Annotated in this window: 64 protein-coding genes and 2 pseudogenes; 34 read left to right on the plus strand and 32 right to left on the minus strand. The window is 71.3% G+C overall.

Annotated elements, in window-relative coordinates:
* Together ACWC0C_RS36785 and ACWC0C_RS36790 are read right to left on the minus strand one after the other, a co-directional pair.
* Positions 1–474 (minus strand): ATP-binding protein (locus ACWC0C_RS36785; RefSeq protein ID WP_450868629.1); only part of this gene is annotated, 474 nt, incomplete at its 3' end.
* A gap of 251 nt (positions 475–725) precedes the next feature.
* Positions 726–1049 (minus strand): hypothetical protein, encoded by a 324-nt coding sequence (locus ACWC0C_RS36790; protein ID WP_450868631.1) that lies wholly within the window; start codon positions 1047–1049, stop codon positions 726–728.
* 471 nt (positions 1050–1520) lie between these two features.
* On the opposite strand from ACWC0C_RS36790, the gene ACWC0C_RS36795 reads away from it, so the two are divergent.
* From ACWC0C_RS36795 to ACWC0C_RS36830, 8 genes are all read left to right on the plus strand, one after another.
* Positions 1521–2645 carry a PLP-dependent cysteine synthase family protein gene (locus ACWC0C_RS36795; RefSeq protein ID WP_449199706.1) on the plus strand — a complete coding sequence of 375 codons (1125 nt, stop codon included), beginning with the start codon at positions 1521–1523 and terminating at the stop codon, positions 2643–2645.
* Between the two features lie 235 nt (positions 2646–2880).
* Positions 2881–4086, plus strand: coding sequence for an ATP-binding protein (locus ACWC0C_RS36800; RefSeq protein WP_450868633.1), 1206 nt, complete (start codon positions 2881–2883; stop codon positions 4084–4086).
* Entirely contained in the window at positions 4083–4484 is a 402-nt protein-coding gene (locus tag ACWC0C_RS36805; RefSeq protein WP_449199708.1) for a roadblock/LC7 domain-containing protein, read from the plus strand. The genes ACWC0C_RS36800 and ACWC0C_RS36805 overlap by 4 nt, the downstream gene beginning before the upstream one ends.
* Complete coding sequence (locus ACWC0C_RS36810; RefSeq protein ID WP_449199709.1) at positions 4481–4855, plus strand: DUF742 domain-containing protein; 375 nt, start codon at positions 4481–4483, stop codon at positions 4853–4855. The genes ACWC0C_RS36805 and ACWC0C_RS36810 overlap by 4 nt, the downstream gene beginning before the upstream one ends.
* Positions 4830–5432, plus strand: a complete 603-nt coding sequence (locus ACWC0C_RS36815) for a GTP-binding protein (RefSeq protein WP_449199710.1) — start codon at positions 4830–4832, stop codon at positions 5430–5432. Before ACWC0C_RS36810 ends, ACWC0C_RS36815 begins: the two co-directional genes overlap by 26 nt.
* A gap of 104 nt (positions 5433–5536) precedes the next feature.
* Positions 5537–6841, plus strand: coding sequence for a cytochrome P450 (locus ACWC0C_RS36820; RefSeq protein ID WP_449199734.1), 1305 nt, complete (start codon positions 5537–5539; stop codon positions 6839–6841).
* Between the two features lie 126 nt (positions 6842–6967).
* Positions 6968–8230, plus strand: coding sequence for a cytochrome P450 (locus ACWC0C_RS36825; protein ID WP_450868635.1), 1263 nt, complete (start codon positions 6968–6970; stop codon positions 8228–8230).
* Positions 8227–9018, plus strand: coding sequence for an enoyl-CoA hydratase/isomerase family protein (locus ACWC0C_RS36830; RefSeq protein WP_449199712.1), 792 nt, complete (start codon positions 8227–8229; stop codon positions 9016–9018). The genes ACWC0C_RS36825 and ACWC0C_RS36830 overlap by 4 nt, the downstream gene beginning before the upstream one ends.
* On the opposite strand, the gene ACWC0C_RS36835 is transcribed toward ACWC0C_RS36830, so the two are convergent.
* Both ACWC0C_RS36835 and ACWC0C_RS36840 read right to left on the minus strand, forming a co-directional pair.
* Positions 9019–9492, minus strand: coding sequence for an SRPBCC family protein (locus tag ACWC0C_RS36835; RefSeq protein WP_450868636.1), 474 nt, complete (start codon positions 9490–9492; stop codon positions 9019–9021).
* 80 nt (positions 9493–9572) lie between these two features.
* Positions 9573–10406: a DeoR/GlpR family DNA-binding transcription regulator gene (locus tag ACWC0C_RS36840; RefSeq protein WP_450868638.1), complete on the minus strand. Its 834-nt coding sequence runs from the start codon at positions 10404–10406 to the stop codon at positions 9573–9575.
* 302 nt (positions 10407–10708) lie between these two features.
* On the opposite strand from ACWC0C_RS36840, the gene ACWC0C_RS36845 reads away from it, so the two are divergent.
* Complete coding sequence (locus ACWC0C_RS36845) at positions 10709–13081, plus strand: hypothetical protein (RefSeq protein WP_450868639.1); 2373 nt, start codon at positions 10709–10711, stop codon at positions 13079–13081.
* Here ACWC0C_RS36845 and ACWC0C_RS36850 read toward each other — a convergent pair whose 3' ends face one another.
* The 4 genes from ACWC0C_RS36850 to ACWC0C_RS36865 form a co-directional block, all read right to left on the minus strand.
* Entirely contained in the window at positions 13082–15520 is a 2439-nt protein-coding gene (locus ACWC0C_RS36850; protein ID WP_449199716.1) for a right-handed parallel beta-helix repeat-containing protein, read from the minus strand.
* A 230-nt stretch (positions 15521–15750) separates the two neighbouring features.
* Positions 15751–16356, minus strand: coding sequence for an Rv1733c family protein (locus ACWC0C_RS36855; RefSeq protein ID WP_450868641.1), 606 nt, complete (start codon positions 16354–16356; stop codon positions 15751–15753).
* Positions 16357–16540: 184 nt separating this feature from the next.
* On the minus strand, positions 16541–17365 hold the full coding sequence (locus ACWC0C_RS36860; protein WP_450868643.1) for an MOSC domain-containing protein: 825 nt from the start codon (positions 17363–17365) through the stop codon (positions 16541–16543).
* 43 nt (positions 17366–17408) lie between these two features.
* Complete coding sequence (locus ACWC0C_RS36865; RefSeq protein WP_449199719.1) at positions 17409–17846, minus strand: DUF6643 family protein; 438 nt, start codon at positions 17844–17846, stop codon at positions 17409–17411.
* Positions 17847–18132: 286 nt separating this feature from the next.
* Here ACWC0C_RS36865 and ACWC0C_RS36870 point away from each other — a divergent pair, with 286 nt between their 5' ends.
* Positions 18133–19482: a TerD family protein gene (locus ACWC0C_RS36870; protein WP_450868644.1), complete on the plus strand. Its 1350-nt coding sequence runs from the start codon at positions 18133–18135 to the stop codon at positions 19480–19482.
* Positions 19483–19488: 6 nt separating this feature from the next.
* On the opposite strand, the gene ACWC0C_RS36875 is transcribed toward ACWC0C_RS36870, so the two are convergent.
* A complete protein-coding gene (locus tag ACWC0C_RS36875) occupies positions 19489–20682 on the minus strand; it encodes a glycosyltransferase (RefSeq protein ID WP_450868706.1) in 1194 nt (397 codons plus the stop codon).
* Positions 20683–20721: 39 nt separating this feature from the next.
* Between ACWC0C_RS36875 and ACWC0C_RS36880 the strand changes: the two genes are divergently transcribed.
* The gene (locus tag ACWC0C_RS36880; protein WP_450868646.1) at positions 20722–21507 is read left to right on the plus strand and encodes a glutamate racemase; all 786 of its coding nucleotides are present in this window, start codon (positions 20722–20724) and stop codon (positions 21505–21507) included.
* A gap of 107 nt (positions 21508–21614) precedes the next feature.
* Entirely contained in the window at positions 21615–22160 is a 546-nt protein-coding gene (locus ACWC0C_RS36885; protein ID WP_450868648.1) for a hypothetical protein, read from the plus strand.
* A gap of 38 nt (positions 22161–22198) precedes the next feature.
* On the opposite strand, the gene ACWC0C_RS36890 is transcribed toward ACWC0C_RS36885, so the two are convergent.
* A complete protein-coding gene (locus ACWC0C_RS36890; RefSeq protein ID WP_450868649.1) occupies positions 22199–23170 on the minus strand; it encodes an O-antigen ligase family protein in 972 nt (323 codons plus the stop codon).
* A gap of 403 nt (positions 23171–23573) precedes the next feature.
* On the opposite strand from ACWC0C_RS36890, the gene lnt reads away from it, so the two are divergent.
* The 4 genes from lnt (at position 23574) to ACWC0C_RS36910 (ending at position 28635) form a co-directional block, all read left to right on the plus strand.
* Entirely contained in the window at positions 23574–25184 is a 1611-nt protein-coding gene (gene lnt, locus ACWC0C_RS36895; RefSeq protein WP_450868650.1) for an apolipoprotein N-acyltransferase, read from the plus strand.
* 105 nt (positions 25185–25289) lie between these two features.
* Complete coding sequence (locus tag ACWC0C_RS36900) at positions 25290–25769, plus strand: NUDIX hydrolase (RefSeq protein WP_450868651.1); 480 nt, start codon at positions 25290–25292, stop codon at positions 25767–25769.
* Positions 25770–25823: 54 nt separating this feature from the next.
* Positions 25824–26639: a 3-hydroxybutyrate dehydrogenase gene (locus tag ACWC0C_RS36905; protein WP_449199725.1), complete on the plus strand. Its 816-nt coding sequence runs from the start codon at positions 25824–25826 to the stop codon at positions 26637–26639.
* A gap of 76 nt (positions 26640–26715) precedes the next feature.
* Entirely contained in the window at positions 26716–28635 is a 1920-nt protein-coding gene (locus ACWC0C_RS36910; RefSeq protein ID WP_450868652.1) for a helix-turn-helix domain-containing protein, read from the plus strand.
* 141 nt (positions 28636–28776) lie between these two features.
* On the opposite strand, the gene ACWC0C_RS36915 is transcribed toward ACWC0C_RS36910, so the two are convergent.
* Complete coding sequence (locus ACWC0C_RS36915; protein WP_450868653.1) at positions 28777–30156, minus strand: MFS transporter; 1380 nt, start codon at positions 30154–30156, stop codon at positions 28777–28779.
* Positions 30157–30497: 341 nt separating this feature from the next.
* Between ACWC0C_RS36915 and ACWC0C_RS36920 the strand changes: the two genes are divergently transcribed.
* On the plus strand, positions 30498–30665 hold the full coding sequence (locus tag ACWC0C_RS36920; protein ID WP_450868655.1) for a hypothetical protein: 168 nt from the start codon (positions 30498–30500) through the stop codon (positions 30663–30665).
* Positions 30666–30695: 30 nt separating this feature from the next.
* On the opposite strand, the gene ACWC0C_RS36925 is transcribed toward ACWC0C_RS36920, so the two are convergent.
* Positions 30696–30890: a hypothetical protein gene (locus ACWC0C_RS36925; protein WP_450868656.1), complete on the minus strand. Its 195-nt coding sequence runs from the start codon at positions 30888–30890 to the stop codon at positions 30696–30698.
* Positions 30891–30992: 102 nt separating this feature from the next.
* Between ACWC0C_RS36925 and ACWC0C_RS36930 the strand changes: the two are divergent.
* Positions 30993–31079, plus strand: a pseudogene (locus ACWC0C_RS36930) (WD40 repeat domain-containing protein); the annotation flags it as partial.
* Positions 31080–31143: 64 nt separating this feature from the next.
* Positions 31144–31350 carry a hypothetical protein gene (locus ACWC0C_RS36935; RefSeq protein WP_450868658.1) on the plus strand — a complete coding sequence of 69 codons (207 nt, stop codon included), beginning with the start codon at positions 31144–31146 and terminating at the stop codon, positions 31348–31350.
* 271 nt (positions 31351–31621) lie between these two features.
* On the opposite strand, the gene ACWC0C_RS36940 is transcribed toward ACWC0C_RS36935, so the two are convergent.
* The 6 genes from ACWC0C_RS36940 to ACWC0C_RS36965 are packed head-to-tail and all read right to left on the minus strand — an operon-like array spanning position 31622 to position 41257.
* Positions 31622–35095, minus strand: a complete 3474-nt coding sequence (locus ACWC0C_RS36940; protein ID WP_450868660.1) for a hypothetical protein — start codon at positions 35093–35095, stop codon at positions 31622–31624.
* The gene (locus tag ACWC0C_RS36945; RefSeq protein WP_450868662.1) at positions 35092–36165 is read right to left on the minus strand and encodes a hypothetical protein; all 1074 of its coding nucleotides are present in this window, start codon (positions 36163–36165) and stop codon (positions 35092–35094) included. Before ACWC0C_RS36945 ends, ACWC0C_RS36940 begins: the two co-directional genes overlap by 4 nt.
* A gap of 46 nt (positions 36166–36211) precedes the next feature.
* Entirely contained in the window at positions 36212–37219 is a 1008-nt protein-coding gene (locus ACWC0C_RS36950; RefSeq protein WP_450868664.1) for an NYN domain-containing protein, read from the minus strand.
* 11 nt (positions 37220–37230) lie between these two features.
* Positions 37231–38805: a VWA domain-containing protein gene (locus ACWC0C_RS36955; protein ID WP_450868665.1), complete on the minus strand. Its 1575-nt coding sequence runs from the start codon at positions 38803–38805 to the stop codon at positions 37231–37233.
* Positions 38802–40232, minus strand: coding sequence for a hypothetical protein (locus ACWC0C_RS36960; RefSeq protein ID WP_450868667.1), 1431 nt, complete (start codon positions 40230–40232; stop codon positions 38802–38804). The genes ACWC0C_RS36955 and ACWC0C_RS36960 overlap by 4 nt, the downstream gene beginning before the upstream one ends.
* Positions 40229–41257 carry a hypothetical protein gene (locus ACWC0C_RS36965; protein WP_450868669.1) on the minus strand — a complete coding sequence of 343 codons (1029 nt, stop codon included), beginning with the start codon at positions 41255–41257 and terminating at the stop codon, positions 40229–40231. Before ACWC0C_RS36965 ends, ACWC0C_RS36960 begins: the two co-directional genes overlap by 4 nt.
* A 160-nt stretch (positions 41258–41417) precedes the next feature.
* Here ACWC0C_RS36965 and ACWC0C_RS36970 point away from each other — a divergent pair, with 160 nt between their 5' ends.
* On the plus strand, positions 41418–42548 hold the full coding sequence (locus tag ACWC0C_RS36970; protein ID WP_450868671.1) for an FHA domain-containing protein: 1131 nt from the start codon (positions 41418–41420) through the stop codon (positions 42546–42548).
* A gap of 59 nt (positions 42549–42607) precedes the next feature.
* Here the strand turns inward: ACWC0C_RS36970 and ACWC0C_RS36975 are convergent.
* Positions 42608–44038, minus strand: a pseudogene (locus ACWC0C_RS36975) (P-loop ATPase, Sll1717 family); the annotation flags it as partial.
* A 131-nt stretch (positions 44039–44169) separates the two neighbouring features.
* Between ACWC0C_RS36975 and ACWC0C_RS36980 the strand changes: the two are divergent.
* Entirely contained in the window at positions 44170–45861 is a 1692-nt protein-coding gene (locus ACWC0C_RS36980; RefSeq protein WP_450868672.1) for a hypothetical protein, read from the plus strand.
* A 169-nt stretch (positions 45862–46030) separates the two neighbouring features.
* Here the strand turns inward: ACWC0C_RS36980 and ACWC0C_RS36985 are convergent, their stop codons facing one another.
* Complete coding sequence (locus tag ACWC0C_RS36985) at positions 46031–48274, minus strand: hypothetical protein (protein ID WP_450868674.1); 2244 nt, start codon at positions 48272–48274, stop codon at positions 46031–46033.
* A 659-nt stretch (positions 48275–48933) separates the two neighbouring features.
* On the opposite strand from ACWC0C_RS36985, the gene ACWC0C_RS36990 reads away from it, so the two are divergent.
* Complete coding sequence (locus ACWC0C_RS36990) at positions 48934–49116, plus strand: hypothetical protein (RefSeq protein WP_450868675.1); 183 nt, start codon at positions 48934–48936, stop codon at positions 49114–49116.
* Positions 49117–50811: 1695 nt separating this feature from the next.
* Here ACWC0C_RS36990 and ACWC0C_RS36995 read toward each other — a convergent pair.
* The 7 genes from ACWC0C_RS36995 to ACWC0C_RS37025 all read right to left on the minus strand — a co-directional run bounded on the left by ACWC0C_RS36995 (position 50812) and on the right by ACWC0C_RS37025 (position 58150).
* Positions 50812–51300, minus strand: a complete 489-nt coding sequence (locus ACWC0C_RS36995) for a CAP domain-containing protein (RefSeq protein WP_450868677.1) — start codon at positions 51298–51300, stop codon at positions 50812–50814.
* A 278-nt stretch (positions 51301–51578) separates the two neighbouring features.
* A complete protein-coding gene (locus tag ACWC0C_RS37000) occupies positions 51579–51983 on the minus strand; it encodes a hypothetical protein (RefSeq protein WP_449201749.1) in 405 nt (134 codons plus the stop codon).
* 40 nt (positions 51984–52023) lie between these two features.
* The gene (locus ACWC0C_RS37005; RefSeq protein ID WP_450868679.1) at positions 52024–52452 is read right to left on the minus strand and encodes a septal ring lytic transglycosylase RlpA family protein; all 429 of its coding nucleotides are present in this window, start codon (positions 52450–52452) and stop codon (positions 52024–52026) included.
* Between the two features lie 131 nt (positions 52453–52583).
* Positions 52584–53432, minus strand: coding sequence for a glycoside hydrolase family protein (locus ACWC0C_RS37010; RefSeq protein WP_450868680.1), 849 nt, complete (start codon positions 53430–53432; stop codon positions 52584–52586).
* 69 nt (positions 53433–53501) lie between these two features.
* Complete coding sequence (locus ACWC0C_RS37015) at positions 53502–54326, minus strand: thaumatin family protein (RefSeq protein WP_450868681.1); 825 nt, start codon at positions 54324–54326, stop codon at positions 53502–53504.
* Positions 54327–54515: 189 nt separating this feature from the next.
* A complete protein-coding gene (locus tag ACWC0C_RS37020) occupies positions 54516–55250 on the minus strand; it encodes a chitinase (protein ID WP_450868707.1) in 735 nt (244 codons plus the stop codon).
* A 563-nt stretch (positions 55251–55813) separates the two neighbouring features.
* Positions 55814–58150 carry an ATP-binding protein gene (locus ACWC0C_RS37025; protein ID WP_450868682.1) on the minus strand — a complete coding sequence of 779 codons (2337 nt, stop codon included), beginning with the start codon at positions 58148–58150 and terminating at the stop codon, positions 55814–55816.
* Between the two features lie 572 nt (positions 58151–58722).
* Between ACWC0C_RS37025 and ACWC0C_RS37030 the strand changes: the two genes are divergently transcribed.
* Entirely contained in the window at positions 58723–59319 is a 597-nt protein-coding gene (locus ACWC0C_RS37030; RefSeq protein ID WP_450868683.1) for a TetR/AcrR family transcriptional regulator, read from the plus strand.
* 251 nt (positions 59320–59570) lie between these two features.
* Here the strand turns inward: ACWC0C_RS37030 and ACWC0C_RS37035 are convergent, their stop codons facing one another.
* Positions 59571–60260, minus strand: coding sequence for a GntR family transcriptional regulator (locus tag ACWC0C_RS37035; RefSeq protein WP_450868685.1), 690 nt, complete (start codon positions 60258–60260; stop codon positions 59571–59573).
* 113 nt (positions 60261–60373) lie between these two features.
* Here ACWC0C_RS37035 and ACWC0C_RS37040 point away from each other — a divergent pair, with 113 nt between their 5' ends.
* The 5 genes from ACWC0C_RS37040 (at position 60374) to ACWC0C_RS37060 (ending at position 65308) form a co-directional block, all read left to right on the plus strand.
* Positions 60374–61846, plus strand: coding sequence for an MmgE/PrpD family protein (locus tag ACWC0C_RS37040; protein ID WP_450868687.1), 1473 nt, complete (start codon positions 60374–60376; stop codon positions 61844–61846).
* 22 nt (positions 61847–61868) lie between these two features.
* On the plus strand, positions 61869–62738 hold the full coding sequence (locus ACWC0C_RS37045) for an isocitrate lyase/PEP mutase family protein (protein ID WP_450868688.1): 870 nt from the start codon (positions 61869–61871) through the stop codon (positions 62736–62738).
* Complete coding sequence (locus tag ACWC0C_RS37050; protein WP_450868689.1) at positions 62738–63991, plus strand: 3-isopropylmalate dehydratase large subunit; 1254 nt, start codon at positions 62738–62740, stop codon at positions 63989–63991. Before ACWC0C_RS37045 ends, ACWC0C_RS37050 begins: the two co-directional genes overlap by 1 nt.
* Complete coding sequence (locus ACWC0C_RS37055) at positions 63991–64497, plus strand: LeuD/DmdB family oxidoreductase small subunit (protein ID WP_450868691.1); 507 nt, start codon at positions 63991–63993, stop codon at positions 64495–64497. Before ACWC0C_RS37050 ends, ACWC0C_RS37055 begins: the two co-directional genes overlap by 1 nt.
* A 112-nt stretch (positions 64498–64609) precedes the next feature.
* Positions 64610–65308, plus strand: coding sequence for an MBL fold metallo-hydrolase (locus tag ACWC0C_RS37060; protein WP_450868693.1), 699 nt, complete (start codon positions 64610–64612; stop codon positions 65306–65308).
* Between the two features lie 105 nt (positions 65309–65413).
* Here ACWC0C_RS37060 and ACWC0C_RS37065 read toward each other — a convergent pair whose 3' ends face one another.
* Positions 65414–65785 (minus strand): winged helix-turn-helix transcriptional regulator, encoded by a 372-nt coding sequence (locus ACWC0C_RS37065; protein WP_450868694.1) that lies wholly within the window; start codon positions 65783–65785, stop codon positions 65414–65416.
* A gap of 92 nt (positions 65786–65877) precedes the next feature.
* Here ACWC0C_RS37065 and ACWC0C_RS37070 point away from each other — a divergent pair, with 92 nt between their 5' ends.
* Positions 65878–66717, plus strand: a complete 840-nt coding sequence (locus ACWC0C_RS37070) for an SDR family oxidoreductase (RefSeq protein ID WP_450868695.1) — start codon at positions 65878–65880, stop codon at positions 66715–66717.
* A 295-nt stretch (positions 66718–67012) separates the two neighbouring features.
* Here the strand turns inward: ACWC0C_RS37070 and ACWC0C_RS37075 are convergent, their stop codons facing one another.
* Positions 67013–67813 (minus strand): helix-turn-helix transcriptional regulator, encoded by an 801-nt coding sequence (locus ACWC0C_RS37075; protein ID WP_450868696.1) that lies wholly within the window; start codon positions 67811–67813, stop codon positions 67013–67015.
* 114 nt (positions 67814–67927) lie between these two features.
* Between ACWC0C_RS37075 and ACWC0C_RS37080 the strand changes: the two genes are divergently transcribed.
* Positions 67928–68665: an SDR family oxidoreductase gene (locus ACWC0C_RS37080; protein WP_450868697.1), complete on the plus strand. Its 738-nt coding sequence runs from the start codon at positions 67928–67930 to the stop codon at positions 68663–68665.
* 215 nt (positions 68666–68880) lie between these two features.
* Here ACWC0C_RS37080 and ACWC0C_RS37085 read toward each other — a convergent pair whose 3' ends face one another.
* On the minus strand, positions 68881–69969 hold the full coding sequence (locus tag ACWC0C_RS37085) for an alcohol dehydrogenase catalytic domain-containing protein (RefSeq protein ID WP_450868698.1): 1089 nt from the start codon (positions 69967–69969) through the stop codon (positions 68881–68883).
* 92 nt (positions 69970–70061) lie between these two features.
* Between ACWC0C_RS37085 and ACWC0C_RS37090 the strand changes: the two genes are divergently transcribed.
* Together ACWC0C_RS37090 and ACWC0C_RS37095 are read left to right on the plus strand one after the other, a co-directional pair.
* The gene (locus tag ACWC0C_RS37090) at positions 70062–70955 is read left to right on the plus strand and encodes a LysR family transcriptional regulator (RefSeq protein WP_450868700.1); all 894 of its coding nucleotides are present in this window, start codon (positions 70062–70064) and stop codon (positions 70953–70955) included.
* Positions 70956–71096: 141 nt separating this feature from the next.
* A complete protein-coding gene (locus ACWC0C_RS37095) occupies positions 71097–72551 on the plus strand; it encodes a protein kinase domain-containing protein (protein ID WP_450868702.1) in 1455 nt (484 codons plus the stop codon).
* 70 nt (positions 72552–72621) lie between these two features.
* Here ACWC0C_RS37095 and ACWC0C_RS37100 read toward each other — a convergent pair whose 3' ends face one another.
* Complete coding sequence (locus ACWC0C_RS37100; RefSeq protein WP_450868709.1) at positions 72622–73695, minus strand: alkene reductase; 1074 nt, start codon at positions 73693–73695, stop codon at positions 72622–72624.
* 116 nt (positions 73696–73811) lie between these two features.
* On the opposite strand from ACWC0C_RS37100, the gene ACWC0C_RS37105 reads away from it, so the two are divergent.
* Both ACWC0C_RS37105 and ACWC0C_RS37110 read left to right on the plus strand, forming a co-directional pair.
* The gene (locus ACWC0C_RS37105; RefSeq protein ID WP_449201730.1) at positions 73812–74180 is read left to right on the plus strand and encodes a MerR family transcriptional regulator; all 369 of its coding nucleotides are present in this window, start codon (positions 73812–73814) and stop codon (positions 74178–74180) included.
* A gap of 450 nt (positions 74181–74630) precedes the next feature.
* Positions 74631–91298: type I polyketide synthase (locus tag ACWC0C_RS37110; RefSeq protein ID WP_450868704.1), on the plus strand; the 16668-nt coding region annotated here is incomplete at its 3' end.

A 91298-nucleotide genomic window follows, 5' to 3' on the forward strand; every position in this document is an offset into this window, starting at 1 on the left:
CCACGCCAGACTGTCCGCCGACCGAGTGTCTTCCGTGCCCCCGCCCCCTCCGAGGAGTCGGCCATGCCCGCGTCCGCCCGGCAACGTTGTCACGCCGTTCTCGCCGTCCGGCCGGGCACCCCAGCTCTCGCTCACCGCCGCCACCATCGCCAGCCCCCGCCCGCAGGTGGCCAGCGGACCGCCGTCCGGCAGGTTCGCGACGTCGGCCGGAACCGGAAGCCGCGGGTCGTTGTCGCGCACCGACACCGTGAGCCGGTCCGGCGCCAGCTCCAGCTCGACCGTGCACGACTTGTCGGGCCTGGCGTGCCGGTGCACGTTGCTCAGCAGCTCCGTCACACCGAGCGCGGCCCGGTCTATCAACGGGTCCATATGCCAGTAGCGCAACTGCGCAGATACGATTCTGCGGACCTGGCCGATCCGCGACGGCAGGGCTTGGAGCTCCACCGTGCAGTGCCTGCTTGGGTGACTGATCACGGCTGCGACTCCCCGATGTAGAGGTCCGGAAGGACCGGAAGAACACGGAGAACAACGGATCCAGCAGGGTGCTTGCGTCCAAACGGCCGCCTGCTGTCATGGCCGGCGGGCTGGTTCGCAGCGTTATCGCCGGTAAACCCAGAGTGACGTACGACCAGCGTGACGCAGCGGATGCGCTCCCGCAACTCGCCGCGACGGACCGCTGCTCAGCGTAATACGACCGGCGTCTTCTCGGCCGGCGGCAGCGGAGGTCAGCCGCCGCGCCCCGCGGCCCGGCGCACCGCTTCGATGAACCGCCGTGCGGCGGGCGGACCCGGCTCGCCCGGAGCGGGGTCGCGCTCGCCCAGAGTCAGCAGGTACCGCTTGCCGTTGAGGTCGGCGAGCGCCTTGTCGTCGGGCCCGAACCACGGCCGGGACGCGCGCACCGCCTGCACCGGAGCGCTGTCGATCTCGCTGCCGTAGCTGTTGAGCAACTCCAGCCTGCCGTCGTTGATCCGGACCTGCCCGGCCCGGGTGAGCGAACGCAGCCGCTTGCCGATCCGCACGCCCATGGCCGTGAACTCCGGCTCCGCCATCCTTCGCCGCCCCCTTGCGCCTCTGCTTCCGCGATCCAGTGTGCGCCCCGTCAGGGCCTGTCCGACGATTCCCTCCCCCAGCCTTCGGCCGGGGGACGCCCTCAGCCCCGCGACGCCTGACACGCACCCCCAGAGGGGGTGCCCCCAGCCGCGTTGCCGAATCGCCCGGGCGGGGCCCGCCCTCCGGGCGCACGACGGGAGCCGTCGGACAGGCCCGGGGGACGATCGTCCCGTCGCGTGCAGTCTGCCCCGATGCGGCCGGGAGCACCAGTGCGCGCGGGGCGCGTACCCGAGCCGCCCGGAGCACTCCCGCCAAATGCGCCCCCGGATGCCTCCTGCGGCCGTGCCCCAGGCCTGCTTTGGATGGCTCAAAGATGCGTTTATGCAGGTGGGAAGCGGTGTGAAAGATGCCTATGCTCGAAGTGCCGACCGTGCGAGGCGTCGTCGGCGCCCAGCGTAAGGAGCACCGCCGTGAGCACCACCCACCAGGCCCGGACCGGCGCCACCCTCGACGTCGACCGCAGCGACGCCGCCTACCGCGACTGGCTGAAAGAGGCCGTACGCAAGGTCCAGGCCGACGCCAACCGATCGGCGGACACGCATCTGCTGCGCTTCCCGCTCCCCGAGCACTGGGGCATCGACCTCTACCTGAAGGACGAGTCGACCCACCCCACGGGCAGTCTCAAGCACCGCCTCGCCCGCTCCCTCTTCCTCTACGGCCTCTGCAATGGCTGGATCCGCCCCGGCCGCCCGGTCATCGAGGCCTCCAGCGGCTCCACCGCCGTCTCCGAGGCCTACTTCGCCAAGCTGATCGGCGTGCCCTTCATCGCGGTCATGCCGCGTACGACCAGCGCCGAGAAGTGCCGTCTGATCGAGTTCCACGGCGGCCGATGTCACTTCGTGGACGACTCCCGGAAGATGTACGAGGAGTCCGCACGCCTCGCGGTGGAGACCGGCGGCCACTACATGGACCAGTTCACCTACGCCGAGCGGGCCACCGACTGGCGCGGCAACAACAACATCGCCGAATCGATCTTCCGCCAGCTGGAGTTGGAGCGGTTCCCGGAGCCCGCGTGGATCGTCGCGACGGCGGGCACCGGCGGCACCTCCGCGACCCTCGCACGCTATGTCCACTACATGCAGTACGACACCCGTATATGCGTAGCCGATCCGGACAACTCCTGCTTCTTCGAGGGCTGGACCACCGGCGATCCGGACGTCACCTGCGACTGCGGCTCGCGCATCGAGGGCATCGGCCGGCCGCGCATGGAGCCGAGCTTCGTGCCCGGCGCGATCGACCGGATGATGAAGGTCCCGGACGCGGCCAGCGTCGCCGCCGTACGCGCCCTGGAGCGGGCCATCGGCCGTAAGGCGGGCGGCTCCACGGGCACCGGACTGTGGAGCGCGCTGAAGATCGTCTCGGAGATGGTGGCCGAGGGCCGCCGGGGCAGCGTCGTCACCCTGCTGTGCGACCCGGGCGACCGCTACCTCGACAAGTACTACTCCGACGCCTGGCTCGCGGAGCAGGGCCTGGACATCACGCCGTACACGACGGCGATCGAGACCCTGCTGACCACCGGGGTGTGGCCGCACTGAGCCGGTTCCCGACGTGTCGGCGGCCGGTGCCCGACGGGCAGGTGGCGAGACTGTGTGGGTTTGGTGACGTCTCAATTGAGGTTCTGGGCAAGCCGGTTGTGCCTGTGTGACTGATAAGATCATCCCACTTTTCGGTGGGCTGACGGCGTGTCATAAGCGCGTATACGGGGGGACAGTCTCGAAGGCACCATCGCGCTCGCACGTTCCAGGCGCGATGCGACTTGAAGAGAGTCTCATGACGTCATTGACCCAGGATCCACTGCTGTGGATCTTGCTGGTGGTGCTCATCGCTGCGGTCGTCGCAGTGATGCGGGCCCGGAGAACCAACATGGCGCTCCGGCGAACGAGGAAGGACCTGGAGACAGGACTGGGGGAGGCTCGGGGCGAAGTCGGTCGGCTCCACGCGCACATCGCGGCGCTGACCACCCACCATCACGGTGAGCTCGCGGACGTACGGGCGGACGCGGAGGCGGCGACCAAGGCGGTGCTGAAGTCCGCGATGGGCACGCTCCAGTCGCTCGCCGAGGAGCAGCAGGTGCTCCTGGACAGCCTGCTGAGGAAGTACGGCGACACCACGGAGGTCCTGGCCGACCTGATGACGGTCGACCACACCGGCAGCCAGTTCGGCCGCCGCGCCAAGGGCATCTCCGTGCTGTGCGGCGGATGGCTGGGCAGGCGTGACGGCGCCGCCACGGTCTACGACGTCGCCCGCAGCGCCCAGGGCAGGATCAAGGACTTCGACCGGGTGAGCGTCCACTCGCAGGTCAATGTGTCCCTCGTCGGCAAGGCGGTCGAGCCGGTGGCGGTCGTACTGGCCGAGCTGCTGGACAACGCGACGAACTACAGCGCGCCCGGAACCCCGGTCGAGGTCAACATCCAGACCGTGCCGGCCGGTGTCTGCTTCATCGTGGACGACGCCGGACTGGGCATGGACCAGGAGACCAAGGACCGCGCGGCGGCCCTGCTGACCGTGGACGGTCCCGTCGACATCACCGGTCTCGGTGATCCGCCGCGGTTCGGCTTCGCCGTGTGCGGCATGCTCGCCGCCCGCTACGGCTTCGCCGTCTCCGTCGGCTCCGTGTCCCCCTACGGCGGAGTACGTGCAGTGATTCGTGTGCCCGAGGCTCTCCTCGCAGCCAACACCCCTTCCCCCGCGGCCGACGCCCAGGACACCGCGGGCCCCGAGGCGGCCCCCCAGCGACTGGCGCCCGTCCCGGTCGTGGGCCCTTCGCACGTGGTGGGAACGACCTCGGGAGGTCTGCCCAAACGCCGGCGGCGCAGCGGATCCGTCACGGTGGTCCCGGCCCTCGACACCACCGCCGGCCAGGAGGGGGCGCCCCAGCCGGCCAGCGAGGTGACGGCGTCGCGGATCGGGGCGTTTGCGCGTGGAACTCAGCTCGGGCGCACCACGAAGACCACGGAAGGATCTGACGACCAGTGAAGATCGACCTGTCCTGGGTGCTGAACGACGTACTCGAGGTACGCGGAGCCCGGCACGCGATCCTCGTCTCGGGTGACGGCCTGCTGCTGCAGCGCTCGGACGACATCGCACGGGACGATGCCGAGACGAACGCCGCCGCCATGAGCTCGATGCAGTCGCTGAGCCGCGCCGTCGCGGGGTTCGTGGGGGCGGGACACGGCATCTGGAAGCAGACGCTGCTGGAGTACGACGGCGGCTGGATCTTCCTGATCGCCGCCGGCCAGGGTTCCTATCTCGCCGTCTCGGCCGCGCTGGACGTGGACATGGAGGCCATGTCGTTCCGCATGCAGAAGACGGTGTCCGGCCTGAGCAAGGCGATGAGCGTGGCGCCGCGTTCGGACAACGGCGTGAACGCATGACCACGCCCGGCGAGGAAGCCTCCGTCACCAGCGAGTTCGTCCGCTCCTACGTCATCACCGGCGGCCGCAGCCTGCCGGCCTCCGACGATCTGGCGCTGCACACCCTGGTCACCCTGGCTCCCGAGCGGACCCCTCCGCTGGGCGCCGGACCCGAGGTGATGGCGATCTGGCGGCTGTGCGCGGGCGGCTACCTGTCGGTCGCCGAAGTGGCCGGGCACGTGGGACTGCCGGTGGGGGTGGCCCGGCTGCTGCTGACCGATTTATTCGAGCAGGGACACCTCCTGCGCCGCGCCGAGCCGCCCCGGGCTCAGAACGTTGACAGAGCGACCCTCGAGAAGGTTCTGAATGGACTCCAATCCCTCATCGGCTGAGACGGCCCCTGGATCCATCTACGTCTCCAGCGCGGTGACCAACGCTGCCAAGATCCTGGTCGTCGGGCATTTCGCCGTGGGCAAGACGACCTTCATCGGCTCGCTGTCGGAGATCACCCCGCTGCGCACCGAGGAGAAGATGACGCAGGCGTCCCTCCACGTGGACGACCTCAGAGGCGTCGCGGGCAAGACCACCACCACCGTGGCCCTGGACTTCGGCCGTCTGACGCTCAGCGACGACCTCGTGCTGTATCTGTTCGGCACTCCCGGACAGCAGCGTTTCATGCAGCTGTGGGAGGACATGGCCCGCGGCGCGCTCGGGGCCCTGCTCCTGGTCGACCCCGCCCGCCTGGAGGAGACCTTCCCCGTCATCGACCTCGTCGAGCGGTACGGCCTCGAGTACGCCATCGCGGTCAACGGCTTCCAGCCTGGCTCGGTGTACGAGGAGGCAGAGGTGCGCGAGGCCCTCGACCTGCTCCCGGACACGCCCGTCGTCTACTGCGACGCCCGCGACCGGCAGTCCTCCGCCCACGCGCTGATCGAGCTCGTGCGTCACCTGCTCACCCGAGCCGCCTGACCGCCCATCCGCCCGGACCATCCCCGGACCACCGGCCCGGAGCCAGCAGAAGGAACCCCATGGACCGCCAGTCAGCCCCCACCCCCGCCGGGGCCGGATGCCCCATGTACGACGCCGCGTTCGCCGCCGACCCCCACCAGGTCTACGACCGGTTGCGCGCCCAGGGCCCGGCCGGACCGGTCGAACTCGCCCCCGGCATCGACGCCACCCTGGTCGTCGGGCACGAGACGGCCCTTCGCGTGCTGCAGAACTCCACGCTCTTCGCCCGCGACGCCCGCCGCTGGAAGGCCCTGGGCGAAGGGCAGATCCCGCTGGACCACCCGGTGCTGCCGATGATGGCGTACCGGCCCAACTGCCTGTTCACCGACGGCGCCGTGCACCTCAGGCTGCGCAAGGCCGTCACGGACAGCCTCGCCCGGCTCAACATCACCCGAATCCGCCGCGACGTCGAGCCCATCGCCGACTACCTCATCGACCAGTTCAGCGAGCGAGGCCGCGCCGACCTCCTCAACGACTACGCCAAACTCCTGCCGCTGCTGCTGTTCAACAAGCTCTTCGGCTGCCCGGCGGACATCGGTGACACCCTCACCAGCTCCATGTCGGCGATCTTCGACGGCAAGGACGCCCTGCGCGCCAACGAGGAGCTCACCGGCTGTCTCATGGAGCTGATCGCGCTCAAGCGCCGCCGGCCCGGCGACGACGTCACCTCCTGGCTGATCCAGCACCCCGCCGGGCTGACCGACGAGGAGCTCAAGGACCAGCTGGTCATGCTGATGGGCGCCGGCGTGGAACCCGAGCGCAACCTGATCGGCAACGCCCTGCTCCTGCTGCTCTCACCCGACACGAGCGGACGCGACTCCGGCCTGCTGATCGAGGAGGCGATCGATCACGTGCTGTGGAACCAGACACCGATCGCCAATTACGCCACCCACTACCCTGTCCAGGACGTGGACCTCGGGGGAGTGGTGGCCGAGGCGGGCACGCCGGTCGTCATCAGCTTCGCCGCGGCCAACACCGATCCCGCACTGACCGAGGCCCGCCGCATGCACAGCAAGGGCGCCCACCTGGCCTGGGGGGCCGGTCCGCACGCGTGCCCGGCCAAGGACCCGGCGCAGGTCATCGCCGTCACCGCGATCGAGAAGCTCCTCAACGCCCTGCCCGACCTGATGCTGGCCGTGCACGAGAAGGAGCTGGAATGGCGGCCGGGCCCCTTCCACCGGGCGCTGGTCGCGCTGCCCGTGGCCTTCAGCCCGGCGCCGGCCACCCATGTCGCCTCCGCGCTGCAGGGCCGTGGCGTCACCGCCGCGGTGGAGCAGCCGCTCCCCACGGCACCGGTCGCCGCCGCCCGCCAGGAGCCGGCCAGGAAGAAGGGTTTCTGGAGCACCTTCCTGGACATCTTCCGGGTCTGATGTGTCGCATGTGGCGGTTTGGTGGGGGGCATGTGACGGGAGCAACACTGTCGGGTGCATGACGAAGGAGAGGGGAAGGGTAGGTTCCGGCGGTAACGGTAGCGCCCAGCCATAAAGGAGCTTCGCGTGACCGCCGTTGGCGTCATACGCGGTACGACCACCGACCGCCGAGCCGTCATCCCCCTCCTTCGTCGTCTCCGTTCCGACGAGGGACAGGCCGATCCCCTCCCCGTCTGGGACGAACTGCGCGCACTGGGCGAGGTGGTGCCCGCTCCCTGGGGCGGCTACTTCGTGACCGGATTCGATCTCTGCAGCCAGATCCTGCGCGGCAGGGACTGGCTCGTACCGGACTTCGCCTGGCAGGAACGCCGGTCCGGCATGACACGCTGGCAGGACCCGGCGACCCGGGAGATGACGCGGACGCTCTCGCGCCTCAACCCGCCCGAGCACACCTTCCGGCGCCGTGCTCTGGGCGGTCTCTTCGACCGCGACGCCCTCGAGACGATGCGGCCCCGGATCGCCGGCCACGTCACCCGGCTCCTGGACGCCCTCGACTTACAGCTGCGCACCCACGGCGAGGCCGACTTCGTCTCCACGGTCGGCGACCAGCTGCCCATCCACACCATCGGCCACTGGCTCGCCATCCCGGCCGAGCACTACCCGCACATCCTGGACTTCACCCACCGCCAGGTCCACGCCCAGGAACTGGTTCCCACCAAGCGCGAACTGGCCGTCTCGGCCCAGGCCACCCTGGAGATGAGGGCCTTCTTCACCGGCCTCGTCGCGGACCGGCGCACCCACCCCGGCAACGATGTCCTCTCGGGCTGGATCCGCTACTGGGACGCCCAGTACCCCGACGACCGCGCGGCGGCGGACCAGATGCTGTACGACCTGACGATGTTCATCACCATCGCCTCCCTCGAGACCACCGCGACCCTGCTGACCAACGCCGTGTGGTTTCTGACCCGGGACCCGGCCCGCGCCGACTGGCTGCGCCGGCACCCCGAACACGTCGACGACGCGATCGACGAGGCGCTGCGCTACGACCCCCCGATCCACCTCAACTCGCGCTTCGCCGCCGCCGACACCGTCCTCGCCGGCGTGCCCATCCCCAAGGACACCACCGTCCACGTCCTCTACGGCGCCGCCAACCACGACCCGCGCCGCAACCCGGACCCCCATGTCTTCGACATCCGCCGCAAGGGCGGCCACCTCACCTTCGGTGGCGGCGCCCACTACTGCCTCGGCACGGCCCTGGCCCGGCTGGAGGCCCGCCTGCTGCTCACCCAGCTGCTGGAACGATTCCCCGCCCTGCGGCCGACCGCAGGCCCGACATATGCGAACCGGATGGTCTTCCGGCGCATCACCTCCCTGAAAGTGACGACATGACCGCCCGCCCCCTCCAGACCCTCCCGACCGGCGTCGTACGGCGGACCCTGCGGACCCACCGGGAGGGCCCCGTCCTCACCATCGAGCTGAACAGCCCCGAGGAGGGCAACGCGGTCACCGACGCCCTGCTGGACGACCTCCTCGCGATCCTCCAGGACCAGGACCCGGCGGTCCGGGTGATCGTGCTCGCCGGGAGCGGCGACGACTTCTGCCTCGGCGGGGACCGCGGCGAGTCCGCCCGGCATCTCGCCCACGACCCCACGGGCAGCGGTATCCGTATGTCGGGGACCAAGGCACGGCGCGTCTGCGACGCCCTGACCACGAACCCGGCCGTCACCATCGCCCGCGTCCACGGCAAGGCCATCGGCGCGGGCTTCGCCCTGGCCCTCGCCTGCGATCTGCGGGTCGGATCCGAGGACGCGACCTTCCGGCTCCCCGAACTCGCCCTCGGGCTGCCCACCGCGTGGGGCGGCCTCCTGCCTCGCCTGATCAGCGAGGTCGGCGCAGCCCGCGTGCGCGAAATCGTCCTCACCGGCCGGGCCATCACCGCGGCGGAGGCCCAGTCCCTGTCCATCCTGCAGCGGGTCGTCCCGGCCCACGAGCTGGACGCGGCCGTCGCCGAGTGGGCCAAGCCCATCGTCCGCCGCCCGGCGGCGGCGCTGCGCGTCACCAAGACCCTGCTCAACTCGCTGTCCTCGGCCTCCCGCCTGGCCGACGTCTCCGCACTGGACGCGGAACTGATGGCAGCGGTCGTGACCGAGGCACACCATTCCCGCCGTACCGGCTGATCAGGCCCTCGCCAGGTGCCGGTCCAGGGACGTCACCGCGTCCCGGAAGGCGCGCCCCAGGCCCGCCCGGGCCAGCCTGAACACCAGGCGGAACGGCGCCGTCCCGTCGGCGGCGAAGGTCCACTGCACACGCGTGCCCGTGCCACGGGGAGTGAGGCGCCACTCCTCGACCAGGGCACGGGCGCCCGGCGCGTTGGTGGCGTCGACGCGGTAGGCGTACACCTCGGGCTCCTTCGCCACGAGCACCGTCTCCACGAGCCGTGTCCCGCCGCGGAGCCGGATCTCACGCCCGGCGCCGCCGTCGGTGGCCCGGGCGAGCGCCACCGCCGGGAACCACTGCGCCCAGCCGGGCAGGTCCTCGGCGAGCGCGTGGAAGACCTGCCCGGGGGAGGCGGAGACCTCCCGCGCGAAGACCAGACGTACGGGCGCGGCCCCGACGAAGCCGATATCCACCGGACGCAGACGACGAGCCATGGACATAACCCCCTTATGCCACTCCCGCAGGGCGGTCGACCGGGCAGAGCCGGCCGGGGGTCACCATAGCTGACGGTCCCTCAGATGTCTGTGCCGTCCTCCGCCGTCGGCTCGCCCGCCACGACCACCCGCAGGTGCTCGGAGATCTCCTCGCGCGCCTCGGTGGGCAGGCCCGCATCGGTCACCAGCGTGTCCACCTGCTCCAGCGTGGCGAAGGAACTCAGGCCCACCGTGCCCCACTTGGTGTGGTCGGCGACCACCACGACCCGGCGCGCCGAATGCACCAGCCGCCGGTTCGTCTCCGCCTCCGCGAGGTTCGGCGTGGACAGACCGGCCTCGACCGATATGCCGTGCACACCGAGGAACAGCAGATCGAAGTGGAGGGCGGCGATCGCCTGGTCGGCCACTGGCCCCACCAGCGAGTCCGAGGGGGTGCGCACCCCGCCGGTCAGCACCACCGTGGCCGCGCCCTGCCGCTGACCCGAGGTGCGCTGCGCCGCGTGGAAGACGTCGGCGACCCGCACCGAGTTCGTCACGACGGTCAGGTCGGGCACCTCCAGCAGGTGCTGCGCGAGCGCGTACGTCGTCGTACCGCCGGACAGGGCGATCGCCGTGCCCGGGGTGACCAGCTTCGCGGCGGCCCGCGCGATGTCCTCCTTGGCCGTCAGCTCCAGACCCGACTTCGCCTCGAAGCCCGGCTCATGCGTGCTGGCCTCGACCACGGGCACCGCGCCGCCGTGCACCTTCTCCAGCACGCCCTGGCGGGCGAGGGCGTCCAGGTCACGGCGCACGGTCATGTCCGACACGCCGAGCCTGCGGGTCAGTTCGTTCACCCGCACGCCACCCCGGCGCCGGACCTCGTCCAGGATCAGGGCGCGGCGCTGCTCCGCGAGGAGGTTCTGATTCTCACTCACGTACGCTCCGGTCCTTTCGCCGCCATCCGTCCGACACGCCCGCCGCACCGCCTCCGACCAGGATGTTCCACCGGTCCGGAAATGCGCGGGCGTTCCATCCTTTCACGGGTGGGTACGGGTTGCGCCACCACCTGTCACGACGCGCACATGCCACGCGCGCCACATCGGTCCCGGCCGCTGTCACCGCTGTCACCCGGATCGGGGAGATTCCGGCACGAGCGGTGCACGCGGCCCCCCGCACCGGAGATCCTGAAGCCCGCATCGGCACAGGCCTTCGGGGGCGTCACGGGGGTGCGAGAACAGTGGACCAAGGGCGTACACGGCCGCAGAGCGGCCCGTCGGACGGTCCCGCCGCACCCGCGGCCGAGCGGGCGATCGCGTTCGCCGGATCCGCCCGCCCCGAGGCCGAGCTGGAGTTGCTGGTGCACGGGGTGGGCGGGACCACGCCCGAGAAGATGCTGGGTGACCCGCGTACCGTCCGGATCACCGGCGACGACACCGCCGCCGTCTTCCGGCGCGCCGCGGACGCGCGGGCCGGGGAGGGGACCCGGGACGAGCCGGTCCAGGAGGCGTACGTCTGGTGCAACCTCACCTCCGGGGACAGCAGCCGCGCCCTGTGGCTGTTGCTGCTGCCGTTCATGGTGGTCAACCTCGCCCACTGGATGCGCCCCGCCGCGGCCGGCCGGCACCGCACCGTCCGCCTGTACGGGCTCCTCGTCCGGCTGGCCGCCCTCACCCTGACCGTGCTGCTGGTGGCCGCCGCCTGCGAGGTGGCCCTGGACCTGGTGGCCTGGCAGTGCGCCGGCCTCCAGCCCTGCGCCGACCGTCACCCGTGGCTGACCTTCCTCGTACCCCAGGCGTCCCCGGCCCCCGGCGCACACGGCGCCTGGTGGAGCCTGCCCGGCCGCCGGCTGGCCCTCGCCGCACTGGTGCCGATCGCGCTGACGGTCCTGCTCTGGTACCTCTCGCGCCGCACCTGGAGCGCGTACGAGTCCCACCGGCCCATGTCCCACGAACCCGAACCGGACACCGACGGCAGCGCACTGGCCCTGCCCGGCTTCTGGTACGGCCGCCGCCTCGTGGCCCGGCTGCGCGCCGCGCACACCGCCGCGGCCCTGCTGACCGTCGCCGCGGCCGTCGCGACCCCGGCCGCCTGCTTCGACCACCGGCCCGGCGGCCCCGCCGCACTGGACACCCTGAGCAGGCTGCTCACCGCGGCCCTGCTGAGCTGCGCGGCGGCGGTGCTGGGCGTCGTCTGCCGCCGGGGCCGCAGCGAGAACCACCTCGACGAGCGCCTCGACCGGCACCTCGTACGACTCCTGCCGCTCGGCGCGCTCGCCCTGCTGCTGCTCACCATGGTCTACGCCGGCTGGGCCCGCCCCGGCTGGCGTTCCACCGGGCGGCTGCCGGGCGACCCGGCCTTCGGCGGCCTCATGCTGGCCCAGGGACTGCTGGTCGTCGCCCTCGCCCTGGTGGCCGGGTACCTGTACCGCCGCGGCCCCGATCCGCGCGCCGGCATGCGCGGCCTCGGCGGACCTGCCGTCGTGCTGCTCGCCTGCGCGCTGGGCGGTGTGATGTCCGGCGGGGTCGCGCAGCGCGTCGCCGACTGGCTGGACGGCACCCGCGCCCTGCTGCCCGGGCCGCCGGTCCTGCTGACCTGGCAGGCGTCCACGATCCCGCCCGTCCTCGCGGTCCTGCTGCTCCTCGCCGCGCGGCTCGGCCTCGGCACCGCCCGCCTGGCCTGCGCCGAACGCGGCCTCATCCGCGACGAGCACCCCGGCGAACCCGAGGACCCGGGCCGTACCCGCGCCATCGCCCATGCCCGCGCGACGGCCACGCTCACCGACCGGGCACCCCTCGTCGTCGCGGTGCTCGCCGCCACCACCCTGGTGCTCGGCGGCGCGGCGCTGGCCGGTGCGCTGGCCACCGGGAAGACACCCGAGGGGGCCGCCCGCCCCGCCCACGACGTCGTACAGGCCGTCGCCGAGACCGCGCAGACGCTGGGCTCCTGGCTGGTCGGCCTGGGCTTCGTGCTCTTCGTGACCTGGGGCAGGCGCGCCTACAAGGACGCCTCGGCGCGGCGCACGATCGGCATCCTCTGGGACGTCGGCACCTTCTGGCCGCGCGCCGCGCACCCCTTCGCACCGCCGTGCTATGCCGAGCGGGCGGTGCCGGACCTGACCTGGCGCATGGCCACCTGGACCCACCGCACCGGGGGCCGCCTGGTCCTCTCCGGCCACTCCCAGGGCAGCGTGCTCGCCGCGGCCGCCGCCTGGCAGCTGCCCCCGTCCGTCCGCGGCCGGATCGCGCTGCTGACCTACGGCTCCCCGCTGGAGCGCCTGTACGGCCGCTGGTTCCCGGCCCACTTCGGACCGCCCGCGCTCGCCGCCCTGCACCGCGATGTCGCCTGCTGGGGCAACCTCTACCGCCGCACCGACCCCATCGGCGGCCCCGTCCGCGTCCCCGACGACACCACCCCCGAGGTCGACCACACCCCCCTGCGGGACCCGCTCGCCTACGGCCGCACGCCCGCGCACCCCCTGCCGGCACCCATCCTCGGCCACTCCGACTACCAGGCGGACCCGGCCTTCGCCCACGAACGAGCCCGCCTGCTCGGCCGCTTGCGCCCGCCCCTGCCCGGCCCACGCCCCGAAGCGGACCGTCCGCGTGGATGATCAGGGCAGCTGCGGCAGGTCCTGCGCGAACAGCAGGGTCAGGTCGTCGGTGCTGGGGTCCTGGAGCTGTGCGACACGGCTCGCGTGCCGTTCCACCATCGCCTCGAAGGTCTGCCGGGCGGTGCGGCCGTTGCCGAACGCCGGGCCCTTCGGGATGGCCGTGAAGTACTTCAGCAGCGCCTCGCAGGCGCCCGGCGCCAGCCGGTACTCGTGCTCGTCGGCCTGCTGTTCCACGATCCGCAGCAGTTCGTCGGGGCCGTAGTCGCCGAAGGTGATCGTGCGTGAGAAGCGGGACGCGACACCGGGATTGACCGACAGGAAGCGCTCCATCTCCGCCGTGTAGCCGGCGACGATCACCACCACCGCGTCCCGGTGGTCCTCCATCAGCTTCACCAGCGTGTCGATGGCCTCCTTGCCGAAGTCACGCCCGGCGTCCTGCGGGGACAGCGCATACGCCTCGTCGATGAACAGCACACCGCCGCGGGCCTTCTCGAACGCCTCCTGGGTGCGGATCGCCGTGGAACCGATGTGCTCGCCGACCAGATCGACCCGGGACACCTCCACCAGGTGTCCCTTCTCCAGCACGCCGAGCGAGGCGAGGATCTCGCCGTAGAGCCGGGCGACCGTCGTCTTTCCGGTGCCGGGGGAGCCGGTGAAGACCAGATGCCGCTTGACCGAGGCCGCCTTCAGACCCGCCTGCTGCCGGCGCCGGCCGACCTCGATCATGTCGGTCAGCGCCCGCACCTCCCGCTTGACGCTCTCCAGGCCCACCAGCGCGTCCAGCTCCCCGAGCACGTCCTTCGACGTCCGCACCGGGTCCTTCGGCTCGGCGGCGGCGATCAACGGCTCCTGCTCGGCGCTGCGCTGCCCGGGGATCGAGCCGAGCAGACCGGGGGAGTGCGTCATCGTCTGTACGGCGGTCTCGCGGACCGCGGGCGGCCGCATACCGCCGCTCTCGTCGCTGGTGCAGTCCTCCACGACCGGGCCCGTCCCGGACGCGGCGTCCGGGCCCGGCTCGGCGAACTCGTAACCACCGCGCGCACAGCGCTCCGTACGGCACTTGCGCAGCGTCGCACGGCAGCCGTCGATCACATGGAAGCCGTAGCCGCCGCTGCCGCTGACCCGGCAGTTCAGGAAGCTGCCGCGCCCGCCCGCGGAGACGTAGAAGCCGGCCTCGGCGGGGGAGTCGACCGTGCACCGCTCGATGGTCGGGTCGGCGCCCTTGGTGACGATGACGCCGGTCTGGGTGCCGTCCAGGGTGCAGTTGTTCAGCGTGCCGCCGCTGCCGTGGTCGCGGAACCACGCTCCGGTCGCCGCCTCCCGGATCCGGCAGTCGTCGAGCTGCGCGGTCGCCCCGTCGCTCACCGACACCGCCGTGTTGCGCACCTGCGACAGATCGCTGTCCACGACGTCCGCGCGCGAACCGCGGTCCAGCACGAACAGGGCGTCCGGCACGTCGTGCACCCGGCAGGAGTCGAGAACGGCCGTCGCGCCGTCGCTGACCCACACCGCCGGATAGTCGCCCGTGCTGTCGAAGATCTCGCACTGGTTGGCGTCCACCCGGGTCCCCGGATCCCACACCGACAGGCCGTTGCGCCCGAACTGACGGACCGTGGTCCGGGTCAGCGTGAGCACCGAGCGGGAGCGCAGGTCGACGGCGTTCTCGGGGATGTCGTGGATGCGGCAGTCGGCGAGCGTGAGCACGGCGTCCGTGTCCATCGTGACGCCGTCGGCGGTGGTGCGGTGCACATCGCAGTCGGTCAGATGCGCCGTCGCCCGCTGGGTCACCTGCACACCGGAGCCGCGGACCTCGTAGATCTCACAACCCACCGCCTCCAGCGCGGAGTTCTCGCCCGTCGCGGTCAGCCCGGTGCCGGAGGCGTGGTGCACACGGCAGCGCTCCAGACGCGGATGGGCACCGCCACGGACGGCCACGCCCGCCTGCCCGGCCGCGACGACCTCGCACTCCTCGAACACCCCGCTCCCGCCGTCGAGCACGGCGATGCCGATGCCGGCCGGGTTGTCGACGGTGCAGCGGCGCACGGTGGGACGGGCACCGCCGCGCACCTCGATGCCCGCGGCGGACCGGGTGACGATCCGTACGTCCAACAGCTCGGGTGTGCCCTCCTCGACCAGCAGTGCGGGTGCCGCCGCGTCCTGGCCCTCCACATGCAGGTCCTGCACCACGGCCGAGGCGCGCAGGGTGAGCGGCACACCGTCCACCGGCGCGATCCGCACCGAACCCGGGGAGCCCTCGGGGCCACGGAGCGTCACCGCCCGCTGGATGACGAGGTTTTCCCGGTAGGTGCCCGGGGCGATGGTGAGGACGTCGCCGTCGGTGGCGGCCTCCAGGGCGGCGGCGAGCGAGGCGTACTCGCCCGTGCGGCGCCGCCACCGCGACGTACCGGTGTGCGTCACCTGGACCGTGCCCTGTGCCATGGCGTTGCTGTGCCCCCACCTCGTCGTACTGTGGCTCGCTCCCGCAGGGGCCCGGTCGCCGGTGCCGGGACCGCGACCGTGCTCAGCCCCTGGGCTGGTGTGCGTTCGCGCTCCCGAAAACCTGTGTGTGCCCCTGCGGTTCGCTCACCCGCGGGTTGTCGCCGAAGGCGCTTCGGCCGGTCCACCGTAGCGTGTGCGTGCACGGTGGGTTGACCAGAGCCGGAAGGCGCTCAGCTGCCGGTGCCCGCCTTGCCCCAGTCCGGGCCCGCCCGGTCCCAGGCCTGTTCCCAGCGTGCGTACCGGCTGCGGACCATGCGCCACACGGTCAGCCACCGGGCGCCTTCGATCAGGCCGGTGGCCAGCAGGGCCGCGCCGATACCGGCGAGCACCGCGTGTGTCGTGGCGGTCGGAGAGTCCAGTGGGCGGGCCGTTATTCGGCCGTGCGGATCCGTCCAGAGCCTGAAGTGTTCCCCTGCGTGCGGGGACTTGAGGTCCGTCAGGGCCGGGCCGTGCTGGCGTGTGCCGTCCGGCGCGGTCCAGTGTGCGAGGACACGGCTGTGGGTGTGGCGCGCCGGCGTGGTGTCGGGGTCGGTCTCCGGCGGGACCTGACCCAGGTCGCGCAGCACCGTGGCCGTCACGAGGTGGCGTGTGCGGTGCTGTTCGCGCACGGACCGCTGCAGGGAGTGCTGGGCGGCGGCGCCGACCAGCCAGCCGGCCGCGGGCGCGGCCACGGCCATCAGCACCAGCGCCACGAGGGCCACCCACGCCTCGGCCAGATCGGTCGCGCGGCACAGCGGGTTGCGCCGCCAGCGCCACAGGCCACTGATAGCGCCCATCTCCCCACCCCCTTCCGCTCCGTCATAACCCCAGGGCCAGGCGCGCATCCGTGGCTCGGAGCAAGAGAGAGCGACATCACTTCCACCGCGGACGGTCCCGAACGCGGTTTCTCACGAATCCCTCATGCCCTCCCAACGACGGGGACCGGCTCCCGGTTCCTCCTCGGCGAGCCGTCGCCGGGGGCTAGTCCAGCACCCGGACGGGGTCCCCGATCCTGATCGTGCCGGGCGAGAGGGGCACCAGGTTCTGGCCGAAGATCAGTCTCGAGCCGACCTTGCGATGGCGCGCCAGGGTGCGCAGGGGCTCCCGGCCGCGTGCCGCGGTGTCCTGGTCGACGGTGGTGACGACACAGCGTCCGCTCGCCTTCGCGACGCGGAAGAGCACCTCGCCGACGGAGATCCGGGACCAGTGGTCCTCCGCCCAGGCCTCGGTGCCGGTGACGACGACGTTGGGCCGGAAGCGGTTCATCGGCAGCGGGCCCTCGTCGGCATGCGCGCCCTCTGCTATCAGGGAGTTCAGGGCGTCGAGGGAGGCCGTCGTGGTGATCAGCAGGGGATAGCCGTCGGCGAAGCTCACCGTCTCGCCGGGCAGCGCGTACTCGGGATCGACCGGGCGGCGGGTGGCCGGATCGTCCAGGTGGACCAGGCGGACCTCCGCCCGCAGATAGGCGCTGCACCAGGCGTGCGCGGCCGCCGCGGCCGGGACCGCCTCGACCTTGGTGCCGAAGACGTTCACCGGCACGGTGCCGACCGGGTCGGGCACGGACACCGTCAGCGGTGCGAGGCCGGGTGCGGACAGCCGGATGCCGCCGCCGGCCTCGGGCTCGGCGGCGGCCAGCGCGAGGCGCGGCTGCTCACGCTGTGTGACGACCTTTCCCCCGTCGTCGATCAGTGTCCAGCGTCGGTCTCCGGCCAGGCCCCAGGGCTCCACCACAGCTTCCTGGGGCGCGTGACCCCGGAACGCCTTGACCGGATGGATGCGGATCGACTGCACTTCGGCGCTTCCCATGCCGCCATCCTGCCAGCAGGCGGCGACAGCGGTGGGGCGCCGGTCAGTAGCCGCGGTACTGCTGGTTGTTGTACGGGTCCTGGTAGGGAGCCGGCGCGGGCCGGGGCGCGGCCGGGCGCATGGCTTCGTATCCCGTGCCCGTCCCCATCGGGCGTTGCTGCTGCGGGGCCTGCGGCCCGGGGTAACCCCGCGGGGCGCTCGCCTGCTGCGGGATGTACGCCGTGGGCGCCTGCTGCAGCGGCGCGGGCTGCTGCATCTGCGGGTAGCCGTAGGCGGGGACCTGAGGGGAGGGAGCCGCCGGGAGGGCGGGCAGTGCCGACGGCAGGGCGGGCAGGCTGCTGCCCGTGTCGTAGGCGGCGGGGACCCGGATCGGGGCGATCTGCGGGGTACCCCGCTCGGCCACGAGCGAGTCGTAGATCGGGGTGTCCGGGAAGGAGGCGGAGTAGTAGCCGCCACCATAAGTGGAGCGGGGGGAGGTCATGGCACATAAGTTAAGCCCACGATGTGCTCGTTGGGGAGACCGATAAGAGGGTTGTTTTCTGTGCCCGCAGTGACGGGGGATCCCCAATCCGAGCGAACTCGGCAAAAAAGGACGCCGGCCGGCGTTTTAATCGTGTAAAGGGCGAGTTCCTGCGGGGTTACCGGCAGTTGACCGGCGATCTTGCCGTGCCGGTCGTGGGAGTTCGCCGTACCCCGGAATAGGTTGTGCGGGTAGGGATGACCTGGACGACCGAGGGTGCCCGGAGCCGATACGGATGGGGGCGGACATGACAATGCCGAAGGGGTCGAACACGCCGGTGCCGACGACGGCCCTGCGCGTCGAGCTGGGCTGGCGCTCGGGCCCCGGCGTGCCCGACGCGGACGCCTCCGCGCTGCTGCTCGCCACCGGAAAGGTCCGTTCCGACGGTGACTTCGTCTTCTACAACCAGCCCGCCCACCCCTCCGGCGCGGTGCGCCACGAGGGCAAGAAGTCGGCCGGCGCAGACGTCACCGACACCCTTTCCGTCGACCTCGCGCGCGTGGAGGGCGTGATCGAGCGGATCGTCCTCGCCGCCTCCGCCGACGGCGGGACCTTCGGGCAGGTTCCCGGCCTCTACATCGAGGTGACCGACGCCGTGAGCGGCCAGGCGGTCGCCCGCTTCGACAGCCCCGGCGCGACCGTGGAGACGGCTTTTGTGCTCGGCGAGTTCTACCGCCGCCAGGGCGGCTGGAAGTTCCGCGCCGTCGGCCAGGGCTACAGCAGCGGACTGGAGGGTCTGGCAACGGACTTCGGCATCACTGTGGACGAGCCCCAGCATGCTGCGCCTCAGCGCCGCCCGCCCGTCCCGCCGCCCCCCGCGGCGGCCCCCGTCACACCGCCCCCGCCCCCGCGCCCCGCCACGGCCTCCGCCACACCGCCCCCGCCTCCCGCCACGGCCCCCGCCACACCGCCCGTGACCATGCCGGCCCCGCCCGTGACCCCTCCGGCGCCTCGGCCCGTCCGCCTGTCCAAGGTCACCCTCACGAAGGCGGCGCCTTCCGTCTCGCTCGCCAAGCAGGGCGGCACCTCCGGAGCGATGCGGGTGAACCTCAACTGGCAGATGCGGAAAGAGCCTTCCGGCCGGGGCGGCCGGGGCGCCCGGTGGGGACTCGGACAGGGGGACCTGGACCTCGACCTGTGCGCCCTGTACGAGCTCGCCGACGGCCGCAAGGGGGTCGTCCAGGCCCTCGGCAACGCCTTCGGCTCGCTGCACCGGCCGCCGTACATCCACCTCGACGGCGACGACCGCACCGGTGCCGTGGCGAGCGGTGAGAACCTCACCGTCAACCTCGACCACAAGCAGGACTTCCGGCGCATCCTCGTCTTCGTGACCATCTACGAAGGCGCCAGATCCTTCGCCGACCTGCACGCCACCGTCACCCTCCAGCCGCAGCACGGCGCCCCGATCGACTTCTCGCTCGACGAGTGCACCGTCCCCTCCACCGTGTGCGCGCTCGCCCTGATCACCAACACGGGCGGCGACCTCCTCGTGCAGCGCGAGGCGCGGTATCTGGTGCCGGAGCGCGGGGTGAGCCCGCAGCGGACCATAGACCGCGCCTACGGCTGGGGCATGAACTGGACGCCCGGCCGCAAGTGACCGGGCTCAGCCCTCGTCGGGCACGGCGCCGGGACGCGCGTACGTGCGGCCCTTCCAGGCGGCCCCGCGTCCCCGGTAGTGCTGCACGGCCGAGTCGACGGTCATCAGGAGGTACAGGAGCGCGGTGAACGGCAGCAGCGGGGCGAGCCACAGCGGCTGCCGGTAGTAGCGGAGCATCGGCACGTAGGTCCCCGCCATCACCGCCCACGCCAGAGCCCCGACGACCGCCGTCGCCGTATCGCCGCCCGCGGCTCCCGCGACCACCGCGGCGGGCGGCGCCAGGTACACCAGCGCGAGTCCGGCGACCGTACCGAGGAGCAGCAGCGGGTTGTGCCGCAACTGGGCGTAGGCGCTGCGCGAGACCATCCGCCACAGGTCGTGCAGCCGCGGATACGGCCGCACGCTGTCCACCCGGTCGGCCAGCCCCAACCAGACGTGCCCGCCGGCGTCCTTCACCGCGCGCGCGAGCGCCACGTCGTCGATGACGGCGTGCCGGATGGCGTCCGGGGTGCGCGCCCTCTCCGCCATCCCCGCGCGCAGCAGGACACAGCCGCCCGCCGCCGCGGCCGTGCGCGAGCCCTTCCGGCCGATCCGGCGGAAGGGATACAGCTGCGCGAAGAAGTACACGAACGCCGGGACCACAAGCCGCTCCCACACGCTCTCCACCCGCAGCCGCGCCATCTGCGACACGACGTCGAAGCCCCCGGCACGGGCCGCCGCCACCAGGGCGCACAGGCTGTCCGGCGCGTGTGCGATGTCCGCGTCCGTCAGCAGCAGAAACTCGGGGTCACGCGCGCGTGCCAGGCCGATACCGTGCCGCACCGCCCACAGCTTGCCCGTCCAGCCCGCCGGCGGCTCGCCCGGCGAGCCCACGGTCAGCGGCAGCCCGCCGTACCGCCGGGACAGCTCGCGGGCCAGCTCCCCGGTGCCGTCGGTGCTGCCGTCGTCCACCAGGAAGACCTCGGCCCGGCCCGGATAGTCCTGCGCCAGCAGCGACGGCAGGCTCGCGGACAGCACGGCGGCCTCGTCACGAGCCGGTACGACCACACAGACGGAGGGCCATGCGTCCGGTTCCCGCAGTGGAGGCAACCGGACGTCCGTGCGCCAGAAGAACCCCTGGCACAGCAGCAGCCAGCACCAGGCGGCCAGCGATCCGACGGTGATCCACAGCAGGGCGCTCACGCCCGCAGTCTGCCCCACCGGACCGGCCCGCAAGGCCCGATCGTCTATCGTGGCCGGGTGAAGATCGCGCTCATGGACTCCGGAATCGGCCTGCTCCCCGCCGCCGCGGCGGTACGGCGGCTGCGGCCCGACGCGGATCTCGTGCTCTCGTGGGACCCGGACGGGATGCCCTGGGGGCCCCGCACCCCGGACGACATCACCGAGCGCGCCCTCGCCGTGGCCGAGGCCGCCGCCGCCCATGAGCCCGACGTCCTGATCGTCGCCTGCAACACCGCCTCCGTGCACTCCCTGCCGCAGCTGCGGGCCCGTTTCGAGCCGGACCTGCCGATCATCGGTACGGTCCCGGCGATCAAGCCGGCCGCGGCGGGCGGCGGCCATGTCGCGATCTGGGCGACCCCCGCCACCACCGGAAGCGCCTACCAGCGGAATCTGATCGAGCGGTTCGGCGCTGGTGCGGCCGTCACGGAGGTGCCCTGCCCGGGCCTCGCGGACGCGGTGCACCACGCGGACGAGAATGCGATCGGCGCCGCGATCGCCGCGGCCGCCGCCCGCACCCCCGAGGACGTGACCACCATCGTCCAGGGCTGCACCAACTACGAGCTGGTCGGCGAGCGCATCCGGGCGGCCACTCAGCGGCCCGGCCGTCCGCCGCTCATGCTGCACGGCTCCGCCGGGGCGGTGGCCGCACAGGCCCTGCGCAGGATCGGAGCGGAGCCGGACCCGGCCGCCGTCGCCGACACCACCCTCACGGTGCTGCTCAGCGGGCGCGAGGCCGCGCTCCCGGATACGGCACTGTCGTACACGGAAGGCCGTTTCCTCCAGGCGGTCAGCCCCGTCCGCTGAACGGCCCGGCGACGACGGACCGTGCACAGGGCCCCGGTGGTCCACCCGGCTCAGTCACCCTCCGCAACGCCCTACCCGCGCAGCGAAACCTGAGTAACCTCATAAATATGAGGGACCACCCCCACCCCGACGACGGCCCCCATCCCGAGATCTGGACCGGGCGCGCCACGAACCGCATCCAGTGGCTGCTGGCGCTGGTCGGCGCGGCCTGCATGGCGCTCGGTATCGAGCTGGCCGTGGACTCGGCGTGGACGTCCGGCATCGCCCCGCTGGTGATGTCCGTCGTGGGCTGCATCGCCGCCGGTCTGCTGGTCCTCTTCGGCACGCTCGCCTTCGTGCACGTCGACCTCAAACTCGACAAGGAGTGCCTCGAGGTGCGCTGCGGCCACATAGGGCTGCCGCGCCGCCGCATCCCGCTCTCCCATGTGGCCGGTGCCGACTTCACCGCCCTGGTCACGCCCCGGCACTGGGGCGGCTGGGGCTACCGCTGGCGGCCCGAGAAGGGCACCGCCGTCGTCGTACGCCGGGGCGAGGGCATCGTGCTGCGCCTGTGGGACGGCCACACCTTCACGATCACCGTGGACAACGCGGAGTCGGCGGTACGGGTCATCAGGGACCGGCTGCGGACGATCACACCGGGTTCGTCCCGCTGAGACCGCGCGCCGCCGGTCGGCGTAGGACATGACACCGCTCAGAGCCGGGGATCCGCGGCCTCGCGCGCCCACGGCCGTGCCGTCGCCCACCCGGCCAGTAGCCCCGCGCCCACGGTCACCGTGGTGAAGCTGAGCGCGTTGCTCACCGCGGCGAACCCGGCCAGCGCCGTCAGGGCGGCGCCGGCGGTCAGGGCGACCGGGGTGGAGCGGGGGCTGCGCCAGAGCGCGTGCAGCACCCAGCAGAACGCGGCGACGAACAGGCACACCCCGACCGGGCCCTGCTCGGCCGCCAGCTGGAGCAGAGCCGAGTGCGGCCTGCCGCCGGCCGACAGCGTCTGCGGCGCCGTGCCACCCAGCTCCCCGAACCGCCCCGGGCCGACCCCGAGACCCCGGTTCCGGCCCGCCAGCCGCAGGGCGTCCTGCCACAACGCCACCCGCTGCACGCTCAGCCGGCCGTCGAGCACCCGGGCGAGGCCGCCCGGCAGCACGTTTGCGGCGAGCGCCCACATGGTCCCGGCCACCAGGGCCGCCGCCACGCCCAGACCCAGCAGGCACCCGCCCCGGCGGGACACCGCGCCCGCGGCGAGCGAACACAGCAATACGGCCGCACTCGCCACGCAACCGGCCGGCGACCCCAGCACGGCGCCGGTCAGTACGATCCCGGCGGCCAGCACCCGCAGCAGCAGCCGCAGCCCTGGTACGGGCGTCGCCCAGGCGGCACAGCACGCGGCACCCGTGGTCAGCGTCAGCAGAGCGGCCGTGCCACCGGCATGGCCGAGCGGGGCGGCGTACCGGGGACCGGCGGAGAGCCCGGGCAGGACGGCGGCCAGCGCGACTCCGGCCGCCGCACCGGCGCATGGCGCGGCCACCGGCAGCAGTGCCCCGGAGACCCGGCCCACGGCATGACCGGCGGCCACGGCGAGCACCGCGAGGAGCACGCCCTCGGGCCGTCCGTCACGGGCCGCCGCGGTGATCAGCGACCAGCCGGCGCAGGCGCCCAGCAGGATCATTCCCGCCCCGTCAGAAACGTTTCGCCTGACGTCGGCCGCGTCCATACCGGTCGCGGGCCTCGTCTCCGTCGACCCCACCGCCGCCCCTCGTCCCCGGTCCCCGACCCCTGCCCCAGGCCACGGCCGGGCATGACACCGGATCCGGCCGCACTGCCGAGGCTGGGCTCACCGTAGCGGCTGATGACCGGTTTGGACACGAGATGCGGCGGAAAGTCGCGGTGGAGACGGGTGCCGGGGTGCCGGGGGGCTTTGTGTGTGCGGTTGGTGCGGGGGGTGCGGAACGGCGCTTTCCGCCCGGCCGGCGGGGGAGGGCGGCGACCAGCGACAACCGCGTCCGGCCGAGCCGGTCCCGCCGTCGTACCGCGCTGTCGGGGGCCCAGGAAGCGGCCGTACACTCACCCGGGTGACCGTCACCGCAACTTCCGTGGACCAGCCGGACCAGCTCCAGCCGTCCCCCGCGACCGGCGCGTTCCGCGGCCGGCTGCTCCGCCTGGTCCCGGCCGTGGCCTCCGCGCTCTGCGGAGTGCTGCTGTACGTCAGTTTTCCGCCGCGCACCCTGTGGTGGCTGGCGCTGCCCGCCTTCGCCGGCTTCGGCTGGGTGCTGCGCGGCCGTGGCTGGAAGGCGGCCCTAGGCCTCGGCTATCTCTTCGGGCTCGGCTTCCTGCTGCCCCTGCTGGTGTGGACCGGCGTGGAGGTCGGCCCCGGTCCCTGGCTGGCGCTCGTCGCCATCGAGGCGGTCTTCGTCGCCTTGGCCGGCGTCGGTGTCGCCGCCGTGTCCAAGCTGCCGGCCTGGCCGGTGTGGGCCGCCGCGCTCTGGATCGCGGGCGAAGCGGTACGCGCGCGTGTGCCCTTCCGGGGCTTCCCCTGGGGCAAGATCGCGTTCGGGCAGGCGGACGGCGTCTTCCTGCCGCTCGCCGCGGTGGGCGGCACACCCGTGCTCGGCTTCGCGGTCGTGCTGTGCGGATTCGGCCTGTACGAGGCGGGCCGGCTGATCGCCGAGCGGCGCCGCACGCATGCCGTACGGCGCGGAGCCGCGGCCGCCGCGCTGCTGAGCGTGGCCGTCCCGGTCGCGGGCGCGGTGGCCGCCCGGCCGCTCGTGAGCGACAAGGCCGAGGACGGCACCCGGACCGTCGCGGTCATCCAGGGCAACGTGCCGCGCTCCGGGCTGGAGTTCAGCGCCCAGCGGCGGGCCGTGCTCGACTACCACGTGCGTGAGACGCTCAGGCTCGCCGCCGACGTCAAGGCGGGGAAGACCCCGAAGCCGGACTACGTGCTGTGGCCGGAGAACTCCTCCGACATCGACCCCTTCGGCAACCCGGACGCGGCCGCCGTGATCAACGGGGCCGCCAAGGCGGTCGGCGTGCCCATCTCGGTCGGCGGGGTCGTCGAGAGGGACGGCAAGCTGCTCAACGAACAGATCCTGTGGGATCCGGCCAAGGGGCCGACGCAGACCTACGACAAGCGGCAGATACAGCCGTTCGGCGAGTACCTCCCGCTGCGCGGCTTCGTCGGCGCGATCAACAAGAACTGGACCGGCATGGTCCGGCAGGACTTCAGCCGCGGCAGCACGCCGGGCGTGTTCGACATCGACGGCGCCAAGGTGGGCCTCGACACCTGTTACGAGGCCGCCTTCGACTGGGCCGTGCGGGACACGGTCACCCACGGCGCGGAGATGATCTCCGTGCCGAGCAACAACGCGACCTTCGACCGCAGCGAGATGACCTACCAGCAGCTCGCCATGTCACGGATCCGCGCCGTCGAGCACAGCCGCACCGTCACCGTGCCCGTGACCAGCGGCGTCAGTGCGGTCATCATGCCGGACGGGAAGATCACCCAGAAGACCGGCATGTTCGTGCCCGCCTACCTCGTCCAGAAGGTTCCGCTGCGCACCTCCAAGACCCCCGCGACCGAACTGGGCATCCTCCCGGAGATCGCTCTGGTGCTGGTCGCCGCGGGCGGTGTCGGCTGGGCGATCGGGTCCGGGCTGCGCGGCCGGCGCACCGGTGGCGCGTAGCCGTACGACGGGCACACGCCCCCTGAAACGGCACCAACGGCCCCTGAACTGCCAGGAGAGCGCGGGCCCGGCAGAGCACGGGCCCGGCCGGTTAGGGTCGGGCTCATGGCTACTCCTGACTTCATCCGCACGCTCCGGGCCTCCGCCGGCCGGCAGCTGCTCTGGCTCCCCGGGATCACGGCGATCGTCTTCGACGACGAGGGCAGAGTGCTGCTGGGCCGGCGGACCGACACCCGCAAGTGGTCGGTGATCGGGGGTATCCCGGAGCCCGGCGAGCAGCCCGCGGCCTGTGCCGTGCGGGAGGTGTTCGAGGAGACGGCGGTGCACTGCGTGGCCGAGCGGGTCGTCCTCGTCCAGGCCCTGGACCCGGTCACCTACCCCAATGGTGATCAGTGCCAGTACATGGACATCACCATCCGCTGCCGGGCCGTGGGCGGCGAGGCCCGGGTCAACGACGACGAGTCCCTGGAAGTGGGCTGGTTCGCGGTGGACGCGCTGCCCGATCTCAACGAGTTCGGCCGGGTCCGGATCAAGCAGGCCATGTCTGACGGCCCCACATGGTTTGACCCTACGACTGTCGGCTGAAGTATGGGTGGTCACCACATGTGGTGATGGGTGGGCTCCGCTTAGGGTCGGCACATGACCTCGTCCAGCCTCCCGACCGGCCTACGCCCGCAGCCCCTCGCCCTCGACCTCGGCGGCCGCACCGCCCTCGTCACCGGTGCCGCCGGCGGCATCGGCCGCGCCTGTGCGCTGCGGCTCGCGGCCGCCGGTGCGCGGGTGCGGGCCGTCGACCGGGACGCGGCCGGCCTGGCCGAGCTGGCCCAGCACGCGGAACAAGCCGGTGACCTCCCGGGAACGGTCGTACCGCACGTCGTGGACCTCACCGACCTCGACGCCGCCGAACGGGCCGCCGCGGGCGCCGACGTGCTGGTCAACAACGCGGGTCTGCAACTCGTGCGCCCCATCGAGGAGTTCCCGCCCGAGATCTTCCACACCGTGCTCACCGTGATGCTGGAAGCGCCGTTCCGGCTCATCCGCGGTGCCCTGCCGCACATGTACGAGCAGGGCTGGGGCCGGATCGTCAATGTGTCCTCCGTCCATGGGCTGCGCGCCTCCGCCTTCAAGTCCGCGTATGTGGCTGCCAAACACGGTCTCGAGGGCCTGTCGAAGACGGCCGCTCTGGAAGGGGCCGCCCATGGGGTGACCTCGAACTGTGTGAACCCGGCCTATGTGCGCACCCCCCTGGTCGAGAAGCAGATCGCCGACCAGGCGCAGGCCCACGGCATCCCCGAGGAGCGGGTGCTGTCCGAGGTCCTGCTGAAGGACAGCGCGCTGCGGCGGCTCATCGAACCGGAGGAGGTCGCCGAGGCCGTGGCCTATCTGTGCAGCCCGCAGGCGTCCTTCGTCACGGGCACCTCGCTGGTGCTCGACGGTGGCTGGACGGCCCACTGAAGCGCCCGGCACCGCCCGGCCCGGGAGTTTTCCACAGGCCTGACCGGCCGGGCGGCCGATGCGGAATCCTGTGACCATGTCTCGCGATCACGTTCAGCCGGCACCCAGCGGCAGCATCGAGGCCCCGTACCTCGAGCTGCTGGCCCGCGATGCCTCCACGGAGGCGTACGAGCAGCCGGCGCTGCTCGCCCGGGCCGAGGGCAGACCGGCCGAGCGGATCGCCGCGCTGGAACAGGCCAAGCTGCTCGCCCTGCGCGTCCGCGCCGAGCTGGAGGGGCGCCGCCGGCGCGAGGCGGAGCTGTCCGCGCTCTTCGAGACCGCCCACGACCTCGCGGGCCTGCGTGATCTGGACGCCGTCCTGCAGGCCATCGTGCAGCGCGCCCGCTCCCTGCTCGGCACGGACGTCGCCTACCTCACCCTGAACGACCCGACGCGCGGCGACACCTACATGCGGGTCACGGAGGGCTCGGTCTCCGCCCGCTTCCAGCAGCTGCGCCTCGGCATGGGCGAAGGGCTCGGAGGCCTCGTCGCCCAGACGACCCGGCCGTACGTCACGGACGACTACTTCAAGGACGCCCGCTTCCAGCACACCCTCACCATCGACGCCGGCGTCCGCGACGAGGGCCTGGTCGCCATCCTCGGCGTGCCCCTCATGCTCGGCCCGCACGTCATCGGCGTCCTCTTCGCCGCCGACCGCAGGGCACGTGTCTTCGAACGCGCCCAGATCGCCCTGCTCGGCTCCTTCGCCGCGCTCGCCGCCGCCGCGATCGACACCGCCAACCTGCTCACCGAGACCCGCGCCGCCCTGGCCGGCCTGGAGCGCGCCAACGAGATCATCCGGGACCGCAGCGGCGTCATCGAGCGCGCCTCCGACGTCCACGACCGGCTCGCCGAACTCGTCCTGCGCGGCGGCGGGGTGCACGACGTCGCCGCCGCCGTCTCCGAAGTCCTCGATGGCACGGTCGAGTTCGCCGAGGCCGACGCCGCACCGGCCAAGGCGCTGGAGGCGTCCCGCGCCGAGGGACACGCCGTACGGCACGGCAGCGACTGGATCGCCGCGGTCGCCGCCGGCGGCGAACTGCTCGGCGCGCTGGTCCTGCGCGGCCATCCCGGCCTCGACCCGGTGGACCAGCGCACCCTGGAGCGCGCGGCGATGGTCACCTCGCTGCTCCTGCTCGCCCGCCGCTCGGCGGCCGAGGCCGAACAGCGGGTGCGGGGCGAGCTGCTGGACGACCTGCTGGACGCGCGCGACCGGGACCCACGCCTGCTGCGCGAGCGCGCCGCCCGGCTGCAGGCCGACCTGGACGCCACCCATGTCGTCCTCGCCGCACGCCTCGACGGCCCGGCGGCCGACGCCGACGAGGAGGCCGCGGCCCGCCGTCGCCTGTGGTCCGCCGCCTCCCACCTCGCCGCGACCCGGCACGGCCTGGCCGCCGCACGCGACGGCGGCACCGTCCTGCTGCTGCCGCTGGGCGCCGGTGACTGCGCCACCGACCTGGCCCGCCGCATCGCCCGCCAGCTGGGCACGGCCGTCCACCAGCCCGTCACGGTCGGCGCCTCGGCCCCGGTCACAGGCCTGACCACCCACCCCGAGACCGTCGCCGCGGCCTACGCCGAGGGCCGCCGCTGCCTGGAGGCGCTGCATCTGCTGGGCCGGGCCGGTGAGGGCGCGGCGGCCGAGGACTTCGGCTTCCTCGGCCTGCTCCTCGCGGGCGAACGGGACATCGCCGGCTTCGTCGACCGCACCATCGGCCCGGTCGTGTCCTACGACGAGCGCCGCGGTACGGAACTGCTGCGCACCCTGGACGCGTACTTCGCGTGCGGGATGAGCCCGGCCCGCACCAAGGACGCGCTGCACGTCCACGTGAACACGGTCGCCCAACGGCTGGAGCGAGTGGGCCGGCTGCTCGGCGAGAACTGGCAGACCCCGGAACGCGCCCTGGAGATCCAACTGGCCCTGCGACTACACCGGTTGGCGGCCCCGGACAGACGCTGACCCCCGCACGGATGTGCCGTACGGGGGCCCGGCAGTGGATGTGCGCGAGGAAAGCCACGCCGGCCGGGCGGAGCCGCAGGGGCCGGGCGGACCGACGTCCGGTCTGGCGGACCGGCGTCGGATCGGGCGGACCCGGGCCGATCAGGCCGTCCGTGCCTTCGCGGCGGGGCTCGCGCCCGCGGACTCGCCGCCCTCGGCCTCGTCGCGGGCGAGATCCCGGTGCCGCGTCTCCCGTGCGATGCCCACGGCGACCAGGGTCAACACCGCGGCGGCGATCACGTAGAGGGCGATAGGGGTGGAGCTGCCGTACCCGTCGAGCAGCGCGGTGGCGATGAGCGGGGCCGGCGCGCCCGCCGCCACGGAGGCGAACTGGGCGCCGATGGAGGCGCCCGAGTACCGCATCCGGGTGGCGAACATCTCGGCGAAGAAGGCGGCCTGGGGTGCGTACATCGCGCCGTGCAGCACGAGCCCGACGGTCACGGCGAGGACCAGGTATCCGAAGGACCCGGTGTCCACGAGCGAGAAGAACGGGAACATCCACAGGCCGACACCGGCCGCGCCGAGCAGGTACACCGGCCGCCGCCCGACCCGGTCGGACAGGGCGCCCCAGGCCGGGATGACGGCGAAGTGCACGGCGGAGCCGATGAGCACCGCGTTGAGCGCGGTCTGCTTGGAGACACCGGCCGAGGTGGTGGCGTAGACGAGGATGAAGGCGGTGATGACGTAGTAGCTGATGTTCTCCGCCATGCGGGCGCCCATCGCCACCAGCACGTCCCGCCAGTGGTGCCGCAGCACGGAGACGAGCGGCAGCTTCTCCGTGTCACCGGCCGCCCGCCGGGACTCGGCCCGCTCCAACGCCTCCTTGAAGACGGGCGATTCGTCGACGGAGAGACGAATCCACAAGCCGATGAGCACGAGCACCCCGGAGAGCAGGAACGGAACCCGCCAGCCCCAGGCCCCGAAGGCGTCGTCGGAGAGCGTGGCGGTCAGCAGTGAGAGCACGCCGGTCGCGAGCAACTGCCCCGCCGGCGCGCCGGTCTGCGGCCAGGAGGCCCAAAAGCCACGCCGCCGCGCGTCCCCGTGCTCCGACACCAGCAGGACGGCACCGCCCCACTCACCGCCGAGCGCGAATCCCTGGACGAGCCGCAGGAGGGTGAGCAGCACGGGCGCGGCCGACCCGACCGTGGCGTGTGTGGGCAACAGCCCGATGGCAAAAGTCGCCCCGCCCATCATCACCAGGCTCAGCACGAGCAGCTTCTTCCGCCCCAGCCGGTCCCCGTAGTGCCCGAACACGAGCGCCCCCAGCGGACGCGCCGCGAACCCGACGGCATACGTCAGGAACGACAACAGCGTCCCGACGAGCGGATCGGAGTCCGGAAAGAACAACTTGTTGAACACCAGCGCGGCGGCAGACCCGTAGAGGAAGAAGTCGTACCACTCGATGGTGGTGCCGATGAGGCTGGCGGCGACGATGCGGGGGAGGCTGGACGGGGCTGGTGGAGCGGTCGAGGGGGAGGACATCGGCACCACTTCCTGGCGTTTTGAACGGGGACGTTTGCGTGTCGCCACACCGTAGGAACGGGCAGGTCAGAGGCGTATGTGGTGGGACACCATAGTTCTGGGCGTGGGAGTGCGTGCGCCCACCATGTGGGCGCGGCCGGGGCAACGGAGGAAGACCGTCGGGTGGCTCGCACCGCAGCGCGAGCGCCGCAGCGCTGGGTCAAGTCGTCACGGGTTCCAGCCTCAGCCGCCGGATCGGCCAGGGGTGCCTCGGCCGGGACGAACCAGACCCGGACGTTCACCTCGGTGCGGACGGGCAGGAGGGGGGAGTCGTTCTCGGGGTGCTCGGTGAGGTGCAGAGCATGGCGCGGCCCAAGTGCCGGGCGGCGTACGCGTCGAAGGCAGCCGCGTCCGAGAGCTGGCAGACCGTCGCGACCACCTCGCGGGTCCCCGACTCCGGCCTGAAGCCCGGACCTCGCAGCAGCAGGACGTCGTCGTTGTCGATCATGGTGGCGTTGGCCGCGTCCTGACGAGGGTGTACTGGCGGAATTCGATGATGCTCATGCGTCGGCCGACCCCGTGCGGCTGAGGTCCGTGATCCAGTTGAGCTCCCAGGTACGGCCGCCGTCGCCGGAGAACTCCTCCGGGTGCACTTCACCTGGTACCGCCTCGGCCCGGACGCTGCCCGCTGAGATCGGCGCCCCGAACGGCGTCAGCGAGGCGAAGGCCTCGGAAACCACACTGAGCCCGATCACGCGCCGGACTGCCCAAGGTCCAAACAGCCTGCCTGGCGGTGACGTGCTGCCTGCGGTAGGAACAGCAGGTGTCCCGCACAGGGTTCCGAAAGCCGTGCCGTCTTCACTGGACATACCGGCGGCGTGACCTCTGTGTCGTTCAGCCCTGACGGAACCATGCTGGCCACCGGCAGCCGCGACCGCACGGTCCGCCTGTGGGATGCCCTGCCGGGGGGCCGATGCCACGGGGAAGACCGACAACACCGCGACGTCCATGGTCTTCACCGCAGACGGCCGCGCGCTGGAAACCGGCGACGCCGCCGGGAGAGTCAGCACTTGGGACATGCACCTCCAACAGACACGCAGCACCCACACCGTCGCCTCCGCCGGCATAGCCAGTTCAGTGAGCCTGCCTCAAGACAGTCATGTGATAGCGGCCTTGACCAGCGACGACGGCGGCAGCGTGCTGTTGCTTTTGTGACGGCGGACCTCAATCATGACGGGCGCGTCCTTGCCACCGGCGACACCGGTGCGCCCGTACGACTGTGGGACGTATCCCCCCTCACCGTACGCTGAGGGGGCGTCAGCCCGAACGGAGTGATTGCCAGGATTTGCCGCGCCCTGCACCGGGGGCTCAGTGAGCAGGAACGAGCCGAGCATCTCCCGGGCCGACCGCAGTATCGAGTGTGCACGGACTCGCAGGGTCGGCCACAAGCCCTACCCGCGAAGTTGCCTGTCCCCGGTGCCGGGCGTCAGGCAGTGGGCGTCCTGCTCCACAGTCTGAGCAGGACCCGTTCCGGCTGCTCGCCGCCGGACAGCATGCGGGCTGCGCGCGGCCAGGTCTCCTGGGGCAGGGCGTACTCCGTGACCAGGCGGTAGATGGTGGGTCCTGGGCCCGGCAGCATCAGCAGTTCGCCCAGCAGGCGGGCCTCGGCCGGCGCGGCCTCGGTAGCGAGGACGAGGTCCAGCGCGTCGGAGCCGAACCGTTCAACGAGCGCCAGCCCGTCTTCCCCCGCCGTCAGCAGCCACGGCGTGAGGACTCCGGCGTGTGCCCCGTGCTTCTCGCGCTGCTCCACGAGCAGGCGCAGTACGCGCGGGCCTGAGCCGCCCGCGAGGAGCGGCAGCCAGCGCGGGCCCCACACCGTCACCGCCTCGGCGGTGCCGGGCAGGCGCTGCTCGACGACGGCCGCGGTGACCGCGACCCGCGGGCCGAACCGCGTACCGACATTGAGCACGGCCTCCAGGGAGCGGGTCGCCAGCTCACTGGTCAGCGGGGCCAGTTCGGCGAGCATGCGGCGCTGCTCGGGGCTGAGGCGGTGTCGCTCAGCGAACTGCTGTGCCACCACGCCCAGTCCGTCGCGTAGCAGCGTGCGCAGCGCCTGCGCGGGGTCGGCGGCGTAGAGGATCAGTGGCAGCTCGCGGCGCGCCCGGGGGTCGAGGGTGGCCTTGGGTTCGGCAGCGTACAGTCGCAGCAGGGCGGCGCGCTGTTCGGGGCTGCTCAAGGTGGCCAGCAGGGGCAGCAGGACCGGGTCGGCGGCCAGCGCGTCGGTCGTCCCCGGGGCCGCTCCCGGGCCCATCACGGCGGCGGCGACCCGCTGTTCCAGCCGGGGGCCGTGCACGGCCCAGGTCCGGATCTTTCCGGGGCGGGAGATGACGTTGCCGAGGACCCAGTCCAGCTCCTCGCCGCGCGCCAGCTGCCAGCGCGACCAGGCGACCGCGGCCGCGGTGTCCAGCGGCTCGGTGTGCTCGGCGCGTTCGTAGTCGCGTTCCTGGAAGGCGGTCAGGACCTCGTCCGTCGTGCGGCCGATCCCGTCGGCGTACCCCTTGATCCGGCTCATGGACCGCTGGTCCAGGCCGAGTTCGAGGGCGTGCCGCAGACCCTCGGTGCCGTACTCCGCGAGGGCCGCCCGGGTGTCGGGGAAGCCCGCGACGATCTCGGCGATGTCCAGGTCGCCCTGTTCGGCCAGCCAGCGGGCGGCGAGGGCCGGGTGGGCGCAGACGACCGGCCAGTCGGCGGGTGCCGTGCCGAGCAGTGCGCGCACCGCGTCGTGCCCGAGGACGTTCGCGTCGGCGGCGATCTGCGACAGCACCCGGGCGTCCACCGCTCCGGTGGCGTCCTGCTCCACGACCTGTACCCAGCCGAGGCCGAGCACGCCCAGGTGCTCGGGCTGGCGCAGCCCGTCCAGCAACCGCCGCCACATCTGCGGGGTGTAGCGGGACAGCAGGTCCAGGTCGTCGCCCTGGAGGTGGGGCCGCAGCAGGTCGAGCAGCTCGGGGTCCTCCAGCCGGCCGGCGAGGAACTGGAGGCTCGGGGCGGGGATCTGGGAAAGCAGCGAGACCAGCGGGTCGTCCATCTGGGTGACGGCGGCGGCGAGCCGCTCCGGCTCCACCTCCGGTACGGCCGTGCACAGCCGCCCGTAGAGGCCGACGCGGCGGATGCCCGGCCGCTCCCGCAGCGCGTCGTCCATCGACAGCCCGTCCGCGCCTACCGGCCTCCGTGCGTCGAAGACGTCGGCGAGCCGGCCGGCCACGGGCAGCAGACGGCGCGCGGCCTCTCCGTACAGGTCCTCCTCGGCGGGGCCGAGCAGCGCCGACATCAGGCAGTCGCGGAACACCGAACGGGGAACGCCCGACAGGGCCGTCACCAGGCGGCGCATACCGGCCTCGTCCAGCTGGCGGTTGCGTTTGCGCATGCCGGGCGTGTTCTGCCGGGACCGTACCGCCACCAGCAGTTCGGTGTTGGTGCCGAAGCAGTCGGCCATCCGGTCCAGCAGCATGCCGCGCTCGCGCGGCCGCATCCGGTCGGCGCCGCCGAGCTTGAGGGTCCAGCCCGCGGCGAAGGTGCGCCGGCGGATCGCCTGGCCGGTGCTGCGCCGGCGGGCTGCCGGAACGTTGGGGTCCTGGAGGAGTTCCTCCGAGTACTGCTCCAGGGCCGGGTCCGTGAGATACGGCAGCTGGTCCGCCGGCCGGCCCGCGATCTTCGGCGGGGTCAGGGAGAGGTCCTCGGGGTCGATCTGGTCGACGTTCCCAGCGCGTTCCCGCTGCAGGCGGCGCAGGGCGGTGCCGCCGATCCGGCCGGCGATCACCACGCGGGCGTGCGGTGCCGCCTTCGCTGCCAGGCAGACCCGGTCCACCAGTTCGTCCGGCCGCACCAGCACCCAGCCCGCCCCGGACAGCAGGGTCGCGACGCGCGTGTTGAGCCGTCGGCCCTCGAAGGCGGCCAGCGCGATCACCTTCGGGCCGTGGTCGTGCAGCAGGCCCAGGCGTAGCGCCTCGGGGTTGATCTCCCGGCGGGAGCCGCCGCTGTACTGCGCGACGTCGTCGTAGACCAACAGAGCCTCCGCCTCGGTGATGTCGGCGCGGGCGCGGGCCTGTTCCTCCGCGCGGGCCTCCTGAGCCAGGGTGTCGGCGAGCTGTCCGGGCCGCAGCGTGGGGACGCGGCGGAAGCCGGCCGCCCGCAGATAGGCGCCGAGGTCGGCCGGGCCGTCCACCGAACCCCAGGCGCCGGGGGGCAGCCCGCAGGCCATCCAGCCCGCCAGCCGGATCAGGGCGCGGACCTGGACCTCCCGCCAGCGGACGAACGCCTCGTTCCCGGTGGCCGCGGTGGGCAGGTCGCTGCCGAGCAGCAGTGCGGTCGGCAGGGACATGCCCTGGATGCCGGGCATGCGGCCCTCGGAGGGGATGTAGCCGTGCCGGCCGATGCCGGCCAGCATCATCGAGCCGGAGTTCACCACGAGGTGGTCGGGCGACAGCTCGATCGGGACGAACCCGGCGCGCGCCATGTCGTCCAGGGCGCGGCCGAGCGGCACCAGGGTGCGCAGCGCCCCGGACGGTGTCCACCGGTGTCCGGCAGTCAGCATGGCGTCGAGGTCGTCGCGTTCGCGCAGGGCGCGCAGTGGCACGGACGAGGCGCCCGGGGCCCAGGCCGTGATCAGCGCGGGCGGCAGACCGGGGTGGTCGACGAGGTCGAGGAGCGCGGGCGTGACGGGGTTGCCGGCGGCGAGCAGCGCGGCGGCCTGGCCGCGCTGTCTGCGGTTGGGGAAGACGCGCAGGGCGCCGTAGACGTCAGCCTCCTCGTCCTTGACCATGCGGGTGGCTCGGATCGCGGCGGCACCCGCCGAGCGCAGGTGTCCGGGGCGCAGCTGCACGGTGTGCGGCTCCCAGAAGCGTCCGGAGCGGCCGGGGATCCGGGGCAGGAGCCGGCCGAGGGTGGCGTCGGAGGTCATCGGGGACTGCCTCCCAGCGTGCGGAGCGCGGACTGCAGGACGGTGGCGCTGCGGGCGCGGGCGAGGTCGATGCGGACCCGGTCGACGGTGGCCAGCCGGAACTTCCGCGCCGACAGGCAGGTGGCGAGGGCGTTGGTGAGCACCGGCCCGTAGTTGAGCGAGGTGAGGTACTTCCGGCCGGGGGCGCTCGCCTCGAAGTCCTCCGCGTACAGCTGGCGGTACTGCTGCGGATCGAGGCGTTTCAGCGCGGCGGCGTGCGCGAGGGTGGCGCCGAGCATGTAGATGTCGAACCGCACATTGGCCTCGCCCCGCTCGGCAGACTCGTCGGAGCCTTCGGGGCCGGGCGGCGCGTACGCCGGGGTGGTGGTGGAGATGTAGTCGCCGACCTGCACGGCGGCGTCGTAGTCGATCAGCACATAGCGGGCCGGCGGGCCGAGGACGAGGATGTTCTCCGGCTTGACGTCGGCGTGGATCCAGCCCTTGGACGAGGTCTTCCCGTTGTGCCGCTCGGCGTGCAGGGCGGCGAGGGTGTTGCACAGCTGCTCGGCGAGGTCGAGGAGTTCGTCCTCGGTGAACCGGCGCTGCTCCTTGGCCCTGGCCTCGATCTCGTCTTCCAGGGTGCGCGAGGCCCCGCCCCGCTGGCCGATGAACTGCTGGACCAGGAAACTCTCGGGCGGGACCGGATCCGGGTGCCGGCCGGCGGCGATCAGGGACGGGGAGGGCTGGGATTCCACGCTGATGACAACCGGGCACTGCTGGGTGAGCTGGGTGGCCTGGCGGACGGCGCGCAGCCCCTGCCGGCGTTGGTTCTGCTGGACGGACAGCGCGTTCTGGACCAGGCGGGGGTCGTCCAGGGCCGTCTCCGACCACCACATGCCCTTGATCACGACCTCGCCGCCGGACCAGCGGTCCTCGGCGAGCACAATGTATCCCTGGCCGGCCTTGGCGAGCAGCCGGCGCGTGATGAACCTGCCGTCCGCCCCGAAGTCGGCGGGTATCCAGGCTCGCCGCGGCGAGCCCTTCTCGTCGGCGGTGTCGGCATGCTCCCAGTGCGGTACGAACTCGTTCACACGTCCTCATTCACAGGTCGGCCACCACCCAGCTGTCGCCCGGAACTCACAGCTCGCCCCCACAACGGATGCGCAGCCGGACCGTGCCCGGTCCGAGGTGCAGTTCATCGCCGTCCTCGAGCGCGTACGGCAGCGCGGTGGCCAGTCGGCCGGACTGGGGGCGGCCCACGAAGTCCAGTTCCGGGTTGAGGAACGAGACGTTCAGGTGCTGCTCTGGCACGTGCTCGACCAGTGGCTTCCCGTCGTCGTCGAGGAAGATCCGCAGATGCGTGCGTGATATCTCGTCGGCCTCGTCGCGGCCGAGCCCCTCCGTGACGTCGGTGACACCGGGGCGGCTGTGCGAGGCCCGGCCCAGGGTCAGACCGTCGGCCGGTACGGTGATCGTGCGCCGGACCGTGTAGCCGTGCTGGACTGTCACCTGGACGGGGCCGCCGTCAGGGCCGTCGGGCAGCGGCGGTTCGGCGATGAGCTCGACAGCCTCGTAGCCACAGGAGAGGCAGTACCAGCGGGCGCCGTCCTTGTTGACCTGCCGGGGCAGCAGCACCTCCCCGCCGCGCAGGCAGCCGCCCGGCGCGGAAGTACAGCGGAACCGTACCTCGGCGTCCTTGCGCAGCAGGCCCGCCTTGGTGAGCTTCCGCTGCCGGTCGCGCTCTATCTCCTCGTCGCTGGCCACGCCGAGCTGGCGCGGGCTGAACATGATCTGCCCGCGCATCCTGCGCACGCTCCACACGCGCGACCCGTTGCCCTGGAGCCAGGAGTGCTCGCGGCGTGCGTAGCGGAAGTTGTCGCTGGAGACGATGGCCGCGTCGAACTGCTCGGCCAGCGCGAGGATCCGGTCGTCGGCGTCGCCCTGGTGGACCTCCAGCCAGTGGGCGCGCTCGGCCTGTTCGACGAGGTGCTGGTCGTCGAGCACCGGCCGGACACTGGCGTCGAGGACGGCTACGGCGTCGGTACCGGGGTGGTCGCGCAGCCAGGCCTCCCGTACGTCGACGACCCGCGAGAACGGCCAGGGCCGTTTCCTGGTCGCGGCGACGTTGGAGGCGTCAATGATCACGCCGGGAACGCTCACGCCGGACCCCGTCCGTGCGCCGGGGGCTGGGTGGGAGCGTCGGCGCCGCCGCCGTACGAACTGCCGGAACCGCTGCCGTACAAGGCGCCGCCGTACGGATCGCCGTACGCCCCGTCCCGGTAGGCTCCCTCCCGGTACGAACCGCCGTCGTACGAACTCCCGCCGAACGAACCGGAGTCGTCATCGTCCTCGTCGTCCAGGCTGCGCTGCCGGCGGCGGGCCCGGATCTCGTCCGGCATCTCCACCGGGATGTCCTGGAACCAGTCGCGCTTGTTCCTGGTGGAGCTGCGGCTGGACGTCGCGCGGGACTCGTTGAGCACGTCCTTCGCCTGCAGGCCCTCCCGCAGCCCGCCGCTCGCCTGCTGGAAGGCGGCCGCGAGATCGGGGTCCGGGATGTCGCGGGCGCGCGCCACGCCCTCCTCGAAGATCCGCTCCCGTTCGCCGTTGGAGCCGGCCGCGGCGGCACGGTCGTTGATCTCCCGCTCCAGGTCGACGGCGGCGATCTCGCGGGCGTAGTCGGGCCGGATGTTCTGCGCCAGTGGGTTGTTCACCGTGCGCAGTTCGAACTTCTCCGGGTTCAACTGCCGTGCGTCAGCCCCGGATCCGATGCGTCCGGTCGCCTTGAGGACGGGGACCGGACCGGCGCTGATCCGTTCGGGCGCCCGGAGTTTCAGCGCGTAGCGCGGCTGGCCGTCATGTCCCTCGGCGATGGCGCCCAGGTTGAGGCGGACTTCGCTGGGGCGCCGGCCGCCCCCGTCGGCCAGGACGCCGTCGAGCCGACGGCGGGCGGGGTCGATCTGGTAGACGCCGAGCACCTGGAAGTGCGGGTTGATCTCAAGGGACAGTTCGCCGCTGCCGGCCACCACGTCTCTGCCGTACGCCGCGAGGCGCGCCGTGATCTGTTTCATCGCGTCGGCGGCGGTGGTCCGCGAGGCCACGTGCTCGGTCATCCCCGTGGGCGCGAGCTGCACCAGCAGGTCGTAGTCGGCGCCCGCGCCGATACCGATGACGTCGGTGTGCAGTTCCCGGCCGGCGGCGTCCTGGGCGAGGGCGGCCAGCCGCCTCGGGTCCGTCTCGCCGAAGTTGGGCAGCCCGTCGCTGAGCAGCACGACCCGGCGGGAGCCCGCCCGGTGCCCGCCCAGCTGGGCGTACGCGCGCTGAAGGGCGCCCTCGATGTTGGTCCAGCCGCGCTCGTTCTCGGGGTTGCCGTCCCAGGCGCCCTTGCGCCGCAGCTCCCCTGCGGTACCGGAGAAGCGCAGCCCGGAGTCCTGCGCGAAGGTGATGACGTCGACCCGGGCGCCCTGGGGCAGCGCGGCCGCCAGTTCGCGCACGCCGGATTGCGCCACGTCCTTGCGGCTGATGTCGTTCGGGTCGGCCGCGTCGGCGAACTCGTCGGTCGTCGAGTCGGCCCTGATGCCCATCGACCAGCTGTCGTCCACGGCGAGGACGTAGGCGACGCCGTCGGCCACCCGGTCGGTGCGGCGCAGCACCGGCGGGGCGATCGACACCACGAACTCTTCGCCTATGTGGGCCTCGAGACGGTCAGCCGCGATCTTGATGTCCTCGCTCATACGTCCTTCGCCTCTCCGATCGCACACACCAGTGCCGTGGCGTTGTCCCAGCCGCCCAGAGCCTCCGCCCGCTGGACGAGGGCTGCGGCGAGCGCAGGGGCGGCCGGGCGCCCCGACGCGTCGAGTTTCGCGGCCAGTTCGGCCAGCACTGCTCCGAACCAGCGCTCCCGCTCGGGCTGAGTCGCCCCGTCCGAGGCGAGCAGCAGCAGGTCGCCCGGGGCCAGCCCGACGGTGCTGTGCGTCCAGCGGCCGGGGCCCCCGCCCAGGAAGTTGACCAGTGAGGACCCCTCGCCCTCGGCGTCCGGGTTGACCCGCAGCAACTCGGCGTAGCCCGTGTGAGCTGGCGTCAGTTTCCAGGCTGCATACGGCGGTTCTGGGCCCTGAACCGGCCTGTGCGGCTCGTCGCCGCGCTGCGATGTGCGCAGCGGCCGTACGAGCCAGGCCTCCGCGTCGCCGACGGACACCACGGACGCCGTGCCATCCGGGCGCACGGTCGCCAGGACGGCCGCGGCGCTGCCCTCGGTGGCTCGGCCGACGGCCGCGTCGAGTTCGGCGACCAGCTCACCCGGGGGCAGGTCTTCGTCCATCAGCCAACGCCGCGTGGCCTGTTCCAGCGCGGCGCGGGAAGCCTTGCCGCCGGATCCGTCGCCGTCGCCGGTCACGCCGTCGAAGACGGCACAGCGCACGGTGCCGGACGGGCCGCGCAGGGCACCGGCCGCGTCCTCGTTGTCGGTGGCCGGATCGCCCTTGGCCTTGCGGGAGCCCACCGCGGTCTCCCGGTAGCAGGTGGCCGAGACGCGGCCCGCCGCGCGGCGTTCCAAGGCGTCGTGCAGCGGCGCCATGCCGGCGGCCAGCCCGTGCCGCAGGTCGTGGCCGAGCAGTCGGCGGCAGATGGCGTCCAGGCCGGACGGGAAGGTGCCCGCGAACACGTCGAGCATGTTCAGTGCGTCTCGCAGATCGAGGCAGGGCCTCTCGGCGACGGCGTCCACCAGCGCCTGTACGAGGGCGCGCCGGTCTCGTGGCTGCGGTGCTCCGTCGCGCCGGTCGCGGGGCTCGATGCCGCCGTCGAGGTCGTAGCGCGGCAGCGCGGCCACCTGCCAGCCCTCGTACGAGTCGTGCCGTACGGACTCGGTGACCAAGGTACCGGGCCCGACCCGGGTCAGCGCGGCGTCCACCGTCGCCCACAGCGCGGGCAGTTCGTCGAGGAGTTCGGCCCGGTCGAGGCTGCCGTGCTCGACGATGCCGTCCCGTAGGGTCGGTGCCAGCTCCTGGTTCCAGCGCACGACGATCTCGGGGACGGCGACGGTCGTGAACTCCGGTGCGTCCTCCTCGCCCTCCGCCTCCTGTGCCTCTGTTGCCCCGTTCTGCGGCGCGGCCGTGTCCTCGTCGGCCGGGGTTTCGCTCAGCGGCGACTCCATCGCGCTCACGCCCCCTTGAGTACGAAGGTCAGGACGACCGCGATCACGGCGAGCACACCGACGAGCACGAGACGCTGTACGCCCGTGCGGTTCGCCCGGTTCAGCTCCTCGGCCAGCCGGGCCCGGTCGCCCTCCGCCTGCTGGGCCCGGAACTGCCAGTGCTGGACGGTCTGGGCGGCCTGGTCACGGGCCGCGGCGATCTGCCGCTGGGCCTCCGTCTGAGCGGCGGCGACCTGCTGGGCCGCTTCCTGCTGTGCGCGCCGCTCCTCGTTCTGGGCCTGCTCCTCGCGCATCCGGGCGTGCCGTTCGGCGAGCTCCGCCCGTTCGGCCAGCTCCCGCTTCGCCACGTTGAGCTGGATCTCGGCCCGGTGCGCCGCCGCGGCGGCCTCGGCACGCACCCGCTCGCGTTCTTCCGCCACAGCCCGGTTCAGCACGGCGTCCAGATCGGGCCCCTGGCCGACCGGGAAGGGCGTCGCCCGGCGGGGCTCGGCGGCGGACTGCGGCTCGGTGTCGGAGTAGAGCTCGGCGACGGAGGTGGCGGCACCCACGGGCGGTTCGGCCAGCGAAAGCGGTACCGGGCGTACGGTCAGCCTGGCCGGGTCGACGACCGTGACCGGGCGCCAGCCGCTGAACCCGTCGGGTTCGCCGTCGTACACGGCGGTGACGCCACACCCGGACCCGAGGACGGCGACGAGGCCGTCGACGTGGGCCCACAGGGTCTCGCCGGCGGTCAGCAGGGACGCGACGACCTCGGGCGAGGGGGTCGGGACGCCCGCCGGAGGGGAGGGCGGGGGCAGCGACGGTATGCCTTCGGCAGCAGCCGGGGCGAAGACACCCCAGTCGGCATCCGCGTCCGCGGCGGGTGCGGGACCGGGCGGGGACGAGGGGGAGGGGGACGGGCTGGTCCTGGGTTCGGGTTCGAAGATCCCCCACCCGTCGTCCGTGTCCGACCGGGGCGGGTGCGACGGCGGGTGCCCCCCGGACGACGGCGTCTCGCCTACGAACGAACCCCACTCGGCCACAAACGCCCCCACGTTTCCAGTCCGGCTCGCCGACAAGAGCACCCACCTGTCCGACGGGTGATCCGTGCGTGACGAGGAACAGCAATGCTCCTACCCTGTAAGGTAATTAACATCACATCAGGCCGCCGTGGGGGCATTTTGGGGGAAGCGGGGGGTTCTTGTGGACAGGCACTTGACGGCGGATTTCGCGGAGGCGTGCTTCCTCGTCGACCTGTCGCCCGTGGTGCGCCGGAGGGACATCGGCGAGCCCGGTCTGCGCTCGCTGCGCCGGCTGGCGCTCGTCGTCGACGCGGCCGTGGAACTGGCCCGTGACCCGGACGCCAAGCTGTTCCTGGTGGCCGACCGCAGCCTGCGCGCGGGGGCCCGCGAAGAGTTCAACGATCCGGCGGACGTGCGCGTGCTGCGGGACTGGGTGCGGCGGGGCCTGGTCGAGGAACTCGAGGATGCCGACGGACGCGTCCTGGAGCTGTGCGAGATGACCGGCATCCCCGTCATCACGTACGACTACTACCGGGACGCCCGCGTGGAGTTCCCCTTCCTCCAGGGCAACACGGATGACTTCCTGCAACCGACTCCCGCTCCGGACGGCACGGTCCGGCTCATGCCCCTGGACATGGGCGTGGCGAGCGACGCACAGATCTCCCGCAAGTCGGAGGAAACGGTCCTGAAGAAGCAGGGCTTGCTCGGCCCGCAGCGCAAACCCCGCTCGGAGGTGGTGCGGCGTAACTGGCGCTGCCCCGACGACCGTTGCACGCTCTACGACACCCGCAAGGGATCGTCCGTCATGCTGCCCCGCATGCGCGGCGGCGTACCGACCTGCGACTTGCACAGCCTCGAACTGGTCGACGACGGGCCACGCACCGCTACCGCGCAGGTAAAGCTGATGCTCGATGGCGCCTGCGTGGCGCGCTTCACGCTGGAGGACGGCTCGACGGTACGGATCGGCCGCCGGCCGGGACCGAACGGCATCGCCCTGCACGGCCTGGTGCCCGCCGAGCGCGCGGCCCGCATCAGCCGCGTGCACGTGGAGCTCCGGGTCACGGGAGGTGTCGTACGCGTCGAGGACGTGAGCAGTTACGGCACCCGCTGGCGGCCCACCGCCGGGAAGACGGGCCCCGGGCCCTGGCGTGACCTTGGCACGGGGGCGCGGCGGGAGTTCCGCGGCGGTGACGAACTGGAACTGACCGAGGGGGTCGTGCTCGCGCGCAGCGGCCGCCGTTTCCCCACGGAACTGGCGCAGGAGTGGCAGCGGCGCACTCCGCCGTCAGGCGGGGGTTCGGGGGCTGTGACGCGGATGTACTGAGGGGCGTGGTCAGCCCGCCGAGTTCGAGCCCTGGCCGCTGCCGATCGCACGTGGAACTCATCCTCCCCCGCCCCCGGCGGTGCCTGGCTGTCTCCCGAGTAGACGACGTCGCCGCCCCGCCACACTCCGAGGAAACCCGCCTCGTACAGCACGTCGATCATCCCCTGCGGGGTCAGGCTGCCGGTGTAGGCGGGATAGTCCTGGTGCAGCGCCTCCCTGCGCACCTCGAACCGGGTCTCGATCATCTCGCGCGTGACGAAGTATCCATTGTTCTCGAACATCGCGAACAGTGCCCGCAAGAAGGGATGGTTGACCAGGCACTCCTTGGCGAGTTCCTGGAGCTTCCAGCGGGAGAAGTGCTCGGTGGCCGCGAGCACGTCCTCCTCCGTGATGACGGGCCCGCCGCGCTCGTCGGCCACGCTCCGGCATGCGTTGAGGAATTGGATCGCGTCCCTGGGGCGCGGCAGGGCGCGCCCGAAGAGATGCTCCGCGGTCGGCTCGCCCCGCACGCTCGGTGGGAACAGCTGCCCCCACAACTGGTCGGCGGTGAGCTCCGCGCCGAGCGAGGCGCGGGCCCGGGCCAAGGCGACCTCCCTGAGGCCGTCGTGAGTCCAGGTGATGCGGATCTCGTCGCTGTGGAACTTGTCGCCGTCGCTGAAGTTGAGGGTGTCGTAGATGTCGGCGCGGATGAGCAGGGCCGTCCGCACAGCCCGGCCGTACCGGTCCGTGACGTGCTTGGCAGCGAGTAGCAGCCCGGTGACCAAGGCGTGGCTGTTCGGCGTCGACGGTCCACGCCGGTTCGAGCTGGTCGACGAGGTAGAGCAGCGGGGGATGGGCGTCCGCGCAGCCCAGTGCGGTGAAGGCGCCGGCCACCGCGTCCTCCAGCACCTCCAACTGACGGCTGGCCCGGGCCCTTCGGACGTGCCGCTGACGCCCAGAGCCGCCTCGGCGCCGAACGCCTTCAGGGAGAGGTTGGCCGACTGGAGCCCGCGTGCGCCGCGCCGGAGCCGGTCGTAGAGGCGGGCATCGTCCGACTCGCCGTTCGCGCGCAGGAAGGCGCGCAGGGCGCGAACGGCCGACGGCGCGCGACGGCCGTGCGCAGCGCGCGCGTGCAGGGTGAGATGGCGAGCCGCGTGGACGGCGAGGACGTACCGCCAGATGAGGGACTTGGCGGTGTCGGCGGTGATGCCCTGGAGTTCGAAGCGCCGGATCTCGTCGCCCGCGGCGTCGTCGGGGTGATCAAGACGCAGGCGCCCGGGTGGCCGTCCGGAGGCCAGTCGCCGGCAGATAGCGCTCTTGCCCGAGCCCTTGCGGCAGGTGATCAGGGGCTTCCGCCCCGAGAGGACCTCTCGGTAGGCGTAGTTGGGCCGGAAGACGGTGCCGCTCAGCAGCCCGTCGGTGAGATCGGTCTCCGCGTCGTCCCGCCCGAAGAACAGTTGCCTGACGGACCCGACTTCCTGCACCACACGTCCCCCTGGCGAAGTGAGCACCCGCCGTTTCGAGGCTGTCGCAAACCGCCGATCAAGTCATGACCGGGCCACTACGCTGCCCGGTACACGCTTTGCCTCATGAGCGCGGTCGGTTCCCGGCGCCTCGGCGGTCGAATGGTGAGGGACGGTACATGGACTATTACGATCTCGGCACGTACAGCCGCCCCGTGACGACTTCCTCGCCCGAGGCGCAACTCTGGTTCGACCGCGGGCTCGTCTGGACGTACGCCTTCAACCACGAGGAAGCCGTCTCCTGTTTCGAATCCGCCGCGGCGGCCGACCCCGGCTGCGCCATGGCGTACTGGGGCATCGCGTACGCACTCGGCCCCAACTACAACAAGCCGTGGGAGTTCTTCGACGGGCAGGACCTCGCACGCACCGTCGCACGCACCCACGCCGCCGTGGAACTCGCCCACGAGAAGGCGGAAGCCGGCGCCACGCCCGTCGAGCGCGCCCTGATCGGCGCGTTGCGTGCCCGCTGTCCGCAGCCGGAGGCCGTCGACGACTGTTCCGTGTGGAACGCGCCGTACGCCGACGGCATGCGCACCGTCTACGAACTCGCCCCGGACGACCCCGACATCACCGCCCTGTACGCCGATGCGCTGATGAACCTCACCCCCTGGCGGCTGTGGAACCTGCGTACCGGTGAGCCGGCCGAAGGCGCCCGCACGCTCGAGGCCAAGGCCGTCCTGGACCGGTCGCTCGCGACGGATGTCGGCGCGGGGCACCTTGGCATCCTGCACATGTACATCCACCTGATGGAGATGTCTCCGACGCCGGAGGCCGCTCTGCCCGTCGCCGACCGGCTACGCGGCCTGGTGCCCGACGCCGGCCACCTGCAGCACATGCCTTCACACATCGAGGTGCTCTGCGGCGACTACCGGCGCGTGGTGTCGGACAACGACGACGCGATCGCCGCCGATGAGAAGTTCCACGCGCGGGCCGGGGCCATGAACTTCTACACGCTGTATCGGTCGCACAACCACCACTTCAAGATCTACGGCGCGATGTTCCTCGGGCGGTTCCGGACCGCTCTGGAGGCCGCTGCCCAGCTGGAGGCGTCCATCCCCGAGCAGCTGCTGCGTGTGCAGAGCCCGCCCATGGCCGACTGGCTGGAGGGCTTTCTCGCCATGCGGGCCCATGTACTGATCCGCTTCGGCCGCTGGAGCGACATCCTACGGATGCCCCTGCCCGCAGACCCGGAGCTCTACAGCGTCAGCACGGCGATGCTGCACTACGCCCGAGGCGTCGCGTTCTCGGCCACCGGCCGCATCGCCGAGGCCGAGGTCGAACGCCGGCTGTTCGGCGAGGCGGTCGCCCGGGTCCCGGAGACGCGCATGCTGTTCAACAACACCTGTGCCGACATCCTGGCGGTCGCGTCGGCGATGCTCGACGGTGAACTCGCATACCGCAAGGGCGACCACGACGCCGCGTTCGCCGCGCTCGAGCGGTCGATCGAACTGGACGACAACCTTCCCTACGACGAGCCATGGGGATGGATGCAGCCCACCCGGCACGCATACGGCGCCCTGCTCCTGGAACAGGGGCGCGTCGCCGAGGCCGAGGCGGTCTACCGGGCAGACCTGGGACTCGACGACACCCTTCCACGCGCTGTGCAGCACCCCGGCAACGTCTGGGCCCTGCACGGGCTGCACGAGTGCCTGGTCCGGCTGGGCAAGGCGGGAGAGGCACAGATCGTGGCTCAGCAGTTGAAGATCGCCGCAGCGATGGCGGACGTGCCGGTCGAAGCGTCCTGCTTCTGCCGCCTCGACGCGCTCTCGGACACCGCCGGCGGAGACGGTTACTGCACTACGGAACATTGAGTCAGGAGACGGCCACTGGTGTCCCCATGGGCGCGGCGGGTGCGCTCGAACCCGGCGGGCCGTCCGCTGACGGCCGGACCCCAGACCAACGACCGCCTGACCACTTAAGGCGGAAATGTCGGGCGCCGCGCAACGAGTGCACAATGCTCGCTGGGTCGGATGAATTGCGTCAGACTGGTTCCGTCATCTCCTCCATGAGCTCCGGCAGTCTGCGCAACCTGGATAGCGTCTGGTTCAGAAGGCGCACGGTCCTATCAGCCCGCTGTCGGCCGATGGGTTGGGCGACAGACGCCGCGCGGCTCTGGTCCGCGAGGTGGCCGAGGAGTTCGCCGATTTCGGCGGAGGCCGCGTGCAGGCCACGGATCCGTTCCTCGACCCGGGTCACCAGCGTCTCAAGGGTGAGGGGTTCCTCGGGGGAGGGCACGGAGCTGTCGGATTCGCCGGCCTCATCGGTGGCGGGTGCTTCGGGCTCGGCTGAGTCTGCAGGGGCGGGCTGCGTCGCGGGGGGTTGTACTGGAGCTGACGTCATGGGTGGGTGCGTTGGTGTCATGGGTGACAGCGCGGGCAGTGCCGGCGCAGGGAGGGGGGTGGGCGCCGTCACCGTCGTGAGCAATGGTGGTGCAGAATTGGCGGTCTTGCGGGGCCGGGTACCGGTGTCCTTGGGGAATTCGCTGTCGAACCAGAGCGGTGTCATCTCCCGCCCCACCATCTCTTTGCCGGAGCCGCTGACGCGCCAGGGCCGCCGGTCTCCGTCGTCCATGGCCGCGGCCAGCGACCTTAGTACGCCGACTGCCATCATCCGGCTCTTCTCGTAGCGCAGGGCTTGCAGGCAGTTCATGACGGTTCTGCGAGATCGGCGAATCCGTTCCCCTGCGTCGCCGATCGCCTCCTGGCCGTCGAGTGAGCCTCGGTCGGCCTCGATGATGCCGAAGAAGGCCAACCAGTGCGCCGCCCGATAGGACACCAATTCGTCGAAGGCGTCGTCATCGGTGTCCGCGGTGGCGAGCAGATCTGGCAGCCTGCGCCCGGAGAGGACGATTCCCTCCCGGGCCCGGATCGAGAAGACCTGGCCCACGCGTGGGTTCCATGGCACCGGGTAGCTCTCGGAGGTCAGCGCGGACCACGTGCGCGCCCGTTGGTTGATTTCCCCCGAATTGAGCTGGGATGGTGGGTTCTCGCTGAGCGCGCGCCGCAGTAGATGACGCTTGCGCGGATCCACCGGAAACAGTTCCTGCAACAACCTCATGGAGCGCAGGTCTCGCAGCTCGGAGACCGTCATGTCCGCCGACGCGTCCGAGAGTTCACGGATCGGCCTGAGCCCGGAAAGGACCTCTGCCGATTTCTCGTCCATAACCCGTTGCGCCACGTACATTCCGAGGACGCTCCGCCCTAGCGCGCGTGAGCGGTCGAGGGCGTCGAACTCCAGCGGCGGGTGGACGTGGTCGCGCCGGTTGTTCATCTGCACGATGCGGTAGAGCCGCTGAGGAGTGGGGGTGCCGATCACCAGATGCGCGTCCACCACGGCGATGGCTGCGGCACGTCGAGCCCGTGAGCCGCTCGTCGGATCCAGTTGACCGTCGCCCGTCTCCGCGAACTCCCTGTTCAGGACAGCGGAGAATTCAGGGAGCCAGTCACGGGGGTCACAGATGACCTCGTCCCCCTCCCTCTCCAGTTTCTCCGCCGGAACGCCGGTCAGCACTTCACTGGACGTCAAACGGAAAATCGATTGCCGCTTCTGTGTGCGATTGTTGCCTCGAACTGCCATCCACCCCCAGTAGGCGTCCGGATAAAGAGGGTTGCCGTCAGAGTCCCTCTCCGGGTTCTCCTCGATCCGCACCTGCTGAGGAACGTACATCCCGGGATCCTGCTGCCCGTTGAGGACGAGGTCTTCCTCAAGGTCGTAAGGGCGGACGCGGTCTCGCCTCTTCAATTCGTCCGCCGCGTCCTCAGCGTTCATGATCAACGTGCGTCGGTTGGCCACGACGCTTTCCAGCGCGGCGAAACACTTCATGCGTCCGTCGTCGTCGACGCCCATCCATGGCCGGACCGAAGTCAAGGTCCTCTCGGTCTCCCGGCCGACCGTCGGATCCGCGACGGAGCGCCAGATCGAGCTGATCCGTTCGTTGTGTCCCCATTGCACACCGCCGACGCCGTGCATCCGAACGACGGCCACGACCATGTCTCCGGCGTCTGTACGGATGCGCCGGACCGCGCTCGCCTTGAGCGTGCGCACACCGTCGGCGTCGGGCTCGCTCAGCATGTCATCGGGATCAACGATGAAGGGGGCGATGTTCTCCAGTGCACCACGCGGCAGATTCACCCCCTCGGTCGCCAGCACGGCCTTGATCCATACCTCTTGTTCCTCCCGAGAAACCGGAATTGGAAACGGTCCATCCACATTTTCCTCGCTCATGCTCTACCTCACATCACTCGGAGTCCCGAAAACGTTCCATGAGCCACTGGGTGCACCTGGCCGCCCACCGGTAAGCCGGGTTTCCCGTCGCGAGCGCGACCAGCGTGAAGAAGATCTGCGAAACGACGGTCGGATTCCGGGAATGAAGGCATGGCTGAGGCCCTTTGGGAGGCGCGGCCGTACGTCGACCTGTCGGCCAACAGTCGTCCCGCAACGGCGTGTTAGGAACAGGAAGCATGCTGGCATCAGGAAGGAGAAGGACGGCATGCTTACCCGATAAATGACCGCTTCGAATGAAGAGACGTACTTCTGTTCCTATTAGGGGGCGGCGAGCTCACCCTTCAACGGAGCGGTTAGCAAAAACAAGTTGACGGACGGCATCCCTGTGCGAAAATATCGAACTAACGTGCTGGATTTCGAACGAATTGCGGGATTGACGCGGGTGAAGGGCGGCTCGTGCCGCTGCCGGGCACGGTTGCGGCCAAGGTCCGCGAGCACATCCGGAGGCATGGAACCTCGGGCGAAATGAACATCCTGATGTACGCGCTGGTGCATCGGCTCTGGAACGCGGCCAGGATGGCCGCAGGTGTCTCTCGGAAGATCGCGCCGCTTGGCTGCGGCACTTCTTCGCTTCGGTCGGCCTTGCTAAGGGCGTACCCGTGACGGACATGGCGGTATGGCTCGGGCACAGTGATCCGCGCATGACCTACCAGACTTATGCGCACGTCCTGCCCGACGCTCCTGAGCGCTTGAGGTCGGTCATGGACGACGCCCTCAGCCTCAAGACCCAGCTCGTCCTGCCGCTGCAGTTCGATCGAGTGAACTCTGGCCGCGAAAGGTAGAACGGCAGCTCGTTGGACACGTTCAAGGGGAGACTGACTGCATCGGTGACCGCTGCTTTACGAATACGGTCTGTGACCGCTGGCCGAGCCTGGCCGGAGCGCGTTGCAGGTGCGCCCCGGGTCGTCTGGTGGGTCCCTACCAGCACGGGGAGATCCCGGTGCTGGTTCGGTGCTGACTCGAACGCCCGAGATCAGCCAAACCCGCAGGTCCTAGCGTCGATCGAATGAGTTGTCGTACCACTCGATGGTGGTGCCGATGAGGCTGGCGGCCACGACTTTCCACATGGTGCGCAGAGTCAAGGTGTGGCTTGCGGATGCGGTCATATCGGTCACTTCCCGTGTGAGCAGATGTCATTTGAGTGCTGCTCACGGTAGAAATGATGGCCGTGTCTCCCGATGGGGTGTGAGCCCATACTCCGGTGCCGCCATGTGGTGGCGGAAACCATGGGGTCTCCATGGCGGACCGCGCCTGGCATCATCTGGTGTCAACTCTCGACAGCCGTACCGTGCTGGTTTGTCGACGGTGCAAGGCGGTCCCGTGGCAGTGAGTGGTGTCGATGAAGATTCCGTGAGGCGGGCGCAGGGCGGCTGGCGGTCGTTCCGCTCCAGGTGCCGGATGCCGGTCCTGGCGTCCCCCGAGCCGGACGTGGGCGCTGGCTCGTCGGCCGTGAAGGAAGGCGGAGAACCGGGGAGAACGGACGCGGGCTGCTGCCTGTGCCGCGGCCTCTGTCGATGCAAGGGCGTCCTGGGGTCGGCCCCAGGCGCGGTGCAGGCTGGCCAGGTGTGCGATGGAAGCGGCGGCGAATTGGGGTGCGCTGGCAGTGGTGGCGGCGCGGATGGGGGCCAGCATGTGCCGCTCGGCACGACGGCTGTTGCCGACGGCGTCCATCAGGATTCCGCATGTGACGGCAGTGCGTGCCGCAAGCACCAGGAGCCGGGATCGGGTTTGCCGGTTGTAGCCTGCGGTGCGCAGGAGGCCGGTGATCAGCTGGAGTTCGCCGTGTGCTGCCGGATACAGGACCTTCGGGCCAACGGCTCCCCGCAGCTTCTCAAAGTTGTCGACGCGTGCATAGCTGCCGTGGTGCAGGCGTCGACGGGGTGTCCTGGCTGGGGTGGTATGGGGGCCGAGTCGACCGTGGCGCCGTGCCAGTCCTCGTTGAGGATGGTGATACCCCTGCCGATTACGGCAAGGGAGGGTCGGGGGCTGCCGTCCGCTCCCGGCTGGTCTGCCTCGCTCAGGGCGGTAGCCGTTTCGTCGGCGGTCCAGGGGCGCATGAGTAACGGGGCGTCGCCGCCTGCGTGATACAGATGTGCGCGATGGCGAACTGCGCGCCGAGGTCCGGAACGACTCGACCCGACTCCCACAGACTGATCTTTTCGGGTCGCGCGGCCGGCGTTCCAAGGTTCAAGTCAGCATGCGCCTTGGCCACGAGCCTGGCGTAGGCAGCTTGCTTGTGGTCGATCGACGCCCGGACAACCGTCAACGGATGTCGCTTCATGGATGTGCCTCACCAGGTCCTTGACCCATCACGGGAATGCCCGGAACGGGACAGCCTATGGCGCCCCTCACTCCCCGGCCATGGCTCCATGTCAAGGCCGGCGGGCGCGCTGGGCGGGGCGAATTGCCCGGTGTGCGCAGCGGGGACCGGCAAACGACCCGCGGCCCCCCGAGGGGAGGGAGGCCGCGGAGCCGGCTCAGAACTTCGCGCCGAAGTCCTGGGTCCAGTAGGTGCCCTGGGTGCTGCCGGGCTTCGTCACGTACCCGACGCCTATGTGCCTGAGCGAGCAGTTGAGGATGTTCGCCCGGTGGTCGGGGGAGTTCATCCAGGACTTGACCATGTCGGCCGCGGCGGTCTGCCCGGCGGCGACGTTCTCGGCCAGCGCACTCCAGCCGGTGTAGCCGGCCGCCTGGACCCTGTCCACGAGGCTGCTGCCGTCGGAACCGGTGTGCCCGACGAAGTTGTGGTCCGCCATGTCGGCCGTGTGGTTCTGGGCGGCTTTGGTGAGTGCGCTGTTGCTCGTGAGAGGTGGACAACCCGCCTTGACACGTTCGGTGTTGGTGAGCTTGATGACTTCCGACCGCATCGTGGCAGGGTTCGAGGACGCCGACGCGGGGGCGGTAAGCAGTGCGGTGGACGCCACCGCGCCGATCGCGATCGCTGTCAGGTTGCGGGGGACTGACATGATTCTCTCCCAAGAAGGGCAAGGCACCGCGGCCCGGCGGGTCGTTGTCGGGGGAGCCGGACCCTTGCCCGGGCGGCCAGGGTGTTCCGGCGGTACGAACTCCCAGGGCGGAACGGTGCGTGGGCGGTACTCGGCGCGGCCGCCGTCTTCCACGGCCGCGCCGAGTGGTTTTCCGTGCGAGCCGGTCGAAACCTGCGGTTCGCCGGGTGTTGCGGGTGGTGCGTCACATGTTGGGCGGCCAGGGTTCGAGGACCGTCGGCCAGGTAACCCGTCGGTCGTCAAAGGGGCTTGATGACAACCTTCTTGAGGAACGCGTAACCCGGGAACCTGAAGACCTGGCCCTCACGGTTGAGGTCCTTGTCCTTCTGCTCGCCCATCGCGGTGACGTAGGTGACGGTCACCTGCATGAGCTTGCCGTCGGCGGGCTTGAGGTTGATCGCTTCGAACGGGGTCAGGTTCTGGACGTCTGTCGTGGTGCCCTGGCCGGTGAAGCAGAGTCCCTCGTCACCGGTCTGGAGCCGGACGAAGAGGTGGCTCCCGGGAGTGGTGTGGTGCGCGTCGCAGCGGTGGATGACGGGGGCGGCGGGAGCGGCCGCCCCGGCGGGGGTGGCGAGAGAGACAAGGCCGAAGCCGGCCGCGAGGGTGGCCAGTCCGACTACCGTCTTCTGCCTGATGGTGATCACGAAGCTCTCCTTCTGGTGGCAGTGGATCGAGAGCCCGGGATCAGTTCAGGACCTTCTGCTGGACCACGATGTGGCCGGCGTCGGGGTTGAGGCTGCCGCCGAGCCGGCCGAAGGCACCGTCGGTCAGGTCGAGGCACTTCGGTTCCTGCGGCGTCTGCTGGAAGGTGCCGCGGTCGTTGATGCGCACGACCAGGGACTTGCCGTTCGCGACGTTGGTCACCTTCACACGGGTCCCGAACGGCAGTTGCGGATTGCGTGTCAGTGAGGTCGCCGCGGTGTTCTTGTTGTTGTCGAAGACCTCGCCGCTGGCCGTGAGGGCTCCGGGGGGTATAGGGCCGTAGTGCGTCGCCCAGCAGGTCTCGGCCTGCGGGGCCCTGGGCGCGGCCGAACTCGTCGGGGAGAGCCCCAGTACGGCGGTCAGCGCGACGGCCCCTGCGGCCAGTGGGACGTAGAGCTTTCGCTTGCTCATGCTCGTTCCTCGTTTCGTGTGGCTTCGTTTCACGGCGTGGTGGATCGGTGAAGGGAGCGTTGTGCTCCTTGTCCGTGGCGGCATGCGTGCGCCCGGCCCGGCTGTTGCCGGATAGAGGGCGGGGCTGTTTCTCAGCCGGCCGAGCGATAGGCGGCGCCCACCTCGTTGGCCGTCGCACCGTTGTAGAGTCCGGTGCCGTCACCGCGGCTGGTGGAGAGGGTGAACCAGGCATACCGTTCGACGAACGGCAGCCCCTGCAGCATGGCGGTCGACTGCTTCACGAACGCGGCCTGCTGTGCCTGTGTCGGATACCTCGGGGTGCCGGTGGAGAAGTCGATCAGTGCGTACTCGGTGAGCCAGATCGGCTTCTTGTAGCGGTTGTAGGTGGCCTGGAGGTAGTTCCGCAGCTGGGCTGTCGCATGCGTGGCGTCGAAGTCCCCGCCGTACCAGTGCAGGGGAATGAAGTCGACCTTGTAGTGACGGCCGGCAGCGCCCTTCATGAAGCGGTCGAGCCAGCCGTCTGCGACGTCGGCGCCGGTGGCGACGGCGGGCGCTCCGAGCCGCATGCCGGTCGACTGAAGCCGGGGCCACAGATCGAGCGCCTGCGGCACAGTCATGTCGGCCTGCCCCGGCATATCGGGTTCGTTGAACCCGAGCAGGGTCTTACCCTGCTGTTCGGCCTGGCCGAGTTCCGCATCGGTCACCGAGCCTTTGCCCCAGATCATGGGCACGAATTCGACCCCGGACGGCGGTGTGATCTGCTGCTTGCCCGAGGACCAGGTGTAGAACCAACCGGCTTTCGAGTCGGCCAGCGCGTTGGTGACGCCGGTGAAGTTCCAGGCGCTGACGCCCTTCTTCTTCACCGTGGCGGAGGACGCGTTCACCGCGCCGGTGGGCGTGCCCGCATGATTGCCGAACGCGAGCAGGGTCAGAGCCGCCAGAAACACGGCGAGACCACGTAAGTTGGGTGTTTTTCGCATGGCTACTTCCTTTTCATCCGGCCGCTCGTCAAGCCGCGTTCACGGCCAGGGGGGCCGCCTGGTCTGCGGTCACGAGGCGCGGTGGAAGGTCACGAGGAAGCCGCTGCACTTGCTGCACTGCTGCATCACCTTGTTGCCCGGCTCCTGGTCCTGCCGGGACCACCCATAGGCTTTCGGGCAATGGGAGGCGATCATGTCGCTGTAGGCCGTCTTGGCGTCCCGGTTGGGGTTGGTGCACAGCATCGGCTTGCCGTCCGCCCAGCGCGTCAGGTTGTCCGCGGGACAGTTCGGCAGCAGGTTGTTCGCGCAGCCCACCGTGTCGCACCCGCCACCGCCGGGGCTCACGTTCCGGGGGGCGATCGTGATCGGCACCGAGAACGCGTTCACGTAGCTCACGTCGTACCAGGGAGCGACAGCGTCCTTGGAGTCAAAGTTGAACTCGGCCAGGCTGACGGGCTGTTCTCCGGTGCCCTTGGCGCAATGGTCGGCGAACTTGCCGCAGTCCCCGACCGCACAGTGGAAGTTGCCGCCTGGTGTCCCGGTACATCCCATGCGCGCGAAGAACTTTCCGCGCCAGTGGCCGGGCGCCGTCGTCTCGGGAATGGTCACCGTCGCCGACTGGCCGGGCTCCAGGATCGGCAGCTTGTCGAAGTTCCTCGACTCGTCGGCGTTGACGGCGCTACCGATCCAGATCTTCCTGCCGGTGCTGTTGACGAACGTGACCGTGTGGTCGACCGCCGCCGCGGCAGCCGGTGCGACGGAGCGTGGAGCACCCGCACCCGCACCCGTACTCGGTGCGGCCGCCAACAGCGCTGCTGCGATCGCGGCGACCAGGCCGGTCAGGAGGGTTGTCAGGGAAAGTCGCAGGGGGATTTTCAGAGGTGTTCTGCGCATGATTCCTCGCCGGATGACATCAACGAGCGGGTTCTGAAGGGGGCGAGAAGGCGACCGCGGCAAGGCGGAGGGGGAGGCCGGTTGTGTGCCGGCCTCCTGGGGCCAAGGGCGTCGCCTGCCGGCCAGGCACCACAGTGGGTGCGGCAGCGTGCGATGCGGCGTGGTGGTGGCGGGCCGCCACCGGCGCGATCAGCAGGTCAGCTTGTCTCCGGGGGCGACATTCAGGGTCTGCGTGAACTGCCGGTAGAGGTTGACACGGTCCTGCATCTCGGCGGGGTTCCGGCCGTTGCACTCCAGCGCGCCGTTGATGCTGCGGATCGTCTCACCGAATCCGGCACCGCTGACCATCGCCTTGTGTGGCGTCATGGAGCCGGGACCCGACTGAGTGGTCCAGTACCACAGCGCGGTCTTCCACGAGATCGTGGCGTCGGTCTCCACGAGGTTCGGGTTGTGCAGCAGGTCGATGCCCAACGCGTCACCCGCCGCCTTGTAGTTGAAGTTCCAGCTCAGCTGCATCGGTCCGCGGCCGTAGTAGGCCGCCTGGCCGGCCGGGCAGCCGTACGGCTGGCTCGCGTCGCAGTAGTGCGGGTAGTTGGCGGGGTTCTGCTCCTTCGTGTATCGCAGGCCGCCGGTCTCGTGGCTGACGTTGGCCAGGAAGGCGGCCGCCTCCTGCTTCTTGACCGTGTCGCTTCCCGTGTGGGCGAAAGCCGGGAAGGAGTTCCTCGCGTTCCGCAGCCCGGCATAGGTGTAGAACGGGTTCTTGTTCGGGAACATGTGCTGGAACTGGGCTTGGCTTACGACGAAGTCGGCCGAGACCGCCGCGGGCTTCGCGGTCACGGCTGTGGCAGAAGCGGCGGGAAGGACAACCGTCGATGCGGCGGCCACCACTGCTGCGGCGGCCACAGCCATGCGTGCAGTGGACATGACAATGCGCACGGAGAACTCCTCGAAGGGTGCCTGGATGGGGAGGACGATCCGCTTCCGGCGCGAGCACCGCTGCACGCCCGCATTCGCACGGACATGGGCGGCGTCGAAACAGCAGGCGGGCCTCTTCCTTTCGGTCACCGCCACGGGATCGAACTGCGCATACAAGAATCCTCAGCCCGGAGAGCCGCCGCATCGGCAATGCCCACCGTTACGCCGACGTGACGCGGACACCGGTCCCATCTCCGCCGCCCCGTCGCGCTGGACATGGGGCATGCGGCCTCCGAGCGCGCCCCGCCGCCGGTGGCACAGGACGGCGGCTCGAAGCCGTAGAGGAAGACATGACGCGTCGGCGGATCCGACAGGCGGATCGGGCGGCCTCGCAGCCTTGGCGTCGGCCACAGCGACAACAGCACGACGTACGAGCGCACAAAAAGGCGCCGCCAGGGGTCACTCTCCCCTGGCGGCGCCGGCCGCCGTGCCTTCCTCACCCCGGCGGCTCGGATGCCGCTCCGGCTCGTCAACGGCGCATCAGCGGACGTGGTCCACGGTGATGAACACCGTTACACCACGGACCCGGCCCCGGCCCCTCCTCCGGTGCGTGTGGGCATGGCCTGCGCCCGCCGTGCGGACCATGCGGCGACATGGGTACGGGAACGCAGTCCGAGTGTGGTGCGGACGTTGCGGACGTGGGTCTCGACGGTGCGAACCGACAGATACAACCGGGCCGCTATCTGTCGATTGGTGAGTCCGGCAGCCACCAGGTCGATCACCTCCCGTTCGCGCGGGCTGAGCGGGTCGTCCCCATCGGGTGCGGTTGCCGGCTGTTCGTCCCGTGCGTAGTGCACGATCTGTCGTGGACCCAGCCGGCGCCCTGCCGCAAGCGCACCCTCGGCCCGTGCCTTGGGTAGCGCCCTCAGCGCTGTGGCCGCCGCCTCCTCCACCCGCGCCCGGAACCAGGGAGGCAGTACGAGGGCCGCGGACACGTCGTACCTTTCGACGGCCGCGAACAGCCGCAGCGCCCGCTCGAAACGACCGCCCCGCGCCGCGCTGACAGCCAGGCCCCAGAGCGCGGGACCGGCTGCGCCCAGGTGAGCCGCGTCGCTCACGTGGTCCGTGTCTCCCAGCGCCTCGGCGAAGTACGCCTCCGCCGCAGCGCAGTCGTCCCGTTCCAGGGCAAGGACACCGGCCGTGTGCAGGATCACCCGTACCAGGACCGGATTGGCCTCGCCCCGCAGGATCGGGAGGGCTTGGTCGACCAGCCGCACCGCCTGGACCGTGTCGCCGGCGCCGAGCAGCTGCCAGGCGAGGAGGATCAGGCAGAACGCGGTCATGACGCGATCGCCGACCCGGTGGCTGATCTCCAAACACTCCTCGAGATCGGCCCTCGAGCTCTGGTCGCCGTGTTGCGTCCGGGCCAGGCTCAGCACCAGCAGCATGCGGCAGATCAGATGATCGCGGCGCTGCGGGCGCCGGCGCTCGAGCGTCACTGCCCGCAGCGCGAGCTGTACCGCTTCGCCGGCGTTCCCCTCCCACGCGATGAGCAGCGCCTGCATGCACAGAGCGATGCTGCGGTCGCCCGCCCCCGGATCCGTTCGGTCCAACGCCCCGGCCAGCATCGTCCGGGACTCCGCCGCGTACCCCCGGTTGATGTCCACGAGGGCCAGCGCCCCGGCGAGGAGGAGCTGGCGCGGGTCGCTTCCCACGCTCAACCACTGCAGCAGAGACGTGAGATTGTCGCGTTCCTCGTCCAGCCGTCGGCAGGTCCTGGCAGGCGTGAGTGCTGCCTCCCGGAACGGGCGCGCGAGTTCCGCAAGCCAGTCCACGAGACGGTCGTAGGCCCGTATCTCCTCGCCTTCGGCACGGAGCCGTTCGTGCCCGTAACACCGGATCGACTCCAACATCCCGAACCGGGCGGAACCTGCCCGGTCGGCACCGGCGACGATGAGGGACTTGGCTTCAAGGCCGGCCAGCAGCTGCGGCACGGCCGACGGGGGTATGTCATGGTCCGCGGCGACGGCCGCGGCGGCATCCGTCCCGAACCCGCCCGGCAACAGCGACAGTGACCGGAACAGCGACCGCTCCTGAGGCGTCAGCAGGTCATAGCTCCATTCGATGGCCGAGCGAAGACTCTGGTGACGTCGATCCGCCGTACGCCATCCGCAGGTCAGGAGGGAAAGGCGGTCGTCCAGCCGATGGTGGATCTCGCTCGGCGGAAAGGCCCGCACGAGACCGGCCGCCAGCTCCAGCGCCAGCGGCAGCCCGTCCAGCCTGGCGCATAACGCGGCGACGTGTACGGCGTTGTCCTCGGTGAGCTGGAATCCGCAGGAGACGGCCTGAGCCCGGTGGACGAAGAGCCGGACGGCGTCCGAGCGCAGCAAGCCGTCGAGTGATCCGCCGCCATCGGGATCCGGCAGGGAGAGACCGCCCACCGAGTACACCGTCTCGCCCGGCAACCGTAATCGTTCGCGACTGGTGGCCACGACGCGCAGGCCCGGATAGCGAGGGAGTAACGCGCTGAGGGCCAGCCCGCAGTCGTCGAGCACATGCTCACAATTGTCGAGCACCAGAAGCCGATCGGGGTCGGTGCCCGTCCCGCTCCGTGCCCCCACCATGGGGGCACGCGCTTCCCTGGTTCCCACGAGCGCTTCGGTGATCCGCTGCCGCGCTTGCTCCCCCGTGGTCGCCGACGCCAGTTCGACAAGGCTGACTTCACAGCGTCCGCCGCGCTGTTCAAGGGCAGTCAACTCCACCGCCAGGCGTGTCTTGCCCACACCCCCGGGCCCTGTCAGGGTCAGCAGTCGTGTGGCGCGCACCAGACGCTTCAGCTCCACCAGCTCATCGATGCGGCCGATGAAACTACTCAAACGGGATATTCCGGTCGCAGTCGAAGTACCCATTCCATCGTCCTTGAGCCGCTGACGGTAGGCACGCTGACGGCAGGCGTTCGAGCAGTATCGCGGACGCCTCTTACTGGCCCTGATGTCATCTGCGGAGCCTCGGCGAATCGCTCCGCCGCACATATCGCAAGAGAACGTGGGTGATTCAAGCCGAATCCCATGAGAATCTACGTCGCGCTGCACCTGATACTCCTTTCGAATGACGGCGGGAGTTCCTACTTCTCCGTGGCGGCGTCTCGGCAGTGGGCGGTGGTGTGTCCAGGCGGCGTTTACCTGCAGCGGTCGGTTGTCACTCGGACTCACGACGCTGAACGCTGTTGGATCTCGGGCGGGGCAATGCATGGAGGGCGGCATCGCCAACGGGACTTTCGGGGGGCCTCTTCACTGCCGCCTGCCGGGCGTGAGCGCATGGGTATGGCTGATCACACCCTTCGGAGCCCATCCGGTCCGTGGGCCCGGCCTCGGCGGTCGGCGGGCACGAGTGAAGCACAGCAGCTGACGGTTCTTCAACCACTGAAGTTTTTAAGCCACTTAAGATTTTGCATCGCTATGGAACCTGTTAGGTTCGATGCGTGACGGAACCGAACCGTTCAGCGCCCGGCCTGCGGCAGCGCAAGAAGGCCCGGAGCCGCCGAGCACTGGCCGACGCGGCCTTGAGGCTGTTCCTCGAACGCGGCTACGACGCGGTCACCGTGGCGGAGATCGCCGATGCCGCCGACGTCTCGGTGCCGACCCTGTTCTCCTACTTCCGCAGCAAGGAAGCGCTGCTCTTCGACCTGGAGCCGGAGATCGACGCCGGCCTCGTTGCCGCGGTCGGTCAGCGTTCTCCTGGCCGTGACGTACTCGACGCGGTGCAGGAGTACCTGATGTCACTGCCTACAGCGGATCCGCGGGAGCGGGAACAGTTCGAGGCGTTCCTCGCCCTCGTGCACGACACCCCGGCACTGCGCGTGTACTGGCAGCAGATGTGGCTACGGCACGCGGACACCCTGGCCGACGCGCTCGCGGCCGACCGCGGCCTGGAGACTCCCGACCTGCGGATCCGTGCAGTGGCCCGATTCATCATCGACGCAGTGATGCTCGTCATACTCGAACCGGATCCGCCGGCAGCGCTGGCCGACCTGCTTACCCTGCTGCGCTCCGGGCTGGACGCCGCCGGCCTGCCCTGATCGACGATCGACCTGCCAGTCCTGCCTGGTGTCGGCCTCCGCTCAGGACGCGACGCCCCTCACGGTGCTGCGGGTCCTGCTCGGTGTTTGTTTTTTTTGGGGGGGGCGAACCGGCCTTGGCGGACACGCACTCCCCCGGCGGCGGCGGCGGCGGCGGCTGCTGCTGGCCCGGGCTGGTGCAGCTGAGGTGTGGCCGCTGCGCCGCAGCCCCGCCCGGGAGGCCGGGTGATCTCTTCGACGTGGTGCGGCGGTCAGCCCTGCTCGGTAGGTGCGAGCAGGCGGTGGAAGTCGCCCTGTCCGCCGCTCCGGTGCTGCGCCAGGCGGCGCAGCGCGAGCGGTACGTCGCCGTGGTCGAAGGCGTCGACGATGCCCTCGTGCTCGTCGAGGATGGCCTGCGCCCTCGCGCGGTCACCGGCGGCGGCCGCGCGCCGGTAGGACAGGGCGCGATGCGGTTCGAGGGCTTCCCACAGCTGTGTGATGAAGCGCAGCAGCCACTCGTTGTCGCAGCGGTCGAGCAGGGCGAAGTGGAACCGCCGGTTGGCCCTGATCACGCCCAGCGCATCGGCCGCGTCGACGGCGGCCCGCTGCTCCTTGAGGGCGGAGCGCATCGCGGCGATGTCCTCGTGGCGCAGGCGGGCGGCGGCGCACTGCTCGGCCTCGGCCTCCAGCAGCTCCCGGACCTGGAAGATTCCGTCCACGCTGTCGGGGCTCAGTTCAGTGACCGTGTAGCCGCGCTGCGGCGCGTACGTGACGATGCCCTCGCTCGCGAGCGTCTTGAGGGCCTCGCGGACCGGGATGACGCTCAGCCCCAGCTGCTCGGCAGCCGCGCTCTGCCGGATGGGGGCGCCCGGTTCGAGGTCGCCGCGCACGATCGCGTCGCGCAGCTCGGCCAGGGCCGCGGCCTCGGCGGTGCGGGGGAGAGAGGTTCGCTTCAGTGCCACACCGACATGCTAGCGAGCAATCGCCGAAACTAGATGTTATAAATTCTAATGTGATGTGGTCGCCGAGTGCGGCCACTCCTTGCCGCTGCTGTGCACCAATGGAGGTGAGCGGGGTGTCCGCACCGACGCCGACGGCTGCCCGAGGGGCCGCCATTCCACAAGGACCCACCGACCCCGACGGCCCCACGGGCCGCCTGGCCCGCTGGCTGAGCAGTACGGCACTGGAAGACATCCCCGCCCGGGTACGGGAACGCGCCGCCCACCTCGTTCTCGACGGCCTGGGCTGCGCCCTCATAGGCGCACAACTCCCATGGTCTCGCAGGGCTGTTGATGCCATCCTGGCCATGGAGGGCGCCGGGAGTACACCGCTCATCGGCTGGGGGCGTGCCGCCGGCGGCCCGGCAGCCGCGGTGCTGAACGGCACCTTCATCCAGGGCTTCGAACTCGACGACTACTTCCCCCGTGCCCCGCTGCACAGCGCGTCCCTCGTGCTGCCCGCCCTGCTCTCCACCACGGCGTCGCAGGGCAATGTCTCCGGGGCCGACTTCCTGCGCGCCGCCGTCCTCGGGTTCGAGACCGGCCCGCGTGTGGGGCTCGCCCTGCACGGCTCACAGATGCTCTCGCGCGGATGGCATTCCGGATCCGTGTTCGGCACCCATGCCGCGGCGGCCTCCTGCGGGGCACTGCGCGGACTGGATGCGGCCGCCTTTGAGGACGCACTGGGCCTGGCGGCCACGCAGTCCGCCGGCCTGATGGCCGCCCAGTACGAGGCCATGTCCAAGCGCATGCACCACGGCTTCGCCGCCCGCAACGGGTTCTACGCCGCCGGGCTCGCGCAGGCCGGTTACACCGGCATCAAAAGGGTCTTCGAGCGGCCGTACGGCGGATTCCTGTCCACCTTCGGCGAGGGTCACGATCCGGACGTCTCCCAGATCACCAGGGGCCTGGGCGAGGTGTGGCACACCGAAGGCATCACCGTGAAGATCCACGCCGCGATGGGCGGCCTGCATCCCGCCATCGATGCCGCTCTCGCCCTGTCGACCGACCGGGCGCTCACCACGGACGACATCGAGTCGATCCGCATCCATGTCCCCGACGCGATCCACCACCACGGCTGGTGGCGGCCCGAGCGCCCCCTCACCACCATCGGCGCCCAGATGAACATCGGCTACGCCGTCGCCGTCGCCCTGCTGGACGGCCAGGTTGGTCCCGCACAGTTCCACGCCGAGCGCATCAACGCCGACGACGTCTGGCAGCTGATCGAACGCACCGAGGTCCACCTCGCCAACGCGCCCCAGGACCCTGCCTGGACCGAACCGGGCTACAACACCCGCGTCACCCTCACCCTGCGCGACGGCCGGGAGCGGTCCCGCGCTCTCAACCAGCCGCACGGCGGCCCGGACGACCCCCTGACCAACGCGGAGATCCGCGCCAAGTACCGGGCTCTGACCACCCAGGTCACCGATGCCTCCCGCGCGGCTGAGATCGAGCGGCTCGTACTCGACCTCGAAAACCAGGACCGCGTCGACGGCCTGATCGACCTGCTCGCCGCCCCCGTCCGCGGCGCCCTCGATCCGTACACGTAGGACACGAAGGGAAGACAACGCCATGCCATCCTCCCCGGGCGCCCGCTTGCGCACGCTGATCGACGAGGGCGGACTCACGGTCGCCCCCGGCGTGTTCGACGGCCTGAGCGCCTCACTCGTCGCCCGCACCGGATTCGCCGCCGCCTATTTCACCGGCGCCGGCGTCGCGGTCGCCGGGTTCGGACTGCCCGACATCGGGCTGCTGACCCAGGCCGAGATGACCGACCGCGCCCGCATCGCCGCCGAGGCGCTCGGAGACGTGCCGTTGATAGCCGACGCCGACACCGGCTACGGATCCCCGATGAACGTCGTACGCACCGTGCACGCCTACGAACGCGCCGGTGCCGCCGCCATCCAGCTCGAGGACCAGGCATTCCCCAAGAAGTGCGGCCACCTGCCCGACAAGGAACTCATCGCCGCCGACGCCTTCATCGCCAAGCTGGGTGCGGCACTGGAGGCCCGCACCGACGCACTGATCATCGCCCGCACCGACGCCCGCGGCCCCCTCGGCGTCGACGCCGCCATCGAGCGAGCCGGCCGGTATGCCGCGGCCGGCGCGGACGTCGTCTTCGTCGAGGCTCCGGAATCAGTCGAGGAGATCGAGAAGGTCGCCGCTTCGGTCGACGCGCCCCTGCTCATCAACATGGTGCAGGGCGGGCTGACCCCCGACACCGCGCCGGAGCGACTCGCCGCCCTCGGCTACCGCATCGCCATCCACCCCGGTGCCTTGCTCGCGCCGTACGTGCTGCACGGCCTGGAGGCCCTGACCCGCCTCGGCGGCACCCTGCCCGAGGTCACCCCCGGACCGCAGGGCTTGTTCGAACTCGTCGGCCTGCGCGCCTGGTCCGCGATCGGCGAGCGCTACCACGACCACAAGGAGAAGGTCTGCTGATGGGCATGACCATGATCGAGAAGATCCTCGCCCGCAAAGCCGGCGTCCAGGTGGTCCGCCCGGGCCAGACCGTGGTGTGCGACGTCGACATGACCGTCATGATCGACCTGCAGTTCGCCACCAGCTGGGTCCAGCCCCTGAAGATCAACGACCCGCACAAGGTCGCGGTCGTCATGGACCACGCGGTGCCCGCCCCCAACGTCCATGACGCCCTGGGGGGCACCCACGCACGGGCCTTCGCCCGCGCCTTCGGCATCGAGAAGTTCTACGACGTCGGACGGCACGGCATCTGCCACCAGGTGATCGCCGAGAACGGTCTCGCTCGCCCCGGCGAGATCCTCGCCTGCACCGACTCCCACACCTGCGCGGCGGGCGCGTACAACACCGCCGCTCGCGGCCTCGGCCCGGCCGAGGTGTACTCCCTCATGTGCACCGGCAGGACCTGGTTCCAGGCCGCGCCCACCATCCGTTACGAACTTACCGGCACCAGACCCGCAGCGGTCTCGGGCAAGGACGTCTTCCTGCACATCGCCGGCACGTACGGAGACGCCACCAACCACAACCTCGAATACGGCGGACCCGGCCTCGCCTCCCTCCCGATGAACGACCGGCGCACCATCGCCACCCAAGGCGCCGAGGTCTCCGCCGACTTCTCCACCTTCCCCATCGACGACCTCGCCCGTGACTTCCTCGCCGACCACGGAGCACCCTGCGGCACCTACGAAGCGGCCGATGCCGACCCCGACGCCACCTATGCCGCGGTCCGCACCATCGACCTGTCCGCCCTGGAACCCCACGTCGCACGGCCCGGCACCGTCAGCAACAACGCTCTGCCGGTATCGGCGATGGAAAGCCGGCCCGTCCACCAGTGCTTCATCGGCTCGTGCGCCAACGGCCAACTGGAAGACCTGTGCATCGCCGCCGAGATCGTGCGCGGACGCCAGGTCGCCCCCGGTGTACGGCTGTTGGTCACCCCTGCCTCCCAGCAGGTCTACCGCGAAGCCATGCGGGCCGGTTACCTGCAGGACCTCGCCGACGCCGGAGCCGTGGTCACCAACTCCACCTGCGGCGCCTGCTTCGGCTACCACATGGGGCTGCTCGCCCCCGGCGAGGTCTGTCTGACCTCCTCGACCCGCAACTTCACCGGTCGCATGGGCAGCCCCGACGCGGAGATCTACATGGCGTCCCCCGCCACCGTCGCCGCCTCGGCCCTCACCGGCCACATCACCGACCCACGAGAAGAGCTGAACTGATGGGAACCCAACTCACCGGCACGGTCTGGGCCGTCGGCGACACCGTCACCACGGACGCCATGTACCCGGCGTTCGCCATGAAACTGCCCGTCCCCGAAGCCGCGAAGCACATCTTCTACGAGCTACGCCCCGGCTGGACCGCCCAGGTCGCCCCCGGCGACATCGTCGTCGCCGGACGCAACTTCGGCCTCGGATCCTCCCGACCCGTCGCCGCCCTCTTCCGGGAACTGGGCGTGGCCGCGCTGGTGGCCGAAGAGTTCAACTCTCTGTTCCTGCGCAACTGCATCAACCACGGCCTGCCCGCCCTCACCGTGCCCGGCGTCACGTCCGCCTTCACCGACGGCGCCACGATGTGCCTCGACTTCGCCGAGGGCTGGGTCGAGAACACCGCAACAGGCCTGCGCCTGCACGGCGGGGCGCTGCCCCCGATGGTTCTCGACATCCTCGCCGCCGGCGGCATCCTGCCCAAGCTCGCCCGCGAAGGCTACCTTCCGACACCGGCCTGACCAGGCCTGCGGTGAGCGCAACACGGCCCGGGTGACCGTCGCCCCGTTCCGGACCGCAGCGCCGATCGCCGACCCGCCACCCCATGACCAGCCACCTGTCAGGACACCACTCATGCACCAACGCATCGCCCCCGGCATCATGCGCATCGCCACGAGCAAGCGCGACAACGCCTTCCTCGTCGACGGCGACGACGGTTTCACCCTGGTCGACGTCGGCTGGTCCAAGGCGCCCCGCGCCCTCCTCGACACCGTCGCGGCACTCGGCCGCAAGCCGTCAGACATCCGCCGCATCGTGCTCCCCCACGCCCACCCCGACCACGTCCAGGGCGCCGCCGAACTGCGCCACCACACCGGCGCCCACATCCTCATCCACGCAGCCGACCGGCCCTGGCTGGAGGCCGGACGCGTCCCCGCCGAGGGGCGTTGCGGAGCGTTGGGCCGGTTCATCGACCGGCTGCCGGCCCTCCACTGGCAGCCGGTCGAAGCGGACGCCGACCTGGCCGACGGCGACCTCGTGCAGAGCTCCGACGGGCTGCGGATCATCCACACCCCGGGCCACTCGCCCGGACACATCGTGCTGCTCCATGAACCCACCGGCACCCTCCTGGTCGGGGACGCCCTCTTCAACCGGGGAAAGCTGGCCCTGGGCCCCGATGCCTTGGCCGCGGACCCGGACCTGCGTCCGGCAAGTCTGCGGCTCCTTCCGCGTGACCTCGTCACCACCGTCGGCTTCGCCCATGGCAGCCCGCTGGGCGAAGCCGACATCCCCGCCTTCCGGGAGTTCGTGGAGCGCCTGCCGCGTCACGGGTGATCCCGGTCGTACCTCAGGAGATGGCAGTCTCGCCGGTTACTGCCGACGCATCAACGTAGGTCACCAGGTCACCTGGATTCGCCTTCGAGGCCGACCACTACCGCACTATCCCGGGCTGCGCGGCGGTAGCCGCTGTGTGATCCGGTTGAACAAGTCCGTCAGCGGCTCGCTGACGTCCTGGCCGAACTCGGACAGCCCGTAGGTGACCTGGGGCGGCGTCGTCGGCTCTACCTCCCGCCAGATCAAGCCGTCCTGGACCAGCGCGCGCAGGGTCTGAGCGAGCATCTTCTCGCTGATGCCCTGGATGCTGTCGCGCAGCTCGTGGAACCGAAGGTCGTTGCTCCGCAAGGAGATCAGCACCCAGATACCCCATCTGCTGGTCACGTGGTCGACCACGTTTCGCGCGGGGCAGTCGGTGTGAAACACCTCATACCGATTGCCCATCTCAGCCTGCGTCAGCTGCGCACCTTCCTTCATGTCGGGAGCTTACCTCTGGGTATGTTCTTACGAAAAGTAAGCCCGCCTCCTAGCGTCAATTACCGCAGTGCACAACGGACTAGGAGCTGAACATGATCGTGGTGACCGGGGCTACCGGGAATGTGGGCCGACCTTTGACGCAGGCCCTGGCCGAGGCGGGCGAGCAGGTGACGGCGGTGTCGCGGCACGCGGTGGCGATGCCGGACGGAGTCCGGCATGTGACGGCGGACCTGGCCGAGCCGACAAGCCTCACACCCGCGTTGGACGGGGCGAAGGCCCTGTTCCTCCTGCTGTCCGGAGACCTGCACGCCCCCGAAGCCAGGCCGGCCGACATCATCGGCCTCGCCGCGGCCAGTGGGGTCCGCCGGGTCGTCCTGCTGTCTTCGCAGGGCGTGGCGACCAGGCCGCTCGGCCCGTCGCGGGTCGCGATGCGCGCTGTGGAGGACGCGTTGCGCGAGTCCGGCCTGGACTGGGCCGTCCTGCGACCGGGCGGTTTCGCCTCCAACGCCTTGGCCTGGGCGGAGTCCGTCCGCACGCAAGGGACGGTCGCCGCGCCCTTCGGCGACGTAGGGGTGCCGGTCATCGACCCGGCGGACATCGCCGAGGTCGCGGCGGCCTGCCTGCTGGACGACCGGCGCACCGGCGGGGTGTACGAGCTGACCGGGCCGGAGGTCATCACGCCGCGTCAGCAGGCGGAGACGATCGCCGCCGCGCTCGGCTCGCCTGTACGGTTCCACGAACTCACCCGCGACGAGGCCAAGGCCACGATGACCCGGTTCGTGCCGGCGGAACTCGCCGACGACACCCTGGACATCATCTCCGCCCCGAACCCCGCCGAACTGCGGATCAGCCCGGACGTGGAACGAGTCCTCGGCCGCGCCCCGCGCCCCTTCGACGGCTGGGTCGCCCGCAACATCGCCCTTTTCCGCTGAGGCGCAACCCAACTGAAGCACCAGGGCAGCCTCGTAGTGACACCGTCGTCGGCGCGCGAGGTACTGGGCCGCGAAGGCGGCCCTCAGGGCAGGCCCTACAGAACAGACCGTCGCAGGGCCAGCCACGCAGTGCCGCACACCGTCGACCGCACAGAGTCACGTCTGAAGCTCGCACGGCTGCGCCTGCCAACCACGGTCGCCCGGGGCGCGGCCGCCGCGCAGACGCCTCCTGATTCCGAGGGCCGTTGTGTGCCGGTGTGCGGAGCGTGGCACGCGGAACCGCAGTCGGCAGGGCTCAATCGGCGCACTCCCGGCCGTCGGAGTAGATCACCAGTGTCTGTTCCGGCTGTTCGGCCAGGTGGAACGCGGTGTATGCGAAATCGACCGTCCCGCGTCCCGGGCTCCGTAGCCGTTTGCGTCCGCCGTGCCGGGCCTGCACGTCGTACTGCGGCCACCAGGCACGCACTTCTGGGCTGCCCGCGATCAACTCGTCGATCAGCCGGGTGTACCGGACGTCGCCCGGGTGGCGTCCGGCCAGCGTCCGCAGCCGGGCAAGCAGGCCGCGCGCCTCGGGCTCCCAGTCGACCAGGACGTCCCGGGCCGCAGGTTCGAGGAACACCCAGCGGGCGAAGTTCGCCGGCCCGTCCGTGGCCGCGGTGAGGTGGGGGAACAGCTCGTCGGCCGCCTGGTTGCAGCTGAGCACGTCGTAGGTGCCGCCGATGATGTACGCCGGGTGCGGCTGGAGCAGGAGCGGGACGGCCGCCACCTCGGCCGGGAGCGGCTCGGGTTCTTCGGGCTCGGCCGCAGGCGCGTGTCCGGCCAGCCGGAAGAGGTGACCGCGCTCGTGCCGGTCGAGTTGCAGCACCGAGGCGAGGGCGTCGAGCACCTGGTCCGAGGCGCGGATGTCCCGGCCCTGCTCAAGGTACGTGTACCAGGTCGCGCTGATCCCGGCGAGCAGCGCGAGTTCCTCCCGGCGCAGGCCCGGGGTACGGCGTCGGCCGGTGTGTGGCAGCCCGACCTTGTCAGGGGTGATCCGCTCCCTGCGGCTGCGGAGGAAAGCGCCCAGCTCACGGCGTTGGTCCGGCTGTTGCGGCATGGTGGATGGCACCTCTGGTTCCAGAATGAACGCGCTCTGGATACCAGGCTAAAGCCATCGCAGACTGAGGCCCGAGCGGGAGGTGCGGCTCTCAAGAAGGAAGAGGAAAACGTCATGTCGGGAATCGACGGCAAGGTCGTGGCGATCACGGGAGCCAGCAGCGGCATCGGCGAGGCGACCGCACTGCTGCTCGCCGAGCGAGGCGCGCGGCTCGTGCTGGGTGCGCGCCGATCCGAGCGCCTCGCGGAGCTGGTGGCGCGGATCGAGAAGTCGGGCGGCGCGGCCGTACAGACCCGCACGGACGTGACCCGACAGAACGACCTGCACACTCTGGTCGCACTGGCCGGCGAGCGCTTCGGCCGGCTCGACGTGCTGGTCAGCAATGCCGGGGCCGGCACGATCTCGCCTCTCGACGATCTGCGGGTCGACGAGTGGGACCAGATGGTCGACGTCAACATCAAGGGCGTGTTGCACGGGATCGGCGCCGCGCTGCCGGTCTTCCGGGCCCAGGGCACGGGCCAGTTCATCACCATCGCCTCCACGGCCGCGTTTCGCATCGTGCCGGCCATGGCGGTCTACGCCGGTACGAAGTTCGCGGTCCGCGCCATCTGTGAGGGCCTGCGCCAGGAATCAGGTGACTCCCTGCGGGTGACCACCGTCTCGCCCGGCGTCATCGGGACCGACTTCGCCGAGGCGTCAACGAATCCGCAGGTCCGAGCGGAGATCACGGAGATGCGGGACCGGATCGCGATCCCGCCCGAGGCGATCGCCCAGGCCATCGCGTTCGCCATCGAGCAGCCGGCGACCGTCGACGTGAACGAGATCGTCGTCCGGCCCACGGCCCAGAACTGAACCCGCCCAAGTCCGAGGTGCATTGCGCCTCGGCCCTCATCGCGGAGGGGCGTTCAGCCGCAGGCGGTTGGCGTGGGCGAAGTGACCTAGGTGGTTGACACTGTCGAGGCCAGCCGGGTCCAGATGGTCGGCCGGCCGGCCGGCTCGGCGCTGGGAGGTGACACCCACACCGTCGGATGTCGCTGTCACCAACGACCGGCGGGGGCACCCAGCCGTCATCCGGCAGGCGGGGTGAGGACTGTGCGGTCGAACGGCCCGCCATGCGCGGCGGCGTACTCGACGGCGTCGTTGACCGCGTCGAGGGGGAAGGCCCGCACCAGTTCGGCACCGAGATCGAGTGCGCCTGAGGCGACGAGTCGGATCATGCCGACGTTCGCCGTGCGGGGGTACATCCACTGTCCACGCACGGTGACCGAGTTGCGCATGATCCACGGGTAGGGGAGGGCGAGGTCGGCGCCGCCGAGCATGCCGACGCCGCCCATCAGGACGACGCGGCCGTACTCGCGGACGGTCATGGCCGCCGTGCGCACCGTCGAGCTGGGCGCGGAGGGCGGGAGCAGGTCGATCACCATGTCGATCGGGCCTTCGGCGGCGGCGGACATGGCCGCGCGGTCGGCGTCCTCGTCGCCGGTCAGTTCGAGCGGGCGCACGCGCGGGCCGAACCGGTCGGCGAGGAGGTCGAGCGCCCCGCGGTTGCGGCCCGGTGCGATCACCCGGCCCGCCCCCATGGCAAGCGCCACGGCGACCGCGGCGCTGCCGAGGTTGCCGGTGGCCCCGCTGACGAGCAGCGTCTCGCCGGCTTCGAGGCCGCCCGCGAGTAGTCCTCCATAGGGGATGGTGTACACGCCGAGCGAGGACCAGCGCGCCGGGTTGTCCTCTGCTTCTGCGGGCAGTGGGTGGACGTTCTCCGTGGGTACCCGCATGAGTTCGGCGAATGCCCCGTCGTGCAGGTGCTGGGCGAGCCGGGCGCCGCCGTCGCCGCGGGAGCTCCAGCCCTGCAGCGTGATGTCCGGGGTCAGCGCGTCGTCGCGGGAGCGGACCGTGCAGTCGCACCACACCAGGTCGCCGACGCACAGCCGGGTGGCGTCCGGGCCGACGCTGACGATCCGACCCACGCCACCGGTACCGGGGACCACTGGCGGCTGGAGCGGGTAGTTCCGCCGGCCGCTGAAGACCTCCCCGGCGTACGGTGGGACGCCGGCTGCCAGGACCGTGACCACCACCTCACCACCGCCCGCCACGGGATCGGGTATCTCCCGCACGGTGAGCGGGGCACCGAACTTCGTCAGGACTGCTGCGCGCATCTGCCGGCCTCCTTGGCTGTCCGTGTTGAGGCTAGGAGCGCGGAGGGCATGCGCCAAGCGACGATCTCGCATCTGTGGTATGCGTAGTACGCATGGAATTCTCCAGTTCGGCTCTACGGGTTCTGCGGCAGGTCGCCGAGTCGGGGAGCTTCACCGCGGCGGCCTCCCAGCTCGGCTACACCCAGTCGGCGGTCTCACGCCAGGCGGCGGCCCTCGAACGCAGCGCGGGCGCGGTCCTGTTCGAGCGCCGTTTCGACGGCGTACAGCTCACACCCGCCGGCCTGACCCTGCTCCGGCACGCCCGCACGATCCTCGACTCCGTCGCAGCGGCCGAGCACGAACTCACCGGCTCCGCCACACAGACGGAACCGGTACGGCTGGGGATCTTCCCCAGCGCCGCGGCAGTGATCCTGCCCGGTCTGCTCACGCGCCTCGTGACGGCCGGCCCGTCCGTCACGGTCACGACGCGCGAGGGCACCACACCCGGCCTGCTCCGGGCCCTGCGGGCAGGATCGATCGACGTCGCCGTACTGACATCCCGCCCGCCGCACCGGCCGTCGGACGGCGAGTCCCCCCGGCTGCACATCGAAACGGTCGAGGACACCGAACTGTTCGTAGGGGCGCCCACCACCGGCTCGTTCGCCGGTCGCACCGCGGTGCACGTAGAAGAGCTCGTCGACGCGCCTTGGATCGCCGCCCCGTCATCGAGTGCCGAGCCGCTGCTCGGCGTATGGCCCGGCCTGCCCGGGCGGCCCCGCATCGTCCACACCACGAGGGACTGGCTGACGAAGCTGCAGCTGGTCGCCGGTGGCTTCGGCGTGACCACTGTCCCGTCCCGCATGGCGCCGGTGCTGCCGCACGGCGTGAGTCTGCTGCGCGTGGACGGGGTACCGCCCGAGGTCCGCCGCATTCTCGTGGCACGGCTTCCCGGCCGGCCCGGCCCGGGAATCTCGGCTGTCATCCGAGCGATCACCTCGGTCGGCTGAACCCATTACCGGAGCCCACCGATGCCTGGTCCGCCCATGTGGGCATCCACGCAGTCCACAGCAGGGACACCGCAGCCCCGCTCCGGTCCGTCGAGGTCGCGCCGTAAGCTGCGTCGGGTTTTTGATTCACGGGAGGCGTGGGTGGGGCGGGACATGATCCTCGGCGGCCGGTACGAGCTGGTCGAGAAGCTCGGTCAAGGTGGCATGGGAACGGTCCATCGCGGGGTGGATCAGCGGCTGCGCCGCACTGTCGCGGTGAAGCTGCTCTCCTCGGCGCTGGCTCACGATCCGCAGTCGCGAGCCCGTTTCCGGCGCGAGGCGCACGCGGTCGCCGCGCTGAACCATCCAGCGGTGGCCACCATCCACGACGTCGGCGAGGAGCCGCACCCGGATGGCCCACGGCCCTACCTGGTCATGGAGTACGTGCAAGGCGCCACCCTCGCCGAGGTCCTGCGAGACGGTCCACTGCCTGTCGCCGACGCCGTCAACGCGGCATGCGCGGTGCTGGACGCGCTGCGGCACAGCCACGAGTGCGGGATCGTGCACAGGGACATCAAGCCCTCGAACATCATGCTCACCGGACCCGACACCGTGAAGGTCCTCGACTTCGGCATCGCCAAGGCTTTCACCGAGACCGCCACCCGCATCACCGGGAGCGGTGCGGCGATCGGAACTCCCGCTTACCTTTCCCCTGAGCAGATCAACGGGTCGGAGATCGACCATCGGGCCGATCTGTACGCGATGGGGTGTCTGCTGCACGAACTGCTGACCGGGCAGCCCCCGTTCCGTGGCGAATCACCCTTCGCCGTCATGCACCAGCACCTGTTCGCCGCACCCGAGCCGGTCTCCCGGCTGCGACCGCAGATACCGCCGGCGGTGGAGGCGGTGGTCCTGCGTGCCCTTGGCAAGGACCCGGAAGAACGGTTCGCCGATGCCGGGCAGATGCGCGCAGCCCTCGCCGACGCCCTGACACAGACCTCCATGCCGACGGTCCAGGCCACCATGCCCGGGCCCCCGCCAATGCGAACGCGAACCAGTGGCCTAACTGCTCTCCGGGACAAGTTCCGTATCTCACTGCGTCCGTCCGCCGACAGCGCCCTGACTCTCCTCGGATGCCTGCTTGCGCTGCTGTGCGCACGTGGCCGGCTGGTGGACACCGCCCACTTCGGTTGGGTCGCCATGGCGGCCGGCGTCTTGGGTCTGATGACGCTGCCGTGGTCGACACGCCTGTCGTGCGCGGTGAGCTGGGGGCCGGTGGCCGAGGCCGTGGCGGTCAACTCCGAACTGCGGCGCGCCTACGTAGGGTGGGCTCACTCGTACGTCGCCATTGCTGTTCTGCTCGCAGTGGCCGCCGCCTGCTGCCTCGTCAGCGGGGCACGCAGCAAGAACCACGGCGCCAGCACACTGGTCGCCTTCTGGTTCAGTGCCACCGCATCGATCTGGTACTTCCTCGACGACCTGCACAAGCTCTTCGTCTTCTACCTCCTGCTGTCGCTGGTGGCCATCGCCACCGCGTCGTGGGAGACCGTCGAACTGGTGCGCCGCCGGGCCCCGGGCAGACGCGCAGTCCCGGGAGTGGTTAGGGCGCGGTGCTGACTTGTTCCGCCGTCCGCAGCGGGGGCGCACGGCTGGCCGGGCCGTCCCTGTCGACCCGCCCGCGCGGGTGTCAGGCGGTGTGCTGGTAGGCCGGATAGGTGAGGTAGCCGGTGTCGCCGCCCTGGTAGTACGTGGCCTCGTCGACGGGGGCGATCGGCAGGCCGGTGCGGAGGCGTTCGACGAGGTCGGGGTTGGCCAGGAAGCCGCGGCCGAAGCTGATCAGGTCGGCGCCCAGGCCCAGCCAGTGGTCGGCTTCCGCGCGGCCGGTCTGCTTGGGGCCCATCGGGAGGACCGGATTGACGACCAGCGTGCCGGGCCAGGCGCGGCGCAGACCCAGGAGCACCTCCTCGTCCGTGGTCACCTCCAAGTGGACGTAGGCGAGTTGGAACCGGGCCAGTTCCGTCAGCAGCGCGGTGTTGAGGGCGAGAGCGTCGGTCTCCTCGACGCCCCAGAAGCCGCCCCCTGGGGAGAGGCGGATGCCCGTCCTGGCCGCGCCGATCGCGTCCACCGTCGCGGCCACGGCTTCTACGGCGAACCGGATCCGGCCCGCGACCGTGCCGCCGTAGCGGTCCGTGCGCCGGTTGGCGTTGGAGGAGAGGAACTGGGAGATCAAGTAGCCGTTGGCGCCGTGGAGTTCGACTCCGTCGAAGCCCGCGTCGATCGCGCGGCGAGCCGCCTCGGCATACGCGTGGGCATGTTCAGGCACCTCGGCGGTGTCCAGTGCGCGGGGCGTGGGCGCGGGCTGCGGGCCGGAGGGAGTGAAGACGTCGCCCACTGCGGCGATCGCCGAGGGGCCGACGGGCTGGTGGCTGGTCGTGTCGGGGTGCGAGACCCGGCCGCCGTGCATGATCTGGGCGAAGATCCGCCCGCCGTTGATGTGTACGGCGTCGGTCACGGCACGCCATGAGGTGACCTGCTCATCGGTGTGCAGTCCCGGCGTGCCCGGGTTGGACTGCCCGATGAGACTGGGCTGCACGCCCTCGGACACGATCAGTCCGGCCGTCGCGCGTTGCGCGTAGTACGTGGCCATGGACGGTGTGGCGAGGCCGCCGGTCGCGGCCCTGACTCGGGTCATCGGGGCCATCACCATCCGGTTGGGCAGGGTCAGGTCGCCGAGTCGGTAGCTGCTGAACAAGGTCGTCACGTCGGGCTCCTCCGCCTGTACGTCGCGGTCCCGGATGCCGGGCACAGCGCTACGCTAAAACCTGACATGGATGTCAGAGGCAAGCGGTGTGGCGTGGTTCACCATGGGAGGCAGTCGTGCGGATCGGTGAGCTCGCGGCGCGTACCGGCGTCAGCGTCCGGTCGCTGCGCTACTACGAGGAGCAGGGGCTGCTGACCAGCAGTCGTAGCGCCAGTGGGCAGCGGCATTACACGGAGGCCGAGGTGGAGCGGGTGCGATTCATCCAGCGCCTGTACGCGGCGGGCCTGTCCAGCCGTACGATTTCCGAGCTGCTGCCCTGCGTCGACACGCCCAGCGAGGGCAACTACGACGCCGCTCTCGAGCGGATGGCGCAGGAGCGCAACCGGCTCTCCGAGCACATCGACGAACTCGTGCGGACCCGGGCCGCGTTGGACGTCCTGATGGCCACGGCCCGGGCCCATCGGGAGAGCGAGGCCCTCGCGTGAATTGTCCGAGGAGACTGGGGGTCAGCTGAGGGGATGAGCGCCCCACGCATTCTGGAGAGCCGGCCGCACGCCTTTCCCCAGAACCAGGTGCGTGGCGCTGTCAGCTGGATACCGGCCCGTGATCGCTGCTGCCACCGGTGTACCGCTCCGAGGTAGCCTCGCGCGTGCGTCAACCCACGTCACCACGGTGTTCTGCTCTCCGAATTGCCGCCGGGTTCTGCGAGTTCGGCCTGTAACTGCGCCGTTATGCGGGATTCCGGAAGTCGCCGCCGTGTGACGTCCATTGGGGATTCCCCTAAACCTGATCCGCCGCAGCGGCGGAGCGGGGCTGCGGGACCGAAACTGGGGGCACACCGCAACGTGTTGCCGCCCGGTCGTGCCGATCGCCTGTGCCGTGGGCGCCATGGTGCGGTGCCTTTTCATTCTCTGTGTGGGTGGGTGGAGTGCAACATGGTCGAGTCCGAGCTCAACGAAATGGGGAGCCGGGCCGGTTCGGCTTCGGCGGACTCGGCCGATGGCATAGCTGTCATCGGCCTGGCGTGCCGACTGCCGGGGGCCGCCGACCCGGCTGCCTTCTGGCGGCTGCTCAGCGAGGGCGCGGACGCGATCACCGACGTCCCCCCGGACCGGTGGGACGGGACCGCGGTGGGTGACGCCGACCCGTCCGCACCCGGCAGGACCGACATCGGCCGGGGCGGCTTCCTCGACCGCATCGGCCACTTCGACGCCGGGTTCTTCGGGCTCTCCCCCAAGGAGGCCGCCGCCATGGACCCGCAGCAGCGGCTCGTGCTGGAGTTGGCCTGGGAAGCGCTGGAGGACGCGCACGTACGCGCCGAGACGCTGCGCTCCACCCGCACCGGAGTGTTCGTCGGCGCCATCTGGGACGACTACGCCACGCTGCACCACCGCTCCGGACTCACGGCCATCTCCCCGCACACCGTCACCGGCCTGCACCGCAGCATCATCGCCAACCGGGTCTCGTACTTCCTCGGTCTGAACGGCCCCAGCCTGACCGTGGACTCCGGCCAGTCCTCCTCCCTGGTCTCGGTCCACCTGGCCTGCGAGAGCCTCCGCAAGGGCGAATCGACGATCGCCCTCGCGGGCGGCGTGAACCTCAACATCGTCCCCGAGAGCACCCTGGGCGCCGCCAAGTTCGGCGGTCTGTCCCCCGACGGCCGCTGTTTCACCTTCGACGCCCGCGCGAACGGCTACGTCCGTGGCGAGGGCGGCGGCATCGTCGTCCTCAAACCCCTGGCCCGGGCCGTCGCGGACGGTGACCCCGTCTACTGCGTGATCCGCGGCAGCGCGGTCAACAACGACGGTGGCGGCGACGGGCTGACCGTACCCCTGCAGTCCGGGCAGGAACAGGTGCTCCGGCTCGCCTACGAGCGAGCTGGGACCGACCCCGCCGACGTCGGCTACGTGGAGTTGCACGGTACCGGCACCAAGGTCGGTGACCCCGTGGAGGCAGCCGCGCTCGGCGCCGTGCTCGGCACGGGACGCGAGCCCGGCCGCCCGCTGCGGGTCGGCTCGGCCAAGACCAACGTCGGCCACCTGGAGGGCGCCGCCGGCATCACCGGCCTGCTGAAGGCGGTCCTGTCGCTCAACCACCGTGAACTGCCCGCCAGCCTCAACTTCGAGACGCCGAACCCGGCGATCCCGCTGGACCGGTTGAACCTGCGGGTGCAGACCGAGCACAGCGAATGGGCCGCCGAGGACGGCCGCCCGCTGCTCGCCGGCGTCAGCTCGTTCGGCATGGGCGGCACCAACTGCCACATCGTGCTTGCCGAACACCAGGCGACGGCGGAGGCGGGCCCGGCTGCAGAGGCGGGTACGGGCGCGGCTGCGGAAACGGGTACGGACGCGGGTACGGACGCGGGCGCGGCTCCGACCTTGTGGCCGCTGTCCGCCAAGACCGCATCCGGGCTGCGCGCCCAGGCCGCCGCCCTGCTCGCACACGCCGAGGCGCACCCCGGTCTCGCCCTGCCCGACGTCGGCTGGTCGCTGGCCACCGGCCGCACCGCCTTCGCACACCGGGCCGCCGTCGTGGGCGAGGATCGCGACGACGTCCTGCGCGCCCTGCGCGAGCTGTCCACCGGTGGCATCGACACCGCACTGACCACGGGCCGCACCGGCCCGCGCGGCGAGCTCGCCTTCCTCTTCTCGGGCCAGGGCAGCCAGCGAGCCGGCATGGGCCGCGAACTGACCGAAGCCTTCCCGGCGTTCGCCACCGCGCTCGACGAGGTGTGCGCACACCTCGACCCCTTGCTGCCGCGCCCGCTGCGCGAGGTCATGTTCGCCCCGGAAGGCACCGAGGAAGCCGCCGCACTCGACCTGACCCTGTACACGCAGACCTCGCTGTTCGCCATCGAGGTCGCCCTGTTCCGGCTGCTGGAGAGCTGGGGCATCACCCCCGGCGTGCTCATGGGCCACTCCATCGGCGAACTCGCCGCCGCACACGTGGCCGGCGTCCTCTCGCTCGCCGACGCCTGCACCCTCGTCGCCGCGCGCGGCCGCCTGATGCAGGCGCTGCCCGCCGGCGGCGCCATGGTCGCCGTCCAGGCCGCCGAGTACGAGGTCCGCGACCGCATCGGCGGCCGGACGGACCGCGTGAGCATCGCCGCGCTGAACGGCCCGGACTCGGTCGTCGTCTCCGGCGACGAGGTCCTCGCCACCGAGATCGCCGACGCCTTCGCCGCCCTGGGCCGCAAGACCAGCCGGCTGCGGGTCAGCCACGCCTTCCACTCCCCGCACATGGAACCGATGCTGGCCGACTTCCGCGACGTGGCCGAGGGTCTGACCTTCCACGCCCCGCGCATCCCGATCGTGTCCAACGTGACGGGCCGGCTGTCCGAGGATCCCTCGCGGTACGAAGGGTGCACGGCCGCGTACTGGGTCCGCCACGTGCGCGACGCGGTCCGCTTCGCCGACGGCGTCGCCCGCCTCGACGAGCAGGGCGTCCGCACGTACCTGGAGCTCGGCCCCGGCGGCGTGCTCACCTCCATGGCCCGCGTCGGCGCCGACGGAGAGTCGCTGTTCGTCCCCGCCCTGCGCGCCCGTCGCCCCGAGGCACAAGCCCTGCTGACGGCGGTCGCCTCGCTGCACGTCCACGGCGTGGAGCCGGACTGGGACGCCCTGTTCGGCGCCGGTCGAGGCACACGCCGCAAGGTCGCGCTCCCCACCTACGCCTTCGAACGGCAGCGGTACTGGCTGGACGGCGACACCCCGTCGCCCGTCGCCACCACCGGCTGGGCTCCCGCGGCTCCACAGCCGGACGCCGTCGCCGAGACCGACGGCTCACCTGTCGGAGCCCTGGGCCGACGGCTCGCCGGAGTGCCCCTGCCCCAACGCGACGAGGCCGTACTCGACCTGGTCCGCGCACACATCGCCGCCGTCCTGGGCCACGCCGAAGCCCGGCAGGTCGAGACCGAGTGGACGTTCAAGGACCTCGGCTTCGACTCGCTCAGTTCGGTGGAACTGCGCAACCAGCTCAGCGAGGCCACCGGCCTGCGCCTGCCCAGCGGGCTGCTGTTCGACCACCCGACCCCTGCCGCGCTCGCCCGCCACCTCGTCGCCCGGTCCCTGGGCTGTGAGGACCCGGCGGCCTCCGCGCCCGCGACGGTGGCCGACCACGACGAGCCCATCGCCATCGTGGCCATGAGCTGCCGCCTGCCCGGCGGGGTGAACTCCCCCGAGGACCTGTGGCGGCTGCTCGCCTCCGGTGGCGATGCCATCTCCGGATTCCCGACGGACCGCGGCTGGGACGTCGAAGCGCTCTACGACCCGGAACCCGGCACGCCCGGCAGGTCCTCGACACGGCACGGCGGCTTCCTGCACGAGGCGGCCGAGTTCGACGCCGGATTCTTCGGCATCAGCCCCCGCGAGGCCGCCGCGATCGACCCGCAGCAGCGGCTGGTCCTGGAGACCGCGTGGGAAGCCTTCGAACGGGCCGGCATCGACCCGGCCACGCTGCGCGGGAGCCGGGCGGGCGTGTTCATCGGCGCGACGGCACAGGACTACGGCCCCCGGCTGCACGAGCCGGTCGACGGCATCGAGGGCTACCTGCTGACCGGCACGACGACCAGCGTCGCCTCGGGCCGAGTGGCCTACTCGTTCGGCCTCGAAGGCCCCGCCGTCACCATCGACACGGCCTGCTCGTCGTCCCTGGTCGCCCTGCACCTGGCCGTCCAGTCGCTACGGAGCGGCGAGTGCACGATGGCCCTGGCGGGCGGCGTCACCGTGATGTCCACGCCCGGCATGTTCGTGGAGTTCAGCCGCCAGCGCGGCCTGTCGGCCGACGGCCGGTGCAAGGCGTTCGCGGCCGGCGCGGACGGCACCGGCTGGGCCGAAGGCGTCGGCATGCTCCTGGTGGAACGGCTCAGCGACGCCCGGCGCAACGGCCACCGGGTGCTGGCCGTCGTGCGGGGCAGCGCGGTCAACCAGGACGGTGCGTCGAACGGACTCACGGCGCCCAACGGCCCCTCCCAGCAGCGCGTCATCCGCCAGGCGCTGGAGGCCGCGGGACTGGCGCCCACCGACGTCGACGCCGTCGAGGCGCACGGCACGGGCACGCGGCTCGGCGACCCGATCGAGGCGGAAGCCCTCATCGCCGCCTACGGTCGGGGACGGGACGGCGACCGGCCGCTGTGGCTGGGCTCGCTGAAGTCGAACATCGGTCACACGCAGGCCGCGGCGGGCGTCGCCGGTGTGATCAAGATGGTGCTGGCGATGCAGCACGGTGTGCTGCCGCAGACCCTGCACGTGGACGAGCCGACCCCGCACGTGGACTGGTCGGCCGGTGGCGTACGGCTGCTGACCGAGGCGGTGGAGTGGCCCGCGGGCGACCTGCCGCGCCGGGCAGCGGTGTCCTCCTTCGGCATCAGCGGCACCAACGCGCACGTCATCGTCGAGCAGGCCGCGACGAGCGAAGAGCCCGTCCGCGGGACGGCCGTTACGGGACCGGTCCCGTGGGTGCTGTCGGCGAGGAGCGATGCGGCGTTGCGGGAGCAGGCGGGCCGGTTGCTGTCCTTCCTGGACGCCGAAAACGTCGAAGACGCCGAAAACGCTGAGGGCGTCGGGGGTGGCACGGTTCGGCCGGAGGACGTGGCGTTCTCGCTGGCGACGTCGCGTGCGGTGCTGGAGCGCCGTGCGGCGGTCGTGGGCGGGGATCTCACGGAGTTCCGGCAGGGGCTGGAGGCGTTTGCTTCCGGGGCCGCTCCGGTGGGCGGCGCCGTCGGGGGCAAGGTCGGGTTCTTGTTCTCGGGGCAGGGTTCTCAGCGGCTGGGGATGGGGCGCGGACTCTACGACGCCTTCCCGGTGTTCGCCGCGGCCTACGACGAGGTGTGTGCGCTTCTGGAAGTGCCCTTCGACGTCGACTCGGAGGAGCTGAACCAGACCGGTTCGACACAGCCCGCGCTCTTCGCCGTTGAGGTCGCCCTGTTCCGGCTGCTCGAATCGTGGGGCATCCGGCCGGACTCCGTGGCCGGTCACTCCGTAGGCGAGATCGCCGCCGCTCACGTGGCGGGTGTGTTGTCGCTGGAGGATGCGGCGAAGCTGGTGTCGGCGCGTGCCGCGTTGATGCAGGCGCTGCCTTTCGGCGGCGCGATGGTGGCGGTCCAGGCGACCGAGGACGAGGTGCTGCCGCACCTGACCGACGAGGTGGGGATCGCGGCGGTCAACGGCCCTCAGTCGGTTGTGGTTTCCGGCGCTGAGAACGCGGTCACCGCAATCGGTGAGATCTTCGCCGGTCAGGGTCGTAAGACGTCCCGGTTGAAGGTCAGTCACGCATTCCACTCGCCGTTGATGGATCCGATGCTGGAGGAGTTCGGGGAGGTCGTCCGCGGTCTGTCCTTCAACGAGCCGCGGATTCCCGTCGTTTCGAACCTCACCGGCCGGCTGGCCGAGTCGTACACGCCGGAGTACTGGGTGCGGCACGTCCGTGAGGCGGTCCGTTTCGCCGACGGTGTCCGGACCCTGCACGAGCTGGGCGTGACGACCTTCGTCGAGATCGGGCCGGGCGGCGTGCTGAGCGCCCTCGTCCAGGGCTGCTTCGACGACGATCGGGACATCGTCACTGTTCCCGCCCTGCGCGCCGACCGCCCCGAGCCGTACGCGATCGCTGCCGCGATCGGGTGGCTGCACACCCACGGAACCTCGCCCGACTGGCAGGCGCTCCTCCCGGGCGCCCACCGCGTCGACCTGCCGACCTACGCCTTCCAGCGCGAGCGCTACTGGCTCGATGCCCCTCAGGCGGGCACAGACCGCGCCCCGGAGGCGATGGACGCCGAGTTCTGGGACTCCGTCGAGAGCGAGGACCGGACATCTCTCGGTGCGCTCCTCGGAGTGGAGCCCGCCGAACTGGACGTGGTCGCACCCAAGTTGGCCGCCTGGCGCCGACAGCGGCGCGAGCAGTCCACCGCCGACGGCTGGCGCTACCGGATCACCTGGCAGCCGCTCGGTGAGGTGGTCGGGGCCGCTCCGTCGGGGACCTGGCTCTACGTGGCCTCCGAGGGGACAGCGTGGACGGAGGCGATCCGCACCGGGCTCACGGAACTCGGCGTATCGCTCTTACCGTTCGCCGTGGGTGAGGACACCGACCGCGACGCGCTCGCCCGGGCCTTCGCCGATGCCGGGCACGAGCAGGCCGACGGCATCCTGTTCGCCGCAGCACAGGGGGAAGCGGGTACGCACGCCCTCCAGCGGCTCGTCCTGCTCGTCCAGGCCCTCGGCGACGCCGGGATCGAGGCCCCGCTGTGGTGCCTGACCAGCGGTGCGGTGTCGACCGGCACGGCGGACCCGCTGACCGAGCCCGTCTCCGCCCAACTCTGGGGCCTGGGCAGGATCGTCGCCCTGGAACAGCCGCAGCGCTGGGGCGGGCTCGTCGACCTGCCCGCCGAGCTCGACTCCCGCGCCCTGGAGCGCCTTGCCGGCCTGCTGGACCAGGCCGACGAGGACCAGCTCGCCGTACGCGCCTCCGGCGTGTTGGGCCGCCGCCTCGTGCGCGCGCCGCAGAGCGCGGCACCGCCCGACGCACCCTGGTCGCCGCGCGGCACCGTGCTCGTGACCGGCGGTACGGGGGCGCTGGGTGGCCACGTGGCCCGCTGGCTCGCCGGCGCCGGTGCCGAGCACCTCGTGCTCACCAGCCGCCGGGGCCCCGACGCCCCGGGCGCCGCCGAACTCCAGGCGGAGCTGGAGGAACTGGGCGCTCGTGTCACCGTCGCCGCGTGCGACGCGGCCGACCGCGACGCGCTCGCCGAGCTGTTCGGCCGGCACACGCTGAACGCCGTGGTGCACACCGCGGGCGTACTCGACGACGGCCTGGTCGAATCGCTCACGCCCGAGCGCCTCGACCACGTGCTGCGCCCCAAGGCGGACGCAGCGCTCCACCTGCACGAGCTCACCCGGGACCGCCAGGACCTCGATGCCTTCGTGCTCTTCTCCTCGATGACCGGTGTCTGGGGCAACGGCGGCCAGGGCGCTTACGGTGCCGCGAACGCCTTCCTCGACGCCCTCGCCGAGCAGCGCCGGGCGCAGGGCCTGCCCGCGCTGGCCGTCGCGTGGGGACCCTGGGCGGACGGCGGTATGGCCGACGGCGCCGCCGGTGACCACCTGCGGCGGCGCGGCGTACGGGCGCTCGCGGCCCTTCCCGCGATCTCCGTGCTGCACGGTGCGTTGACCCACGCAGAGGCCTCCGTGACCGTCGCGGACGTGGACTGGGACCGCTTCGTCCCGGCCTTCGCCGGCACGCGCCCCTGCTCGCTGCTGCTCGGCGTGCCCGAGGCCCGCGAGGCCCTCGCGGCACGCACCCAGGCCGCGCGGAGGGCCGAGGTGCCCGCGTCCGCGCTGGTCCAGCGCCTCCTCGGCGCCACGCCGGGGGAGCAGAGCCGTATCCTGCTGGAACTGGTCCGCGAGCAGGCCGCCACGGTGCTCGGCCACACGGGCACAGGCGCCTTCGAAGCCGACCGGACGTTCCGCGAGACCGGCTTCGACTCGCTCACCGCCGTCGAACTCCGCCACAGGCTCAACACGGCCACCGGCCTCAAGCTGCCCACCACCCTGGTCTTCGACCACCCGACCCCCACCGCCCTCGCCCGTCACCTGGGCGAGGAACTCCTCGGCCGGCATGAGCTGGAGGCGGACGCCGCGCAGGTGACGGCCGCCGCCACGGCCGACGAGCCCCTCGCGATCGTCAGCATGAGCTGCCGCTTCCCCGGCGGCGTCCAGTCGCCGGAGGACCTGTGGGAGCTGCTGAGCTCCGGCCGGGACGCGATGTCCGGCTTCCCCACCGACCGCGGCTGGGACATCGACGCGCTCTACGACCCCGACCCCGACCGGCCCGGCAAGACGTACGCGCGCGAGGGCGGCTTCATCCAGGGCGCCGACCGCTTCGACGCAGGTCTCTTCGGGATCTCGCCGCGCGAGGCGCTGGCCATGGACCCGCAGCAGCGGCTGCTGCTGGAGACCGCGTGGGAGGCCTTCGAGCGCGCCGGCATCGCCCCCGCGTCCGTCCGCGCCAGCAGCACCGGTGTCTTCATCGGCACCAACGGCCAGGACTACGCCAACGGGCTGCGCAACGCGCCCGAGGAGATCGAGGGGTACGCGCTCACCGGCAAGGCGGCCTCGGTCGTCTCCGGACGCATCTCCTACACGTTCGGACTCGAGGGCCCGGCGGTCACGGTCGACACGGCGTGCTCGTCGTCGCTCGTGGCCCTCCACCTGGCCGCGCAGGCACTGCGGAGCGGCGAGTGCTCGATGGCCCTGGTCGGGGGCGTCACCGTCATGACCACACCGGACCTGTTCGTGGAGTTCAGCCGGCAGCGCGGGCTGTCGCCCGACGGCCGGTGCAAGGCGTTCGCGGCCGGTGCCGACGGCACCGGCTGGGGCGAAGGCGTCGGCCTGCTGCTGGTGGAACGGCTGTCCGACGCCCGTCGCAACGGGCACCGGGTGCTGGCGGTGGTCCGCGGCAGCGCGGTGAACCAGGACGGTGCGTCCAACGGTCTGACCGCGCCCAACGGCCCCTCGCAGCAGCGGGTGATCCGGCAGGCGCTGGCGTCCGCCGGGCTCACGCCGGCCGACGTGGACGCCGTCGAGGCCCACGGCACGGGCACCAGGCTCGGCGATCCGATCGAGGCACAGGCGCTGCTCGCCACCTACGGCCGGGAACACTCCGACGAGCGGCCGGTGTGGCTGGGCTCGGTCAAGTCCAACATCGGTCACACGCAGGCCGCGGCGGGCGTGGCCGGCGTGATGAAGATGGTGCTGGCGATGCAGCACGGAGTGCTCCCGCAGACGCTCCATGTGGACGAGCCGACCGCGCACGTCGACTGGTCGGCGGGCGCCCTGCGGCTGCTGACCGAGCCGGTGCAGTGGCCCGGGACCGACAGGCCCCGCCGGGCCGCGGTGTCGTCCTTCGGTATCGGCGGCACCAACGCACACACGATCATCGAGGAGGCGCCCGCCGCGGCCCTGGCCGAGCAGGCCCGGGAACACCGCCCGCTGCCCGTGCCGTGGGTGCTGTCGGCAAAGACTGAAGTGACGCTGCGGGCCCAGGCGGAACGTCTGCTGGCCTTCGCCACCGACGACGTGTCGCCCGTCGACGCCGGATTCTCGTCGGCCACGACGCGATCGGCGCTGGAGCACCGGGCCGCGGTGATCGGCACCGACCCGGCCGAGCTGCGAGCGGGACTGGAAGCCCTCGCGGCAGGCGAACCGGCGGCGAACGTCGTCGCCGGGCGTGCCCACTCGGCGGACAAGGTCGGGTTCCTGTTCTCCGGTCAGGGCTCGCAGCGGCTGGGGATGGGGGGCGGACTCTACGACGCCTTCCCGGTGTTCGCGGCGGCGTACGACGAGGTGTGCGCGCTTCTGGACGCCCCGGTCGACGTCGATGCGGAAACGCTTCATCAGACGGGTTGCACCCAGCCGGCGTTGTTCGCGGTCGAGGTGGCGTTGTTCCGGTTGCTGGAGTCGTGGGGTGTGCGGCCGGATTACGTGGCCGGTCACTCGGTGGGTGAGATCGCGGCTGCCCATGTGGCGGGTGTGTTGTCGCTCGGGGATGCGGCGAAGCTGGTGTCCGCGCGTGCCGCGCTGATGCAGGCCTTACCCGCGGGCGGCGCGATGGTCGCGGTCCAGGCGACCGAGGACGAGGTGCTGCCGCACTTGACCGACGGCGTCGGGATCGCGGCGGTCAACGGTCCGCGGTCGGTCGTGGTCTCCGGTGCCGAGGACGTGGTCGTCGCCATCGATGAGGCCTTCCGTGAGCAGGGTCGTAAGACGTCCCGTCTGAAGGTCAGTCACGCGTTCCATTCGCCGTTGATGGATCCGATGCTGGAGGAGTTCGGGGAGGTCGTTCGCGGTCTCGTCTTCAACGAGCCGCGGATTCCGGTCGTTTCGAACCTGACCGGCCGGTTGGCCGAGCCGTACACGGCCGAGTACTGGGTGCGGCACGTCCGTGAGGCGGTGCGTTTCGCGGACGGTGTGCGGACCCTGCACGAGCTGGGTGTGACCACGTTCGTGGAGATCGGCCCGGGCGGTGTCCTCAGCGGCATGGCGCAGGGCTGTGTGGACGACATCCTCACCATCCCCGTACTCCGAGCCGACCGCCCCGAGCCCCAGGCGCTCACCACCGCGTACGCCCAACTGCACGTCAGCGGCGCCGAAGTCGACTGGCACGCCTTCTTCCCGGACGCCCACCGCATCGACCTGCCGACCTACGCCTTCCAGCGCGAGCGCTACTGGCTCGACGCCCCCGCCTCCGCCGGTGACATGCGCGCGGTGGGGCAGGGCGAGGCCGGTCACCCGCTCCTCGGCGCCGCCGTGCCGCTGGCCGACGGCGACGGACACCTGCTCACCGGGCGGCTCTCGACGCACACGCACCCGTGGCTGACGGACCACGCCGTCAGTGGGGTCGCGCTCCTGCCGGGAACCGCCTTCGTCGAGCTGGCGATCACCGCTGCCGACGCCGTGGGCTGCGACCTGCTGGAAGAGCTGACATTGGAGACACCGCTGCTCGTGCCCGAGCGCGGCGGCGTCGCCCTCCAGGTGCGCGTCGGCGCCGACGACGGCTCGGGCCGCAGGCCGCTGACCGTGCACTCGCGGAACGACGGCGGGGACGCGTACGGCCACGAGGACGACTCCGAGCGGGCATGGGTCCGGCACGCCTCCGGCTCGCTGACCGTCGCCACGGAAGGGCCCGTTGACGGCGCGCTCGCCGCGTGGCCGCCCGTGGGTGCGGAGCCGGTCGACGTCGACGGGTTCTACGACCGCCTCGCCGGCATGGCGCTCGACTACGGCCCCGTCTTCCAGGGGCTGCGCGCCGCGTGGCGGAGCGGGGACGACTTCTTCGCCGAGGTGGAGCTGCCCGGCGCGGAGCGGACGGACGCGGGCGCGTACGGACTGCACCCCGCGCTGTTCGACGCCGCCCTGCACACCGTCTGGCTGGGCGCGGTCGAGCCCGAGGCCGGGACGGGGAACGGGCTGCTGCCGTTCGTCTGGAGCGGCGTGCGCCTGGCGGCTGCCGGAGCCTCCGGCCTGCGGGTGAAGGTCTCGCGCGCCGGCAGCGGCACGGTGTCGCTGGTGCTGGCCGACGGCACCGGCGAGCCGGTCGCACAGGTCGACTCGCTGACACTGCGCCCGGTGCCCGCAGACCAGTTGCGCGCCGGTTCCGGCGACGGCGCGGTCTTCGGCCTGGAGTGGACACCGGTCAGCCTGCCGTCCGCGCCGCCCGGCATGAGGATCGAGACGTACGAGGATCTCGCCGCTCTTCGGGCCGCCGACTCGTCGCCGGACACCAAAGCCGATGCCGGAGTCGTCGCTGACGCCGTGGTCGTGCCCTGCCCGACCGGGGCCGCCGCGGACCTGGCCACCCAGGTCCGTGAGGTCACCCACGCCGTGCTGGAACTGGTGCAGTGGTGGCTGGCCGACGAACGCCCGGCTCGTCTGGTGCTGGTGATGCGTCCGGGGGACCTCGCCCAGTCGGCGGTGCGCGGACTGGTGCGCTCGGCGCAGACCGAGAACCCCGACCGCATCGTGCTGGTCGAGACCTCAACGGACGCCGATGCCGACAGCGGTGTTGACCACACAGACCTCGCCCGGGTGCTGCCCGGCCTCCTCGCGTCGGGTGAACCGCACGCCGCGGTGCACGCGGACGACGAGGTCCGGGTGCCCAGGCTGGTCCGCGTCGCCGCGCCGGACACGGAGCTACCCGGCCTCGGCTCCGGCACCGTCCTGCTGACCGGCGCGTCGGGCGGGCTGGGCGGGCTGTTCGCCCGGCATCTGGTCGCCGAGCATGGCGTACGCAGTCTGCTGCTCGTCAGCCGCCGCGGCGGGGACGCGCCCGGCGCGGCCGAGCTCGGCGCCGAGCTGACCGCGCAGGGCGCCGACGTCACCTGGGCCGCGTGTGATGTGGCCGACCGCGATGCCGTCCGTGCACTCCTGTCCGGGCCCGGGCAGAGCCTGTCCGCGATCATCCACACCGCAGGCGTCCTGGACGACGGAACCATCGGCTCGCTGACCCCCGAGCGGCTTGACACCGTGTTCCGCCCGAAGATGGACGCGGCGCTGAACCTGCACGACCTGGCGGGCGAGCTGTCCGGCGACCTGTCCGCGTTCGTCCTCTTCTCCTCGGTGGCCGGTACCCTCGGCACGCCGGGCCAGGGGAACTACGCCGCTGCCAACACCTTCCTAGACGCCCTCGCCGAGCACCGCCGTGCCGCGGGCCTGCCGGCCACGTCGCTGGCGTGGGGCCTGTGGGCGCAGGACAGCGAGAGCGCCATGACCGGCAGCCTCGACCACACCGATCTCACGCGTATCAAGCGCATGGGCCTCGCCGCGATCCCGTCGGCGGACGGCCTGCGGATGTTCGACGCGGCGCTGGCCACCGATCGGGCAGCAGTCGCCCCGATCCGGCTCGACACGTCCGCCTTCCGCGACGGACAGGGGCAGCCCGTGCCGCCGGTCCTGCGCGGACTGGTGCGGGTCGCGCCGGTGCGGCGCGCGGCGCAGACCGCGCCGAAGGGATCGCTGGGCCGGCGGCTGGCCGGGCTGCCGGAGGCCGAGCGCGAGCAGGTGGTGCTGGACCTGGTGCGCACCGAGGTCGCCGCCGTGCTCGGGCACGCCGGCGCACAGTCGGTCGGCGCTGACGACTCGTTCAAGGACATCGGGTTCGACTCGCTGACCGCCGTCGAACTGCGCAACCGGCTCAACTCGGCCGTCGGCATGCGCCTGCCCGCCACCCTGATCTTCGACTACCCGAACCCGCTCACCCTCGCCCGCTTCCTCACCGCCGAAGCCGCAGGCCCCGGCGAGGCGACGGCAGCCGTGCCGGCGACCCTCGCCACGGCCACCGGGGCGGCGGACGAGCCCATCGCGATCGTGGGCATGGCCTGCCGCTACCCCGGCGGTGTGCAGTCGCCCGAAGACCTGTGGCAGCTGGTGTTCTCCGGTCGTGACGCCGTGTCGGGATTCCCCGAGGACCGCGGCTGGGACGTGGAGAACCTCTACGACCCGAACCCCGACCAGTGGGGCACCAGCTACACCCGCGAGGGCGGCTTCCTCCACGACGCGGCGGACTTCGACCCCGAGTTCTTCGGGATCTCGCCGCGTGAGGCGCTGGCGATGGATCCGCAGCAGCGGCTGTTGCTGGAGACGTCGTGGGAGGCGTTCGAGCGGGCCGGGATCGACCCGGCGACGGTGCGGGGCAGCAGGACCGGTGTCTTCGCGGGGGTGATGTACCACGACTACGGCGGGCGTGTGCACACCTCGCCGGCGGGGCTGGAGGGTTACCTCGTCAACGGCAGTGCGGGGAGCGTCGCTTCGGGGCGCGTTTCGTACACGTTCGGTCTTGAGGGCCCGGCGGTCACGGTCGACACGGCGTGCTCGTCGTCGCTGGTGGCGCTGCACCTGGCGACCCAGGCGCTGCGGAGCGGTGAGTGCACGATGGCCCTCGTCGGCGGCGTGACCGTGATGGCAGGCCCGTCCGTGTTCGTGGAGTTCAGCCGTCAGCGGGGCCTGTCGGCTGATGGCCGGTGCAAGGCGTTTGCGGCCGGCGCGGATGGTACGGGCTGGGCCGAGGGTGCGGGCATGCTGCTGGTGGAGCGGCTGTCCGATGCCCGGCGTAACGGGCACCGGGTGCTGGCGGTGGTTCGTGGTACGGCGGTGAACCAGGACGGTGCGTCGAACGGTTTGACGGCTCCGAACGGGCCTTCGCAGCAGCGGGTGATCCGGCAGGCGCTGGCCAACGCGGGCCTGTCCTCGGGTCAGGTCGACGTGGTGGAGGCGCATGGTACGGGGACGAAGTTGGGTGACCCGATCGAGGCGCAGGCGTTGATCGCGACGTACGGTCAGGAGCGGTCGGTGGACCGGCCGTTGTGGCTGGGGTCGCTGAAGTCGAACATCGGTCATGCGCAGGCGGCTGCGGGTGTCGGTGGTGTGATCAAGATGGTGATGGCGATGCGCCACGGTGTGCTGCCGCGGACCCTGCACGTGGACGAGCCGAGCCCGCACGTGGACTGGTCGGCCGGTGACGTCCGGCTGCTGACCGAGGCCGTGGAGTGGCCGGTGACCGACGCGCCGCGTCGAGCCGCCGTGTCCTCCTTCGGTGTGAGCGGCACCAATGCGCACGTGATCGTGGAGCAGGTGCCTGACGTGGCGGAGGAGTCTCCGGCTCCGGCCTCGGGTGCGGTCGTGCCGTGGGTGCTGTCGGCGAAGAGTGATGATGCGCTGCGGGAGCAGGCGAGCCGGTTGCTGTCCTTCCTGGACGCCGAAAACGCCGAAGACGCTGCGGGCGTCGAGGGTGGTGGGGTGCGGCCCGAGGACGTGGCGTTCTCGCTGGCGACGTCGCGTGCGGTGCTGGAGCGCCGTGCGGCGGTCGTGGGGGAGGGGCTCGAGGAGTTCCGCCAGGGGCTGGAGGCGATTGTTTCCGGTGCTGCTTTGGTGGGCGGTGCCATCGGGGGCAAGGTCGGGTTCTTGTTCTCGGGTCAGGGCTCGCAGAGGCTGGGCATGGGGCGCGAACTCTACGACGCTTTCCCGGTGTTCGCTGCGGCGTATGACGAGGTGTGTGTGCGTCTGGACGCTCCGGTCGACGTCGATGCGGAAACGCTTCATCAAACGGGTTCGACGCAGCCGGCGTTGTTCGCGGTCGAGGTCGCTCTGTTCCGGCTGCTCGAATCGTGGGGCATCCGGCCGGACTATGTGGCCGGTCACTCGGTCGGTGAGATCGCGGCTGCCCATGTGGCGGGCGTGTTGTCGCTGGAGGATGCGGCAAAGCTGGTGTCGGCGCGTGCCGCGCTGATGCAGGCGTTGCCTGCGGGCGGGGCGATGGTGGCGGTCCAGGCGGCCGAGGATGAGGTGCTGCCGCACTTGACCGACGAGGTCGGGATCGCGGCGGTCAACGGCCCGCGGTCGGTTGTGGTTTCCGGCGCCGAGGGCGTGGTCGTCGCTATCGGTGAGGCCTTCCGTGAGCAGGGTCGTAAGACGTCCCGTCTGAAGGTCAGCCATGCGTTCCATTCGCCGTTGATGGATCCGATGTTGGAGGAGTTCGGGGAGGTCGTTCGCGGTCTGGTCTTCAACGAGGCGCGGATTCCGGTGGTTTCGAACCTCTCCGGCCGGCTGGCGGAGTCGTACACGCCGGAGTACTGGGTGCGGCATGTTCGTGAGGCGGTGCGTTTCGCGGACGGTGTGCGGACCCTGCACGAGCTGGGCGTGACGACCTTCGTCGAGATCGGCCCCGGCGGCGTCCTCAGCGCCCTCGCCCAGGGCTGCTTCGACGACGACGTGGACATCGTCACCGTTCCCGCCCTGCGCGCCGACCGCCCCGAGCCGTACGCGATCGCTGCCGCGATCGGGTGGCTGCACACCCACGGCATCTCGCCCGACTGGCAGGCGCTCCTCCCGGGCGCCCGCCGCGTCGACCTGCCGACCTACGCCTTCCAGCGCGAGCGCTACTGGCTCGACGTCCCCCAGGCGACCGGCGACGTCCGGGCCGCCGGTCTGGGGGCGGCGGACCATCCGCTGCTCGGTGCCGCGATTGCGACCGCCGACAGCGACGGGGCCCTGCTCACCGGGCGGCTCTCCCTCGAAACCCACCCGTGGCTCGCCGACCACGCCGTGAACGGGACCGTTCTGCTGCCCGGCACCGCGTTCGTCGAGTTGGCGATCCGGGCGGGCGACGAGACGGGGTGCGGATGGGTCGAAGACCTCACCCTCGAAGTCCCTCTGGTCGTGCCCGAGCGCGGTGGCGTCACCCTTCAGGTGGCTGTCGGCCCGCAGGACGAGTCAGGCCGGCGGCAGCTGAGCGTGCACTCGCGCGTCGACGACGGTTCGTGGCTGCGGCACGCGACCGGTGCGCTGTCCTCGGCAGAGGCACCGTGCGCTGCGGACCTCGGTGCGTGGCCGCCGGCGGGCGCGGAGGCCGTCGACCTCACGGCGTTCTACGAGGGTATGGCCGCTGCCGGCCTGGACTACGGTCCGGTCTTCCAGGGCCTGCGCTCGGTGTGGCGCGGCGGGGAGGACGTCTTCGCCGAGGTCGAGCTGCCGGAGGAGTCGGCTGCCGAGGCGGCGGCGTTCGCTCTGCACCCGGCGCTGCTGGACGCCGCCCTGCACGCTCTGGCCGCCGGTGGGCTGGTGTCGTCGGCCGATGGCCCGGCCTTGCCGTTCGCGTGGTCCGGTGTCGTCGTACGGGCGGCTGGTGCGGCGATGGTGCGGGTGAAGCTGTCGCGGACGGCCACCGGTTCGGTGACGCTGGCCGTGGCCGATGGCGCCGGTGACCCGGTGGCCTCGGTCGAGTCGCTGTCGTTGCGGGCCGTCTCGGCGGAGCAGTTGCGCGGTGCCGGTGGTGGCGATCAGCTGTTCGCGCTGGAGTGGACATCGTTCACTCTCCCCTCCGCCACCGACGCGCTGGTGATCGAGACCGTCGCGGACTTCGACGCACTGCGGGAGTCGGAAGGGACACCGGACGTCGTCGTCGTTCCGTGCCCTGCGGGTTCCGGTACGGAGACCGCCGACCGCGTGCACTGCACCACGAGTGAGGTGTTGGCGTTGGTGCAGTGGTGGCTGGCTCGGGAGCGGGCGGGGCGTTTGGCGTTGGTGACGCGGCCGGGGGATCTGGCTCATGCTGCGGTGTGG

It is taken from the genome of Streptomyces sp. NPDC001709 (assembly GCF_053596375.1).

Bases quoted from the DNA above. Each gene is read 5' to 3' on its own strand.
- ACWC0C_RS36865 (WP_449199719.1), bottom strand. From the start codon at position 17,846: ATGACCTCCCCCCGCTCCACTTATGGTGGCGGCTACTACTCCGCCTCC.
- ACWC0C_RS37055 (WP_450868691.1), top strand. From the start codon at position 63,991: ATGGGAACCCAACTCACCGGCACGGTCTGGGCCGTCGGCGACACCGTC.
- ACWC0C_RS37080 (WP_450868697.1), top strand. From the start codon at position 67,928: ATGTCGGGAATCGACGGCAAGGTCGTGGCGATCACGGGAGCCAGCAGC.
- ACWC0C_RS36790 (WP_450868631.1), bottom strand. From the start codon at position 1,049: ATGGCGGAGCCGGAGTTCACGGCCATGGGCGTGCGGATCGGCAAGCGG.
- ACWC0C_RS37085 (WP_450868698.1), bottom strand. From the start codon at position 69,969: ATGCGCGCAGCAGTCCTGACGAAGTTCGGTGCCCCGCTCACCGTGCGG.
- ACWC0C_RS36815 (WP_449199710.1), top strand. From the start codon at position 4,830: ATGGACTCCAATCCCTCATCGGCTGAGACGGCCCCTGGATCCATCTAC.
- ACWC0C_RS37015 (WP_450868681.1), bottom strand. From the start codon at position 54,326: ATGCGCAGAACACCTCTGAAAATCCCCCTGCGACTTTCCCTGACAACC.
- ACWC0C_RS37010 (WP_450868680.1), bottom strand. From the start codon at position 53,432: ATGCGAAAAACACCCAACTTACGTGGTCTCGCCGTGTTTCTGGCGGCT.
- ACWC0C_RS37070 (WP_450868695.1), top strand. From the start codon at position 65,878: ATGATCGTGGTGACCGGGGCTACCGGGAATGTGGGCCGACCTTTGACG.
- ACWC0C_RS36830 (WP_449199712.1), top strand. From the start codon at position 8,227: ATGACCGCCCGCCCCCTCCAGACCCTCCCGACCGGCGTCGTACGGCGG.
- ACWC0C_RS36885 (WP_450868648.1), top strand. From the start codon at position 21,615: ATGAGGGACCACCCCCACCCCGACGACGGCCCCCATCCCGAGATCTGG.
- ACWC0C_RS36955 (WP_450868665.1), bottom strand. From the start codon at position 38,805: ATGAGCGAGGACATCAAGATCGCGGCTGACCGTCTCGAGGCCCACATA.
- ACWC0C_RS36860 (WP_450868643.1), bottom strand. From the start codon at position 17,365: ATGGGAAGCGCCGAAGTGCAGTCGATCCGCATCCATCCGGTCAAGGCG.
- ACWC0C_RS36910 (WP_450868652.1), top strand. From the start codon at position 26,716: ATGTCTCGCGATCACGTTCAGCCGGCACCCAGCGGCAGCATCGAGGCC.
- ACWC0C_RS36850 (WP_449199716.1), bottom strand. From the start codon at position 15,520: ATGGCACAGGGCACGGTCCAGGTGACGCACACCGGTACGTCGCGGTGG.
- ACWC0C_RS37005 (WP_450868679.1), bottom strand. From the start codon at position 52,452: ATGAGCAAGCGAAAGCTCTACGTCCCACTGGCCGCAGGGGCCGTCGCG.
- ACWC0C_RS37060 (WP_450868693.1), top strand. From the start codon at position 64,610: ATGCACCAACGCATCGCCCCCGGCATCATGCGCATCGCCACGAGCAAG.
- ACWC0C_RS36810 (WP_449199709.1), top strand. From the start codon at position 4,481: ATGACCACGCCCGGCGAGGAAGCCTCCGTCACCAGCGAGTTCGTCCGC.
- ACWC0C_RS36870 (WP_450868644.1), top strand. From the start codon at position 18,133: ATGACAATGCCGAAGGGGTCGAACACGCCGGTGCCGACGACGGCCCTG.
- ACWC0C_RS37050 (WP_450868689.1), top strand. From the start codon at position 62,738: ATGGGCATGACCATGATCGAGAAGATCCTCGCCCGCAAAGCCGGCGTC.
- ACWC0C_RS37020 (WP_450868707.1), bottom strand. From the start codon at position 55,250: ATGTCCACTGCACGCATGGCTGTGGCCGCCGCAGCAGTGGTGGCCGCC.
- ACWC0C_RS37090 (WP_450868700.1), top strand. From the start codon at position 70,062: ATGGAATTCTCCAGTTCGGCTCTACGGGTTCTGCGGCAGGTCGCCGAG.
- ACWC0C_RS36900 (WP_450868651.1), top strand. From the start codon at position 25,290: ATGGCTACTCCTGACTTCATCCGCACGCTCCGGGCCTCCGCCGGCCGG.
- ACWC0C_RS36995 (WP_450868677.1), bottom strand. From the start codon at position 51,300: ATGTCAGTCCCCCGCAACCTGACAGCGATCGCGATCGGCGCGGTGGCG.
- ACWC0C_RS36935 (WP_450868658.1), top strand. From the start codon at position 31,144: ATGGTCTTCACCGCAGACGGCCGCGCGCTGGAAACCGGCGACGCCGCC.
- ACWC0C_RS36920 (WP_450868655.1), top strand. From the start codon at position 30,498: ATGGCGCGGCCCAAGTGCCGGGCGGCGTACGCGTCGAAGGCAGCCGCG.
- ACWC0C_RS36905 (WP_449199725.1), top strand. From the start codon at position 25,824: ATGACCTCGTCCAGCCTCCCGACCGGCCTACGCCCGCAGCCCCTCGCC.
- ACWC0C_RS37075 (WP_450868696.1), bottom strand. From the start codon at position 67,813: ATGCCGCAACAGCCGGACCAACGCCGTGAGCTGGGCGCTTTCCTCCGC.
- ACWC0C_RS36820 (WP_449199734.1), top strand. From the start codon at position 5,537: ATGTACGACGCCGCGTTCGCCGCCGACCCCCACCAGGTCTACGACCGG.
- ACWC0C_RS36915 (WP_450868653.1), bottom strand. From the start codon at position 30,156: ATGTCCTCCCCCTCGACCGCTCCACCAGCCCCGTCCAGCCTCCCCCGC.
- ACWC0C_RS37045 (WP_450868688.1), top strand. From the start codon at position 61,869: ATGCCATCCTCCCCGGGCGCCCGCTTGCGCACGCTGATCGACGAGGGC.
- ACWC0C_RS37065 (WP_450868694.1), bottom strand. From the start codon at position 65,785: ATGAAGGAAGGTGCGCAGCTGACGCAGGCTGAGATGGGCAATCGGTAT.
- ACWC0C_RS36980 (WP_450868672.1), top strand. From the start codon at position 44,170: ATGGACTATTACGATCTCGGCACGTACAGCCGCCCCGTGACGACTTCC.
- ACWC0C_RS36985 (WP_450868674.1), bottom strand. From the start codon at position 48,274: ATGAGCGAGGAAAATGTGGATGGACCGTTTCCAATTCCGGTTTCTCGG.
- ACWC0C_RS36835 (WP_450868636.1), bottom strand. From the start codon at position 9,492: ATGGCTCGTCGTCTGCGTCCGGTGGATATCGGCTTCGTCGGGGCCGCG.
- ACWC0C_RS36940 (WP_450868660.1), bottom strand. From the start codon at position 35,095: ATGACCTCCGACGCCACCCTCGGCCGGCTCCTGCCCCGGATCCCCGGC.
- ACWC0C_RS36855 (WP_450868641.1), bottom strand. From the start codon at position 16,356: ATGGGCGCTATCAGTGGCCTGTGGCGCTGGCGGCGCAACCCGCTGTGC.
- ACWC0C_RS37025 (WP_450868682.1), bottom strand. From the start codon at position 58,150: ATGGGTACTTCGACTGCGACCGGAATATCCCGTTTGAGTAGTTTCATC.
- ACWC0C_RS36800 (WP_450868633.1), top strand. From the start codon at position 2,881: ATGACGTCATTGACCCAGGATCCACTGCTGTGGATCTTGCTGGTGGTG.
- ACWC0C_RS36890 (WP_450868649.1), bottom strand. From the start codon at position 23,170: ATGATCCTGCTGGGCGCCTGCGCCGGCTGGTCGCTGATCACCGCGGCG.